111 protein-coding genes, 1 tRNA gene and 3 pseudogenes (2 of these 115 running past the window's edge) are annotated in these 112,835 nt (G+C 62.8%); 27 read left to right on the top strand and 88 right to left on the bottom strand.

All coding sequences use genetic code 11. From position 1 onward, the window contains the following. Positions 1 to 1,265 carry the 3' portion of a hypothetical protein gene (locus NBW56_RS08965; RefSeq protein WP_250258898.1) on the top strand. It extends 514 nt beyond the left edge of the window, so 1,265 of the gene's 1,779 nt are visible here — the last part of the coding sequence; its start codon lies off the left edge, out of view; its stop codon occupies positions 1,263 to 1,265. A gap of 405 nt (positions 1,266 to 1,670) precedes the next feature. On the opposite strand, the gene NBW56_RS08960 is transcribed toward NBW56_RS08965, so the two are convergent. The 7 genes from NBW56_RS08960 to glmS all read right to left on the bottom strand — a co-directional run bounded on the left by NBW56_RS08960 (position 1,671) and on the right by glmS (position 8,937). After that, complete coding sequence (locus NBW56_RS08960; RefSeq protein ID WP_250258897.1) at positions 1,671 to 2,324, bottom strand: PKD domain-containing protein; 654 nt, start codon at positions 2,322 to 2,324, stop codon at positions 1,671 to 1,673. A 371-nt stretch (positions 2,325 to 2,695) separates the two neighbouring features. Next, positions 2,696 to 3,373 carry a DUF6318 family protein gene (locus tag NBW56_RS08955; RefSeq protein ID WP_250258896.1) on the bottom strand — a complete coding sequence of 226 codons (678 nt, stop codon included), beginning with the start codon at positions 3,371 to 3,373 and terminating at the stop codon, positions 2,696 to 2,698. 215 nt (positions 3,374 to 3,588) lie between these two features. Next, positions 3,589 to 4,020, bottom strand: a complete 432-nt coding sequence (locus NBW56_RS08950) for a GNAT family N-acetyltransferase (protein WP_250258895.1) — start codon at positions 4,018 to 4,020, stop codon at positions 3,589 to 3,591. A 74-nt stretch (positions 4,021 to 4,094) separates the two neighbouring features. After that, entirely contained in the window at positions 4,095 to 4,811 is a 717-nt protein-coding gene (tsaB, locus tag NBW56_RS08945; protein WP_250258894.1) for a tRNA (adenosine(37)-N6)-threonylcarbamoyltransferase complex dimerization subunit type 1 TsaB, read from the bottom strand. Position 4,812: 1 nt separating this feature from the next. Further along, positions 4,813 to 6,579 (bottom strand): alanine racemase, encoded by a 1,767-nt coding sequence (gene alr, locus NBW56_RS08940; RefSeq protein ID WP_250258893.1) that lies wholly within the window; start codon positions 6,577 to 6,579, stop codon positions 4,813 to 4,815. Continuing rightward, positions 6,576 to 7,025, bottom strand: a complete 450-nt coding sequence (locus NBW56_RS08935) for a holo-ACP synthase (protein WP_250258892.1) — start codon at positions 7,023 to 7,025, stop codon at positions 6,576 to 6,578. Before NBW56_RS08935 ends, alr begins: the two co-directional genes overlap by 4 nt. Before the next feature lie 43 nt (positions 7,026 to 7,068). Beyond that, positions 7,069 to 8,937, bottom strand: a complete 1,869-nt coding sequence (gene glmS / locus NBW56_RS08930) for a glutamine--fructose-6-phosphate transaminase (isomerizing) (RefSeq protein WP_250258891.1) — start codon at positions 8,935 to 8,937, stop codon at positions 7,069 to 7,071. Positions 8,938 to 9,008: 71 nt separating this feature from the next. Here glmS and coaA point away from each other — a divergent pair, with 71 nt between their 5' ends. Beyond that, positions 9,009 to 10,016 (top strand): type I pantothenate kinase, encoded by a 1,008-nt coding sequence (gene coaA, locus NBW56_RS08925; RefSeq protein WP_250258890.1) that lies wholly within the window; start codon positions 9,009 to 9,011, stop codon positions 10,014 to 10,016. Positions 10,017 to 10,212: 196 nt separating this feature from the next. Here the strand turns inward: coaA and glmM are convergent, their stop codons facing one another. From glmM to truA, 5 genes are all read right to left on the bottom strand, one after another. Further along, on the bottom strand, positions 10,213 to 11,586 hold the full coding sequence (gene glmM / locus NBW56_RS08920) for a phosphoglucosamine mutase (RefSeq protein ID WP_250258889.1): 1,374 nt from the start codon (positions 11,584 to 11,586) through the stop codon (positions 10,213 to 10,215). 67 nt (positions 11,587 to 11,653) lie between these two features. Continuing rightward, entirely contained in the window at positions 11,654 to 13,246 is a 1,593-nt protein-coding gene (locus NBW56_RS08915; protein WP_250258888.1) for an aspartate:alanine exchanger family transporter, read from the bottom strand. An 87-nt stretch (positions 13,247 to 13,333) separates the two neighbouring features. Next, positions 13,334 to 13,825 carry a 30S ribosomal protein S9 gene (rpsI, locus tag NBW56_RS08910; RefSeq protein WP_065247418.1) on the bottom strand — a complete coding sequence of 164 codons (492 nt, stop codon included), beginning with the start codon at positions 13,823 to 13,825 and terminating at the stop codon, positions 13,334 to 13,336. A 44-nt stretch (positions 13,826 to 13,869) separates the two neighbouring features. Beyond that, entirely contained in the window at positions 13,870 to 14,313 is a 444-nt protein-coding gene (rplM, locus tag NBW56_RS08905; RefSeq protein WP_016664071.1) for a 50S ribosomal protein L13, read from the bottom strand. Between the two features lie 353 nt (positions 14,314 to 14,666). Next, entirely contained in the window at positions 14,667 to 15,572 is a 906-nt protein-coding gene (truA, locus tag NBW56_RS08900; protein ID WP_065247417.1) for a tRNA pseudouridine(38-40) synthase TruA, read from the bottom strand. Positions 15,573 to 15,608: 36 nt separating this feature from the next. On the opposite strand from truA, the gene purD reads away from it, so the two are divergent. The 5 genes from purD to pflA all read left to right on the top strand — a co-directional run bounded on the left by purD (position 15,609) and on the right by pflA (position 21,484). Beyond that, positions 15,609 to 16,913 carry a phosphoribosylamine--glycine ligase gene (gene purD, locus NBW56_RS08895; RefSeq protein ID WP_250258887.1) on the top strand — a complete coding sequence of 435 codons (1,305 nt, stop codon included), beginning with the start codon at positions 15,609 to 15,611 and terminating at the stop codon, positions 16,911 to 16,913. After that, on the top strand, positions 16,910 to 17,824 hold the full coding sequence (locus NBW56_RS08890; protein ID WP_065247415.1) for a phosphoribosylaminoimidazolesuccinocarboxamide synthase: 915 nt from the start codon (positions 16,910 to 16,912) through the stop codon (positions 17,822 to 17,824). The genes purD and NBW56_RS08890 overlap by 4 nt, the downstream gene beginning before the upstream one ends. A gap of 158 nt (positions 17,825 to 17,982) precedes the next feature. After that, positions 17,983 to 20,100 carry a pyruvate formate lyase family protein gene (locus NBW56_RS08885; protein WP_250258886.1) on the top strand — a complete coding sequence of 706 codons (2,118 nt, stop codon included), beginning with the start codon at positions 17,983 to 17,985 and terminating at the stop codon, positions 20,098 to 20,100. A 101-nt stretch (positions 20,101 to 20,201) separates the two neighbouring features. Continuing rightward, positions 20,202 to 20,453, top strand: coding sequence for an autonomous glycyl radical cofactor GrcA2 (gene grcA2, locus NBW56_RS08880; RefSeq protein WP_055089418.1), 252 nt, complete (start codon positions 20,202 to 20,204; stop codon positions 20,451 to 20,453). Between the two features lie 164 nt (positions 20,454 to 20,617). Beyond that, positions 20,618 to 21,484, top strand: a complete 867-nt coding sequence (pflA, locus tag NBW56_RS08875) for a pyruvate formate-lyase-activating protein (RefSeq protein WP_065247413.1) — start codon at positions 20,618 to 20,620, stop codon at positions 21,482 to 21,484. On the opposite strand, the gene NBW56_RS08870 is transcribed toward pflA, so the two are convergent. Continuing rightward, entirely contained in the window at positions 21,481 to 22,224 is a 744-nt protein-coding gene (locus NBW56_RS08870) for an MBL fold metallo-hydrolase (protein ID WP_250258885.1), read from the bottom strand. The genes pflA and NBW56_RS08870 overlap by 4 nt on opposite strands. 117 nt (positions 22,225 to 22,341) lie before the next feature. Between NBW56_RS08870 and purS the strand changes: the two genes are divergently transcribed. Further along, complete coding sequence (gene purS / locus NBW56_RS08865) at positions 22,342 to 22,599, top strand: phosphoribosylformylglycinamidine synthase subunit PurS (protein WP_074297666.1); 258 nt, start codon at positions 22,342 to 22,344, stop codon at positions 22,597 to 22,599. Further along, on the top strand, positions 22,599 to 23,327 hold the full coding sequence (purQ, locus tag NBW56_RS08860; RefSeq protein WP_250258884.1) for a phosphoribosylformylglycinamidine synthase subunit PurQ: 729 nt from the start codon (positions 22,599 to 22,601) through the stop codon (positions 23,325 to 23,327). Before purS ends, purQ begins: the two co-directional genes overlap by 1 nt. Here purQ and NBW56_RS08855 read toward each other — a convergent pair. The 4 genes from NBW56_RS08855 to NBW56_RS08840 form a co-directional block, all read right to left on the bottom strand. Continuing rightward, positions 23,324 to 24,499 carry a class I SAM-dependent methyltransferase gene (locus tag NBW56_RS08855; RefSeq protein ID WP_250258883.1) on the bottom strand — a complete coding sequence of 392 codons (1,176 nt, stop codon included), beginning with the start codon at positions 24,497 to 24,499 and terminating at the stop codon, positions 23,324 to 23,326. The two genes, purQ and NBW56_RS08855, sit on opposite strands and share 4 nt — an antisense overlap. Positions 24,500 to 24,583: 84 nt before the next feature. Next, positions 24,584 to 25,840: a formamidase gene (fmdA, locus tag NBW56_RS08850; protein WP_055089405.1), complete on the bottom strand. Its 1,257-nt coding sequence runs from the start codon at positions 25,838 to 25,840 to the stop codon at positions 24,584 to 24,586. Between the two features lie 45 nt (positions 25,841 to 25,885). Beyond that, entirely contained in the window at positions 25,886 to 26,173 is a 288-nt protein-coding gene (locus tag NBW56_RS08845) for an FmdB family zinc ribbon protein (protein WP_284346107.1), read from the bottom strand. Between the two features lie 149 nt (positions 26,174 to 26,322). Beyond that, positions 26,323 to 27,264, bottom strand: a complete 942-nt coding sequence (locus NBW56_RS08840; RefSeq protein WP_250258882.1) for a hotdog family protein — start codon at positions 27,262 to 27,264, stop codon at positions 26,323 to 26,325. A gap of 88 nt (positions 27,265 to 27,352) precedes the next feature. On the opposite strand from NBW56_RS08840, the gene purL reads away from it, so the two are divergent. Genes purL through NBW56_RS08825 form a run of 3 tightly spaced genes read left to right on the top strand, consistent with a single transcriptional unit; the run spans position 27,353 to position 32,936 of the window. Beyond that, on the top strand, positions 27,353 to 29,647 hold the full coding sequence (gene purL, locus NBW56_RS08835; protein WP_250258881.1) for a phosphoribosylformylglycinamidine synthase subunit PurL: 2,295 nt from the start codon (positions 27,353 to 27,355) through the stop codon (positions 29,645 to 29,647). 51 nt (positions 29,648 to 29,698) lie between these two features. Next, positions 29,699 to 31,780 carry an S-layer homology domain-containing protein gene (locus NBW56_RS08830; protein WP_250258880.1) on the top strand — a complete coding sequence of 694 codons (2,082 nt, stop codon included), beginning with the start codon at positions 29,699 to 29,701 and terminating at the stop codon, positions 31,778 to 31,780. Next, entirely contained in the window at positions 31,767 to 32,936 is a 1,170-nt protein-coding gene (locus NBW56_RS08825; protein WP_250258879.1) for a polysaccharide pyruvyl transferase family protein, read from the top strand. Before NBW56_RS08830 ends, NBW56_RS08825 begins: the two co-directional genes overlap by 14 nt. A 108-nt stretch (positions 32,937 to 33,044) precedes the next feature. Here NBW56_RS08825 and rplQ read toward each other — a convergent pair whose 3' ends face one another. The 24 genes and pseudogenes from rplQ to rpsQ (NBW56_RS10150) form a co-directional block, all read right to left on the bottom strand. Next, on the bottom strand, positions 33,045 to 33,563 hold the full coding sequence (gene rplQ, locus NBW56_RS08820) for a 50S ribosomal protein L17 (protein ID WP_250258878.1): 519 nt from the start codon (positions 33,561 to 33,563) through the stop codon (positions 33,045 to 33,047). 30 nt (positions 33,564 to 33,593) lie between these two features. After that, positions 33,594 to 34,595 (bottom strand): DNA-directed RNA polymerase subunit alpha, encoded by a 1,002-nt coding sequence (locus NBW56_RS08815; RefSeq protein WP_055089393.1) that lies wholly within the window; start codon positions 34,593 to 34,595, stop codon positions 33,594 to 33,596. A 96-nt stretch (positions 34,596 to 34,691) separates the two neighbouring features. Then, positions 34,692 to 35,099: a 30S ribosomal protein S11 gene (gene rpsK / locus NBW56_RS08810; RefSeq protein WP_016664053.1), complete on the bottom strand. Its 408-nt coding sequence runs from the start codon at positions 35,097 to 35,099 to the stop codon at positions 34,692 to 34,694. Positions 35,100 to 35,176: 77 nt separating this feature from the next. After that, positions 35,177 to 35,554, bottom strand: a complete 378-nt coding sequence (gene rpsM, locus NBW56_RS08805; RefSeq protein WP_065247403.1) for a 30S ribosomal protein S13 — start codon at positions 35,552 to 35,554, stop codon at positions 35,177 to 35,179. A gap of 172 nt (positions 35,555 to 35,726) precedes the next feature. After that, positions 35,727 to 35,840, bottom strand: a complete 114-nt coding sequence (rpmJ, locus tag NBW56_RS08800; RefSeq protein ID WP_016664051.1) for a 50S ribosomal protein L36 — start codon at positions 35,838 to 35,840, stop codon at positions 35,727 to 35,729. Positions 35,841 to 35,914: 74 nt separating this feature from the next. Further along, positions 35,915 to 36,136 (bottom strand): translation initiation factor IF-1, encoded by a 222-nt coding sequence (gene infA / locus NBW56_RS08795; RefSeq protein WP_016664050.1) that lies wholly within the window; start codon positions 36,134 to 36,136, stop codon positions 35,915 to 35,917. 177 nt (positions 36,137 to 36,313) lie between these two features. Beyond that, positions 36,314 to 37,174: a type I methionyl aminopeptidase gene (gene map / locus NBW56_RS08790; RefSeq protein ID WP_250258877.1), complete on the bottom strand. Its 861-nt coding sequence runs from the start codon at positions 37,172 to 37,174 to the stop codon at positions 36,314 to 36,316. Positions 37,175 to 37,180: 6 nt separating this feature from the next. Next, complete coding sequence (locus NBW56_RS08785) at positions 37,181 to 37,765, bottom strand: adenylate kinase (protein WP_250258876.1); 585 nt, start codon at positions 37,763 to 37,765, stop codon at positions 37,181 to 37,183. After that, the gene (secY, locus tag NBW56_RS08780) at positions 37,762 to 39,069 is read right to left on the bottom strand and encodes a preprotein translocase subunit SecY (protein ID WP_250258875.1); all 1,308 of its coding nucleotides are present in this window, start codon (positions 39,067 to 39,069) and stop codon (positions 37,762 to 37,764) included. The genes NBW56_RS08785 and secY overlap by 4 nt, the downstream gene beginning before the upstream one ends. Before the next feature lie 158 nt (positions 39,070 to 39,227). After that, positions 39,228 to 39,680, bottom strand: a complete 453-nt coding sequence (gene rplO, locus NBW56_RS08775; RefSeq protein WP_126847859.1) for a 50S ribosomal protein L15 — start codon at positions 39,678 to 39,680, stop codon at positions 39,228 to 39,230. Between the two features lie 3 nt (positions 39,681 to 39,683). Then, positions 39,684 to 39,866 (bottom strand): 50S ribosomal protein L30, encoded by a 183-nt coding sequence (gene rpmD, locus NBW56_RS08770; protein ID WP_034372287.1) that lies wholly within the window; start codon positions 39,864 to 39,866, stop codon positions 39,684 to 39,686. Beyond that, positions 39,863 to 40,555 carry a 30S ribosomal protein S5 gene (rpsE, locus tag NBW56_RS08765; protein ID WP_250258874.1) on the bottom strand — a complete coding sequence of 231 codons (693 nt, stop codon included), beginning with the start codon at positions 40,553 to 40,555 and terminating at the stop codon, positions 39,863 to 39,865. Before rpsE ends, rpmD begins: the two co-directional genes overlap by 4 nt. 35 nt (positions 40,556 to 40,590) lie before the next feature. Further along, positions 40,591 to 40,977, bottom strand: a complete 387-nt coding sequence (rplR, locus tag NBW56_RS08760; protein WP_034372282.1) for a 50S ribosomal protein L18 — start codon at positions 40,975 to 40,977, stop codon at positions 40,591 to 40,593. A 2-nt stretch (positions 40,978 to 40,979) separates the two neighbouring features. Then, positions 40,980 to 41,522 carry a 50S ribosomal protein L6 gene (gene rplF / locus NBW56_RS08755; RefSeq protein WP_250258873.1) on the bottom strand — a complete coding sequence of 181 codons (543 nt, stop codon included), beginning with the start codon at positions 41,520 to 41,522 and terminating at the stop codon, positions 40,980 to 40,982. Positions 41,523 to 41,540: 18 nt separating this feature from the next. Continuing rightward, positions 41,541 to 41,939 (bottom strand): 30S ribosomal protein S8, encoded by a 399-nt coding sequence (gene rpsH, locus NBW56_RS08750; RefSeq protein ID WP_065247397.1) that lies wholly within the window; start codon positions 41,937 to 41,939, stop codon positions 41,541 to 41,543. Between the two features lie 63 nt (positions 41,940 to 42,002). Continuing rightward, positions 42,003 to 42,188, bottom strand: coding sequence for a type Z 30S ribosomal protein S14 (locus NBW56_RS08745; RefSeq protein ID WP_016664040.1), 186 nt, complete (start codon positions 42,186 to 42,188; stop codon positions 42,003 to 42,005). Position 42,189: 1 nt separating this feature from the next. Continuing rightward, the gene (gene rplE, locus NBW56_RS08740) at positions 42,190 to 42,747 is read right to left on the bottom strand and encodes a 50S ribosomal protein L5 (protein ID WP_065247396.1); all 558 of its coding nucleotides are present in this window, start codon (positions 42,745 to 42,747) and stop codon (positions 42,190 to 42,192) included. Beyond that, entirely contained in the window at positions 42,747 to 43,157 is a 411-nt protein-coding gene (gene rplX, locus NBW56_RS08735; protein WP_055089370.1) for a 50S ribosomal protein L24, read from the bottom strand. Before rplX ends, rplE begins: the two co-directional genes overlap by 1 nt. A gap of 1 nt (position 43,158) precedes the next feature. Continuing rightward, on the bottom strand, positions 43,159 to 43,527 hold the full coding sequence (rplN, locus tag NBW56_RS08730) for a 50S ribosomal protein L14 (RefSeq protein WP_016664037.1): 369 nt from the start codon (positions 43,525 to 43,527) through the stop codon (positions 43,159 to 43,161). 505 nt (positions 43,528 to 44,032) lie between these two features. Beyond that, on the bottom strand, positions 44,033 to 44,944 hold the full coding sequence (locus tag NBW56_RS08725; protein WP_250258872.1) for a sensor histidine kinase: 912 nt from the start codon (positions 44,942 to 44,944) through the stop codon (positions 44,033 to 44,035). Beyond that, positions 44,941 to 45,714 carry a response regulator transcription factor gene (locus tag NBW56_RS08720; protein WP_250258871.1) on the bottom strand — a complete coding sequence of 258 codons (774 nt, stop codon included), beginning with the start codon at positions 45,712 to 45,714 and terminating at the stop codon, positions 44,941 to 44,943. Before NBW56_RS08720 ends, NBW56_RS08725 begins: the two co-directional genes overlap by 4 nt. Beyond that, positions 45,704 to 46,267, bottom strand: a complete 564-nt coding sequence (locus NBW56_RS08715; RefSeq protein ID WP_250258870.1) for an OmpA/MotB family protein — start codon at positions 46,265 to 46,267, stop codon at positions 45,704 to 45,706. The genes NBW56_RS08720 and NBW56_RS08715 overlap by 11 nt, the downstream gene beginning before the upstream one ends. Continuing rightward, a complete protein-coding gene (locus NBW56_RS08710) occupies positions 46,264 to 46,974 on the bottom strand; it encodes a hypothetical protein (RefSeq protein WP_250258869.1) in 711 nt (236 codons plus the stop codon). The genes NBW56_RS08715 and NBW56_RS08710 overlap by 4 nt, the downstream gene beginning before the upstream one ends. A 264-nt stretch (positions 46,975 to 47,238) precedes the next feature. Next, positions 47,239 to 47,412 (bottom strand): annotated as a pseudogene (rpsQ, locus tag NBW56_RS10150) (30S ribosomal protein S17); the annotation flags it as partial. A 487-nt stretch (positions 47,413 to 47,899) separates the two neighbouring features. On the opposite strand from rpsQ (NBW56_RS10150), the gene NBW56_RS08695 reads away from it, so the two are divergent. Next, positions 47,900 to 48,301 (top strand): hypothetical protein, encoded by a 402-nt coding sequence (locus tag NBW56_RS08695; protein WP_150333562.1) that lies wholly within the window; start codon positions 47,900 to 47,902, stop codon positions 48,299 to 48,301. Then, on the top strand, positions 48,298 to 48,444 hold the full coding sequence (locus NBW56_RS08690) for a hypothetical protein (RefSeq protein ID WP_168161978.1): 147 nt from the start codon (positions 48,298 to 48,300) through the stop codon (positions 48,442 to 48,444). The genes NBW56_RS08695 and NBW56_RS08690 overlap by 4 nt, the downstream gene beginning before the upstream one ends. A 389-nt stretch (positions 48,445 to 48,833) precedes the next feature. Here the strand turns inward: NBW56_RS08690 and rpsQ (NBW56_RS08685) are convergent, their stop codons facing one another. The 11 genes from rpsQ (NBW56_RS08685) to rpsJ are packed head-to-tail and all read right to left on the bottom strand — an operon-like array spanning position 48,834 to position 54,474. Continuing rightward, positions 48,834 to 49,109 (bottom strand): 30S ribosomal protein S17, encoded by a 276-nt coding sequence (gene rpsQ / locus NBW56_RS08685; protein WP_016664029.1) that lies wholly within the window; start codon positions 49,107 to 49,109, stop codon positions 48,834 to 48,836. A 17-nt stretch (positions 49,110 to 49,126) separates the two neighbouring features. Further along, entirely contained in the window at positions 49,127 to 49,360 is a 234-nt protein-coding gene (gene rpmC / locus NBW56_RS08680; RefSeq protein WP_016664028.1) for a 50S ribosomal protein L29, read from the bottom strand. Then, positions 49,360 to 49,779, bottom strand: coding sequence for a 50S ribosomal protein L16 (rplP, locus tag NBW56_RS08675; RefSeq protein WP_016664027.1), 420 nt, complete (start codon positions 49,777 to 49,779; stop codon positions 49,360 to 49,362). The genes rpmC and rplP overlap by 1 nt, the downstream gene beginning before the upstream one ends. A 5-nt stretch (positions 49,780 to 49,784) precedes the next feature. After that, entirely contained in the window at positions 49,785 to 50,612 is an 828-nt protein-coding gene (gene rpsC / locus NBW56_RS08670; RefSeq protein WP_065247391.1) for a 30S ribosomal protein S3, read from the bottom strand. Further along, on the bottom strand, positions 50,612 to 50,977 hold the full coding sequence (rplV, locus tag NBW56_RS08665) for a 50S ribosomal protein L22 (RefSeq protein ID WP_250258868.1): 366 nt from the start codon (positions 50,975 to 50,977) through the stop codon (positions 50,612 to 50,614). Before rplV ends, rpsC begins: the two co-directional genes overlap by 1 nt. Positions 50,978 to 51,036: 59 nt before the next feature. Continuing rightward, a complete protein-coding gene (gene rpsS / locus NBW56_RS08660) occupies positions 51,037 to 51,318 on the bottom strand; it encodes a 30S ribosomal protein S19 (protein ID WP_065247389.1) in 282 nt (93 codons plus the stop codon). Between the two features lie 21 nt (positions 51,319 to 51,339). After that, positions 51,340 to 52,176, bottom strand: a complete 837-nt coding sequence (gene rplB / locus NBW56_RS08655) for a 50S ribosomal protein L2 (RefSeq protein WP_065247388.1) — start codon at positions 52,174 to 52,176, stop codon at positions 51,340 to 51,342. Between the two features lie 46 nt (positions 52,177 to 52,222). Continuing rightward, the gene (gene rplW / locus NBW56_RS08650; protein ID WP_065247387.1) at positions 52,223 to 52,525 is read right to left on the bottom strand and encodes a 50S ribosomal protein L23; all 303 of its coding nucleotides are present in this window, start codon (positions 52,523 to 52,525) and stop codon (positions 52,223 to 52,225) included. Beyond that, a complete protein-coding gene (gene rplD / locus NBW56_RS08645; protein WP_250258867.1) occupies positions 52,522 to 53,466 on the bottom strand; it encodes a 50S ribosomal protein L4, sunset domain variant in 945 nt (314 codons plus the stop codon). The genes rplW and rplD overlap by 4 nt, the downstream gene beginning before the upstream one ends. A 5-nt stretch (positions 53,467 to 53,471) precedes the next feature. After that, positions 53,472 to 54,152 (bottom strand): 50S ribosomal protein L3, encoded by a 681-nt coding sequence (gene rplC, locus NBW56_RS08640; RefSeq protein ID WP_250258866.1) that lies wholly within the window; start codon positions 54,150 to 54,152, stop codon positions 53,472 to 53,474. A gap of 13 nt (positions 54,153 to 54,165) precedes the next feature. After that, complete coding sequence (gene rpsJ / locus NBW56_RS08635; protein WP_055089348.1) at positions 54,166 to 54,474, bottom strand: 30S ribosomal protein S10; 309 nt, start codon at positions 54,472 to 54,474, stop codon at positions 54,166 to 54,168. Between the two features lie 467 nt (positions 54,475 to 54,941). Here rpsJ and NBW56_RS08630 point away from each other — a divergent pair, with 467 nt between their 5' ends. Further along, positions 54,942 to 55,664: a YflT domain-containing protein gene (locus NBW56_RS08630; RefSeq protein WP_250258865.1), complete on the top strand. Its 723-nt coding sequence runs from the start codon at positions 54,942 to 54,944 to the stop codon at positions 55,662 to 55,664. Between the two features lie 96 nt (positions 55,665 to 55,760). Here NBW56_RS08630 and NBW56_RS08625 read toward each other — a convergent pair. The 17 genes and pseudogenes from NBW56_RS08625 to rplJ form a co-directional block, all read right to left on the bottom strand. Next, positions 55,761 to 56,950, bottom strand: a pseudogene (locus NBW56_RS08625) (IS3 family transposase); the annotation flags it as partial. A gap of 12 nt (positions 56,951 to 56,962) precedes the next feature. Further along, positions 56,963 to 57,061, bottom strand: a pseudogene (locus tag NBW56_RS10190) (hypothetical protein); the annotation flags it as partial. Between the two features lie 150 nt (positions 57,062 to 57,211). Then, on the bottom strand, positions 57,212 to 58,399 hold the full coding sequence (gene tuf, locus NBW56_RS08620) for an elongation factor Tu (RefSeq protein ID WP_126847875.1): 1,188 nt from the start codon (positions 58,397 to 58,399) through the stop codon (positions 57,212 to 57,214). Positions 58,400 to 58,528: 129 nt separating this feature from the next. Next, complete coding sequence (gene fusA / locus NBW56_RS08615) at positions 58,529 to 60,676, bottom strand: elongation factor G (protein WP_250258864.1); 2,148 nt, start codon at positions 60,674 to 60,676, stop codon at positions 58,529 to 58,531. Between the two features lie 42 nt (positions 60,677 to 60,718). Then, positions 60,719 to 61,189: a 30S ribosomal protein S7 gene (gene rpsG, locus NBW56_RS08610; RefSeq protein WP_016664015.1), complete on the bottom strand. Its 471-nt coding sequence runs from the start codon at positions 61,187 to 61,189 to the stop codon at positions 60,719 to 60,721. Beyond that, positions 61,189 to 61,563 (bottom strand): 30S ribosomal protein S12, encoded by a 375-nt coding sequence (gene rpsL, locus NBW56_RS08605; RefSeq protein WP_016664014.1) that lies wholly within the window; start codon positions 61,561 to 61,563, stop codon positions 61,189 to 61,191. The genes rpsG and rpsL overlap by 1 nt, the downstream gene beginning before the upstream one ends. A gap of 407 nt (positions 61,564 to 61,970) precedes the next feature. After that, positions 61,971 to 63,218 (bottom strand): septal ring lytic transglycosylase RlpA family protein, encoded by a 1,248-nt coding sequence (locus NBW56_RS08600; RefSeq protein WP_250258863.1) that lies wholly within the window; start codon positions 63,216 to 63,218, stop codon positions 61,971 to 61,973. A gap of 336 nt (positions 63,219 to 63,554) precedes the next feature. Then, the gene (locus NBW56_RS08595; protein ID WP_150333567.1) at positions 63,555 to 67,442 is read right to left on the bottom strand and encodes a DNA-directed RNA polymerase subunit beta'; all 3,888 of its coding nucleotides are present in this window, start codon (positions 67,440 to 67,442) and stop codon (positions 63,555 to 63,557) included. Between the two features lie 117 nt (positions 67,443 to 67,559). Continuing rightward, on the bottom strand, positions 67,560 to 71,045 hold the full coding sequence (gene rpoB / locus NBW56_RS08590; RefSeq protein WP_250258862.1) for a DNA-directed RNA polymerase subunit beta: 3,486 nt from the start codon (positions 71,043 to 71,045) through the stop codon (positions 67,560 to 67,562). Between the two features lie 217 nt (positions 71,046 to 71,262). After that, positions 71,263 to 71,982: an ABC transporter ATP-binding protein gene (locus NBW56_RS08585; RefSeq protein WP_250258861.1), complete on the bottom strand. Its 720-nt coding sequence runs from the start codon at positions 71,980 to 71,982 to the stop codon at positions 71,263 to 71,265. Beyond that, positions 71,967 to 73,004 carry a hypothetical protein gene (locus NBW56_RS08580; protein ID WP_250258860.1) on the bottom strand — a complete coding sequence of 346 codons (1,038 nt, stop codon included), beginning with the start codon at positions 73,002 to 73,004 and terminating at the stop codon, positions 71,967 to 71,969. The genes NBW56_RS08585 and NBW56_RS08580 overlap by 16 nt, the downstream gene beginning before the upstream one ends. Further along, positions 73,001 to 73,837, bottom strand: coding sequence for a hypothetical protein (locus NBW56_RS08575; protein WP_250258859.1), 837 nt, complete (start codon positions 73,835 to 73,837; stop codon positions 73,001 to 73,003). Before NBW56_RS08575 ends, NBW56_RS08580 begins: the two co-directional genes overlap by 4 nt. Before the next feature lie 218 nt (positions 73,838 to 74,055). Further along, the gene (locus tag NBW56_RS08570; protein ID WP_250258858.1) at positions 74,056 to 74,454 is read right to left on the bottom strand and encodes a hypothetical protein; all 399 of its coding nucleotides are present in this window, start codon (positions 74,452 to 74,454) and stop codon (positions 74,056 to 74,058) included. A 218-nt stretch (positions 74,455 to 74,672) separates the two neighbouring features. After that, positions 74,673 to 75,449, bottom strand: coding sequence for a hypothetical protein (locus NBW56_RS08565; protein WP_250258857.1), 777 nt, complete (start codon positions 75,447 to 75,449; stop codon positions 74,673 to 74,675). Positions 75,450 to 75,464: 15 nt separating this feature from the next. Continuing rightward, on the bottom strand, positions 75,465 to 76,319 hold the full coding sequence (locus NBW56_RS08560) for a hypothetical protein (protein WP_250258856.1): 855 nt from the start codon (positions 76,317 to 76,319) through the stop codon (positions 75,465 to 75,467). A gap of 149 nt (positions 76,320 to 76,468) precedes the next feature. Further along, the gene (gene rplL / locus NBW56_RS08555; protein ID WP_016664006.1) at positions 76,469 to 76,855 is read right to left on the bottom strand and encodes a 50S ribosomal protein L7/L12; all 387 of its coding nucleotides are present in this window, start codon (positions 76,853 to 76,855) and stop codon (positions 76,469 to 76,471) included. 117 nt (positions 76,856 to 76,972) lie between these two features. Next, on the bottom strand, positions 76,973 to 77,488 hold the full coding sequence (rplJ, locus tag NBW56_RS08550; protein WP_065247372.1) for a 50S ribosomal protein L10: 516 nt from the start codon (positions 77,486 to 77,488) through the stop codon (positions 76,973 to 76,975). Positions 77,489 to 78,169: 681 nt separating this feature from the next. Here rplJ and adhE point away from each other — a divergent pair. Beyond that, positions 78,170 to 80,785 (top strand): bifunctional acetaldehyde-CoA/alcohol dehydrogenase, encoded by a 2,616-nt coding sequence (gene adhE, locus NBW56_RS08545; protein WP_250258855.1) that lies wholly within the window; start codon positions 78,170 to 78,172, stop codon positions 80,783 to 80,785. A gap of 79 nt (positions 80,786 to 80,864) precedes the next feature. Here adhE and NBW56_RS08540 read toward each other — a convergent pair whose 3' ends face one another. Continuing rightward, positions 80,865 to 82,046, bottom strand: a complete 1,182-nt coding sequence (locus NBW56_RS08540) for a Gfo/Idh/MocA family protein (protein WP_284346106.1) — start codon at positions 82,044 to 82,046, stop codon at positions 80,865 to 80,867. 364 nt (positions 82,047 to 82,410) lie between these two features. Between NBW56_RS08540 and NBW56_RS08535 the strand changes: the two genes are divergently transcribed. Next, positions 82,411 to 83,994, top strand: a complete 1,584-nt coding sequence (locus NBW56_RS08535) for a peptide MFS transporter (RefSeq protein ID WP_250258854.1) — start codon at positions 82,411 to 82,413, stop codon at positions 83,992 to 83,994. Positions 83,995 to 84,082: 88 nt separating this feature from the next. Here NBW56_RS08535 and rplA read toward each other — a convergent pair whose 3' ends face one another. The 5 genes from rplA to NBW56_RS08510 form a co-directional block, all read right to left on the bottom strand. Then, a complete protein-coding gene (rplA, locus tag NBW56_RS08530) occupies positions 84,083 to 84,802 on the bottom strand; it encodes a 50S ribosomal protein L1 (protein ID WP_126847902.1) in 720 nt (239 codons plus the stop codon). Positions 84,803 to 84,808: 6 nt separating this feature from the next. After that, positions 84,809 to 85,240 carry a 50S ribosomal protein L11 gene (gene rplK / locus NBW56_RS08525; protein ID WP_055089313.1) on the bottom strand — a complete coding sequence of 144 codons (432 nt, stop codon included), beginning with the start codon at positions 85,238 to 85,240 and terminating at the stop codon, positions 84,809 to 84,811. An 81-nt stretch (positions 85,241 to 85,321) separates the two neighbouring features. Further along, entirely contained in the window at positions 85,322 to 86,077 is a 756-nt protein-coding gene (gene nusG, locus NBW56_RS08520) for a transcription termination/antitermination protein NusG (protein WP_126847904.1), read from the bottom strand. A 28-nt stretch (positions 86,078 to 86,105) separates the two neighbouring features. Beyond that, the gene (secE, locus tag NBW56_RS08515; protein WP_126847906.1) at positions 86,106 to 86,369 is read right to left on the bottom strand and encodes a preprotein translocase subunit SecE; all 264 of its coding nucleotides are present in this window, start codon (positions 86,367 to 86,369) and stop codon (positions 86,106 to 86,108) included. A gap of 71 nt (positions 86,370 to 86,440) precedes the next feature. Further along, a tRNA-Trp gene (locus tag NBW56_RS08510) sits at positions 86,441 to 86,513 on the bottom strand. A 218-nt stretch (positions 86,514 to 86,731) separates the two neighbouring features. Here NBW56_RS08510 and NBW56_RS08505 point away from each other — a divergent pair. Together NBW56_RS08505 and NBW56_RS08500 are read left to right on the top strand one after the other, a co-directional pair. Next, positions 86,732 to 87,955 carry a pyridoxal phosphate-dependent aminotransferase gene (locus tag NBW56_RS08505; RefSeq protein WP_250258853.1) on the top strand — a complete coding sequence of 408 codons (1,224 nt, stop codon included), beginning with the start codon at positions 86,732 to 86,734 and terminating at the stop codon, positions 87,953 to 87,955. Between the two features lie 3 nt (positions 87,956 to 87,958). Further along, positions 87,959 to 89,005 carry an adenosine deaminase gene (locus NBW56_RS08500; RefSeq protein WP_250258852.1) on the top strand — a complete coding sequence of 349 codons (1,047 nt, stop codon included), beginning with the start codon at positions 87,959 to 87,961 and terminating at the stop codon, positions 89,003 to 89,005. 6 nt (positions 89,006 to 89,011) lie between these two features. Here the strand turns inward: NBW56_RS08500 and galK are convergent, their stop codons facing one another. Both galK and NBW56_RS08490 read right to left on the bottom strand, forming a co-directional pair. Next, entirely contained in the window at positions 89,012 to 90,211 is a 1,200-nt protein-coding gene (galK, locus tag NBW56_RS08495; RefSeq protein ID WP_150333576.1) for a galactokinase, read from the bottom strand. Between the two features lie 10 nt (positions 90,212 to 90,221). Further along, entirely contained in the window at positions 90,222 to 91,784 is a 1,563-nt protein-coding gene (locus tag NBW56_RS08490; RefSeq protein WP_250258851.1) for a threonine/serine exporter family protein, read from the bottom strand. A 51-nt stretch (positions 91,785 to 91,835) separates the two neighbouring features. Here NBW56_RS08490 and NBW56_RS08485 point away from each other — a divergent pair, with 51 nt between their 5' ends. Next, on the top strand, positions 91,836 to 92,492 hold the full coding sequence (locus NBW56_RS08485) for a carbonic anhydrase (protein WP_250258850.1): 657 nt from the start codon (positions 91,836 to 91,838) through the stop codon (positions 92,490 to 92,492). A gap of 35 nt (positions 92,493 to 92,527) precedes the next feature. Here NBW56_RS08485 and NBW56_RS08480 read toward each other — a convergent pair whose 3' ends face one another. Continuing rightward, positions 92,528 to 92,815, bottom strand: coding sequence for a DUF3017 domain-containing protein (locus tag NBW56_RS08480; RefSeq protein ID WP_065247361.1), 288 nt, complete (start codon positions 92,813 to 92,815; stop codon positions 92,528 to 92,530). 98 nt (positions 92,816 to 92,913) lie between these two features. On the opposite strand from NBW56_RS08480, the gene NBW56_RS08475 reads away from it, so the two are divergent. Then, positions 92,914 to 94,380 carry an aspartate ammonia-lyase gene (locus NBW56_RS08475; RefSeq protein WP_126847916.1) on the top strand — a complete coding sequence of 489 codons (1,467 nt, stop codon included), beginning with the start codon at positions 92,914 to 92,916 and terminating at the stop codon, positions 94,378 to 94,380. Between the two features lie 25 nt (positions 94,381 to 94,405). Here NBW56_RS08475 and ppk2 read toward each other — a convergent pair whose 3' ends face one another. From ppk2 to purN, 3 genes are all read right to left on the bottom strand, one after another. Then, positions 94,406 to 95,356, bottom strand: coding sequence for a polyphosphate kinase 2 (gene ppk2 / locus NBW56_RS08470; RefSeq protein ID WP_250258849.1), 951 nt, complete (start codon positions 95,354 to 95,356; stop codon positions 94,406 to 94,408). A 149-nt stretch (positions 95,357 to 95,505) separates the two neighbouring features. Then, positions 95,506 to 97,116 carry a bifunctional phosphoribosylaminoimidazolecarboxamide formyltransferase/IMP cyclohydrolase gene (gene purH / locus NBW56_RS08465; protein ID WP_250258848.1) on the bottom strand — a complete coding sequence of 537 codons (1,611 nt, stop codon included), beginning with the start codon at positions 97,114 to 97,116 and terminating at the stop codon, positions 95,506 to 95,508. A gap of 65 nt (positions 97,117 to 97,181) precedes the next feature. Beyond that, positions 97,182 to 97,757 (bottom strand): phosphoribosylglycinamide formyltransferase, encoded by a 576-nt coding sequence (gene purN / locus NBW56_RS08460; RefSeq protein ID WP_250258847.1) that lies wholly within the window; start codon positions 97,755 to 97,757, stop codon positions 97,182 to 97,184. Between the two features lie 73 nt (positions 97,758 to 97,830). Here purN and NBW56_RS08455 point away from each other — a divergent pair, with 73 nt between their 5' ends. Then, entirely contained in the window at positions 97,831 to 98,247 is a 417-nt protein-coding gene (locus NBW56_RS08455; RefSeq protein ID WP_250258846.1) for a hypothetical protein, read from the top strand. On the opposite strand, the gene NBW56_RS08450 is transcribed toward NBW56_RS08455, so the two are convergent. Continuing rightward, complete coding sequence (locus NBW56_RS08450) at positions 98,244 to 99,746, bottom strand: cell division protein PerM (protein WP_250258845.1); 1,503 nt, start codon at positions 99,744 to 99,746, stop codon at positions 98,244 to 98,246. The two genes, NBW56_RS08455 and NBW56_RS08450, sit on opposite strands and share 4 nt — an antisense overlap. Before the next feature lie 75 nt (positions 99,747 to 99,821). Between NBW56_RS08450 and NBW56_RS08445 the strand changes: the two genes are divergently transcribed. Further along, positions 99,822 to 101,144, top strand: coding sequence for an isochorismate synthase (locus tag NBW56_RS08445; protein WP_250258844.1), 1,323 nt, complete (start codon positions 99,822 to 99,824; stop codon positions 101,142 to 101,144). Here NBW56_RS08445 and NBW56_RS08440 read toward each other — a convergent pair. From NBW56_RS08440 to NBW56_RS08425, 4 genes are all read right to left on the bottom strand, one after another. After that, on the bottom strand, positions 101,125 to 102,249 hold the full coding sequence (locus NBW56_RS08440; protein ID WP_250258843.1) for a S1C family serine protease: 1,125 nt from the start codon (positions 102,247 to 102,249) through the stop codon (positions 101,125 to 101,127). The genes NBW56_RS08445 and NBW56_RS08440 overlap by 20 nt on opposite strands. Positions 102,250 to 102,258: 9 nt before the next feature. After that, a complete protein-coding gene (gene menD, locus NBW56_RS08435; RefSeq protein WP_250258842.1) occupies positions 102,259 to 103,923 on the bottom strand; it encodes a 2-succinyl-5-enolpyruvyl-6-hydroxy-3-cyclohexene-1-carboxylic-acid synthase in 1,665 nt (554 codons plus the stop codon). Positions 103,924 to 103,932: 9 nt separating this feature from the next. Then, the gene (locus tag NBW56_RS08430) at positions 103,933 to 104,919 is read right to left on the bottom strand and encodes an o-succinylbenzoate synthase (protein WP_250258841.1); all 987 of its coding nucleotides are present in this window, start codon (positions 104,917 to 104,919) and stop codon (positions 103,933 to 103,935) included. 127 nt (positions 104,920 to 105,046) lie between these two features. Continuing rightward, positions 105,047 to 107,509, bottom strand: a complete 2,463-nt coding sequence (locus tag NBW56_RS08425; RefSeq protein WP_250258840.1) for a phosphoketolase family protein — start codon at positions 107,507 to 107,509, stop codon at positions 105,047 to 105,049. 180 nt (positions 107,510 to 107,689) lie between these two features. Here NBW56_RS08425 and NBW56_RS08420 point away from each other — a divergent pair, with 180 nt between their 5' ends. Genes NBW56_RS08420 through NBW56_RS08410 form a run of 3 tightly spaced genes read left to right on the top strand, consistent with a single transcriptional unit; the run spans position 107,690 to position 111,158 of the window. Beyond that, positions 107,690 to 108,670 carry a 1,4-dihydroxy-2-naphthoyl-CoA synthase gene (locus NBW56_RS08420; RefSeq protein WP_250258839.1) on the top strand — a complete coding sequence of 327 codons (981 nt, stop codon included), beginning with the start codon at positions 107,690 to 107,692 and terminating at the stop codon, positions 108,668 to 108,670. A 58-nt stretch (positions 108,671 to 108,728) separates the two neighbouring features. Then, positions 108,729 to 110,258 (top strand): AMP-binding protein, encoded by a 1,530-nt coding sequence (locus NBW56_RS08415; RefSeq protein WP_250258838.1) that lies wholly within the window; start codon positions 108,729 to 108,731, stop codon positions 110,256 to 110,258. After that, positions 110,259 to 111,158, top strand: coding sequence for a 1,4-dihydroxy-2-naphthoate polyprenyltransferase (locus NBW56_RS08410; protein ID WP_250258837.1), 900 nt, complete (start codon positions 110,259 to 110,261; stop codon positions 111,156 to 111,158). A 32-nt stretch (positions 111,159 to 111,190) separates the two neighbouring features. On the opposite strand, the gene NBW56_RS08405 is transcribed toward NBW56_RS08410, so the two are convergent. Further along, entirely contained in the window at positions 111,191 to 111,475 is a 285-nt protein-coding gene (locus NBW56_RS08405) for a DUF4229 domain-containing protein (protein ID WP_250258836.1), read from the bottom strand. 37 nt (positions 111,476 to 111,512) lie between these two features. On the opposite strand from NBW56_RS08405, the gene NBW56_RS08400 reads away from it, so the two are divergent. After that, positions 111,513 to 112,043, top strand: a complete 531-nt coding sequence (locus tag NBW56_RS08400) for a PLD nuclease N-terminal domain-containing protein (RefSeq protein WP_126847926.1) — start codon at positions 111,513 to 111,515, stop codon at positions 112,041 to 112,043. On the opposite strand, the gene NBW56_RS08395 is transcribed toward NBW56_RS08400, so the two are convergent. Then, a protein-coding gene (locus NBW56_RS08395; RefSeq protein ID WP_250258835.1) for a GHMP family kinase ATP-binding protein crosses the window boundary here: on the bottom strand, positions 112,040 to 112,835 show its 3' portion. It continues 440 nt past the right edge of the window; 796 of the gene's 1,236 nt are visible here — the last part of the coding sequence; its start codon lies off the right edge, out of view; the stop codon is at positions 112,040 to 112,042. The two genes, NBW56_RS08400 and NBW56_RS08395, sit on opposite strands and share 4 nt — an antisense overlap.

The following is a 112,835-nucleotide window of genomic DNA, read 5'->3' as shown; positions in this document are numbered from 1 at the left end:
TCGAGGCGATTTGGCTCATTGGTGCACTGGTCTCGAACAACGGCGCCGCAATCTCGACGCCGGGTGCCATCATTGCCCTCATCTCTCTCGTCCCCATGACCGCGCTCGGGCTTCTCCTTTGCGTGCTCATTCCACGCGCGATTTTCGCGTGGACCTCGACTATCCGCATCGCGAAGCGTAAGAAGGAACGTCTGCAGGCATTCCTGCTCATTGCCTTCCTCGTCATCGTTTACGGCGCAAACCTCCTTCTCAACTCGGGCGGCGGGATCATGGACGGTCTTGCTCGCCTCGCGGGGCCCGTATACGAATTTCTGCTGTGGACGCCTTTCGGCGCGCCCTTCGCAGTACCCATGGACCTCGCCGAAGGACTGTGGCTCGCCGCGCTCATCCGTTTTGTTCTCACAATCGCCACCATTTGGCTGTTGTGGCAGTGGTGGGGCCTGAGCTTTGCCGAAGGCCAGCTCCAGGCACTCAAGGGCGCGAGCCAGGAGCAAGATGCCAAGATCAAACCTCTCGTACCGCGGTTCCTCAAGCCGGGCCCGCTCGGTGCTTCGGCGGGGCGTTCGCTCAAGTACTGGCGCCGCGATACTCGTTATTCGACGGCGCTCATCATCGCGCCGATCCTCGCAATCTTCATGCTCGCGATGAGCGTCGTCGTCGACGGCAACGCTTTTATGGCGTACTTCGCCGTGGCACTCGTGGCGTGGCTTGCCGGCATCTCGATCAGCAACGAGATCGGCTTCGACGGCCCATCCTCGTGGGTCCACATCGTCGCGGGTATGGACAATCGCGCGAATCTGCTCGGCAGGTATGTCGCTCTCGGTGTTCTCATGCTTCCGCTCGTGGTGATCGTCGCGATCGCGGCTCCGCTCCTCCAATCTCAGCCCCAGTTCATCGTGCTCACGATTCCGGCCTCGCTCGGGTTCGTGGCGAGCTCGTGGGGTGTTTCCCTTCTCACGACGGCGTTCTTTCCTTCTCCCGCGCCTCGACCGGGAACGATGAAAAACTCGAACAGCGGTGGTGGCAGCGGCAACATGTGGATCACGTTCCTCTCGACGTTCGTAGGCACGTGGCTTCCGCTTGCCCCGAGCATCATCCTCATCGTCGTGGGGCTCAAGCTCGTTCCTGGACTTGAATACGCGGGCGCGGTCCTTGCTCTCGTGATCGGCGCCATCACGCTGTACTTCGGCCAGAAGTTCGCGGTGAAGCACCTCGATGCGCACTACGCGGATGAGTTCCAGAAGATCAGGCGTTTCACCAACTAGCCCCCACCTGGATTGCATAGGGGTTGTGGGGGTTTGGTGCACCACAGCGGCGCACCTTTCCCTCACTCCCCTTTCTGGATTGCATAGGGTTTGTGGGGGTTTGCTACCTGGAAACGGCGTACTTTCTCCCTTGCCCTGGCACAATGCAGCGTCACGTTCCTCGTGCGGTTGGGTACACGAATTGTCTGGCGTGGGCTGGCCGGTCACACTTCCGTTTGGGAAGGGGAAGGATTCCGACGTTTGCTCGCCTTTCACCGCGACTCCGGCGAACGTCGAGCATTGGCCCCAGCAGTCTTGATCGGCGCTTAACACCCGAGAGCTTCGGGGTGATCTAGGTTCCGCTCTCCACCTTTACAGCTTGTCTGTCGCCAGGAAAGTTCGGGGGGATCTGGATTCCTGTGAGCTCTAGCGTTGCTTTTTCGGCTCGGTCAGTGTTTCCACTCGCGCATTCGGATTCACGGGACCCAACGTGTCGGGCCCACGCTCCGGCTCGCGAAGGTACTCGTCAGGAACCTCATCGCCCACAAGGCGTGACTCGCGAAGATCCGAATAGATCCATCGCTTCTCACTCGCCACCTCGATGTTCCCCGCGATCGGCTGCCACGCGCCGCCATTGACCGAGTATTCACCACTGAACTGCGTCACGAGTGAAACTTCATACCACCCCTGATGCGCGTATCGCATCGACACGTCTCGCTCGGGGTATGGACGACCGGGAAATGACGTCGTGAGCACCGTGCCATCCCCGAAGTCCCACACATACTTCACCGGGGTCGCCCGCACCCGAACCGCCTGACCAAGCATCTGCATCTCAAAATTCTGCACATCCGATTCCGCCCACGCGATCATGTCGATGCCTATCGGAATCCATCCATCAGGCGGTCCTATGTGCGCGACAAGTGGTTGAACACCGAGCGATCGAAAATCCGACTCCGTCACCACGGGCATCGCCGGCGCCACACCGCCACCGCCCGACGACGGCCGCGAACAACCCGACCACCGCTCCGTACCGAAAACGGGAGCACCGGTGGATGCATCAACATCCCTACCAATACTCATCGACGCGCCAGGGATCGCAGTCGAACACACAACACTTATTCCACTGCACCCCATACCCACAGCCTGCACAGCAAAACTACTTTTATCAGCCCGACAACCCAGATCCGGATCATCAGCCGCAGCCCACACCCTCCGAGGGCCATCCGACACAGCGTCTCCGCGTGCGCGCCCGCGGTCGTCAGGAAGCTCTGTTGTGCCGCCGCGCCCCTCTTTACGAAGATCCGCATCGACAATGATCGAGCTATTGTCCCCATCTAAGTCGAACTGAAAGTCAGGTTCCTCTGCCGATGCAGCACTGAATGGGGAAAGCAGAAGCAACAGCAGGGAGAAAACCACCGGCAAACAGATACGAGACTGAACTACAGCCTTCATCAGTCTTCTGTTCTTTCCCAGGAAGATTTCGCGATAACCCATTTTTCCTCACGCCAATCCAGCAGAAAAACTGCCTCATAGCTGGTTCGCGGGAAATGCTTGCCTTGACCATCCTTAGTAAACTCGTCCGATTGCTCGCGCGTAAAACGCACAACAGCGGGAGTCTTCCCCTCGTACTGCTCACGATCGGGCAGCCGATCAACGGATTCAACCGTTATCGTGGCTGGGCTCAAGTACCGCTGCTCAGCCCGCCAGTCGTCGATTTCTGCAATGACTTTCCTGCACCTATCACAGGTCTGAACGCTACTGATTCCCTTCAGCGGCGATGAGTCACCCGTGGCGTAGCCGTAGTACATCGCGTCAATAAAATACCTCGCCGTCGCTTGCGCGCCTTGGTCCGTTGGATATTTGATACCGAGGTAATCCGCCTTGTCTGGGGCCTTCAGTGCCTCATTCTCCGGTGGCAACCCTTTCGTGCGGCCATCGGTTTCCGCACCACCGGAATCCGAAGCATCCTGAGAGGAACCACCGCCGGAATCACTAGCGTGTGAAGCGGCAGTGGTGGGCGAAGCAGGCGTCGGACTGCCACCAGCATTTTCACCCCCGCACCCCGCTAATGCCGCCACCAGTGTCACGACAGCGATGGCGCCGAAAAATTGTGACTGACCGCTCCGCATGTGCGCCCCTTCCGAAACCCGGCCACACTCCCCCGAGCGAGGCCCATGTCACATAGCCAACCATGAGCGTTCGCCGCGCGCAACGGGTGTGACACAAATGTGGACACCGGCTTCTCTCAGGACCTCCAATCCCCAGAACCCCTATGGAATTCGGGTGCGGGGAGGGTGAGGGAGGGACGGGGCGCGGCTTCAAACCCCCACAACCCTTATGGAATTCAGGTGGGGAGGGGTTTGTGCATGGCGATTGCATCGATCGGCCCATCGGAGGTGCGGTAATAGCCTCGCCGCACACCGATCTCGGCGAAGCCCGCTCGCACATACAGGTCCCTTGCCCGCGCGTTATCGCACCGCACTTCGAGGAACAGACTCACGGCGCCTTCCTCGCGCGCACATTCCTCGCACCAGGCGAGGAGGGCACGCCCAATACCCGCCCCCTCGCGAATCGTGCCGATCGTTTGTACGTCGGCGGCATCGCCCCCCACAAAGATTCCCGCGTAGCCGAGAACATCGCCGCTCTCGTCAACTGCGGCAACGTAGGCGCGGCTCGGGTGGGTGATCTCGTCGAGAACCATGTCGAGACTCCACGCCTCATCAGGGAAGAGCTCACGTTCCAGGCGCGCGAGTACAGGAGCATCCGCACGTGTCACACGACGAAGGCTCCACGTCCCCGCACCAGGTCGCATACGCGAGGGCTCAAGAGGCCGCCCAATCGCCGGCATGGCTAGGCGGGTCGGTCGCTGAGACCGAGCGCCGACTTACGGCGCTTTGGCTTCGCGGCATCGGCCTCGCGCAAATAGAGAGGCTCCGTGGAACTGAGATCCTCACCTCGCGCCTCAGCACTCAGCGCGGCCTGGATGAGAAAGCCCGCATCCGCATGGCGCAGCTCGCCCGTGGGTGGCAAAATCTCCGGGTACAAATGCGCGCCGCTTCCCACGAGAACATCGGCGGCGGCAAGACTCGACGCCACATCTGCTGGCGCAGCGACCCCCGGCTCAAACGTGCGCACAATCTCGCGCGAAGAGACGTCGGAAAAGTCACCACTGACTTCGTAGAGCGCCCAGTACACCTCGCGGCGTCGCGCGTCGAGCGCAACCGCGATCGTTTTTGCGTCCGGACTCTCCTTCGCTGCCTCGAGCGCAATCGCGTCGAGACTCGGCAGGCCAATGAGCCGCGCACCGAGGATCGTGGCGATCGATCGCGCCGTCACAAGACCCACACGCAGCCCGGTAAAAGGTCCCGGCCCGCGGCCAGCAACGACGCACGAAATGTCCGCGCGCGACGCACCCGCCTCGGCGAGCGCCGCGTCGATCATCTCAAGGAGTACCTCGTCGTGGTGCCGCGCACGCTCATCCATGCGGCGCGATAAAACCTGGCAACCGTCGGCAACCGCCACGCTCACCGCACCCGACGTATCAATTCCCAGCGTCAGATTAGCCATGTCACTCCCCGCTCTGTTCCGGGCTAAAACCAGCCTCGCGCAAATCAATGCCAATACGCACGAGCTCTTCGCGCGTATAGCGCTCGCCCACAAACGTCACGCTGAGGCTGCGCTCCTCATCCCTGTCATCCGGGTCATCATCAAGCGGCCCACCCTGCAGGCTCTCTTCGCGATGGAGTTCAACGATCGCATATGAGCTTGCAAGATGCTCTACGCGGTCGCGGCCCCACTCAACGAGCGTGATCGACGTGTCAAGATCCGAATCCAGATCCAGATCTTCGATATCCCAGTCCTCGTCGAGCCGATACGCATCGACGTGCACAAGATCAGGGCCTTCTGCATTCGCGGGATGCACGCGCGCAATCACGAACGTCGGCGAAGCCACATTGCCGCGAACATCGAGGGCCCGCGCGAACCCTTGCGTGAATGTCGTCTTTCCGGCGCCGAGCGGCCCGTCCAGCACGAAGAGATCGCCGGCCTTCGCATGATGCGCGATCGCGCGTGCGGCACGCCTCGTATCTTCCGCGCCACTCGTGCGCACCGTGAACGACCGCGGCGCCGGGCGGTCACCCTGCACACTCCACGTTCGCTCGGCCGCGTCAGTCACGAGAGGCAACGCCACTCGAGGAACGCGCGAGGAGATAGACGTCAGGATCTCGTACGGAATCGTCCCCGCCTCACGCGCGAGATCCTCCGCAGTCCACACCCCCGGGTAACGCTGAGGGTCGCCGAAAATCACGACGCGGTCGCCGGGCGAGGCGTCAGTTTCGGGCCCGAGATCAAGAACGATCTGGTCCATCGAAATCGTGCCCACTTGAGGGACAAGCCGCGACGTCGACGCCGTCTGCACAAGCACCTGGAGCCGGTTCGTGAGCCGTCGATCCAGGCCGTCGGCATAGCCGATCGGCACGAGTGCGAGAGTCGTGGGCCGCTCGGTCACATAGCGAGCGCCATACCCCACGACCTGCCCCGCTTCGACGCGCTTCACAAGCGAGATACGCGACGTCAGCGACATCGCGGGGCGAAGATCCAGATCGGTCTCGACCGGCGAGTAGCCGTACAGCGTAATACCCGGGCGCACCATGTCGTAACGGAACTCCTCGCCCACGAGCGCCCCGGCACTTGCCGACAGGTGACGCAGCGGAATCGGGCCCGCGGAAGCTTCAAGACGCTCGCACATCGCGTCAAACCGCTCCGCCTGCTCTCGCACGCTCGCCTCACCTGGCACATCCGCGTTATACAGATGACTCATGGCACCCGCGAGGGACACGTGTGAGCTCTCGAGAATCGCCGCGCCAATCGCTTCGATCTGCTCGCTACGCGCGCCTTCGCGCCCCATTCCCGTATCGAGCGCGACATGCACGCGAGCGCGGCGCTCGATCGAACGCGCTGCATCGATCACTGCCTCAAGCTGCTCGAGGGAGCTCACCGCGAGGTCTACACCGGCGCCGATCGCGTGCGGGAGAACTTCCTTGGCCGAAACCGGCTCATGCAGCCACGCGAGGATCGGCACCTCGAGCTCGGCACGTGCGAGGTCGAGGGCTGTCGCGGGGTGGGCAACGCCCAGCCAGGTCGCACCGCCGGCGATCGCCGCGCGTGCCGCCTCCACCATGCCGTGCCCGTAAGCGTCAGCCTTGACGACCGCCATGAGGGCGATGTAATCCGGAATCGCGGCGCGCAGCTGCGCGGCATTGTGCGCGATCGCCTTGAGCGAGACTTCCGCCCGGTTTGGGTTCATGAGGGGGTCGATGTCCGGTGTCAGGTTCATGATTGGGGCTCCTCATCCCCGTGCGCCCGCCCACGGTTTCCGACGGTTTCCAGCACAACCATCGCGGTCGCAAGGTTGCCGTCGTGCGAAAGGGACAGGTGCGCGAATCGTACGTCCTGCGCCATCGCGGTCTCGAGCGCGGCGCCGCGAAGCACGAGATAGGGGCGACCAGTCTCCGTGCGGCGCACGATCGCGTCGTGCCACGAGAGGTCACCCGGATTCCCGAGCGCCTTACCAAGCGCCTCTTTGGCGGCGACGCGCGCAGCGAGAGAAGCAAGTTTCAGCTCTCGCTCCTCGGGGGCGAAAAGCCTCTCGCAAAGCCGCGGTTGCCGCTCGAGCCGGTCACCGAGACGCTCGATATCAACAATATCCACGCCGATTCCCGAAACTGCTTCGCCCCCGAGGGGCACGAAGCTGTGCTCACGCGCATTCGAGGGGTTCGACATAGTCCCCATTGTAGGTCTGGGCGGTTCACCCTGCCCGAGGCCGTTACTCGACCGTGACCGACTTCGCGAGGTTTCGAGGCTGATCAACGTCGAGCCCCTTCGCCGTGGCAAGCTCACACGCGAAAATTTGCAGCGGGATGATCGTCAGCAGCGGCGCGAACAGGGTGCGCGTTTCCGGGTAACGGATCACCACATCGGCATAGGGCTCGACATCAGAATCGCCCTCTTCGGCAATCACAAGTGTGTGGGCGCCGCGGGCACGAACCTCCTGGATGTTCGAGACGACTTTCGCGTGAAGCGAGTCGCGGCCGCGCGGGCTCGGCACAACGATGAACACCGGCTGCCCCTCTTCCACGAGGGCGATCGGTCCGTGCTTGAGTTCGCCCGCGGCAAAGCCTTCCGCGTGAATGTAGGCGATCTCTTTAAGTTTGAGGGCACCTTCGAGTGCGGTCGGGAAGCCCACGTGGCGGCCGAGGAACAGCACGCTCGTGGCATCGACCATGTCGCGCGCGAGCTTTTCTACCTGACCGGAGTTGTCGAGGACGCTCTGGATCTTGGCGGGAATCTCCTCGAGGTCGCGCATGATGGCCTCGATTTCGTCCCCGTAAAGGTTGCCTCGCACCTGTGCGAGGAAAAGACCGAGCAGGTAGCACGCGGCGATTTGGCCAAGGTATGCCTTTGTGGAGGCCACGGCGATTTCCGGGCCTACGTGCAAGTAAATGGCGGCGTCAGATTCGCGAGGGATGGTGGCACCACGCGTGTTGCAGATCGCGACGACCTTCGCACCCTGCTCTTTCGCGTAGCGCACCGCCATGAGGGTATCCATCGTCTCGCCCGATTGCGAGATGGCAACGACGAGCGTGCGCTCGTGCACGATCGGGTCACGGTAGCGGAACTCGTGGGCCAGTTCCACTTCGACGGGGATGCGGCACCAGTGTTCAATCGCGTACTTGACGACCTCGCCGGCGTTGGCGGCAGTGCCGCACGCGACCACGATGATCTTGTCGATCGAGCGCAGGTGCGAGGGGTCGATGTGCATTTCGTCGAGAACGATCTCATTGTTCTCGAGGCGCCCGAGGAGGGTATCGGAGATGGCCTTGGCCTGCTCGTGAATCTCCTTCGCCATGAAGGAGGGGTAGCCGGATTTTTGCGCGGAGGCCGCGTCCCACTCGATCGTGTACTGCTTCGGTTCGGGAACGGGCGTGCCGTCGAAGCCGATCACGTCAACGCTTTCAGCGCTCACGGTCACAATCTGATCTTGGCCGATTTCAACCGCGCGCTTCGCGTGGTCCACGAATGCCGCAACATCGGAGCCGAGGAAGTTTTCCCCCTCACCAAGCCCCACAACGAGAGGGCTATTGCGCCTTGCCGCCACAATTGTTCCCGGGGTATCCTCGTGGATCGCCAGCAGCGTGAACGCCCCCTCGAGGCGAGCTACACACGCGCGCATCGCTTCCGTGAGGTTCTCGGCGCTCTCACACTCGCGTGCGAGCAAATGCGCCACAACCTCCGAGTCGGTATCCGACACGCACTCGTAGCCTGCCTCAGCGAGTTCCTTCTTGAGGGGCGCGAAGTTTTCAATGATGCCGTTGTGCACGAGCGCGATCTCGCCGTTCTTCCCGCCGAGATGCGGGTGGGCGTTGATGTCGCTCGGGCCTCCATGAGTCGCCCAGCGCGTATGCCCAATGGCCACACTCGAGATCGACGATTCCTGCCCCTCAAGCTTGTCGCGAAGGTTTTGAATCTTCCCCGAGGCCTTGAAGAGCTCGATTTCGCCATCGCCACACCTCGCGAGGCCCGCCGAGTCGTAGCCCCGGTATTCGAGGCGGCTAAGTCCCCCGAGAACGACCTCACTCGGTCGCGGCGACGTGCCCGCTGCGGCGGGTCCTGCATATCCCACAATTCCACACATGCCACTGAGAGTAACGCCCCAGCCAAGAAAAAACGCTACTCCGCACTCGCGCGTCACCCTAAACTTAAAGAATGCTCGACCATTCGGACTCTGACGCCTCCTTTGCCCGCGACCCGCATCAGGGCCGCGCGACACTCGATGACTCCCATCTCACCCCCTTCACGGAGATCAGTCGCGCAGATTGGGCAAGGCTCAGCGACCAAACGCCACTTCCCATGACACCCGAGGAAGTCAAGGAAATCCGCGGTCAGGGCGACCCCCTCGACTACGCCGAGGTTAACGACATCTACCGGCCCATTTCGAGACTCCTCAACCTGCAGGTCATGACCGCGCAGCACCTGCGCAACCTTCGCCAGAGCTTCCTCCAAGAGCACTTCCGCCGCACCCCCTTCGTGATCGGCGTCGCCGGCTCGGTCGCGGTTGGCAAATCCACGACGGCGCGCCTCTTGCGCCTCCTCACAGCGCGTTGGCCTGAAACTCCGCGCGCCCAGCTCATCACGACCGACGGCTTCCTCTACCCCACCGCAGAGCTCAAGCGCCGCGGCATCCTCGAACGAAAAGGTTTTCCCGAAAGCTACGATCGCCGGGCACTCTTACGATTCATCGCCGACGTCAAGAGCGGCAAGGACCGCGTCGAAGCGCCCGTCTACTCACATATTTCCTACGACCGCGTTCCAGGCGAACGCATCATCGTGGAACGCCCCGATGTGCTCATCGTCGAGGGCCTCAACGTGCTCCAGCCGGCTCGCCCTCGCGCCGACGGCCGCCTCGGTGTTGCCGTCTCCGATTTCTTCGATTTCTCGGTCTACGTCGATGCCAAGGAAGACGACATCCGCCGCTGGTACATCGACCGCTTCCTGACACTGCGCGAAACCGCTTTCTCGAATCCCGAGTCGTATTTCCGCAACTACGCCGACCTCAGCGACAGCCAAGCAATCGAGCGTGCCGGCCACGTGTGGGACACGATCAACGGCCCGAACCTCAAGGAAAACGTGCAGCCCACGCGTGGGCGTGCCGACCTCATCCTCCGCAAAGGGCCAAACCACCAGATCCACTCGGTGTTGTTGCGTCGCATCTAGCAGCCACCACCTGCCACCTCGCAAAGCCCCGAGCCTCGTGAGCAGTCCCCAGCCGCTCTCCCTTTCGAGTGCGCCAACCGGAACGATCCGCCTCCCCCGGTCCGCGCTTCTCCACCAAAAAAAAGGTCCGACGGCTGCTCAGCAACCGTCGGACCCCAAATTTTTGAGGGCATGAACTGCCTTCACACTCGAAGGGTCAGCCCTCAAGCGTGAGACGCTCGCGCACGACCCCGGCAAGGCGCTCAGCGACGCTACGGGCATGCTCGTCCTCGGCTGCTTCGACCATGACACGCACAACCGGTTCAGTGCCCGAGGGGCGAAGGAGCACGCGGCCCGTGTCGCCAAGTTCGGCCTCCGCTTCCTCAACGGCTTTCGTCACGACCGCGTCGATTTGCGCACGGTTCTTGTCGACACCGCTCACGTTGATGAGGGCCTGCGGCATGCGAGTCATCACGCTCGCGAGTTCACGTGCGCTCTTTCCGGTCTCCTTCATTCGCTGAAGGAGGTGGAGGGCCGTGAGTTCACCGTCGCCCGTCGAGGCGTGCTCGAGAAGGATGACGTGGCCCGACTGTTCGCCGCCGATTGAGTAGCCGCCGAGCGTCATCTCTTCAAGGACGTAACGGTCGCCAACGGAGGTCTGGCCGAGCTGAATGCCATGCTCGCGCATCGCGAGCTTCAGGCCCAGGTTACTCATGACGGTCACGACGAGCGTGTCGTCGGCGAGCTTGCCCTTTTCCTTGAGTGCGAGAGCAAGGATGGCCATGATCTGATCGCCGTCGATCACCGCGCCTTCCGCGTCAACGGCGAGGCAGCGGTCAGCATCGCCGTCGAACGCCACGCCGATGTCGGCGCCGTGTTCCACCACGGCAGCCTGGAGCTGTTCAAGGTGGGTCGAGCCGCAGCCTTCATTGATTTGCCGGCCATCGGTGCGATCGCCAAGAACGTGAATGCTCGCACCCGCACGCTCGAGAACCTTGGGTCCCGTTTCGAAGGACGCACCGTTGGCGCAGTCCACAACGACGCTCAGGCCTTCGAGGGAAACCTCGAGGGTCGACAGGAGGTGAGCGACGTAGGCATCGACCGCGTTCTCGTACGGGGCGATCGACCCCACCTCTGCGCCAAGCGGGCGGGCCCATTCTTCGTGCAGGCGCGCCTCGATCGCATCCTCGACCTCGTCGGGGAGCTTCGTGCCGCCGCGGGCAAAGAACTTGATGCCGTTGTCTGGGTGGGGGTTATGGCTCGCGGAGATCATGACGCCGAGATCGGCGCCCGAATCTTTCACAAGGTAGGCGAGGCCCGGGGTGGGAAGCACGCCGGCGTCGAGAACATCAACGCCCGCGGATGCAAGGCCCGCGCAAATTGCGGCGGAAATGAAGTCGCCCGAGGGGCGCGGGTCATGCGCGACAACTGCACGAGGCTTCGCCTGGCGCTCCCCGCTATTGCGCGCTTCGAATGCGCCGAATTGCCCAAGAACATGGGCCGCTGCGACCGCCAATTCGACCGCGAGCTCCGCGGTGATGTCCTTGTTCGCGACTCCGCGAACGCCATCGGTTCCAAACAAACGTGCCATGTGGATTCTTCCTTCATCGGGGTGCACGAGGCGTGCAGGAAAACTCTTCGAGTGTAGCGGGGAGGCTTTAGGTGACCATGAACTGCACGAGCAGCAACTGCACAACGATACCGAGGGCGTACACGGCGGCATACCCCGATGCCGTGCGCTCATCGTCACGGCCGAGGTTGAGGGCATGCTCGAGAACGACCGACTGCCCCACAAAGGCCGCAACGGCACCCGCCGCGCGCTCGAGACTTACTCCGAGCAGAGCACCGGCGATGGGAACGAGGGGAAGCATGAGCACGAGCGAGGCCGCAGCGACAAGTGCGACCTTGAGACCCGTCATGGTAAATACGTTCTCGGCAAACGCGGGGCCCGACATTACGCCGACCGCTGCGAGAAATACGGAGAGGCCGAGCTGACGGATCGTGAGGTTCACGGGCCGCGGAAGGGTCCACAGAATGGGGCCCGTGTGCTCCCACCGGCCAAGAATGAGCCCCACGACGAGGGGACCCGCCGCGTTTCCGAGCGCGAACGACGCTCCCCCGCCAAGGGGAATCCCCACGAGACCGAGGAGAAGGCCGAGCGAAATCCCGAGGCCGAGCGCGAGAAAATCCACGCTATTGATGCGCTTCTCGCTGTCGCCAAGGTACTCGGTGATGCGGCTAATCTCCTCGCGCGGAGCGACGACGCGTACGCGGTCGCCGAGCTCGAGGCGAGTCCAGGGCGAGGCAACCATATCTTCATCTCCCCGGCGCAGGCGTGTGACCATTGCGCCATAGCGCGAGGCGATCCGGGTTTCACGAAGGAGCCGGCCCTCAAGCCGCGGGTTCGAGACGAGTATGCGGCGGTAGTCCACGGCGCTGCGATCATCAAGGAGGCGGTGCTCGGCGCGCTCACCGATCACCTCGAGCGCCCTTTCGAGAGATTCGGGAAATCCCACGAGCACGACTTCGTCGTTTTCGTGGAGCACCGTATCCGTGCGCACGATGGTCATCATGCCGCGGCGCAGGAGGTAGGAGGCGGAAACGGTCCCCTCGCGCACTCCGGGCACATCCATCAGCGCGATTGTGGAGGTCACGCGCACGCTCATGTCGCGGATCTGCGCACCGCGCGGGCGGCCTGGATCCCTGCGGGCGGAGAATTTCGAGCGTATCCGGGGGCTTGCCATCATGAGCGACACGAGCACCATGGGGATAATGACGCCGAACGGGTACGCGATCGCGTAGCCGACGGCTGGAATCGTGGAGTTCCCGGAAGCCCTACTCGCCGCGGCGAGTGCGGGGGTCGAGGTGAGTGTGCCCGTGAATGTGCCAGCGGTGAGTTCCTTGCCAAGACCCGCGAAGGAACCAAGGGCACTCACGCCCAAGGCATAAATCGCATAAATTCCCACCACGGCCAGCATGAGCCGGTACTGCTTGCGCATGTCGCGGAAGAACCCGTTGCCAGCGCTGAGCCCGATCATGTACACAAACAGGGCAAGCCCGAATGTTTGATACGTGCCAAAACCTTCGCCAAGGCGGGGGTCGAGCGCGCCTACAGCAAGTCCCACGAAGAGAGCACCAGCCGCGCCGAATTGGACCGGGCCAAAACGCACGCGCCCGAGGAGGGTGCCGAGCGCCATCACAAGAAAGAGGGCGAGGAGCGGCTGCTCGGTGAGAATATCGAGAACGACCACGGTTACAACCTTAGGCCCTGACACCGTTAACGCTCGAAGGCGCCACCGATAAGGTGACGCCTTCGATACAGTGCAAAGGGCTGAAAATCAGCGCTTCGAGAACTGCGGTGCCTTACGGGCCTTCTTGAGGCCGGCCTTCTTACGCTCGATGACGCGAGCATCGCGCGTGAGGAAGCCTGCCTTCTTGAGGGCCGGGCGGTTCGACTCGGAGTCGATCTCGTTGAGCGCACGCGACACGCCAAGGCGCAGCGCACCGGCCTGGCCCGAGGGGCCACCGCCGGAGATGCGGGCGATGACGTCGAAGCGGCCCTGGAGGTCCAGGAGCTTGAACGGATCGTTCACTTCCTGCTGGTGAAGCTTGTTCGGGAAGTACTCCTCGAGGGTGCGGCCGTTGACCGTCCACTCGCCGGTGCCGGGCACGAGGCGCACGCGGGCAACAGCCTGCTTGCGACGGCCGGTGCCGTAGCCGGGGGCGGAGATCGACGAGCCCTTACCTACGGGAGCTTCGTTGGTGGATTCGGTGGTGTAGTTCGAGGCTTCGCCTTCGAACTCCTCAACTTCGGGGGTGGTTTCTGCCACTTGATTTCCTCAGATCTCGTATCGGCGTAGCCGGGCGGGGCCCGTTACTGCGCCACCTGGTCGATGGTGAACGGGACCGGCTTCTGAGCCTGGTGCGGGTGCTCGGGACCCGCGTACACCTTGAGCTTCTTGAGCTGCTGGGTGGCAAGCTTGTTCTTCGGGAGCATGCCCTTGACAGCCTTCTCAATCGCGCGCTCGGGGTTCTTCTCGAGCAGCTCGGCGTACCGAGTCGCGCGCAGACCGCCCGGGTAACCCGAGTGGCGGTAAGCGAGCTTCTGCTCGAGCTTCTTGCCCGTGAGGGCAACCTTTTCAGCGTTGATGATGATGACGAAGTCGCCCGCATCCACGTGGGGTGCGAAGACCGGCTTGTGCTTGCCGCGCAGGAGCTGAGCGGCGTGGGAAGCGAGCCGGCCGAGGACGACATCAGTTGCGTCAATGACGTACCAGGAACGCTCGACGTCGTCGTGCTTCGGGGTGAACGTACGCACTCGTGCCTTCTTCTCTCGTTTAAGTGCCCCGCAACGCCCCTTTCGGGCGTGCGAAAGCACGGTTCGAATGGACCGTGGACACGCTTCCTTTGGTTTAAAGCATGACCAAGAAATGCCGTGCTGAACCGTGAGCCCGGGTTTAGGAGCGGGCGTAAAGCTCAGATGCGTGTGAGGAGCTCTTTCGCGCCGAGCGTGAGAAAGCGGCAGCGGCAGAGCGCGCATCTATGGCACAACAGCCCACAACTCTAGTCCGGATCCTCGGCGAGGGCAACGGGCCGACGGCTGCCGCGCCCTTGTTTTCCCTCACATTTGAGGAGTGCAGACTCGCGCGGCCTCAGCAACCGCCGAACCATTCACCCGCGCGTGAATGGCACCCCGCGCTTGCCGCGCGTTTGGGTGGCGCGAGCAGCCCAAGCCGACTCCTCCGGATACTCGATGCCCTCGAGCGTGAGGCCCGTGGGAGAGAACATGGGCGCGCTTCCCGCTTCATCACGGCGCGGAATCGTCACGAGGGCTGCCATCCACTCGGCGTCGAGGCGATGCTCCCCCACGGCAACGCTCGCACCAACGATGGAGCGGACCATGTGGTGGCAGAAGGCGTCGGCCGTGACGGTGGCGACGACGAGCCCCTCATCCTTGCCTGTGTTCGGGCGCTCCCACGTGACCGCGTGAAGGGTGCGGATTGTCGTGGCATCCTCGCGGGGTTTGCAGAAGGAGAGAAAATCATGTTCGCCAACGAGCGCGCGGGCCGCATTGTGCATCGCCTCTGCATCGAGAGGGCGCTTGTGAAAGGCAACGTCGCGGCGCAAAGGGTCGCGGCGCGCGTAATCGTCGCAAATGCGGTAGCGGTAGGTGCGCGAAAGCGCACTGAAGCGCGCATCGAAATCCTCGCTCACAACGCATGCTCGGTGAACCGCGATGTCGCTCGGCAGGACAGCGGCGAGGCGCTGGATGATTGACTCCTCGCACGTGCGATCGCTGCGGCCCGGCATGCGTCGCCACTGCTTTTCGAGGATGTCCACGTGCACAACCTGGCCGCTCGCATGCACGCCCGCATCGGTGCGGCCCGCGACCGTGACGCGCACCTTCTCGCGCACGATCTTCGCGAGTCCCGCCTCAAGCTCACCCTGCACGGTCCGAAGTGCCGGCTGGATTCCCCACCCCTTAAACGCGGTGCCATCGTAGGCGAGGTCGAGACGAACGCGAAGGCGTTTCTCGGGGGCAGGCGAGGAGTCTGGGGCTTTGGGCTCGGTGTTCACGCGAGAAGCCTAGCCCGAACCGCTAGGCTTGAGGGCGTGAAAATTCTCGTAGTGGGCACGGGCGCGCGCGAGCACGCCCTCGTGCGACGCCTCAGCAAAGATTCCTCTTCTCATGACCTCCATGCCGCTCCCGGCAACCCGGGTATGGCCGAGCACGCGACGCTTCACGACGTCGCTCTCGGCGATGGCCCGGCCCTCACGCGTCTCGCGTGCGACCTCGGAATCGAGCTCGTCGTCATCGGTCCGGAGGCGCCGCTCGTCGCGGGACTTGCCGACGAGATGCGCGCAGCCGGTCTCACGGTTTTCGGCCCCTCGAAGGCCGCCGCGAAGCTCGAGGGCTCGAAGGATTTCGCGAAGCGCGTGATGAACGACGCGGGCATCCCCACGGCGCGCTCGATCACGGTGACGGATCCCGCCGCACTCGAGACAGCGATGGATCAGCTCAATACCGGCGGAAAAGTCCCCTACGTCGTCAAGGCCGACGGGCTCGCGGCAGGCAAGGGCGTTGTCGTGACGGCCTCGCGCGACGAAGCGCTTGAGCACGCTCGCGCATGCCTCACAAGCACCGCCGATGATGCCCGGGTGGTCCTCGAGGAGTTTCTTGACGGCCCCGAGCTCTCGGTATTCTGCGTGAGCGATGGCGAGCGGGTCTTGCCACTCGTTCCGGCCCAGGACTTCAAGCGCGCGTTCAAGGGCGACGAAGGCCCGAACACGGGTGGGATGGGCGCGTATTCCCCGCTTCCCTGGCTCGACGAAGCAGCCGCCATGCGAGCGAGCGTCGAAAAAATTGCCGAGCCGCTCGTGCGGGCGATGCGAGAGAGAGACACCCCTTTTATAGGGCTTCTCTTTTGCGGCCTTGCCGCAACGCGGGACGGCCTCAAGGTCATCGAGTTCAACGTGCGCTTCGGCGATCCCGAGACCCTCGTGGTTCTCGAGCGACTCGAAAGCGACCTCGGCGCACTATTGCACGCCGCCGCAACGGGGAACCTCACGAAAGTGGCGACCCCCACGTGGCACGAGGAGAGCGCCGTCGCGGTGGTGCTCGCGAGCGAGGGCTATCCGCTCGCGGCGCACACGGGCCGCGAGATCACGGGTCTCGACTCGGTTGAACAGGAAGACTGCGCGGTCATCCACGCGGGCACAAAACGGGATGCCGACGGCACCCTCCTCTCGAGTGGAGGCCGCGTGCTGAGCGTCGTCGCCCGAGAAGACACCCTCGAAAATGCGCGCGTTCGCGCGCAATCGGCTATCGCGCACGTGCTACTGGACGGCTCCCATTACCGCACGGATATCGCCGAACGAGCTGCTCACGGCGAGATCGAAAGGACGGTACGACTATGAACACGGACGAAAACGGGGCTCTAGTGGAGGCTCCCACCCTTGAGGGCTGGGATCACGCGCTAAGCGGCAAGGTGCGGGAACTCTATGTTCCCCATGGAAGCACTCTCGAGGACGCGAGCGAAGTCCTCGTCGTCGCAACCGACCGCATTAGCGCGTTCGATTACTCGCTCACCCCTGGGATCCCCGATAAGGGACGCATCCTCACGGCGATGTCTCTTTTGTGGTTCGAGCATCTCGCAGATGTCACAGAGAACCACGTCTTCAGCGCGAGCGACGTTCCCGCCGCGGTGCGCGGGCGCGCCCTTCGGTGCGAAGCGCTCGACATGGTGCCGCTTGAATGCGTTGTGCGCGGGTATCTCACGGGTTCGGGGCTCGCAGACTATCGCCGCGAGGGTGCGGTCGGCGGCCATGCACTCCCCGCGGGGCTCGTTGACGGCTCCCGCTTGCCTTCCGCGATCTTCACCCCCTCAACGAAGGCTGAACAGGGCGAGCATGACGAGAACATCTCGGTTGGCGAAGCGCGAGAGAGGCTCGGTGCGAGCCTCGTGGAGGAACTCGAAGATCGCACGCTCGCCGTGTACCGCGCGGCGGAGAGCTTTGCCCGGGAGCGAGGCATCATCCTCGCCGATACAAAGCTTGAGTTCGGCCGTTCGCGACACACCAAAAACATCGTCTTGGGTGACGAAGTTCTCACTCCCGATTCGTCGCGATTTTGGGCCGCTGACCAGTACCAACCGGGCTCCGCGCAGCCAAGCTTCGATAAGCAATTCGTGCGCGATTGGCTCGCAAACGAGAGCGGCTGGAGCAAGAATTCCCTGGTTGCGCCCCCCGCACTCCCCGCGAGCATCGTGGAGGCTACGCGCGCGAAATACATCGAAGCTTACGAGCGACTGTCAGGCACCACCTTCTAACCTCCCCAACCCCCTTCCAGACCCCGGCGCTACCATGTGGCCGACGCCACGGAACGGGCTCTAAGTCCCATACATAAATAGGCACCGCTCCTACCGTTTAACTACCAGCACACCTCACGAGCATGCGGCTTAGCCCCCGCCATGGAAGGAAGGCTCACATGACTGCTGTGGAAGAAAAGAACACCGGAGCCCAGGGCGAACAACTCGACCCGTGGCGCGGTTTTAAGTCCGGCGACTGGAACGAGAACATCAACGTTCGCGAGTTCATCCAGCTCAACTACACCCCCTATGAGGGCGACGCCGAGTTCCTCGCGGGTGCGACCGACAAGACTCTTCGCGTGTGGGACACCCTCGAGAAGAAGTACCTCTCGGAGGAGCGCCGCCGCCGCGTGTACGACGTGGATACGAAGACCCCCGCCGATATCGATGCCTTCCCCGCTGGCTACATCAGCGAAGACGATGACGTCATCGTCGGCCTTCAGACCGACGTTCCCCTCAAGCGCGCGATGATGCCCTTCGGTGGCTGGCGCATGGTGGAGACCGCGATCAAGGAAGCCGGCAAGGAACCGGATCCCGAGATCAAGAAGATCTTCACCAAGTACCGCAAGACCCACAACGATGGCGTATTCGACATCTACACCCCGCGCATCCGCGCAGCACGTAGCTCGCACATCATCACCGGTCTTCCCGATGCGTACGGCCGCGGCCGCATTATTGGCGACTACCGCCGCCTCGCGCTCTACGGCGCGGACTTCCTGATCGCCGAGAAGAAGGCCGCGAAGGACGCGGTTTCGGATCAGCCGTTCAGCGAGCACTGGGCCCGCTTCCGCGAGGAGCACGCCGAGCAGATCAAGGCTCTCAACAAGCTTGTGAACCTCGGTGACGCCTATGGCCTCGACCTCCGCCGCCCCGCCGCTACCGCTCAGGAAGCCGTGCAGTGGGTCTACATGGCCTACCTCGCCTCGGTCAAGAGCCAGGACGGTGCCGCCATGTCGATCGGCCGCCTGTCGCCGTTCCTCGACTCGTACATCCAGCGCGACCTCGACGAAGGTCGCATCACGGAGACCGACGCGCAGGAGCTCGTCGACGCTCTCGTGATCAAGCTCCGCATCGTGCGCTTCCTCCGCACGATCGACTACGACCAGATCTTCTCGGGCGACCCCTACTGGGCAACCTGGTCCGACGCCGGCATCGGCGAGGACGGCCGCACGCTCGTCACGAAGACCTCGTTCCGTCTCCTCCAGACGCTTCGTAACCTCGGCCCGGCTCCCGAGCCGAACATCACGATCTTCTGGGATCCGAGCCTCCCGCAGGGCTACAAGGACTTCTGCTCGGCAATCTCGATCGAGACGAGCTCGGTGCAGTACGAGTCCGATGAGCAGATCCGCAACCGCTGGGGCGACGACGCGGCTATCGCGTGCTGCGTGTCCCCGATGAAGGTCGGCAAGCAGATGCAGTTCTTCGGCGCTCGCGTGAACTCCGCTAAGGCACTTCTGTACGCGATCAACGGCGGCCGCGACGAGATGAGCGGCAAGCAGGTCACCGAAGCAGGTCTGTTCGAGCCCATCCAGGGCGAGGGCCCGCTCGACTTCGACGAGGTCTGGCAGAAATACGAAGAGATGCTGGACTGGGTTGTGGGCACCTACGTTGAGGCGCTCAACATCATCCACTACTGCCACGACAAGTACGCCTACGAGGCAGTCGAGATGGCGCTTCACGATTCGGATATCACGCGCACGATGGGCTGCGGCATCGCTGGCCTCTCGATCGTTGCCGACTCGCTCTCCGCCATCAAGTACGCGAAGGTCTACCCGGTTCGCGATGAGTCGGGCCTCGTGGTCGACTACCGCACCGAGGGCGACTTCCCGATCTACGGCAACGACGATGACCGCGCCGACGACATCGCCGCGACCGTCGTCCACACGATCATGTCGAAGATCAAGGCGATCCCGATGTACCGTGACGCGATCCCGACCCAGTCGGTGCTCACGATTACGTCGAACGTCGTGTACGGCAAGGCGACCGGCTCGTTCCCCTCGGGCCACGAGAAGGGCACACCCTTCGCACCGGGCGCCAACCCGGAGAACGGCATGGACAGCCACGGCATGGTGGCCTCGATGCTTTCCGTTGGCAAGCTCGATTACAACGACGCGCTGGATGGCATTTCGCTGACCAACACGATTACCCCGCAGGGCCTTGGCCGTACGAAGGACGAACAGGTGAAGAACCTGGTCGGCATTCTCGACTCGGGCTTCATCATGGATGACGAAGACTGATCGTCTGAATCCCCACAACGTGAATCGGTCGGGCGCGAGCCCCCTTGGGCCCGACCGGTTTTCACCCCCACATTTCCATCACTCTGATTGAGGAGAGAACAATGGCAGTCAAGACTTTCGATGAGCGCCTTCAGTCCATGAAGACCAACCGCGCCGAGAACAACATGGAGTCCGGCCTCTACCACGCGAACATCAACGTGCTCAACAAGGACACCCTTGTGGACGCGATGGAGAACCCGGAGAACTACCCGAACCTCACCGTTCGCGTGTCGGGCTACGCCGTGAACTTCGTGAAGCTCACGCGCGAGCAGCAGCTCGACGTTCTCAACCGCACCTTCCACCAGGGCGCCTGAGACACATCACTTCACACGCGTGATGCGCAATAATTAAGCGCATCGAAGCGTTCACCTGTTGGGCCTGGAAGCTCCGGTTTCCGGGCCCAACTCTTTAGGGCGTGTCCCCGACCCATGCGGGCCTCCGATTCCACGCCTACCACGACTTTGACGAGAGGCGATCCATGACCGAGTCCGCGGGCGCGAGCATCACCCAGGTTGATCTTCCGCTTCATAAGAGGCGCCAGGGCGCCGGAATCGAGGGCCTCGAAGAGTCGCATCTTGAACGCCCCGATCGCCTCCAGGCGGTGCGCGAGGGCGACCTCGCCTCCATCCATTCATGGGAGCTCGTCACGGCCGTTGACGGCCCCGGCACGCGCCTCACAATCTTCTTTAGCGGTTGCCCGCTTCGCTGCCTGTACTGCCACAACCCCGACACGTTCGAAGCCAAGAACGGTCAGGACGTCACCGCGGATGAGCTCATCGCAAAGATCAAGCGCTACCGCCGCATCTTCAAGGCATCGGGCGGCGGCATTACTCTTTCGGGCGGCGAAGTTCTCCAGCAGCCTGCTTTTGCGAAGCGCCTCCTCGAGGCAGCGAAAGACATGGGCGTTCACACCGCGATCGATACCTCGGGCTTCCTCGGCCGCAACGCTTCCGACGAACTGCTCGAATCGGTCGATCTCGTTCTCCTCGACGTCAAGAGTGGCGATCCCGAGGTCTACAAGCGCACGACCGGCCGCGCGCTTCAGCCAACGATTGACTTTGGCGATCGCTTGAACGAGAAGGGCATCGAGGTATGGGCCAGGTTCGTCCTCGTTCCCGGCCTCACCGACGACTACGACAACGTCGAGAAGGTCGCCGACATCGTTGAGCGCTGGCGCTCGAACGTGAGCCGTATCGAGGTGCTGCCCTTCCACCAAATGGGCACCGATAAGTGGGACTCACTCGGCCTCGACTACAAGCTTCGCGACACGCGCCCGCCCGAGAAAGAACTCGTGGAGCGCGTGCGTGAACAGTTCCGCGCACGCGGCGGCTTCGAGGTTCACTAACGAGCTTCGCGGGTTGACCGCGGGAAGCTCAGGACTCGTCCTTCTCCAGGCTCCGTTCCGCGGGGCCAATCCCGCACCTCGCATGAGTCAGGGCTGTACGCGCTCGACTGTTTGAGGTAGATCGCGCGCCCAGCGGCCGAGGCGACCCCATCGTGCACGGGGATCGCCACGTCCGGTTTCACGATTCGCAAAAAGTCGATCGTCTCCTGCATTTTCGACCACGGTGCCACGACGGGGAACGAGAGCACGTGAGCGCCGATCAGCTCGGGATGCGGCACGAGCGAGTCTCCCGTGTGGGCAAAGGTCTGCTCCCCCGGGGCCTCGACAATGAACGCCACGTTTCCCACGGGCGGGATCGCGGGATGGATCGTCGCGTGCGCCCCACCGGCTGCCCGTATGGTCACGTGAGAATTTCCGACGGTTGCTCGCCCACCGGGTGCAAGAGCGGTAAACCGTTCCCGGAAGCGGGCGGTTTCATCGACCTCACCCAGGAGTGTTGCCGTCTGAGGCTCAAGCAGGATGGCCGCCTCGGGATTATTCTCGAAGAGTTTTTCGAGGTAGGGCGGGTGCGCGTGATCGGGGTGCTGATGGCTTACCGCAATCGCGTCGAGACCCTCGAGTCCCGCCACGAGGGGGTCACTCAAGTTTCCGGGGTCGAAGAGAACCCTGCAGGCGTCGGCCCCGCCCACCCCCGCGTAGGTGACAAGCAGGGCTGAATGACCAAAGTGTGTGATCTCCATACCGTCACCGTAGGGGTGAAAGATGAGCGCAGGCCGCACGGGACGGTAGAATCAGGAAGTGCGCGCCCTGCGCAGTTTTCGACGACTTTTTCGTGCCTACTGTTTTCTGGAGATGACATGCCCCGCCTCATCGTCGACGTGATGCCGAAACCCGAGATTCTCGACCCGCAGGGGAAGGCCGTTCTCGGCGCCCTCGGGAGACTCGACTTTGAGCAGATCACTTCGGTTCGTCAAGGCAAGCGTTTCGAACTCGAAGTCGAGGGCGAGGTGACGAGCGAGGTTCTCGAGCGCGTGCGCGAAGCCGCGACCGAGCTTCTTTCCAACCCCGTTATCGAGGACGTCGTTTCGGTGCGCGTCGAGGAGGAGCAGGCCTGATGCCCGCAATCGGTGTGGTGACCTTCCCGGGTACTCTCGATGATCGCGACGCCCTGCGCGCCGTGAGGATCGCGGGTGCAGAGCCGGTGGCGCTGTGGCATGCGGACGACGATCTTCGCGATGTGGACGCGGTGATTCTTCCCGGCGGCTTCAGCTACGGCGATTACCTGCGGGCGGGCGCAATCTCGCGCTTTGCCCCGATCATGGAGCGCGTTGTGGATGCTGCAAAGGGCGGAATGCCCGTGCTTGGCATTTGCAATGGTTTCCAGATCCTCACCGAGACCCACCTGCTCCCAGGCTCGATGATCAAGAACGCGCACCGTACGTTCGTGTGCCGAGACCAACCGCTGCGCGTGGGCAATAACCGTACGGCGTGGACGACCGCGTATGAGCAGGGGCAGGTCATCACGATTCCGCTCAAGAACCAGGATGGCCTCTACGTCGCCGACGAGAAGACACTCGATGAGCTCGAGGCCGAGAACCGCGTGGTGTTCCGCTATGCCGAGGGCGCCGAGGGCGGCCCCGCCGGTTTCGAGGACAACCCGAACGGGTCCTATCGCGGTATCGCCGGCATCACGAACAAGTACGGCAATGTTGTGGGCCTCATGCCCCACCCCGAGTACGCCGTTGAAAAGGGCTTCGGCCCGGATGTTCGTGGCGAGGGCACCCGCACGGGCGTGGACGGACTCGGTTTCTTCGCGTCCGTCATGAACTCGATTCTCGACTAGAGCTCTCGCGTTGGGCGTTCCTTCATCGCGCTCAGCACGGTAAAGGTGCGGTTGCGGCTCACCTCTCGCGTTGTGGCGAAGCGCCGTTCGAGCAGCGCTCGGTAGCGAAGGTGCGAGTTGTGCACGAGCAAGAGCTCGCCACCGGGCCTCAGGATGCGAAGAGCTGATTCAAGCAAGGGCTCAATAAGGGTCGCATCCACGCGCGTACCGTCGTGGAACGGCGGATTAAGCATCACGAGATCAGCAGATTCCGACGGTTCCCCGCCGGCGGCATCGTCCCACGTGACACGCGTATCGATCCCGGGCTGCCCTGAGTAAGGCGCGAGAGTGGCCCGGGTGGAACGCACCGCATCGAGGTCGATATCCGTCGCCGCGAGCGAAAGTTTCCCGCCACGGCGTGCCGCCGTCTCACACATGGCGAGCGAAAGCATGCCGTTCCCGCAGCCGAGGTCGAGAACGCGAGGCGAGGCGATCCCACGCTCGACAGCGGTCGCGATCCGTGTCGTGGCCGCGCGTGCGAGGGCCTCTCCCCCGCGATCGGCTTTGGCCCCGGAGAAGACCCCGCCGTAGGCGACGAGCTCGCCGCTGCTCCAGGCCGAACGACGCGCGAGGGGCGGGGCGACGCTTTCACCTGGAGCGGAAGCATAGAGCGAGCGGAACTTGCCCTTGCCGCGCAGACCACGGACCTCACCAAAACCGGCCCGGAGTGCATCGTTCATCGACCGCGTCATGTGTTTGGTCGCGCCTCCAAGCACGAGCGTCATCTCCCGATCCATTGTGTGCGCGTGCCGCGCGAGGAAGCGAGCATTTTCCTCGAGCGCCGCAAGCGATTTCGGCAGGCGCCCGAGAGCGAGGCTGCCGGAAAAGCTGTGCTCGGCGAGGAAGGTGCCGAGGTCGGGCGCAGCGAGGTTGTCTCCGGCGATGAGCAGGCGGTCGTTCAATTCCCCGCGCCTACTCGCGGCGGCACGTGCTTCTGCTGCGTGAGCCCGCGAGACACTGCGAACGAATACCCGCGAGCGCCCCTCGATCCGGGCACAAGCCCAGGCCGTGAGCGCGCCCGAGCGGTCATCGAGCACGAGGATGTCTCCCGGCACGTTTGGCGCATTCTCGGCGGCGTCATGAACGATGAGGCGGTCGAGAGCGTCGGCATTCTCCTCAGGGGCGAAGATCATAACGTCGAGCCTACGGCATAGGCCGAGGGCGGGAGCTAGCCCTTTCGAGCTGTCTCCCGCCCTCGGCGATGTCACGCGCGTGCGTTACGCATTCGCGGCGCGCGGGGCACCAATGCCCGGATCAATCTTCGGCACGTCGCCGGCGCCGGGGCGAACATCAATGTCGAAGATCGCGGTCGGGATGTACACGGTCGCGCACGAGTTCGGGATGTCCACAACGCCCGAGAAACGCCCCTCAATCGGAGCGGCGCCGAGCATGAGGAATACCTGTTCGGGACTCCAGCCAAACGTCGTGAGGTAGTCGATCGCGTGGAGGCAGGCACGCTGGTAGGCAAGCTGCGAATCGAGGTAGCGCTGCTCGCCGTCGAGCGTGACGGACGTGCCGGAGAAGGAGATCCACTCGCTGTAGCGCGGCTCGACGTTGCCGGGCATGAAGATCGCGTTTTCCTTGACGTTGTACTTGTCCATGCCACCGGGGATGACATCGACGTGCACGTCGATGAAGCCCGACATCTCGATGCCGCCACAGAAGGTGATCTCGCCATCACCCTGCGAGAAGTGAAGGTCGCCCACCGAGAAGTGCGCGCCATCCACGTACACGGGGTAGAACACGCGCGTACCCTTCGAGAGGTTCTTGATGTCCTGGTTGCCGCCATTTTCACGCGGCGGTGCGGTGCGTGCACCCTCGGCTGCAACGCGGTCGAAGTCCTCGCCCGTAAGAGTGCCGAGCACGGCATCCTTCGGTTCGGGCGGAAGCGCGAGCGGAGGCAAGCGATTCGGGTCGGTCGCGATGAGTGCGGCTTCGCGATCATTCCACTTCTTGAGCAGTTCGTGCGAAGGCGCAGTGCCCATGAGACCCGGGTGGATGAGACCCGTGAACGACACGCCGGGGACGTGGCGCGAGGTCGCGGTCTGGCCGTTGAAGTCCCACACGGCTTTGTACGCATCCGGGAACTGATCCACGAGGAAGCTACCGCCGTTGTTCTTCGCGAAGATGCCGGTGTAGCCCCAGCCCTGGCCGGCGAGCGGTCCCTCGTCTTCCTGCGGGATCGGGCCCACGTCGAGGATGTCGACGATGAGCAGGTCGCCCGGCTTCGCACCCTTGATGTGGAACGGACCGGAGAGCGCGTGCACCTTGCTCACGGGAGCTTCGAGGATGTCCTGGGCGCTGTCGTCATTCTTGATGTCGCCATCGAACCACTCGCGGCAGTCGATGCGGAACGTGTCGCCCGGGTTGACCGTGACAGCTGCGGGAATGTCAGGGTGCCAGCGGTTGTGGCCAACGATGTCCTGGTCTTTGAACGATTTGGTGGAATCAAGCGGGAAAAGATTCTTAGGCATTGCGTGTGCTCCTTTGCGTGCTCATTTGCGTACTCACCCGAGGCGTCACGGACGCGGAAGTGCACGATGGCGCGGATCGTGCGACACGGGCGTGGACTTGGCGCCAGGCGAAGAGGGAAGCGACGAATGAACCTGGGGCTCATATGCGCTGCGATTCGCCGAATCAATCGCGTTCGTCAGGGCCGGATTGAGCGAACGCACCGCGGGGGCGCTCACGAGGCGCTTCGCAGTGTTGTCGCACTCGGGGCACTGGCGTTCTCGAGTCGTGCTGCTCATGGGCAACAAGGTTTCGCTGAGGTGACCTTCACCGCACCGGAACTCGTACAGGGGCATGGCACTCCTTTGTCCGCACCTTCGGGCGGTGCACCTGCGGCACCGCCCCTTGCCTTTGCGCGTTTCACACTAACGCGCACCTCAGCAGCGTTCCTGAACCCTCCTGAACCTCTCCCTACTCCCGGCAGCGGCCGACACTCATGAAGGCGTTACGTCGACACCAGGGTGCGCACACGCCCGGAAAAATTGAGGCGCACCGTGCGCTCGGCAGGCGTCGGACCCCGGAGACTGAAGCCCGAAAACGCGACCGACTGGCCTGCGGCGGGTGCCATCTGCTGCTTCTCGCGCTCGTAACGCACCCACACGGTCGAGGGAAGAGGCGGAAGCGAGGGCACCTCGAATTCCCACAAAAGAGGTGCGCCCACGCTCGGGCTAACCTCACTCAGCGCCCGGGAACCAAGCAGCATGCCGTGCGCGAGCGGAGCTGAAGCTCCAAGCGCCCGTGCACCGAGTGCGCTCACGTGGATCGGGTGCGCATCCCCGCTCACGCGCGCAAATTCTCGCCCAATCCCCACTGGAAGCTTCCAGCGCGAGCGCGGCGCATGCGAGGCAAGCGGATGTCGCTCACTCCTCAACTCCTCATCGTCTCGCGGCTCTCGAGCAGCCGAGCCCCGCAAGACGTACGTTGACACATTCGTCGCGAGGATGTCTTCGCCCCGTGAAAACACCGCGACGATCTCGCACATGTGCCCGCGCGGCGTGTGCGACACCGACCCCACACGCGCTTCAATATCGAGCTTCTCCCCAACGTGCACGGGCCTGTGCAGGAGAAGAGAATTCTTGACGTGCACGAGCCCGAGAGCGGGAAGCGGGAAACGCGGGCGCGCCATGAGGGCGAGGCCTAGAGGCTGCGCGAGAGCGTGCACGAATCCGGGGTGGGCCACGTGTGCGTCAGGCCACGGATCCCGGCGATGCGGGGCCACGAGACGCGCATAGCGCACCGCGCGTGCGCGGTCCACGCGCACCCCGCGCACGACGTAGCGAAGATCGGGGAGTTTTTCGGACCGCGCAATGGGCGCGCGCGTAAGAATCGCCGCCCACACAGCTGCAGCGCTCGGAACTCGCGCGAGGGTCTTCGTGGTGGGCGACATACCTCTACTCTTTCATCCCGCACGGCCGCGCGCGAGGACGTAAAATGCAAGGTGCTGAGAACAACCGACACGGAGGACAGCCGCCAGCATGAACACCCACGAGCCAGACACGATCGAACGGGCCCTCGAAACCCCGAACGAAACGCAGCCGTGGGCCGACCTCGGCCTCAAGGAAGAGGAGTATGCGAAAATTCGCGAGATCCTCGGCCGCCGCCCCACGAACGCCGAGCTCGCCATGTACTCCGTCATGTGGTCGGAGCACTGCTCCTACAAATCCTCGAAAGTGCACCTCAAGCAGTTCGGCCAAAAGCAGACCCCTGCAATGAAGGAAAACCTCCTCGTAGGCATCGGCGAGAACGCTGGCGTGGTCAATATCGGAGATGGCTGGGCCGTCACGTTCAAGGTCGAGTCTCACAACCACCCAAGCTACGTCGAGCCCTATCAGGGAGCCGCGACCGGCGTGGGCGGCATCGTGCGCGACATTATTTCGATGGGCGCCCGCCCCGTCGCCGTCATGGACCAACTACGCTTCGGCGCGATCGACCACCCGGATACCGCGCGAGTCGCCACCGGCGTCGTCGCCGGTATCGGTGGTTACGGCAACTGCCTCGGCCTGCCCAACATCGGCGGTGAAACCGTGTTCGATCCCGCTTACCAAACCAATCCCCTCGTGAATGCCCTCGCCGTAGGCGTGCTCCGCCACGAAGACATTCACCTGGCCTCCGCGACCGGTGCCGGCAACAAGGTCGTGCTGTTCGGCGCTCGCACGGGCGGCGACGGCATCGGCGGTGCCTCAATCCTCGCCTCAGAAACTTTCGAGGACGAGGGGCCGGCGAAGCGCCCGAGCGTTCAAGTGGGCGACCCGTTCATGGAGAAGCTGCTCATCGAGTGCTGCCTCGAACTGTTCGCGAAAAACATCGTGGAGGGAATCCAGGACCTCGGCGCCGCAGGCATCTCGTGCGCAACGAGCGAACTCGCCTCCAACGGCGGCTCAGGCATGCACATCGACCTCGAAAACGTGCTCCTTCGCGACCCCACGCTCACGGCCGGCGAGATCCTCATGAGCGAATCGCAAGAGCGCATGATGGCCGTCTTCACGCCGGAGAACCTCGATGACTTCCTCGCGATCACCGAAAAGTGGGGCGTCGAAGCCGCCGTCATCGGGGAAGTCACGGGCGAAGGCCGCCTCACGATCGATCACTTCGGCAAGCGCATCGTCGATGTCGACCCCACGACAGTCGCGCACGAAGGCCCCACCTACAACCGCCCCTACGCGCGGCCCGCATGGCAGGATGCCCTCGAGGCCGACCGCGCCGAAGATCTCCCCCGCCCCGCAAGCAGCGACGAACTCGTCGAGCAACTGTGGTCCCTCACCACGTCCCCGAATCTCGCGAGCACCGCGTGGGTCACCGACCAGTACGACCGCTACGTTGGCGGCAATACCGCGCTGGCCATGCCCGACGACGCGGGGGTACTCCGCATCGATGAAGAAACCGGCCGCGGTATCGCGATTGCGACCGACGGCAACGGCCGCTACACGATGCTGAACCCGAGTGAAGGCGCTCGTGCCGCACTCGCCGAGGCCTACCGCAACGTCGCGGCAGTGGGCGCGCGTCCCCTCGCCGTGACCGATTGTCTCAATTTCGGTTCGCCCGAAGACCCCGACCGGATGTGGCAGTTCGTCGAAGCCATTACGGGGCTCGCCGACGCTTGCCAAGAGCTCGAGGTCCCCGTGACCGGCGGCAACGTCTCTCTCTACAACTCCACGGGCGAACCCGGGCGCCTCAACTCTGCGATTCACCCGACACCCGTCGTTGGCGTTCTCGGTGTATTCGACGACGTTGCGACCCGCGTGCCCTCCGGCTGGCACGAGGAAGGGCTCGAGATCTACCTCCTTGGCGACACCCGCGAGGAGCTCTCCGGTTCGGCATGGGCCGACGCCATCCACTCCCACCTCGGCGGCACGCCCCCGCGCGTATCTCTTGAGAAAGAAGAAGCACTCGCCTCGGTGCTCATCGGCGCCGCAGAAAAAACCCTCGCGCAGGCAAGCCATGACCTGAGCGACGGCGGCCTCTTCCAAGCACTCGTGGATTCGGCAACTCGATTCGGCGTGGGGGCGAAGATCGACCTGTCCTCACTCACAGAACGCGACACCATCGATGCGTTCACCGCCCTCGTTTCCGAATCGCACGCCCGCGCTATCGTCGCCGTGCGCCCCGAAGATGCCCCTGCTCTCGAGGAACTCGCCCAGGGTGCTTCCGTACTCGCGGCCCGTATCGGCACGAGTGGTGGCACTGATCTTGAGCTGGCAGGCGTCGGAACCTTCCCCGTGACGGAGCTGCGCGAGCGACGCGCACGAACGCTTCCCGAGCACCTCGCTTGAACTTCACGCAAGAGCCCACGAGGCCCTTCCCAATAAGAGTCCTCGTGGGCTATGGTGAAGTCGACTTCCCCCTCACACGAAAGCACTTCCCCCATGAGCTTCGAAAAATCCCCCTTTAATCGTCGCGCCCTTCTCAAGATCGGCGCCGTCACTCCCCTCGCTGTCGCAGGCGTGGGCGCAGTTGGCATGGGCCTCGCCCTCGCCGACGGTTCCCCCGCTCCCAGCGGAGGCGACACCGCCGTTGTGGATCGCGACCTCGCGCGCACGTCAACCGTCGATACCCAAGGCGCTTCCGAACAGAATCCCGAACTTGACGGCACCGAAGCAAAACAGGTCGCCGGCTACATCACGATGGCTGCGGCAACATGGCCAAATGACACCGACGCCCCCGACGTCGTTGAATTCCAGGGCCAAGACGTGAACACTGGTGACTGGGGCGACTGGATCAGCGCAGAGCTCATGACCGACATCGACGAAAATGCGACCGACGCGGTGTGGCTCGGCCCCTCGAGCGCGGTCAACGTACGCGCATTCCGCGACGGGCATGACGTCTCTGACCAGCTCACCGCGCACCTCATCACGACCTCCGAAGCTGGAAGCGACGTACGCCTCGCCTCGAGCGGCGGCGACACCGGCATCACCCGCATCCTCCCCGCGACTGTCACGCCCGGCACCGGTGCACCGACGTTCATTACCCGCAAGGAGTGGAATGCGGGATCGGTGAAAGCCTCGCGCCTCAGCTACGCGAAGGAAATCAAAGCGATTTGCATCCACCACACCGGTGGCTCCAACAACTACTCGAAGGCGCAGAGCCCGCAAATCGTGCGCGGCATGTTCGCCTACCATCACGACACGCTCGGCTGGGCCGACCTCGGCTACAACATCGTCGTCGACAAATACGGTCAAATCTTCGAAGGCCGCAGCGGCGGCCTCCACCGCAACGTCGCCGGCGCTCATGCGCGAGGCTTCAACACCGGTTCGTGTGGCATCTCCGTTATGGGCGACTACATGGACATTCCCGTTCCCACCGCCGCGCTCAACGCTATCGCGACGGCCGCCGCGTGGAAGCTCGGCAGCGCTTTCATCCAGGACGTTTACGGAAGCGAAGAGTGGACCGTCACCATCTCTCGCGTGAAGCGCACCGGAACGTTCTCCATGCCGCACCTTTTCGCCCACCGCGACGTTAACTACACCGACTGCCCCGGTGACACGTACTACGGCCAGCTCCCCGCCCTGCGCAGCCTCGTGCAGCAAAAACTCACGGATTTCAAGAGCCGCTACCCCGAGCACCTCGTGGCTTTCGTGAACGGTGGCGGTAAAGCCGCGTTCGGCACCGTCACCCACGTGCGGCGCCCCGAAGGCGGCTTCGACGTCACGCGCCTCACGAAAGGCCTGATTCTCACGGCAGGTGGACGCACCACGGCGCACAAGAGCGCGTTCGCTGCCGACTGGAAGGGTTCGTGGGGCCGCCCTGTGGAAAGCACCGCAGGCGAGACGCAGCGGTTCGAAAACGGCACCGCGAAAAAGGTCAACGGTAAGGTCACCTTCGTCCGCGCTTCAGATAGCGCACCCCGTACGAAGCACTTCAACGACGTCCCCGACAACCTCATCTTCGCCCACGAGATCAACACTCTCGCCGATCTCGGTGTGATTCGGGGCTGGGCTGACCGCACATTCCGCCCCCAGATCCCCGTGTGGCGCGACGCGGTCATCGCCTACATGTACCGCATCGCCGGCGAGCCCGCATACACGGCTCGACGGCGCTCCCCGTTCCTCGACGTGGACCAAAGCCAGCCCTTCTACAAGGAGATCTGCTGGGCCCAGGCAACCGGACTCACGACGGGCTGGAAGGTTCGAGGCGGATGGGAATTCCGACCCTTCCAGCCGATTCTCCGCGATGCCATGGCAACATTCCTTTTCCGCGCTTCCGGCGAAAGCCTCAGGGGTGTGAACTACAACGGGTTCAACGACGTCAATTCCTCCCTCATATTCGAGAAGGAAATCAAATGGATGGGCTCGACCGGAATCTCACGCGGATGGGACGACGGCACGTACCGCCCCTTCAACAACACCACGCGGGCCGAGCTCGCGGCCTTCCTTTACCGCTACATGGAGCGACGTGGCCTTCTCTAAATTTCTCTCGCGGCAAAAGCCGCCGGCACCGTCCTCCGCTGCTCTTGCCGATCCGGCACACAACGATTTAAGGGGCGACGGCGAGCGAATCTACCTCGTCTCTATGGCGAGCTATCCAAACTACGGTGACGAACTCATCGCCCGAACCTGGCTTCGGTATCTCGCCGAAGTAAAACCGGCAGCAGAAGTGTGGCTTGATTGCCGCCACCCCGCGTCAGCGTCGGTGCTCTTCCGTGGCGACCATCCGCACCTCACGACGACCGATACCCTCTTTCGCGTACTCGATCTCGCGTCTCAAGAATGGGAACAGCGAAGCATTACCGATATCGTCACGGACTTGGGAAGCCCGCTGTTTGACCTCCAAATCGCCGAAATGAACCGTGCGACAACCCTCCATCTCCTTGGAGGCGGCTTCCTTAACAGCCAGTGGCCTCAGAACCTCGGACTGCTCGAGGGCATGCGCGCGTCGGTCGCTGTGTCGGGAGCCCGACTCATCGCCACGGGGCAGGGCCTTATGCCCGACGCCGGAGCCAACTTTGCGAACTTCGAACACGTGAGCGTGCGCGACCGTGAAAGTTCCGAACTCGCTTCCGTTGACCAGAGCCTCGATGACGCGTTCCTCGGCCTCACGCGAGCCGGCACCCCGCTCGGAGACGTCAACGAGGTAGTCGTGTGCGTGCAATCCGACGCTGTCGATGAGAAAAGCTTCGAAGGGTTTCTCGACACGGTCGAAAGTGCCCTCGAGGACCCGGCACTTGCCCACGCACGGCTCACGTACGTCGAAGCGCTCCCGGGCGCCGACTACCGAGGGTACGAGGCGCTGAGCAGGCGCGGAGTGAACTTTGGTCGCTTCGTACCGTTCAGCGAATTCTGGACCGAACCATTCCGGTTTGCTCCCGGACAGTTCTGGATCACGTCGCGTTTCCACCACCACCTCGTAGCCGCCTCGCGAGGCGCTCGTGGCTTCGCCCTCGTCGATTCCGGCGAATACTACGCCACGAAGCACGGCTCGCTCATCGAACTTGGCTCAGGGTGGCTTCCCGTTCACCCTGGCGAAGCCCTTCCCGCTGTTGCCGATACTCACGGACAACACGGATTCGACGAGGCTCACTCGCAAAAACGCCGCGAGGCCGACGCTCTCTATAGAAACTCGTGACTTCACCGGGCCTGGTTTCGACGCAAACTACGCCTCACACGAGAAACGGCCCGACACCTCTTTCGCGGGGTGTCGGGCCGTTTCTTCTACGTAAAGAGGAGCCGAGGCTCAGTCCTCGGTCTTTTCCGAGGTCTCTTCGGCGGTCTCCTCAGCGGACTCCTCCGAAGCGGTCTCCTCAACCTTGGTCTCCTCAACGGGAGCCTCGTCAGCCTTCGCGGAAGCCTTGGCAGCGCCTTCCGCTTCCTTCACGACGGCCTGCTTCGGCGAGTACTCTTCCTCAACCAGCTCGAGGAGGGCCATGGGGGCGTTGTCACCCTTGCGGTTCTCGAGCTTCGTGATGCGGGTGTAGCCGCCGGGACGCTCCGAGAACTTCGGAGCGATCTCGGTCATAAGAAGGTGCGCAGCTTCCTTGGTCTTGACCGTCTGCATCACACGGCGGCGGTTCGCAAGGTCGCCCTTCTTCGCCTGGGTGATGAGGCGCTCGGCAAGGGGCTGAACGCGCTTCGCGCGGGTCTGCGTCGTAGTGATGGCACCGTGCTCAAACAGGGCGGTCGCGAGGTTCGCGAGAATAGCCTTCTCGTGAGCCGGGGACGAGCCGAGTCGAGCGCCCTTAGTGGGTGCAGGCATGTTGTTTCTCCTCGAAGAAAAAGATGGAAATCAGAACTGCTCGCCGAACTCGTCGTCGCCGTACGAGTCAAGAACAGTGGAAGGATCAAAGCCGGCCGGGGAATCCTTGAGCGAGAGGCCCAGCTCAGCGAGCTTCGCCTTCACCTCGTCAATGGACTTCTGGCCGAAGTTACGGATGTCGAGCAGGTCTGCCTCGGAGCGGTTGGTGAGTTCACCGACGGTGTACACACCCTCGCGCATGAGGCAGTTGTACGAACGAACCGTGAGGTTGAGGTCGTTGATCGGAAGCGCCAGATCAGCGGCGAGAGCCTGGTCGGTCGGCGAAGGGCCAATCTCGATGCCTTCGGCTTCCTGGTTGAGCTCCTGAGCGAGACCAAAGAGCTCCACGAGGGTCTTACCCGCCGACGCGATGGCGTCGCGAGGAGCGATCGCCTGCTTCGTTTCGACATCAATGATGAGTCGATCGAAGTCGGTGCGCTGCTCAACGCGGGTTGCCTCAACCTTGTACGTCACCTTGAGAACGGGCGAATAGATCGAGTCAACCGGAATGCGGCCAATCTCGCCCTCGGCGCCCTTGTTCTGCTGGGCCGAAACGTAGCCGCGGCCACGCTCAACGATCAGCTCAACCTCGAGGCGGCCCTTGGAGTTAAGGGTCGCGATGTGCAGGTCCGGGTTGTGGATCTCAACACCGGCAGGCGGGGTGATGTCGGCGGCGGTCACGACGCCCTCACCCTCCTTGCGCAGGTACATGACGACCGGCTCGTCGTTCTCCGACGACACCACGAGGTTCTTGATGTTCAGGATGAGCTCGGTGACATCTTCCTTCACACCGGGAACGGTGGAGAATTCGTGGAGAACGCCGTCGATGCGGATCGACGTCACTGCCGCGCCCGGGATGGACGAGAGCAGTGTGCGGCGCAGCGAGTTGCCGAGGGTGTAGCCGAAGCCCGGCTCGAGAGGCTCGATGACGAACCGTGAACGGTAGTCAGAAACGACCTCTTCGGTCAGCGTGGGGCGCTGTGCAATGAGCACGTTGTGTCCTTTCTTGGAACGTCCGCTATATGACGTTCGCGGTGGCGGTACGACACTGATGGATGACGGTTATCGTTTCGCGCACCCGAGCAATGCTCAGTTGCGGCGACGCTTCGGCGGGCGAACGCCGTTGTGGGGCTGCGGGGTGACGTCCTGAATCGAACCGACCTCAAGGCCCGCCGCGGTGAGCGAACGGATGGCGGTCTCGCGACCCGAACCCGGGCCCTTGACGAAGACGTCGACCTTCTTGAGGCCGTGTTCCTGGGCGCGGCGAGCAGCGGCTTCAGCAGCCATCTGCGCGGCGTACGGGGTGGACTTACGCGAGCCCTTGAACCCGACCTGGCCGGAGGAGGCCCACGAGATCACAGCGCCACTCGGGTCAGTAATCGACACGATGGTGTTGTTGAAGGTGCTCTTGATGTGTGCTTGGCCGTTAACGACGTTCTTTTTGTCCTTGCGGCGGGGCTTACGCGCCGCAGCGGCCTGTCGTGACTTTGGAGGCATATGCCAAAACTCCTTGAGTTTGTAAAAGGTGATCGATACGAGTCAGTGCTGGGCACCGCTCGTGGAGTAACTGCGGCTCAGCGAGTGGCCTTCTTCTTGGCGGCCACGGTGCGCTTCGGGCCCTTGCGGGTGCGGGCGTTGGTCTTGGTGCGCTGACCGCGAACCGGAAGACCACGGCGGTGACGCATGCCGGCGTACGAGCCGATCTCGATCTTGCGGCGAATGTCCGCGGCGATCTCGCGTCGCAGGTCACCTTCGACCTGGTAGTTCTCTTCGATGTAATCGCGCAGCTTGACGAGGTCCTCATCGGAAACCTGGTGGACGCGCTGATTGCCGTCAACGCCGGTGGCATTGAGAGCTTCAAGTGCGCGGGTGCGACCCACGCCGAAAATGTACGTCAAGGCGACTTCCAGGCGCTTTTCGCGCGGAAGATCGACGCCAACGAGACGTGCCATGAGCAGTTCTCCTACTGTTTCTCAGGGGCCTGATCCAGCATGTCGCTCCCGCATGAGCGGTGCGCCGCGGCCCCTGGCCCGCGGGTGATCCTCGAAATGAGGTTCATGCTGTCTCTTTACTTATAAGGTGCGGCTGTCACCGCGGTGTGCCTCTCCTCGAGAGGCGGTGCACTTAGCCCTGGCGCTGCTTGTGGCGCGGGTTGGTGCAGATAACCATGACGCGCGAGTGGCGACGAATCACCCTGCAGTTGTCACAGATACGCTTCACGCTGGGGTAAACCTTCATGATGCCCTTCTACAGTTGATCTGCCCTTGAACCTTCGAGGCTCAGGAGCGTACCTGACCGCGTGTGCGGCCGGCTTACTTGTATCGGTAAACGATGCGACCCTTTTCAAGGTCGTACGGGCTGAGCTCCACCACCACGCGGTCCTCAGGAAGGATCCTGATGTAGTGCTGGCGCATTTTGCCCGAGATATGCGCGAGTACTTTGTGGCCGTTGTCCAGCTCAACGCGGAAGCGCGCGTTCGCGAGCGCTTCGGTCACGGTGCCCTCGACTTCGATCACGCCGTCTTTTTTCGCCATAGTCTCTACTGTCCCTCTGCCCCTTTCGGGGACTGGTTTCGCATGTGCTACCTTCGAGCGCGCTTTAACGGGCGGCGAACCGCCAGAATTAACGGGGGTAGCCCCAAAGAGCGCACTCGGTTCTCTATCGTACACGCGCGATAGCCCCGCGATAAGTGGCTATAGGCGTGGGTTCGCTCACCTTCCGGTGGTGGCGGAGGAGTCCGACGGTTCCTCGGCGATCATGATGCCGCGTTTTTCGAGTTCCGCCTTGCCGCCATCAACGGCGCTGAGCACGAAGATCCCCGTTTCGGTGACCGCGACGGAGTGCTCGAAATGGGCTGCACGCCCGCCCTTCGTCGCCACGACGGTCCACTCGTCGTCGAGGATGTCGAATTCACCGTCGCCTTGGATGAGCATGGGTTCGATGCACAGGGCCATACCGGGCACGATCTTCAGGCCGCGATCGCGCGTGCGGAAATTCATGACGTCGGGCGGCTCGTGCATCGCTCGACCAATCCCGTGCCCGCCAAATTCTTCGAGGTGCTGGATCCGCTCCCCCGCCATCTCGGCAACGTAGTCTTCGATCGCGGCGCCGATCTCCCCCACGCGCTTCGCGCTTGCAAGAGCCGCGATGCCTTCCCACATCGCTCCCCGAGTCACCTCGACGAGTTCGCGATCGGCCTCGCTTTTCGCTGTGCCCACGATGTGCGTCCGGGCAGCGTCGGAGTGCCACCCCTCGACGATGCAGCCGGCGTCCACGCTCACCACGTCACCTTCACGGATGACTCGGGAGCCAGGAATGCCGTGGACGATCTCTTCATTCACGCTCACGCAGACCGTGGCAGGGAAACCGTGGTAGCCGAGGAAGTTGGACTTCGCCCCGGCTTCGGCAATAACGGCACGCGAAATCTGGTCGATGTCCGCAGTCGTCATACCGGCGCAAAGGCTCTTTTCGATCTCCTCATGGATCCGGGCAAGCAAAAGCCCCGCGCGGCGCATCGTCCCGAACTGCTCGGGAGTTTTAAGGCTTACGCGGGGCTTTCGGCGAAAAGACATTCGGGTTCAGGCTCCGAGTGCGGCGAGGATTTCGGCAGTCACGGTGTCGATGTCCTTCATGCCGTCGATGCGCTTGACAAGACCGCGGCGCTCGTAAATGTCGATCAGCGGGGTTGTTTGCTCGCCGTAGACATCGATCCGGCGGCGGATCGTTTCTTCGTTGTCGTCGCTACGGCCCTGCTCCTTGCCGCGCTGAAGAAGACGCTGAACAATGGCTTCGCTGTCAACGTCGAGAAGCACCACGGCGTCGAGCTCGACACCAAGCTTCGCGAGAATACCATCGAGGGCTTCAACCTGCGCGACGGTACGGGGGTAACCATCGAGAAGGAAGCCGTTCTTGGCGTCAGCTTCGCCGAGGCGCCCCTCGACCATGTCGTTCGTGACCGAATCGGGAACGTACTCGCCCTTGTCCATGTAGGACTTCGCGAGAACGCCAAGCTCGGTTTCCTTCGACACGTTTGCACGGAAGATGTCTCCGGTCGAAATGGCGGGGACACCGAGCTTCTCCACGATCCGCTCGGCCTGCGTGCCCTTGCCTGCACCCGGAGGACCAACGATAAGGAGGCGGCGTGCGGGGGTAGAGGCGTTCATCGGAGAATCCCTTCGTAGTGGTGCTGTTGGAGCTTGGAGCTGATCTGCTTCAAGGTATCGAGGCCAACACCGATAATGATGAGGAGCGAAGTTCCACCGAACGGGAATTTCTGATCCGCGCCAAGAAGCGCGAAGGCGATCAGCGGAACGAGGGCGAGGACGCCCAGGTAAAGCGACCCCGCGGAAAGCACGCGATTGATCACGTATTCGAGGTAACGCGCGGTCGGGCGCCCGGCACGGATACCGGGCACGAAACCGCCGTACTTCTTCATGTTGTCGGAAATTTCTTCAGCGTTGAAGGTGATCGACACGTAGAAGAACGCAAAGAACACAATGAGGGCGAAATACACGAGCGAGTAAACCCACGAGAATCCCTGACCGAGCACGAAGTGGGCATGGATCCACTGCACCCAAGCGGAGGTCGGATCACCGAAGGAAGCGATGAGCTGGGGAAGGGCGAGAAGGGAGGACGCGAAGATGATGGGGATCACGCCCGCCTGGTTGACCTTGATCGGGATATAGGTCGAGGAGCCACCCACGAGGCGACGGCCGACCTGGCGCTTCGCGTACTGCACCGGAATACGGCGCTGAGACTGTTCGACGTAGATCACAGCCACGACGATCACCATGCCTACGAGCATGACAAGAGCGAACGTCATCCAGCCCTGGAGCTTGAGGATCTGACCGAACGAGCCGGGGAAGCCAGCGGCAATCGACGTAAAGATGAGCAGCGACATGCCGTTGCCCACGCCCTTTTCGGTGATGAGCTCACCGAGCCACATGATCACGAGGGTGCCCGTGGTCATCGTGAGGATCATAAGAACAAGGATCCACCAGGACTGGTTGGGCACGAGGGGCAGGTTGCAGCCCGGGAAGAACGCACCGCTGCGCACGAGCGTAATCACGGTGGTGGATTGGAGAACGGCGAGGCCAATCGTCATGTAACGCGTGTACTGCGTGAGAGTTGCCTGCCCCGCCTGACCGTCCTTATGAAGCTCTTCGAACTTGGGGATCACCACGCGCAGAAGCTGCACGATAATCGACGCCGTAATGTACGGCATCACGCCAAGTGCGAAGACGGACATCTGTAGCAGCGCCCCGCCGGAGAACAAGTTCACCATGCCGAGCACTCCGCCGCCTTCACCACTGAGCGCCTGATCAGCACACGCGTTAATGTTCGTGAAGTCGAAGCCGGGGGTCGGTACGAACACACCGAAGCGATAAATGGCGAGCATTCCCAGAACAAACAGAAGCTTGTTCCTCAGCTCAGGGGTGCGGAAAGCGCGCACAAAGGCGTTGTCCACCAGGTTCCTCCTGTCGGGGCGGCCCGAGGGGTGGGCCAATAATGCACACGGGGCGCATTAGAGCAAGGGATTAATGGCCTATAAAAACAGGCACCGCGACTCAAAATATCCCGAGTCGCGGTGCCTGGTCAAAGAAGCACTATGAAATTTGCTTCAACTCACGCCACGGTGATCGAGCCGCCGGCGGCGGTGATCTTCTCCTCGGCCGAAGCCGAGAACTTCTGGGCGGTGATGTCAATCTTCACGGAAATGTCGCCGGAACCGAGCACCTTGACGGGCTGGTTCTTGCGCACGGCATTCTTCGCGACGAGATCCTCGACGGTGATCGTGCCACCCTCGGGGAACAGCGCCTCGATGGTATCCAGGTTCACGACCTGGAACTCCACGCGGAACGGGTTCTTGAAGCCACGCAGCTTGGGAAGGCGGCGGTGCATCGGGGTCTGACCACCCTCGAAGCCGGCCTTCACCTGGTAGCGAGCTTTCGTGCCCTTGGTACCGCGACCCGAGGTCTTACCCTTCGAGCCCTCACCGCGGCCCACGCGGATCTTGGCAGTCTTCGCGCCGGGAGCCGGGCGGAGATCGTGAAGCTTAAGCGGGTTTTCGTTAACCATGGATCAGTCCACCTCTTCAACCGTCACGAGGTGACGGACGGCATTGATCATGCCGCGAATCTCGGGGCGGTCTTCTTTCACAACGACGTCGCCGATGCGCTTGAGGCCGAGGCCTCGCACCGTCGAACGCTGTGCGTCGTTACCGCCAATTACAGACTTGACCTGAGTAACCTTGAGCTGCATCAGGCACCTACCTTCTCTTCACGTGCCTCGCGGGCCGCAGCGCGGCCCTCGGCCTGCGCACGGAGCAGGTAGCCGGGGGCGACCTCCTCGAGGGGAAGACCGCGGCGTGCTGCCACTGCCTCCGGCTCCTCGAGCTGCTTGAGGGCCTTGACGGTCGCGTGCACGATGTTGATCGTGTTCGAGGAACCGAGCGACTTCGACAGAACGTCGGCGACGCCCGCGCACTCGAGAACCGCACGCACCGGACCACCGGCGATTACACCGGTACCGGGTGCAGCCGGGCGAAGGAAAACGACGCCTGCGGCGTCCTCTCCCTGAACCGGGTGCACGATCGTGCCCTGGATGCGGGGAACACGGAAGAAGTTCTTCTTCGCTTCCTCAACACCCTTCGAAATGGCGGCAGGAACTTCCTTCGCCTTTCCGTAGCCGATGCCGACGGTGCCGTCGCCGTCGCCCACCACCACAAGCGCGGTGAAGGCGAAGCGGCGACCGCCCTTGACGACCTTCGAGACGCGGTTGATGGTGACAACGCGCTCGAGGAATACCGACTTCTCTTCCTGACGACCGCCACGGCCCTCGCCGCGGCGACCGCCCTGATTGCGGCCGTTGCCACGACCGCGGTTGTTACGATCCTCGTTTTCGCCCCTCCGACCGGAGGCCGCGGGACCATTGTTACGCTGCTCAGCAGCCATGTGAATCCTCTTCTCGTCCTATTTCCGGGGGGTGGTCACAGAGTCAGTCCGGCCTCGCGGGCACCGTCAGCAACGGCGGCCACGCGACCGTGGTACTTGTTGCCGCCACGGTCGAAGACCACGGCGTCAATACCGGCTTCCTTCGCGCGCTGCGCCACGAGCGAGCCGACCTGCTTGGCCTTCTCGGTCTTCGTGGCCTCCGAGGCGCGGAGGTCTGCTTCCATGGTCGACGCCGACGCGAGGGTGATGCCCTTCGTGTCGTCGATGACCTGAACGTACATGTGGCGCGCCGAACGGGTCACGGCGAGGCGGGGGCGCTCAGCGGTGCCCGCCACACGGCGACGGAGGCGCAGGTGACGGCGGCCGCGTGCGCGGACGCGGCTCTTGCGGTCACCGCGAGTGTGCTTTTCAGCGAAACCCATAATCACTTACCAGCCTTTCCGGCCTTGCGCTTCACGGTCTCGTCGGCGTAACGCACACCCTTGCCCTTGTACGGCTCGGGCTTACGAATCTTGCGAATCTTCGCGGCGGTCTCGCCGACCAGCTGCTTGTCAATACCCGACACCGAGAACTTGGTGGGGCTCTCCACGTTGAACGTGATGCCCATGGGGGCCTTCACGAGAACGGGGTGCGAGAACCCGAGTGCGAACTCGAGGTCGGTTCCCTTCGCGACAACACGGTAACCAGTGCCCACGATCTCGAGCTTCTTCTCGAAGCCCTCCGTGACGCCCTGGACCATGTTCGCGATGAGGGTGCGTGCGAGGCCGTGGAGGGCCTTGTTTTCACGCTCTTCGTTGGGGCGGCGCACAACGATCGAGCCGTCTTCAGCGCGCTCAACGCTGAGGGGCTTCGGAACGTCATACTGAAGCTCGCCCTTCGGGCCAGCGATCTGAACGTGCTGGCCATCGATCGTCACACCAGTGACGGAAGCCGGTACGGAAACCGGACGAAGTCCAATGCGGGACATTACGGTTCTCCTTTCCGGTTACCAGACGTAGGCGAGGACTTCCCCACCCACACCCTTCTTCGTGGCCTGCTTGTCGGTGAGGAGGCCGGAGGACGTGGACAGAATGGCCACGCCGAGGCCGCCGAGCACCTTGGGCAGGTTGGTGGACTTTGCGTATACGCGAAGGCCGGGCTTCGAGACACGGCGCACGCCCGAGATCGCACGCTCGCGATCGTCGGTGTACTTGAGTTCGATGACGAGGTTCTTTCCAACCTCGGCTTCTTCCTCGTGCCAGTCCTTGATGTACCCCTCGGCCTTCAGAATCTCCGCGATGCGGGACTTGAGGTTCGAGTACGGCATGGTCACGGAATCGTGGAACGCGGTGTTGGCGTTCCGGATTCGCGTGAGCATGTCCGCGATCGGATCAGTCATTGTCATGTCGAATGCTTCTTTCTCACCGTGGTTTCCCTCGCGTGAAGCGGGGACCTGTGGCGATAGTCCTTACCAGCTGCTCTTGGTGACACCGGGCAGTTCACCGCGGTGGGCCATCTCGCGAAGGCACACGCGGCAAAGGCCGAACTTGCGGTACACCGAGTGCGGGCGACCGCACTTCTGGCACCGGGTGTAGGCGCGCACAGCGAACTTGGGCTTGCGCTGCTGCTTGTTCTTAAGCGCTGTCTTGGCCATATCAGTTCTCCTTGAACGGGAAGCCGAGCGCACGAAGCAGCGCACGTCCCTCGTCGTCGGTCTTGGCGGTGGTCACCACGGTGATGTCCATGCCGCGAACACGGTCGATCTTGTCAGGATCGATCTCATGGAACATGACCTGTTCGGTGAGACCGAAGGTGTAGTTGCCGTTGCCGTCGAACTGCTTCGGCGAAAGACCGCGGAAGTCGCGGATACGCGGAAGAGCGGTCGAGAGCAGGCGGTCGAGGAACTCCCACATGCGAGCGCCGCGAAGAGTCGTGTAGCAGCCGATGGCCTGACCTTCACGAAGCTTGAATTGCGCGATCGACTTGCGGGCACGCGTCACCTGCGGCTTCTGGCCGGTGATCGCGGTCAGATCCGCGATGGCACCGTCGATGACCTTCGAATCGCGTGCGGCGTCGCCGACACCCATGTTCACGACGATCTTCGTGAGACCGGGGATGAGCATCGGGTTGGCATAGTTGAACTCGCTCTGGAGCGAATCCTTGATTTCTTCGTGGTACTTGGTCTTAAGGCGCGGGGTGGTCGTCTCAGTCATCAGATGTCCTTCCCGGTGCGCTTCGAGTAACGCACACGAATGGTCTTCGTGCGACCGTCCTCGAGCTCGACCTTCTCTTCACGGAAGCCCACGCGGGTGGGCTTGCCGTCATCAGCCACGAGGGCGACGTTCGAGATGTGGATCGGGGCTTCAACCTGCTCAATGCCACCGGCCTGGCCGTTGTAGCCGGGCTTGTTGTGGCGGGTGATGCGGTTGACGCCCTCGACGAGCACGCGCTGGGTGTCGGGGAACACCTGGAGCACGCGGCCCTGCTTGCCCTTGTCACCAGCGGTCAGTTCGCCCTTGCCCTTTTCGGCGCGGGTTTCGTTGCGCTTGGCGATCTTGTCTGCGTCGCTCGTGCGACCGGTGATGACCTGAACGAGGTCACCCTTCTTAATCTTCATGCTCATGTCACAGCACCTCCGGTGCCAGCGAGATGATCTTCATGAACCGGCGGTCACGCAGCTCACGGCCCACGGGGCCGAAGATACGCGTGCCACGCGGCTCGCCATCATTCTTGAGGATGACAGCTGCGTTCTCATCGAATCGGATGTATGAACCATCGGCACGGCGGCGTTCCTTCGTGGTGCGAACCACGACGGCCTTCACAACATCGCCCTTTTTGACGTTTCCGCCAGGGATTGCGTCCTTGACGGTCGCAACGATGGTGTCACCAATGCCGGCGTAACGGCGACCGGAGCCACCGAGAACACGGATGCAGAGGATTTCCTTTGCACCGGTGTTGTCGGCGACCTTGAGTCGCGACTCCTGCTGAATCACTAACGTTCTCCTTGCGTCTCGCCGGTTCTCTCGGCTTACGCCTCGAGCCTTGCGGAACGGATATCGGACTTGTTTTCCACCACGCTCACGGGTGGGCGCGGCGGCTTCCAGTTCCCGGGCATCAAAAAACCCCGAGCCGGACTCAGGCACTGCCGAAAGGCGATGCAAGGTCTCCGGCTGGGATGGGTCCCACTAGGGGCCCGAGGACCGGGTCCTGTGCTTAGTGGCGCATCCCGTGAACCTCTCGGTTTTCGGGTGCGTTCACACAGCAACCCGTCTAGTTTACGGCACACACGCTCTCTTCGTAAGGGGGCGGGGACGCCTTTGCATGTGTGCTTGGTCTCGCTGGGTGTGGCAACGCCTGGTGGGTCGGTGGGGTACGGCGCGCAGCCGTGGGTCCGACGGTGGCCGGCAAGCGTCGGACCTTCTTTTCACACGTGCCCTTCGCCCAGACTCGCATGGACGAGCGCCCGCGCCCTTTCCCGACTCGCACCTTCCAGGTGTTTTACCGCGCGGGCCCCGCAAACGGGAGCGTAAGGCTCACGGATGTTCCTTCGCCATGCCACGACGTAAGGGTCGCAGCGCCTCCGTGACGTTCGACGATCGCTTTGACCATGGGCAGACCGAGCCCCGAGCCCTCGATACCGCGAACCTCGCTCGCGCGACCGAGCTCTTCCCATACGAGCGGAAGGTCGTCCGGGGAAATCCCGAGCCCGGTATCCGCAACCTCGAGCACAATGCCGCTTTCGAGCTGGCGCCCCCGCACTTCGATCGCATCGCCCGGCCGCGAATACTTCACGGCATTGCTCAAAACGTTCACGAGGCACAGGAAGAGGAGGTCTTCGTCGCCGTTGATCGGCGGCAGAGGGCGCGGAGCCGTGGGAAGCGAGACGCGGATCGAGCGTTCGCTCGCACCGGGCACCTCGCGCGCGGTCTCGATGGCGTCGTGGACGAGGCGCGAAGGATCGATCTGCGTAATCTCGAGCTGCGTGTGCTCGACCTCCCCAATTTTCCGCAGGTCGCTCAGAAGGGAGGTGAGGCGGCGTGATTGGGCGTCGATGCTCGAGCGCTGGCGTTCGGACGGTTCGTCGGCAAGCGCCGCTCGAATGCCCTGGATCGGGTTCTTTATTTCGTGGTCGAGTCGGGCGATGAGCCGACGCCGGCTTGCCGTCTGCTCGGCCGCTGTTTCGCGCCGCGCCTTGTTCACGGCGTGGCGCGTGTACCACCACGCGCCGAGGGCGGGAAGCGCGGCGAGGGTGAGAACCGCGCCGATTGTGAGCGGGAGCCAGGCGAGCGACATCGAGAAGTAGATGTGCCTCGATTCGCCGAGGATGCTCCATACGAGGGAGGCCACCACGCCGATCGCGAGGGGAAGCGCGGCGAAAGCCGAGGCGTAGGCAAGTGGGTGTTTCTTCATGAACGTTCGACCTTCTGGGCGAAGCGATAGCCGAGGCTCGGGACTGTCTCGATGTACGTGGGGGAACCGTCGGCGGAACCAATCACGCGGCGGATCTCGGCGATCCGGTGGTCAACTGCTCGCGTGGTCACGATCGCATCGAACCCCCACACGGTCTGCAGGAGCCGCTCACGCGTGAACACTTCGCCGGGGTGCGCCATGAGGTACTCGAGGAGCGCGAACGCCCGTGGCGTGAGCTGGTCTTCTTTGCCACCCACGAAGATCCGCCGGGCCGTGCGATCGATGCGCAGCTCACCAGAGGTGAGTGTCGAGGACGTGCTGAGCGGGGCCGAGCCGCGAGAGCTTCGACGCAGAACTGCCCTGATCCGCGCGAGGAGTTCGTGCGGGTCGAACGGCTTGTTGAGGTAGTCGTCGGCCCCTTCGTCGAGCGCGGAGGCGCGCTCGAAGCTCTCCCCCACCTGGGTAAGAAGGATGACGGGAAGCCACTCATGGCGTTCCCGGATCCGGCGAAGCGCTTCTCGACCGTCCATGACCGGCATCATGACGTCGAGGATGACGAGATCGGGTTCCTCCTCATCGAGCCTCTCGAGCGCCTCGGCACCGTTCGCTGCCATGCGCACGTCAAGCCCACTGCGTGAGAGCACTCCCCCGAGATGTTCGCGAATCGTCTCATCGTCATCGACGAGCAGGATGCGCTGACGCGCCGGATCGGCCGGCTCCGATGAACCGGCCGATCCCGACGCGAATGAAGGAGTGTGGCTACCCGTCATAGCGGATCTCCACGCGCCTGTTCTTGGCGCGTCCTTCCGGGTTGTCCTCATCGCCGTTCTTGTTCGGCTCCACGGGCTTCGTGTCGCCGTGGCCTGCGACCTCGAGCTTGAGGTCAGGGCGGGCCGCGGAGATCGCGTCGGCCACCGCCTGGGCGCGCTCCTTGGAGAGCACGTCGTTTCCTCGATGGTACGGGATGTTGTCAGTGTGCCCATCGACCTTCACGGTTGCACCCTGGGGAACGTCTTTGACAAGCTCCCCGATGCGTTTCTTCGCCGGGTCAGATAGTTTGTTCGAGCCGTAATCGAAGAGGATGTCCGAGTTCAAGGTGACAACCTTCGTGTTGCCCTCTTGTGTATCGGTATTGAGGTCTTCGATGTTTTGCTCGAGCTGGTAGATATTCTGCTCGAGGGGAAAAATATTGGGCTCGTACGTACCGATCGTGCTCGGCGGCTCGGGGGCAGGCGTTTCGTCCCCATTGTCCGCGAGGGCCGCGGGGCCCGCAGCGAAGACGAAAGCCGCGGCCGTGAGGCTTACAAGGTGACGCTTTTTCACTTGATTTCGACCCCCTTCGCGACCTCACCCGTCGACCACAGCATCACGTCCATGGTCTTGACGTCCGCCGGCGGAGCGGCAAAGGTCGCAAAAGCATACGCGGTCTGACCGGGCATGATGTCCACATCGTGGAGTTCAGTCATTGCACGCTCTTGGGTATTCTCCGTCGCAAGTGGCGTGTGCTTTCGAAGGTTCTTCGTGTCGATAACGAATGGCGTCCACCTTTCATTACCGTTGAGGTAAAAGAAACCCTGCGCCTCCTTCACAGTCGTATTGAGCTTGAACGAGTAGAGGGCGGTGACGGTCTCCCCCTCTCGCTTCAGCCCGTGAAGCGAAGCCGTGACAGTCGCGTTCGGATCGCCCTTGACGACGACAGGAGCCTCCGTCGTGAAGATCGGCGCGGGGTAGTTCGCCCCGTTGGGGTCCCCCGCCACCTGCTGGCCGTTTGCGCCGCCCTGATCGGAACCTGCCGGCGAAGCGCCGCCGGCATCGCTCGCGCCCTGCGCGGGATTCGCGCCGTCGGACCCGCTTCCCTGATCGCCGCTGTTGCTGTTGTCTGCAGGGGCTGCCGCGCTCGTCTGCTCCGTGGGCTTCTCATCGCTGCTACCGAGCACGCCGAAAGAGCATCCGCTCGCACCGGCAACAAGAAGAGACGCGGCTGCAAGGCCTGCCGCGAGGCGGCGCTTCGTCATCGTGGTCGTCGTCATGGGATTCACTCCTCAAAGTCACGGGAGCCGCTTCTCGCCTCCTCGTTACCTCCACGCTATTGCCCGGATATCGCGGCGGCGTTGCGACGCGGTACCTACTCTGCCATGCCGTGTCGCAGATTTGCGACAACTGTCGTCACGCGCATGGCCATCGGTCATCGTAACGCCACGCGGGCGCGAACACCCGCTCAATAGCGGAAGGGGCCGCCCGCTGATAAGCGGACGACCCCTTCTCGGAGATCTTTCGGGCTGAGCCCGACAGATTTACTTAGCCTTCTCGATGATTTCGACGAGACGCCAGCGCTTCGAGGCGCTCAGCGGCCTGGTCTCCATGATGCGAACGCGGTCGATCTTGTCCTGATCGATCTCATGGAAAATGGCCTGTTCCGTGAGGCCGAAGGTGCAGTTGCCGTTGCCGTCGAACTCCCTCGGCGACAAGGCCACGGTTCCCACGAAGCGAACCGCCAAGAACAAGAAGACCGGAGAGACGGACACAAAGACCTCGACGTTCACCCTCGTCAAGGAAGATGGAAAGTGGGTCATCTCCGACTGCGGAAACATGTTTGAGAATTAACCCTTTTCCACCGAATGTGGGGCCGGCCGCCTTTGGCCGGCCCCACATTGCTTTGCCAATCCTCGTTGTTGTTCGCGCGTCACACGGGCGAGCTTCTCGCCCGTGACCCCAACCGAAGCCCAAGCCCAAGCCCAAGCCCAAGCCCAAGCTGCGCCCTACCTCCCAATCCCCAAGCCTCCGCAACACATGTTTGCACGTGCAATCTCAGGCGGGTATGTTTGCAACTGTAACGCAGGTCATGCGAAAGGTGCACAATGACCTACCCCCACTACTCCCCTGCACCCCCCCCCATACGCCCGCCCCCAAGGTTCCAGTAGGGGCGTTTTTTGTGGCATTTGCGGTTGCCTAAGCTTGCTCAGCCTCGCCGGTATCGCCGCCCTCGTTCTCGTCATCGGCGGTGGAGCGGCCCTCATCCATGGTCCCAAGAACACTGTGGACGACATGTTCGCTGCCATTGAGTCCCAGGATTGTTCGGCATTCACGGGCGCTCTCGAGGATCAAGCGGCTGACAGCGTCGATTGCGAGCGTTTCAAGGAAGCCGCAGCGGAAATCGACCGTCGCGGCGGATTCGACTACGACATCACACACATCAGCACCGAAAACACCAAGGCCCAGGTGGAGGTCACCACCACACTGCACGACCCAGCCGTGAGCGTCCCCGAGACAGACCACGTCTTCGACCTCGAGCTCCAGGATGGCGAATGGAAGATCACTGGAAGCAAGAGCAGCAACAACAGCTGGAAGATGCCGTGACAGCGAAGCCCAAGGCCGCCATTATCCTCACCGCGTGCACCGCCCTCGTTATCGCTGGGCTTTGTGCCGGAACCCTCGCATTGTGGCTGCTGCTCACCCCGGACAGCGAAGAAGACACAATCAAGGAATCCGCTCATGCATGAGCCATGAGCGTCCGGCAAGATTCGTGCCCCGGGTTGAAGGCAACCGTCGGCCCCGCTTCCCGCACAGCCGCAGCGAACTCCAGAAGCCGCTCATTGCACCACCCCGCCCCCGAATGCCCGAAGACGGACGCGTTGCGGGTATCGATGTTCGCGGCAGGATTGCCCGGGCCCAGTACGAGTACGGCGACGCGGCACATATGGGCTTCACGCCCGAACTCACCGGGTCCCTCACGTTGGCAAAGCAGGCCGACGGCAGCTGGCGCGTCACGAACCTCGCACGTGGGAATCACTCGCAACCCGCACCACGAAGGCACAAAAGAGAGGCCGGGGTGGGTCCGCATTGCGAATCCACCCCGGCCTCTCTATGTTCAGGCGAACCTGAGAACGGCTTACTTAGCCTTCTCGAGAATCTCCACCAGACGCCAGCGCTTGGAAGCGCTCAGCGGGCGGGTTTCCATGATGCGAACAAGATCGCCGACACCGGCGGTGTTCTCCTCATCGTGGGCCTTGAACTTCTTGTGCTTCTTCATAACCTTGCCGTACAGCGAGTGCTTCACGCGCTCCTCGACCTCGACGACGATGGTCTTATCCATCTTGTCGGAGACGACGTAGCCGCGCTGAGTCTTGCGGTACGGACGCTCTTCAGCGACCTGATTTTCGTTCATTACCTAACCTCGCTCGTTCACTCGGCCGAACCGGGGGCCTGGCGGATCCCCAGCTCGCGCTCGCGCAGGATCGTGTAGATCCGTGCGATGTCCTTCTTGACCGAACGCAAGCGAGCGCTCGACTCGAGCTGACCGGTCGCGCCCTGGAAACGGAGCTTGAACAGCTCGTCCTTGGCCTTCGCGAGTTCTTCGGTGAGCTTCGCGTCATCGAGCTTGTTGAGCTCGTCAGCGGTAAGCTTCGTGGCTGCCATCAGATGTCACCACCCTCTCGGCTGAGGATTCGGCACTTCATGGGGAGCTTGTGCATGGCAAGGCGCAGTGCCTCGCGTGCAGTCGGCTCATCGACGCCGGCAACCTCGAACATGACGCGGCCGGGCTTGACGTTCGCTACCCAGAACTCCACCGAACCCTTACCGGAACCCATGCGGACCTCGGCAGGCTTCTTCGTGAGGGGGCGATCGGGGTAGATGTTGATGTACACCTTGCCGCCACGCTTCATGTAGCGCGTCATGGCGATACGTGCAGCCTCAATCTGGCGGTTGGTGACGTAGGCGGGCTCGAGAGCCTGGATGCCGTAGTCGCCGAACGCGAGATCGAAGCCACCCTTGGCCATACCGGTACGGGTGGGGCGATGCTGCTTGCGGTGCTTGGTCCTACGCGGAATCAGCATTGGACTCAGGCCTCCGTTCCCTTATCGGCCGGAGCGGCAGCGGGAGCCTCGGTAGCGGCCTGAGCCTGAGCCGAAGCTTCCGCCTTCTCACGGCGGGCGGCGTTGCGCTCGTTGCGGCGGCCACGGGGGCGCTCAGCGCGCGGACCACGGCCCTGGCGCGGAGCCTGGGCGGCCTGCTGTGCAGCGAGTTCCTTGGACGTGATGTCGCCCTTGTAGATCCACACCTTCACGCCGATGCGGCCGAATGCGGTGCGGGCCTCGTAGAAGCCGTAGTCGATGTTCGCGCGAAGCGTGTGCAGAGGCACGCGGCCTTCACGGTAGAACTCGCTGCGGCTCATTTCGGCGCCACCGAGGCGGCCCGAAACGGCGACACGGATACCCTTCGCGCCTGCACGCTGCGCGGACTGAATGCCCTTGCGCATCGCACGGCGGAAGGACACGCGGCTCGCGAGCTGCTCGGCGATGCCCTGAGCAACGAGCTGCGCGTCTGCCTCGGGGTTCTTGACCTCGAGGATGTTGAGCTGAATCTGCTTGCCCGTCAGCTTCTCGAGCTGACCGCGGAGACGCTCGGCCTCCGCGCCACGGCGACCGATCACGATGCCGGGGCGAGCGGTGTGCAGATCAACGCGAACGCGATCACGGGTGCGCTCGATCTCGACCTTCGACACGCCAGCACGCTCAAGCCCCTCGGAGAGGAGGTTGCGGATGGCGACGTCTTCCTTCACGTAGTCGCGGTAGCGCTGACCTTCCTTCGTGGAGTCGGCGAACCAGCGGCTCGTGTGGTCGGTCGTAATACCGAGGCGGAACCCGTTGGGATTGACCTTCTGGCCCACTAGCGGGTCTCCTTCTTCTTCGACGGGGCAACAGCCACGGTGATGTGGCTGGTGCGCTTCTTGATCTGGAATGCGCGACCCTGAGCACGCGGCTGGAACCGCTTCATGGTCGGGCCTTCGTCGACGAACGCAGCGGACACGACGAGATCCTGCTCATCGAAACGCTCCCCTGCCTGATTTGCCTTCACGCGGGCGTTGGCGATCGCGGACTTTACGAGCTTCGAGACGGGCTCGCTGGCGGCCTGCGGTGCGAACCGCAGGATCTCCAGGGCTTCACCCGTGCTCTTACCACGAATAAGGTCAACGACGCGCCGGGCCTTCATGGGCGAAATACGGATGAACCGCACCTGCGCCTTGGCTTCCATTGCTGTCCTGCTTTCTTTAGTGAATAGCGAGGGCCATCATCACTACGCCGGAGCGGCGATTAGCGACGACGTCCCTTCATGTCGTCCTTGTCATGGCTGCGGAAAGTGCGCGTGGGAGCGAACTCGCCGAGCTTGTGGCCCACCATCGACTCGGTGACGAACACCGAGACGTGCTTGCGGCCATCGTGCACTGCGAAAGTGTGGCCGAGGAAGTCCGGCGTGATGACCGAACGGCGCGACCAGGTCTTGATGACGTTCTTGGTACCGGCTTCGTTCTGAGCGTCGACCTTCTTCTGAAGGTGATCGTCAACGAAGGGGCCCTTAGCAATACTGCGTGGCATATCTGTTTATCCCTCGTCCTATCAGCGCTTTTTGCCGGTACGGCGGCGGCGCACGATGAGCTTGTCGCTTTCCTTGTTCGGCTTGCGGGTGCGGCCTTCCGGCTGGCCCCAAGGCGAAACGGGATGACGACCGCCCGACGTGCGGCCCTCACCACCACCATGCGGGTGGTCCACGGGGTTCATCACAACACCACGGACGTGCGGGCGCTTGCCCTTCCAGCGCATGCGGCCGGCCTTGCCCCAGTTGATGTTGGCTTGTTCGGCGTTGCCCACTTCGCCGATGGTCGCGCGGCAGCGCGCATCGACGTTGCGGATTTCGCCGGACGGCATACGAAGCTGGGCGAACTTGCCTTCCTTAGCGACGAGCTGCACGGAGGCACCCGCCGAACGGGCGATCTTCGCGCCACCACCGGGGCGGAGCTCGATAGCGTGCACAACGGTACCCACGGGGATGTTGCGCAGCGGAAGGTTGTTGCCGGGCTTGATGTCGGCGCTCGGGCCGCTTTCGAGCACGTCACCCTGGCGAAGCTTCGCCGGGGCGAGGATGTAGCGCTTCTCGCCGTCCATGTAGTGGAGCAGCGCGATACGAGCGGTACGGTTCGGGTCGTACTCGATGTGGGCGACCTTAGCGTTGACGCCGTCCTTGTCGTGGCGACGGAAGTCAATCACACGGTAGGCACGCTTGTGGCCACCACCGCGGTGACGCGAGGTCACGCGACCCTTGTTGTTACGGCCACCCGTCTTGGACAGGGGGCGGACCAGCGACTTCTCCGGCTCACTACGAGTGATCTCGACGAAGTCGGCGACGCTCGAACCGCGACGGCTCGGCGAGGTCGGCTTGTTCTTACGAATTCCCATCGTGGGTTTCCTCAGACTCTCTCGTTTGTCTTCGGGTCACGACCGCTCAGGCGGTCGCGCCTCCGAAGATGTCGATGGATCCGTCCTTGAGGGTGACAATGGCGCGCTTGGTGTCGTTGCGCTTGCCAATGCCGAAACGCGTGCGACGCGTCTTGCCCTGACGGTTGATGGTGTTCACCGAAGCAACCTTGACGTCGAAGATTTCCTCGACGGCGAGCTTGATTTCGGTCTTGTTAGCGCGGCGATCGACGACGAAGACGTACTTGCCTTCGTCCATCTGGCCGTAGGACTTCTCGGTGAGGACCGGCGCGAAAAGGATGTCGCGCGGGTTCTTGTGGATCGAGGTCACTTGGCTTCCTCCTCATCGGCCGGGCGAACGGCGTTCACAAAGCCGGCAGCTTCCGCTGCCTCCGGCGTCGCGAACCAGACCTCAGCCTTGGTGCGGCCGTACCACGGCGATTCTTCGGTGTGGTACTTCATGGAGTTGCTGTTGCCCTTGATGGTGAAACCTTCGGGGGCCTTGCCACCGTCGAGCGGAAGGGCGCTGCCTTCGCCGTAGGGAGCTTCAACAGCCTCGGGCGCGGTCTTCGCCTCAGCCTTGGCGGCCACGGGGGCAGCCTCGGTGGTGGACTGCGAAGGAGCCTTCACAGCGGCGAGCGTTGCACCAGCCACGAAGTCCTCGAGCGCACCTTCGGTGAAGACGACATGGTCAGAAGCCATCACGTCGTAGGTGTTGAGCTGATCGGCGAACAGCACGTGAGCGTTCGAGAGGTTGCGCGAGCTGAGCGCGCCGACCTCATCGTCACGGCGAACAACCAGGAGGAAGTTCGAGCTGTCCGATACGGTAGCGATGGTCTTCGCCACGAGCTTCGTCGAGGGCTTGTCGCCCTCGAGAAGCGCGGTGAAAACGTGGACGCGACCGAAGCGGGCGCGATCCGAGAGGGCGCCGCGGAGGGCAGCAGCCTTCATCTTCTTCGGCACACGCTGCGTGTAGTCGCGCGGGACCGGGCCGTGCACAACGCCACCGCCGGTCCACTGGGGTGCGCGGATCGAGCCCTGGCGAGCGCGACCGGTACCCTTCTGCTTCCACGGCTTACGGCCACCACCGCGGACCTCGCCGCGGGTTTTGGCCTTGTGCGTGCCCTGGCGAGCTGCGTTGAGCTGAGCCGTCACGACCTGGTGGATAAGCGCCACGTTGGTCTGGACATCGAAGATGTGAGCGGGAAGCTCGGCGGTGCCAGTCTTCTTGCCTGCGGGGTCGAGAACGTCGACCGTCAGGTTGTTAGCCATGAAAATCAGGCTCCCTTCTTCGGACCCTTGACGGCCGAGCGAACCAGCACGATGCCACCCTTGGGGCCGGGAACGGCACCCTTGATGAGCACGAGGTTCTTCTCGGCGTCCACCGCCTGAACGGTGAGGTTCTGGACGCTGTTGCGGTTACCGCCCATGCGGCCCGCCATGCGCATGCCCTTGAACACGCGTGCGGGGGTCGAGGCGCCACCGATCGAGCCAGGCTTGCGGTGGTTGCGGTGCTGACCGTGCGAGGAGCTCACACCGGCGAAGCCGTGGCGCTTCATGACGCCCGCGTTGCCCTTGCCCTTGGTCGTGCCGACGACGTCGACCTTCTGGCCGGCCTCGAAGACCGACGCGTCGATCTCCTGGCCGAGCTCGTACTCCGCGGCATCAACCGTGCGGAGCTCAACGAGGTGACGGCGCGGCGTCACGCCGGCCTTCTCGAAGTGACCCTTGAGGGGCTTCGTCACCTTACGGGGATCAATCGCGCCGTACGCGATCTGGACAGCGTCGTAGCCATCAACGTCCTGTGAGCGGACCTGCGTGACAACACACGGGCCGGCCTGAACCACGGTCACGGGGACGATCTTGCCGTCCTCATCCCACACCTGGGTCATGCCAAGCTTGGTGCCGAGCACGCCATTGATGACGCGATCGCGCTGCCCTGTCAGTTCGTTACTCATGTGTTCCGATACCTCAGAGCTTGATCTCGATGTTGACGTCCGCAGGCAGGTCGAGGCGCATCAGCGAATCCACAGCCTTGGGCGTGGGATCGACGATGTCGATGAGGCGCTTGTGGGTGCGCATCTCGAACTGCTCACGGGAATCCTTGTACTTGTGCGGCGACTTGATCACAACGAAAACGTTCTTCTCAGTCGGCAGCGGCACCGGGCCCACGACCGTTGCACCAGCGCGGGTGACAGTGTCGACGATTTTGCGCGCCGAGCTGTCAATCACCTCGTGGTCATACGACTTGAGCCGGATGCGGATCTTCTGTCCCGCCATAGCCTAGGTCTATCTCTTTCTCTAAAACCGCTCTTACATGGAGTGGGCCAGACCGACACCCGCGGTCGGGTGTGTCGCTCTTGCGAGGCGCAAAAAGGCCGCGCGAAACCCATGTCCTTGCGACTGTTCCCTCAAACGATGCGCCCTCAGCGGAGTTTCCACACTGTTCGCATCCTTGGGCTGAGCGTCATCCGGTGGTCATTCCCAGAGATGGGGAACGGAACCGGGCATGGCCGCTCGCGCAAGCAACTCATCTAGTTTGCCACGTATCTCAAATGGGCACCAGGGGCTCAGGCGTGGAACGCCTCACAAGCAGAAAGCGTCTGGCACACGGCTTCCCTACCCAGACCGTTCGTCGCACGCACGACGGCGCACTCGCGCTCCCTCTGCTCGGCACCCGCGGCCGAGGCCCGCCGGGCACCCACTCATCCGCACACGTGCGCAGCGAAGCACCCTAGAGTAGAGGCATGAGTCAACAGCCAAACAACCCGCTCCAGTCGCGAGCATTCTCCCTCGAATTTCCGCAATCGCTCGGAACTTACCACGAGTACTCCGACGTCCAACGTTTAGTCGACACCCTTGCCGACGCCGGGTTCCCCGTCCACAACACCCTCATCGTAGGAACCGACCTACGTCTCATCGAGCGCGTGACCGGACGCAAAACGTGGACGCGCGTCATTCTCGGCGGGGCACTGAGCGGCATGTGGATGGGCCTATTCGTGGGCCTCCTCTTCAGCATGCTCTCCGAGCAGTGGCTCTCAACCATTCTCAGTTCAATCGTGCTCGGCGCGGTGTTCTTCACCGTGTGGGCAGTGATCGGCCATGCCATGAGTGGCGGTGAGCGCGACTTCACCTCAATGACCGCCACGGTTCCGATGCAATACGAGCTGCTCGTCGAGCACCGCAACGTCATGGACGCCCGCCGCATTCTCTCCGAGGCCGGGGTACGCCTCGGCGAGGGGGCTTTTGGCGGCGTAGGCCCGGCTGCCCCTTCCTCCGGTCGACCAGCACAAAGACCTAGCGCACAAAACGGAGGAACCCCGACTTACGGCCAACCAGGCTCGACGCCCGCCGACGGCAACACCGATGCGGACAACACCGGTGCCGCCCCGAGTGACGGCAGCCAGCCGGCGAAACGCCCTACGTACGGTCTACCGTCGGACCCTGCCGAAACGACCGAACGAGACTAAGCTCGCACGGTCCCTTCACCGCCAATCAACCACCCACTCACAGAAAAACGCCCCGGACGAATTGAACTGGCCCCCGAAAGTTGGACCGGTTTAACTCTAGGCGGTTAGGGCTTCAAGGGCCTGATCTCGATATTGCATCGGGGTCAGGCCCTTGAGCCGTTGTTGGATGCGTTCAGTGTTGTACCACTGGACGTACTCGTCGATCGCCTGGTTGAACTCTGCGACGGTGTCGAAGATTTCTCCGTGGTACATCTCGGTTTTCAAGTGTCCGAAGAAATTCTCCATGACCGCGTTGTCGTAACAGTTGCCTTTACGGGACATCGACTGAACACCACCGTTGTCATGAATGAGGTTGCGCCAGGACGAATGCTGGTACTGGAAGCCTTGATCGGTGTGGATCATCCACCCAGGTTCAGGTGCACACGTTTTAATCGTCTGAGTTAAAGAATCAGCGGTAAACGTTGTCGACGGCGATGTAGCCACGGTGTGGGCAACAATTGAACGGTCGAACAGATCCATCACCGGTGACAGGTAGACCTTGCGGCCTTGGACCCTGAACTCGGTGACGTCGCTGGCAAAGACGGTATTTGGCTTATCTGGGGTGAACTTGCGGTCAAGGGTGTTGTCGGCAATGTGGCTGATCGTCCTGCTATAGGAAACATACGGCCTGCGCTGGCGGACTTTGGCTCGAAGCCCCATCTCGCACATGAGTTTGTAGACGAGCTTGTGGTTGACCACCCACCCCTGGTTGCGCAGGTCAAGTAGCACTCGTCGGTAGCCGTAGCGATGCTTGTTACGCTCGAAGCTTTCCCGGATCGCGTCTTTGAGCGCAGCGTGCTTATCCGGCTCGCTGAGTCGTTTCTGGTGGTAGAAGAACGTCGATCTCGGCATGCCTGCCGCATCTAAAAGGTCTTGCAGGCGATGCTGTGACTTGAGGATGACAATCGCCTGGACTTTCAGGCGCGTCCCTGATTCCTCAAGTCCCGCAATTTTTTTAGATAGGCGTTTTCCGCTTCCAACCGTGCGATCTGGCGACGTAGCTTCTCTTCCTGCGAGAGCGGCTTCGGTGCGATAGCGCCTTTGGGTCTGCCCTTGGGCTTCGGTTTTAGTGCCTCATCGCCACCTTTACGCCATTTCCACGACCACGCTCTGACTAGCTGCTGCGACGACAGACCAAATTCGCGCGCAAGATCCATCGCTGTCTCACCAGCAAGGTAGCGCTCGGCAACTTCCTTTTTGATTTCGAACGAATACTGCTGCTTAGTCGGTTTCTCCACAAGACACAGCCTGCCATGCAACTTAAACCGACGACAGAGCGTACGGACGGCGTATCTAGAGACCCCAAGAGCATTAGCAGCAGCTCTATAGCCCATGCCTTGCTCAAAAAGTTCAACCAACTGCTCGCGCTGATGCTCACTCAGCGAACTTTGTGCTCTCAACGAAAACTACTCCCCACTAGTCGGTAACTGATTTCTCAGTCCAACTAATGGGGAGCAGTTCAAATCCGGGGCGTTTTCCTTTAACTCTGCAGGCTATGCAGCGTCAGATCACTTGATGATCTTGGTGACGCGGCCCGAGCCAACGGTACGGCCACCCTCACGGATAGCGAAGCCGAGGCCCTCTTCCATAGCGATCGGCTGGATGAGCTCAACGGTCATCTCGGTCGAGTCGCCAGGCATGACCATCTCGGTGCCCTCGGGGAGGGTGATAACGCCGGTCACGTCGGTGGTACGGAAGTAGAACTGCGGGCGGTAGTTCGAGTAGAACGGGTTGTGGCGGCCACCCTCGTCCTTCGAGAGGATGTAGACCTGGCCCTCGAAGTCGGTGTGCGGGGTGATTGAACCCGGCTTCACGACAACCTGGCCGCGCTCCACGTCTTCACGCTTGGTACCACGGAGGAGGAGGCCACAGTTCTCGCCTGCCCAAGCCTCGTCCATCTGCTTGTGGAACATCTCGATACCGGTGACGGTGGTCTTCTGAGCCTCGCGGATACCCACGATCTCGATTTCCGAGTTGATGGCAAGCTTGCCACGCTCGACCTTACCGGTCACAACGGTGCCACGACCGGTGATGGTGAAGACGTCCTCGATCGGCATGAGGAACGGCTTGTCCATGTCGCGAACCGGATCCGGGATCGACTCGTCGACGGCAGCCATGAGGTCCTGAACCGACTTGACCCACTGCTCGTCGCCCTCGAGCGCCTTGAACGCCGAAACGCGAACGACGGGAGCGTCCTCATCGAACTCCTGCGAAGCGAGAAGCTCACGGACCTCCATCTCGACGAGCTCGAGGATTTCCTCATCGTCGACCATGTCGCACTTGTTGAGTGCAACGAGGAGGTAGGGAACGCCAACCTGGCGAGCAAGAAGAACGTGCTCGCGGGTCTGCGCCATGGGGCCGTCGGTGGCGGCAACCACGAGGATTGCGCCGTCCATCTGAGCAGCGCCGGTAATCATGTTCTTGATGTAGTCGGCGTGGCCCGGAGCGTCGACGTGAGCGTAGTGACGCTTGTCGGTCTGGTACTCGATGTGGGAGATGTTGATCGTGATGCCGCGCTGCTTTTCCTCAGGGGCATTGTCGATCTGATCGAAGTTGCGCTTCTCGTTGAGGTCGGGGTACTGATCGTACAGAACCTTCGAGATAGCAGCGGTCAGCGTGGTCTTGCCGTGGTCAACGTGACCGATGGTGCCGATGTTGACGTGCGGCTTCGTACGCTCGAACTTGGCCTTAGCCATAGTGTGTCCTCCTAGGACTTTGGTTGGGTGTACTTCTGTTGAACGGGTGGGGCGCCTCCGAATGGAGGCGACCCAAGCGGTCCGAGAACCAGCGAACAGATCTACTCTACCCGCTAATTCCCGTAAGGCTTACTCGCCCCGCGTCTTCGCGATGATCTCTTCCGAGATGTTCCTCGGGACCTCCGCGTAGCTGTCGAACTGCATCGTGTACATCGCGCGGCCCTGCGTGAAGGAACGCAGGTCGCCAATGTAGCCGAACATTTCGGACAGCGGGACGAGAGCACGGATAATCTTGACCCCGCTCGCGTCCTCCATCGACGAAACCTGACCGCGTCGCTTGTTCAGGTCGCCGATGACATCTCCCATGTACTCCTCGGGAGTACGAACCTCGACGCTCATGATCGGCTCGAGGAGAATCGGCTGGGCCTTCTTGAGGGCCTCGCGCGTCGCCATCGAACCGGCAATCTTGAACGCCATTTCCGAGGAGTCCACGTCGTGGTAAGCACCGTCAATAAGCGATGCCTTGACGTTCACCACCGGGTAGCCGGCGAGAACGCCGGACTGGAGCGCATCCTGAATACCCGCGTCAACGCTCGGGATGTATTCACGCGGGATGCGACCACCGGTGACGAGGTTTTCGAACTCGTAGAACACGCCTTCTTCAGCGTCGGTAAGAGGCTCGAAGGTGATCTGAACCTTACCGAACTGACCGGAACCACCGGTCTGCTTCTTGTGCGTGTAATCGAACTTCTCAACGGTCTTCTTAATCGACTCGCGGTAGGCCACCTGCGGCGAGCCCACGTTCGCTTCGACCTTGAACTCGCGGCGCATGCGGTCCACGAGCACGTCGAGCTGAAGCTCGCCCATGCCCTTGATGACCGTCTGGCCGGTTTCCTCGTCGAGTTGAACCTGGAAGGTCGGGTCTTCCTTGGCGAGACGCTGAATCGCGATACCGAGCTTCTCCTGGTCGCCCTTCGTCTTCGGCTCGATGGCCATCGAGATCACGGGCTCCGGGAAGGTCATCGACTCAAGCGCGATCGGGTGCTGCGCGTCGCACAGCGTGTCGCCGGTGGTCGTGTCCTTCAGACCGATGAACGCGTAGATGTGGCCCGCGAATGCCTCGTCGACCGGGTTCTCCTGGTTCGAGTGCATCTGGAAGAGCTTGCCGACGCGCTCCTTCTTGCCCGTATTGGCGTTGAGCACCTGGGAGCCCGTCTCCACGTGACCGGAGTAGACGCGCACGTAGGTCAGCGAACCGAAGAACGGGTGCGCAGCGACCTTGAACGCGAGAGCCGAGAAAGGCTCATCGGCCGACGGCTTACGCGTGAGCTCCTTTTCCTCGTCCTTCACGTCGTGACCGATCATCGGCGGCACGTCGAGCGGCGACGGGAGGAAGTCGATCACGGCGTTGAGCATGGGCTGCACGCCCTTGTTCTTGAACGCCGAACCGCAGAACACCGGGTAGGCCTGCGAGGAAATCGTGAGCTCGCGAATGCCCTTCTTGAGGTCCTCGAGCGAGAGGTCGCCCTCTTCGAGGTACTTCTCCATGAGCTCTTCGCTCGCCTCAGCGACGTCTTCGACGAGCTTCTCGCGGTATTCCTCAGCCTTGGCCTGAAGGTCTTCCGGGATCGGAATCTCCTTCTGGTACTGACCGAGGGCCGCATCACCCTTCTTCTTATTGAACTCAGGGGCGTCCTCTTCGAACTCCTCGGGCCACTCGTAGGCCTTCATCTCGAGGAGGTCGATCACGCCGCGGAACTCAGACTCAGCACCGATCGGCACCTGCATCACGAGCGGCTTCGCCTTGAGGCGGTCAACGATGGTGCCAACGGTGAAGAAGAAGTCCGCACCCATCTTGTCCATCTTGTTGACGAAGCAGATGCGCGGCACGTCGTACTTGTCGGCCTGGCGCCACACGGTCTCCGACTGCGGCTCGACACCTTCCTTGCCGTCAAACACGGCAACGGCACCGTCGAGAACGCGAAGCGAGCGCTCCACCTCAACGGTGAAGTCGACGTGGCCTGGCGTGTCGATGATGTTGATCTGGTTGTCGTGCCAGTAGCAGGTGGTTGCCGCGGACGTAATGGTGATGCCGCGTTCCTTCTCCTGCTCCATCCAGTCCATCGTGCCGGCACCATCGTGGGTTTCGCCAAGCTTGTAGTTGACGCCGGTGTAGTACAGGATGCGCTCGGTGGTGGTGGTCTTACCAGCATCGATGTGTGCCATGATGCCGATGTTGCGGACCTTGTTGAGGTCCTTAAGCACTGCAAGTGCCACGGGCTATGCCTTTCTGCGCTTCGGTTCGAGGACCGCCGGTGATTACCAGCGGTAGTGAGCGAAGGCCTTGTTGGACTCCGCCATCTTGTGGGTGTCTTCGCGACGCTTCACAGCGGCACCGAGGCCGTTCGAAGCGTCGAGGATCTCGTTCATCAGGCGCTCGGTCATCGTGTGCTCACGGCGAGCACGCGAGTAGCCAACGAGCCAACGCAGAGCGAGGGTCGTCGAACGACCGGCACGAACCTCAACGGGCACCTGGTAGGTGGCACCGCCGACGCGGCGGGAGCGAACCTCGAGCGAAGGGCGGATATTATCCAGGGCCTTCTTGAGGGTCGCTACAGGGTCCTGGCCGTTCTTCTCGCGGCAGCCCTCGAGGGCACCGTAGACGATACGCTCAGCGACGGTCTTCTTGCCGTCGAGGAGAACCTTGTTGATGAGCTGAGTAACGATGGGCGAACCGTAAACCGGGTCGACCACGAGCTGACGCTTGGGAGCTGCACCTTTACGTGGCATTACTTCTTCTCCTTCTTCGCGCCGTACCGCGAGCGCGCCTGCTGGCGACCCTTCACGGCCTGGGTATCGAGCGAACCACGAACGACCTTGTAGCGGACGCCCGGGAGGTCCTTCACACGACCGCCGCGAACGAGGACGATCGAGTGCTCCTGGAGGTTGTGGCCTTCACCGGGGATGTAGGCCGTCACTTCGACACCGGAGGAGAGACGAACACGCGCGATCTTACGGAGCGCCGAGTTCGGCTTCTTGGGGGTGGTGGTGTACACACGGGTGCACACGCCGCGGCGCTGGGGCGACCCCTTGAGCGCGGGCGTGCTCGAGGCGACAGGCTTGTCCTGACGACCCTTGCGCACCAACTGCTGAATAGTAGGCACTTGTTCTCTTTCTGTCGCTAGCCACGCTCTTCACGAGGCCAGATCACCTTCTTTGCCCACAGGCGCCGAAGCACCGTGTCCACGGGTGTGGAGTGGGCCGCGACTCGAGGCCGACCCCCGCGTTCGGGTGTGTCGATCTCGACCCGCTCAAGCCTCAGACGAGGCCCGGTGGCTGAGGTACCGTACCCCCGCTCATTGCGCTCGCACGAGGCGAGGCCGCGAGAGGGCATAGGGCACCCAGACACAGTTCATCAGTCTACGTTGCAGGATTTATTTCGGTCAAAGGACTGGGCGGACTTCGTTGTACATCACATGCGGAGAAACTTTGAAGTGTCGCGCAGGCAACAGCAAAGAAAACGGGCCGACGGTTGCTGAGTACCGTCGGCCCGAAATTCGCGAGTGCTGATTTACTCGACGATCTGCCAGTCGACGCGCGCCACTCCGGAGCTCACGCCACCGATGCTCTTCATCGCCGCGTACGAAAGGTCGAGGCAGCGACCGCCCACGTACGGGCCGCGGTCATTGATGCGCACGACCACGCTGCGGCCATTGGCCTTGTTGGTCACGCGCACGCGCGTGCCGAACGGCAGGCTCTTGTGGGCCGCGGTGTACGCATGCGTATTGAAACGCTCACCGCTCGCCGTGGGGCCACCGTCCGTTCCGTCGCCGTTGCCGTAGAACGAGGCACCGCACGAACGAACGCCACTCACAGCCTTACCGCCCTGGGGCGCGGATTCGCTGCGCTTTTTGCGGCTCGGCTTGGTGTCATCGCTGCTATCCGCGCTCACGTCCTCGCTCTTCGATTCCTCAACGGGGCGCTTCTTGGTGCCCTTGGCGATGACCTCGGTGACGGGCTCCTTCGTGACCTCTTCCTTCACGACTTCCTCGCCCGTTACTTTTCCGTCGGTCGTCGAAACCTTCTTGACGATGGTCTTTTCGCCCTTTTCGCCCTTCGTGACCACGCGAGTTTCGCCTTCGTAGATCGCGTCATCCTTGCGGGTTTCGGTCTTGTAGTCGATCGCTACCTTCTCGGTCTTCTCCTCGGCATTGAGACGCACGAGGTGAATCGTGTCGCCGTCCTTGAGAACGGTGTCGCGCGAAGGCGTGACCTCATCATCAGCATCAACCGAATCGGCGAAATACTTGTCAAGAAGATCCTGCACCGTGCGGGTGGTCGTTCCCTCAGCGACCCACGATCCGTTCATGCCGGTCACAGTGATGTCCTTGGCCGTTGTCACGGTCACGGCACCATCGAGATCGTCAAGCGCGGTTTCGGGCTTCGGGGACACCGCGGCCCCTTCGGTGTCGATTCCGGCCTGTGCGAGGGCATCGGCAACCGTGCCCCCCTCGACGAGAACGGACTGCTCTTTGCCGTCGACACTGAGCTTCACTTCGTCGCGTTCTTTCACGACGATCTTGTCACCCGAGTCGATCGACTCACCGAGCGCCGGCTGAACGAGGTCGGTGTGGGCCACATCCACGCCGTGTGCTTCGAGGATGTCGGACACCTTCGAGTCAAACGTGCGGAAGGTATCCACACGACCGTAGGCGTTCACGGTCACCTCGCTCGACATCGCGTAGGCGGCGCCACCGCCACCGCCCGCGAATACGGTCGCGAGTGCGGCTGCGGCGATGATCGGAGTCTTCTTCTTCACGAGTGTCCTTCGCATTGACGAGTGCACGGGAAGTGTCGCGCGGTGGGCGCGAGTGCGGATTTCTTGAATAAGTCCATCTTGTCGCGCCTTCACGCGCGCGGACATAGGAAAAACCAACGCTTGAGCCAAGAGCAACCGCAACTTTGCCATTACTTGACGCTTATCGCGGTCTACTTCACAGCGGTCAGCGCACGCCTCGCATGAGCCGCCATCGCACCTGCGGCGAAATTCCGGCAGGCGCGAGAACCCCGCATTCACGGCGGAAGGCCGCCCCTCCCCCACTCGGGAAAGAGACGGCCCTCCAGTACGCGCTCGCGCGCGAGGCTCAGTGTCGAATCAGCGGAAATCGGTGTTGAACGGATCCGAGTAGCTGAAGTCGTCGAGGTTCAGGTTCGAGCCGGCACCACTGAAATCGGCGAGGCCGAAATCGTCGTAGCCGGGAACCGTGTACATCTGCGCCTTGGCTTCATCGGTCGGCTCGACCTCGAAGTTGCGGAAACGGGGAAGGCCCGTGCCCGCGGGGATGAGCTTACCGATGATGACGTTCTCCTTGAGGCCCATGAGTTTGTCGCTCTTCGAGCTGAGCGCAGCCTCGGTGAGAACGCGAGTCGTCTCCTGGAACGACGCGGCCGAAAGCCACGACTCGGTCGCAAGCGACGCCTTCGTGATGCCCATGAGTTCGGGGCGGCCCTGCGCGGGCTCCCCGCCCTCGGCGAGGACAGCACGGTTCGCTTCAATGAACGCGGCGTTTTCCACGAGGTCACCGGGGAGGAGCTTCGTGTCACCCGAAGCCACGATGGTAACGCGGCGCAGCATCTGGCGCACGATGACCTCGATGTGCTTCGCGTGAATGTCCACGCCCTGGCTCACGTACACCTTCTGGACCTCGTCCACGAGGTGCTTTTGCACGGCACGCGGGCCGAGGATGCGAAGCACCTGCTTCGGGTCGACGGAACCCGGTGAAAGCTGCTGGCCAACCTCAACGTGGTCTCCGTCAAACACGAGCGGGGTCACTCGGCGCGAGAGCGTGTAGGTCACGGGCTCGCTGCCGTCGTCCGGTGTCACGGTGAGCTTGCGCTGCTTGTCGGTTTCGTCGACGCTCACGCGGCCCGCGATTTCGGTAATCGGGGCGAAGCCGGCCGGGGTACGGGCCTCAAAGAGCTCCTGCACACGCGGAAGACCGTGCGTGATATCGCCCTCTGCCGAGGCGACACCGCCGGAGTGGAAGGTACGCATCGTGAGCTGGGTACCGGGCTCACCAATCGACTGGGCGGCGACGATACCGACGGCCTCGCCGATATCGACGAGCTGGCCGGTCGCAAGCGAACGGCCGTAGCACTGCGCACACGTGCCCACGGCGGAATCACACGTGAGAACGGAGCGCACCTTCACCTCGGTGACACCAGCAGCGATGAGCTTCTCGATGAGCACGTCACCGACGTCCTCGCCGGCGGAGGCGAGAACGGTGCCATCGTCGCCTGCGACATCCTGCGCAAGGGTACGGCCATAGGCCGTGATCTCCACATTGTCGGCGGGCACGATGGTGCCGTCCAGATCCTGGCCAATCGCCATCGTGAAGCCCTTGGAGGTTCCACAGTCGCCCTCACGCACGATGACGTCCTGCGAGACGTCAACGAGACGACGCGTCAGGTAACCCGACTGTGCGGTCTTGAGCGCGGTATCGGCAAGGCCCTTACGCGAGCCGTGCGAAGCGATGAAGTACTCGAGAACCGAAAGACCCTCACGGTAGTTCGAGAGAATCGGGCGGGGAATGATCTCGCCCTTCGGGTTGTTCACGAGGCCGCGCATACCGGCGATCTGGCGAATCTGCATCCAGTTACCGCGAGCACCCGAGTGCACCATGCGATAAATCGTGTTGTCGAGCGGGAAGTTCGACTTCATCGCCTCGGCAACCTCATTGGTGGCCTCGGTCCAAATGTCGATGAGCTCGCTGCTGCGCTCGGCTTCGGAGACGAGACCGAGATCGCGGTTTTCCTCGACCTGAGCGGCCTTCGCCTCGTACTTCGCGATGATTTCAGCCTTGTTCGGCGGTGCGACAACGTCGCTGAAAGCGAACGTCACACCCGAGTAGGTCGACCACGAGAAGCCGTAGGACTTGAGCGCGTCGAGTGAGGCCGAAACCTGACCCTTGTCGTAACGCTCTGCGAGCGCGTTGACGATCCCGCCGAGGCGCTTCTTGCCCACCTGGCCTTCCACGTACGGGAAGTCCTCGGGGAGGGTTTCGTTGAAGTAGTAGGCACCAAGCGTGGTTTCGAGCGTGATCGCGTCACCCTCGTTCCAGCCTTCGGGGGCCTTCCAGTCCGACGGCGGCACAACATCGGTGAAGCGCACGTTGATCGGTGCGTTCAGGTCGATCTCGTTGTTGTCGAAGGCCATGATCGCCTCGGCGATCGACGAGAACGTACGGCCGTGACCGAGCGCCTCCGGCTTCGGGGTCGTCAGGTGGTACAGACCGATAATCATGTCCTGTGCGGGCATCGTCACCGGGCGGCCATCCGACGGCTTGAGGATGTTGTTCGAGGAAAGCATGAGCACGCGCGCTTCGGCCTGCGCTTCGGGCGAAAGCGGGAGGTGCACGGCCATCTGGTCACCGTCGAAGTCCGCGTTGAAGGCGCCACACACGAGCGGGTGCAGGTGGATGGCCTTACCTTCAACGAGCTTCGGCTCGAACGCCTGGATACCGAGGCGGTGAAGCGTAGGTGCACGGTTCAGCAGCACCGGATGCTCGGTGATGACCTCTTCAAGAACGTCCCACACCTCGGGGCGCGAACGCTCAACCATGCGCTTGGCGGCCTTGACGTTCTGCGCGAGCGAGAGATCCACGAGACGCTTCATGACGAACGGCTTGAACAGCTCGAGCGCCATGCCCTTCGGGAGACCACACTGGTGAAGGTGAAGCTCAGGACCGTTCACGATGACCGAACGGCCCGAGTAGTCCACGCGCTTACCAAGCAGGTTCGCACGGAAGCGGCCCTGCTTGCCCTTGAGCATGTCGGAGAGCGACTTGAGCGGGCGGTTGCCGGGGCCCGTGACCGGGCGGCCACGGCGGCCGTTGTCGAACAGCGAGTCCACCGACTCCTGAAGCATGCGCTTTTCGTTGTTCACGATGATCTCGGGGGCACCGAGGTCAATGAGGCGCTTGAGGCGGTTGTTGCGGTTGATCACACGGCGGTACAGGTCGTTGAGATCGGACGTCGCGAAGCGGCCGCCGTCGAGCTGGACCATGGGGCGAAGATCCGGCGGAATGACCGGGATGCAATCGAGCACCATACCTGCCGGCGAGTTGGTCGTCTGCTGGAATGCCGAAACAACCTTGAGGCGCTTGAGTGCTCGGGCCTTCTTCTGGCCCTTGCCGTTCGCGATCACCTCGCGGAGCTTTTCGGCCTCGGAGTCAAGGTCGAAGTCGAGCAGGCGCTGCTGCACGGCCTCGGCGCCCATGCCACCCTCGAAGTAGTGGCCGTAGCGGAGCTTCATCGCGCGGTAGAGCTGCTCATCGCCCTCGAGATCGGCAACCTCGAGGTTCTTGAAGCGCTCCCACACGTTCTGCACGCGCGTGATCTCCGCGTCGTACTTCTTGCGGATCTGAGCCTGCTCGCGCTCCGCGGAGTCGCGAACCTTGCGCTTGGCGTCGGCCTTCGCGCCTTCTTCCTCGAGCTGGGCGAGGTCCTTCTCGGCGGTGACGGCACGATCGTTGATCGCGGCATCGCGCTCGTTTTCGAGCTCGCGAATCTCAAGGTCGTGGCGGCTCTGAAGCTCGGGCATGTCGGTGTGACGTGCCTCGTCGTCGACCTTCGTGATCATGTAGGCGGCGAAGTAGATGACCTTTTCGAGGTCCTTCGGTGCGAGGTCGAGCAGGTAGCCGAGGCGGCTCGGCACGCCCTTGAAGTACCAGATGTGGGTCACGGGAGCAGCAAGCTCGATGTGGCCCATGCGCTCACGGCGCACGGAGGACTTGGTGACCTCCACGCCACAGCGTTCACACACGATTCCCTTGAATCGCACGCGCTTGTACTTACCGCAGTAGCACTCCCAGTCGCGGGTGGGGCCGAAAATGCGCTCGCAGAAGAGGCCGTCCATCTCGGGCTTGAGGGTGCGGTAGTTGATGGTTTCGGGCTTCTTTACTTCCCCGAATGACCAGGAACGGATGTCGTCGGCCGTCGCGAGGCCGATCTTGAGCTCGTCAAAGTGGTTGACGTCGAGCACGTGTGTCCTTCTCTCGTCTAGAAAGTCGTCAAGGTCTGAATGGTTGGGGCTGAGATCTCCGGGGTGTGAAGGTCCGACGGTCGCTCGGCAAGCGTCGGACCCTCCCCCGATGATCGATCAGACCTCTTCGATGTTGATCGCGCCCTCGTTCGGGCGGCTCGACAGGTTGATTCCGAGTTCCTCCGCGCTGCGGAAGATGTCCTCGTCGCGGTCACGGACCTCGAGGTTCTGACCGTCGGAGCCAAGCACCTCAACGTTCAGGCACAGGGACTGCATTTCCTTGAGGAGCACTCGGAATGATTCGGGGATGCCCGGTTCGGGAATGTTGTCGCCTTTAACGATCGCCTCGTAGACCTTCACGCGACCCGTGATGTCATCCGACTTGATCGTGAGGAGCTCCTGAAGTGCGTAGGCGGCGCCGTACGCCTCGAGTGCCCACACCTCCATCTCGCCGAAGCGCTGGCCACCGAACTGTGCCTTACCACCGAGCGGCTGCTGGGTGATCATCGAGTACGGGCCGGTCGAACGGGCGTGCAGCTTGTCGTCGACGAGGTGGTGCAGCTTGAGGATGTACATGTAGCCAACCGAGATCTCGTGCGGGAACGGCTCGCCGGTGCGGCCGTCGAACAGACGCGCCTTGCCGTTGTCCTGGATCATGCGCTCGCCGTCGCGGTTCGGAGTGTAGTTCTCCACGAGGGCACCGAGCTCGGTGTCGCTCAGGCCGTCGAACACGGGAACGGCAACGGGAGTGCCGGGCTCGCCGTGCAGGGCGTCCTTCGGGAGGTCCTTCGCGGCAGGGTTCGATTCATCGATGTCCCAGCCGGACTTCGCGACCCAGCCGAGGTGGGTTTCCATCACCTGGCCGATGTTCATACGACCGGGCACGCCCATCGGGTTGAGGATGATGTCCACCGGGGTGCCATCCTCGAGGAACGGCATGTCCTCAACGGGCAGGATCTTCGCGATGACGCCCTTGTTGCCGTGGCGGCCGGCGAGCTTGTCACCGTCGGTGATCTTACGCTTCTGCGCGATGTACACGCGCACCATTTCGTTGACACCGGTCGGGAGGATATCGGAATCCTCTTCCGAGTCGAACACGCGCACACCGATCACGGTGCCCGATTCGCCGTGGGGCACGCGCAGCGACGTGTCGCGCACCTCGCGGGCCTTCTCACCGAAGATCGCACGCAGGAGGCGCTCCTCGGGGGTCAGTTCGGTCTCGCCCTTCGGGGTGACCTTGCCGACGAGGATGTCACCGGGAACGACCTCGGCGCCGATACGGATGATGCCGCGTTCGTCGAGGTCGGCGAGCACGTCTTCGCCAACGTTCGGGATATCCCGCGTGATCTCTTCCTTACCGAGCTTCGTGTCACGAGCATCGACCTCGTGCTCCTCGATGTGGATCGACGTGAGCACGTCATCCTGGACGAGGCGCGAGGAGAGGATGATGCCGTCCTCGTAGTTGTGGCCGTGCCACGACATGAATGCCACGAGGAGGTTCTTCCCGAGCGAGAGCTCGCCGTCGTCCGTCGAGGGGCCGTCGGCGAGAACCGAGCCGGCCTCCACGCGGTCGCCCTCGTCAAAGAGCACGCGGTGGTTGTAGCAGTTGCCGGCGTTGGAACGCTGGAACTTGTCGATGCGGTAGGTCTGGTTCGTGCCGTCGTCCGCGGCAACCGTGATGAGATCGGCGGAAAGCTCGGTGATCACACCGGCCTTCTCGGCAACGATCACGTCGCCGGCATCGACGGCCGCACGGCGCTCCATGCCGGTACCAACGAGCGGCATCTCGGTACGCAGAAGAGGAACGGCCTGGCGCTGCATGTTCGAACCCATGAGCGCGCGGTTCGCGTCGTCGTGCTCGAGGAACGGAATCATCGCGGTCGCGACCGACACCATCTGGCGAGCCGAAACATCCATGTAGGTCACGTCGCTCGGTTCCACGAGCTCGGGCTCGCCACCGGGCATACGCGAGAGGACGTTTTCCTCGAGGAACTTGCCGTTCTCGTCGATCTTCGCGTTTGCCTGGGCGATGATGTGGCGATCTTCGTCGTCAGCCGTGAGGTAGACGATCTCATCGGTGACCACGCCGTCCACGACCTTGCGGTACGGAGTCTCCACAAAGCCGAACGGGTTGATGCGCGCGAACGTGGCGAGCGAGCCGATAAGGCCGATGTTGGGACCCTCGGGGGTCTCGATCGGGCACATGCGGCCGTAGTGCGACGGGTGAACGTCGCGAACTTCCATGCCTGCGCGGTCGCGCGAAAGACCGCCCGGGCCGAGCGCCGAGAGGCGGCGCTTGTGGGTGAGGCCCGAGAGCGGGTTGTTCTGATCCATGAACTGCGAGAGCTGCGAGGTTCCGAAGAACTCCTTGATCGCCGCGGTCACGGGGCGGATGTTGATGAGCGTGAGCGGCGTAATCGCCTCGACGTCCTGGGTCGTCATACGCTCGCGCACAACGCGCTCCATGCGCGAAAGACCAGTGCGAACCTGGTTCTGGATGAGCTCGCCCACGGCACGGATACGACGGTTACCGAAGTGGTCGATGTCGTCCGTCTCCACGCGGATCTCGGTGCCGAAGCTGTTCTCCATGCTGTCCATGCCAGCGTGGAGGGCAACGATATACTTGATCGTCGCAATGACATCTTCGAGGTTGAGCACGCTCTCGCTAAGCGGGCCCTCGAGACCGAGCTTCTTGTTGATCTTGTAGCGGCCAACCTTCGCGAGGTCGTAGCGCTTGTCGTTGAAGTAGAGGTTGTTGAGCATCGTCTCGCCAGCATCGCGGCTGGGTGGCTCGCCCGGGCGCTGCTTGCGGTAGATGTCCATGAGCGCCTCGTCCTGCGACTCAACCTTGTCCTTCTCGAGCGTGGCGCGCATCGATTCGAACTCGCCGAACTCCTCGAGGATGTCGCTCTTGGACATGCCGAGCGCCTGGAGGAGGGTCGTCACCGACTGCTTACGCTTACGGTCGATGCGCACACCGACCTGGTCGCGCTTGTCGACCTCGAATTCGAGCCAGGCACCGCGCGAGGGAATGACCTTCGCGCTAAAGACGTGCTTGTCACTCGTCTTGTCGATGCTTTCCTCGAAGTACACGCCAGGCGAGCGCACGAGCTGCGACACGACAACGCGCTCAGTGCCGTTGATGATGAAGGTGCCCTTTTCAGTCATGAGCGGGAAGTCGCCCATGAAGACCGTCTGGGTCTTAATTTCCCCGGTCTCATTGTTCATGAACTCCGCCGTGACGTAGAGCGGCGCGGCGTAGGTGAGATCCTTTTCCTTGCACTCCTCAACCGAATAGTTCGGTTCTTCGAAGGAGTGGTTCCTGAAGGAGAGCGACATGTTGCCGCCAAGATCCTCGATCGGAGAGATCTCTTCGAAAATATCGGCGAGGCCGGAGGTCTGCGGAACGTCTTCGCGGCCTGCTGCTTCAGCTTCTGCAGCACGCTCTTGCCAGCGCTCGTTGCCAAGCAGCCAGTCAAACGAGCTCGTCTGGAGCGACAGAAGGTCGGGAACTTCGATGGGATCGCCAAGCTTCGCGAAGGTGACGCGGGGCGAGGCGGTGCGCAGTGCAGTGGTGTGAGAATCGGTGCTCGAGGCAGCCAAGGGTAATCCTTCCACGGGATGAGGACTCGTACACGCTTCGATAGACTCGATGTGTTTCGGCCCCTCATTCACGACCAACCCCGCTATATGAGTCGAATGAGTTGAAAAAGGGCGCACGAAACACGGGCGCTAAGTTTCAAGAGTATGCGAGAGTTCCCCCGCCCTCAAGACCTCGAGTGAAAAAATTGGCGAGACTGTGGTCACGTCGAGCACCACGTCACTCCGCATCGCCGCGGCGGGAAGCTCCAAGCGTGAGCGTCGCACTTGCGAGGGCATCGAAGTGCTCGCCGTGCGTTGCGACAAGTATCCCGTGTCCCCTCTTCGCAAGCGCCTCCACCCCCGTGACGACAATCTCGACATTCTTGGGGTCCAGGCTCGCTGTTGGTTCGTCCAGAATGAGGATTGGTGGCCTCACCACCATCGCCCTCGCGATCGCGACGCGCTGCCTTTCCCCGCCGGAGAGAAGCCGAGCAGGAAAGTCGAGCCGGTGAGACACTCCGAAAAGTTCCGCAAGCTCTAACGCCCACTTCTGCGCCTCTTCGCTGAGGCCTCCCCCTCCCCATCCCCTCGAAGCGCGCACGGGCAGCACAATATTTTCCCTGGCTGTCAAACGTTCGTCCAGAAGAAGGTCCTGAAACACCATGCCGAAAAATTCGGCGCGCATTCGACTAGCCGCCTTCGAAGGCACGCGCGGGGCGGGTGCGCCGTCAACAATGACCTCTCCCGACGTTGGCGGGATGGCAAGCCCCATGATTTTGAGGAAAGTACTTTTCCCCGCCCCCGAGGGACCGTGAACAACAAGGACGTCTCCGGACTGGAATTCCGCACTCGTTGGCGGAAGGGCGAGGATCTCTTCCTTGCCCACTGCGTAGGCCTTGGTCACACCGTCAGCTCTGACCCAGTGCGTCCCACTTTCGCTCTTCATCGTCTCACCCATGCCGCGGTTTTTACCCCCTGAGAGGTGACGCCATGCCAGGTGAGCGCAACGAGCACACAAGCGGGCACGAGCGCTACCCCACACACCAGTGAGAGAGGAACCGGGTAGGCTCCCACGAGAGCTGCGGGTACGAACGCGAGCATGCTGGGCACAACCCAAATCACCGCTGCAAGGCCGATTAAGTCTCGCAGAAGAGCGGCCGGGCTGTACCCGAGGGCGTTTCGAACATTAAGCGCGGCGACATTGTCACGAACGGTGCGCACGAAAACCCAGGCAACCATCACAAATAGGGCTAACACGCATGCGCTGAGGGCTGCAACGAAACCAATGTGAGAGCGCTCCCATTCATCGCCTTGCCCACTTACACTCACAGCGCCGTAATTGTTGGTGAGTGGATCGAGGTCAGCATCCGCGAGCGGCCTCGTGACCTTGGCGGAGTCAATCACCGTCGATGCCCCCACGTGAGCGATCATTTCATCCAGGGCCTCGGGAGTGACGCACACAAGTACCCCCTCGTCGAGGTCAATGTATTCGTACCCGAGCGTCCCGCTTCGGGCTCGCGAGGAAAGTTCCACGATCTCTGCGGGATTTCGGAACGGAGTTGGTTCCAGCATCCTCGCAACCGATGCGTCGTCCAGTTTGCTTGCGGCAACGAATTTTTCGCCATCCGGTACAGCGCATATTCGATCAAAGGTCGCACCGGAGACCACGACACCTTGCGAGGCTTTTGCGGTCTCGTTGGAGAATGCCCCTAACGGAATCCTCAGCTCGATACTCCCCTTCTGCAGGAGTCCTTGAAGAGCCGCAACTTGGCTGGGGTCCGCGGTGAAGTCCCCAGGAAAAAATTCCGTCAATCGCAGGCTCTCTTGAGCACTGTCGCCGACAGTCCCTAGCCTCAGGTCCCGCTGCGCCACCGTGCTCGACACGGGGAAGGCAAAGACGGCAACAGCAAGAACAACGGGGAGCATAAGAGAGAGCAGAACCGTCCAGTCTTCACGAATGGTGTCTCGAAAGAGGCTCATGAAAGGTCCTTTGCTGAGCTAATGCTCTTTCCACTACGCCATTGCCCCAGGAGAAACCCTGCGGCCACGGTAATAATGACCGCGATTGACCACCCCATCCCCCACGGGCTTATACCGATCCCACCCATAAAGCGGAAGAGGCCGATGACGGCGAGAACTGCGAATAACAAATAGATTGCAATAGAAACACCAACGTGAAAGACATGCGCACCAGAGTCATCTATCCCCAAATTCGCTCGGACCAGCGCCGCATGCCCGCCCGAAGATCGAAGCAAAGACCCTAGCTTCCAGGCGACCCCAAAGGTGACAGCAAGCATCACGAGGAACATCACGAAGATAGGGATACCAAAGAATCCTGCCACTACCCCACCTTCTGGCACGGTAACGCTATAGCCTTCGCTTTCAATGTCGTTTCTCAGGCGCTCTAGTTCACCCTCGTTTAGTCCAGGGAAGACGTACAGGCCACTGGGACGATCGATTTTCTCGAGGTGAACAAACAGGAACGAGTCGCGAGAGATGTCCCCCATAACGGACTTCGGGATCGGGTGCACTTTTGACCGAGAGAAAGTCTTCTCGAGATGATCTCTACTTGGCCCCTTGATGTTCGGATTAAAGAACACCTCGTCGCTTTTTCTGTTGTGCCCGCCAAGGCCCCTGGGGTCGCCCAGCGAGTAAAACCATACAGGCGAAGCTAAGGATTTCACCGACGCCGGCACCTCGTGCACTTTTCTCGAAGAATCGCGCACGAAGGGATTATCGCCGAGAGGGGCATCAACGTATAGCGCCGGTGCACCATTCGCCACCCGTTCTTCCGGGCCCATTCCGGTACTCACGAGGGCCCAAAACGAGAGTGAACCTGCTGCTAGCCCCAGAACCACTGCAACACAGGCCGCAGCAATAAGACCGATGACGTTAGATGACCGGGGTAACGCCATACCGCCACTGCTTTCCGCCGCCGCCCCACGCTGCTACACCCGAAAACATGGGAGTTGCCGCAAAGGTCAGCGCAACCATCTTTTTCATCGTTCTTCCTTGAACTACGCCTACTTTCCTAAGACTTTGACCGTGAGATTATCATCACGTTCGTAGCGCCACAAGGTTTACGTGAAAGTATTTCGCAACTTCTGCGAAGCGACAGGGGCTTTGGACCGCATTCATCAACGCATAGCCCATCGTCGAGGTGGAAGAGCTGCATAATATCCACCTCTTCATCGGTGCGGAACGCCATGACCCGGGCTTTGGGGCGTCGGTGTTTATTGCGGCTGAACCTGCCCTCGTCTTCGGAGTAGTCAGCCACGACGACTGTGTTCACACCTGATTGAGGCGCCTGCATCGCTTGGACAGCGGCTCTGCCGTCTTTCCGGTAGTCGACTTGAAGGTAGTTCGGGTCGGGTATCTCTACCGGGAAAGTCAGCTGCTGATCACTCGTCGTTTCGACCTCAACGGTCACCTTGTTGAAGCTTGACAGCTGGTCCGATTCTTGAGCCGAAAGGAGCCAGCGTGCGAGGTCTGCTTGAGTTTCTTCGGAGCCCCCATGGTCCGACGGTTGCCCAGGTGACCCCGTTGCCGTCGGAACACTGTTCATTCACTCTCGATTCCACCCCGTAGTCGGTGCAGAGTTTTGACACTCGTTGCGTCCCCAACCGTGGTGGAGAGGCCGCCGGTCACCTAATGGTCGCTCGCAATCGAACGGTCGAAGAGATCCAGCTGAGCATCAATCACGGCTTGAGCATCGGCATCACCGACATCGGACATGACGACAAAGATATGGCGCTTGCCGCTGGATTTTCCAGCGAGGAAGAATTCTTCGTCGGGAAGCTTGACGTGCACCCCTTCACCACCGAAAGGTTTATCAACGGTGACCGGCGGTGCGCCCTGGATATTTCCACACTTTTGCACAACATCGTTGTAGAAGTCCATGACGTTCATGTCGTCGGGGGTCGTCAACGCGACAATCTTAATCATCGACTCCGCATTGGCGGAGCCCGGAGCGGGCCGTCCTCGGAACACGCTCGTCGCAACGGTCGCGGAAGTAAACGAGGTGTTGTTGAGCGTGGTGACCGCATCTGTGCATTCTGGTGAGATGTTCGGGTGCTCAAGTGAGAAGCTCAGCTCGAAGTCGCCCTCTCCTTTGTCGACTTCTACTTCGCTGGGCTTCATGCCGTCCACCGGCAGATGCTCCTCGGTGAGAAGCCATGACTTCACATCATCGGGATTGCCTGCGGGCTGCTTTTTCCGATCGGGAACGCCGTGCCCGCCGCTCCCCTTCGTGTGCCCGTTTTCGCTTGAACTATGCGAGGTCGACGAGGAGCTCGATCGGTCATTCTGTCCAGCATCGGTAAGCGCTCCGCACCCCGTCAGCGATGTGGCTAGGGCGAGTGCGGCGAGGCCCGAAAACCACACACGTGGGCGGCGAGCAGACATGAGCGCAGTTGAGTTGATCATGAAAATCCTCACCGGTCAGGCGGCATTCGTCACAGTGCGATCAAAAAGATCGATTTGGGCATCGATATAGGTTTTGGCTTGCTCAGGCTCGACATTCGCAAGGATCATCCAAATGTGGCGATTGCCGTGGGACTTGCCGGCGAGGATCAGGTCCGCGGATCCAAGCTGCACGTGCAGCCCCTCGTGATCGGGGAGCTTTTCCACAACCGAGGCTGGCTCACCGGGGGTATTCGCGCATTCCGCGAGGATGTCGTTGTAGGCGTCCATGAGGTTGAGGTCCTCATCGCTCTGAACAGCGGCGGCTTGAATCGTTGGAGCGATCGATGAGGGGTCGAACGCCTTAAAGTTCCCTTCGTATTTTGCGACCGCCATCTGCTGGATGGGAATTTCGATCTTATTCACTGCGGCGACAGCATCGATGCACGCTTGCGAAGCATTCGGGTGGTCGAAGGTGAAGCTCAGTGTGAACGTGTTGCCGGCGGTCGCGCCCCCATAAACACCGTCAACTGTCACGCTGTCGATACCTTCGAGGGGGACATACGGGGTATTCGCAAGCCAGGTCGCGGGCGCATCAGGCTCGCCGGCCGGCTGCTCCTCCCCTTGAGCTGCAGGGCCGCTTTCATCGCCGGTGGGAGATGCAGAGGAGGTGTCCCCCGGCGTGGCGCTCGACGTATCGCTCGGATCGCCACTTGCCTCCTCGCTCGGCTCGACAGAGCCTTCACTCGAGGTCGAGGTGGGGGCCGCGGGAGAGGTTTCGTCCTTTTTAGCGACGCTGCTCCCGAGTGCCCCGCAGCCAGCGAGGGAGGTGGCAAGGAGCAGTGCAGCGACGCCTCGCGCAGCGCGGGTCAAGGCGGGAGAGGTGGGGGTCATGTCGACTCCTTGAGGGATGTGGGGCTGGAATCACGGCACACCCTACCAAGTGTTATTGAGAGGCGCTTCACACTTCTATGGAGAAAACGAAAAGGCCACCCCGCGCGGGGTGGCCTTTTCGGCTATGAAGTGCGCTTAGAGCGCGGAAATCACTTGAGGGTGACGGTTGCGCCAGCGCCCTCGAGCTGCTCCTTGGCCTTCTCGGCGTCTTCCTTCGAAGCAGCCTCGAGAACCGGCTTGGGAGCGCCATCGACGAGGTCCTTCGCCTCCTTGAGGCCGAGACCCGTGAGAGCGCGCACCTCCTTGATGACGGCGATCTTGGCCGAACCGACCGACTCGAGGATGACGTCGAATTCGTCCTTTTCCTCAGCAGCGGCAGCCTCGCCACCGGCGGCACCGCCTGCAGCGGCAACAGCAACGGGGGCAGCAGCGGTCACGTCAAAGACCTCTTCGAACTGCTTCACGAACTCGGAGAGCTCGATGAGGGTCATTTCCTTGAAAGCTTCAATGAGCTCTTCGTTGGTGAGCTTAGCCATGGGGCTAGTCCTTCCTGTCAAGTGGCACCCGTAGGTGCCTGGCGCATATGCGCCGAGTGTATGTGTAAAAGGTTGTGCCGAGCGCGTGCATTACGCCTCGGGATGAGACTCGACGCCTCAGCCCTCGTTCTTGGCACGCAGGGCGTCCACGGTGCGCGCAGCCTTGGTAAGCGGCGCAGCGAGAACGAAAACAGCCTTCGACATCGATGCCTTGAGGGCACCGGCAGTCTTGGCAAGAAGAACCTCGCGCGATTCGAGATCGGCAAGCTTCTCAACGTCGTCAGCCGTGAGGGGGTTGCCCTCAAAGTAACCGGACTTGACGACCAGCATGGGGTTGTCCTTGGCAAAGTCACGCAGGGCCTTGGCCGGTTCAACCGGCTCACCCTTAATGAACGCAATCGCGGTGGGGCCGTTCAGGTCACCTTCGAGGGAATCAATCCCGGCTTCCCGGGCCGCGATAGCGGCGAGCGTGTTCTTTACCACGGCGTAGGTGGTATCGGCACCGAGCGAACGACGCAGCGTCTTGAGCTGGTCAACGCTCAGCCCGCGGTACTCGGTCAGAATTGCCGCGTTCGACTCACGGAACAGTTCCGTAAGCTCAGCAACGGCAGCTGCCTTGTCAGGCCTCGCCATGGCCCTCCTTCCAGAGGTCTCGAGGCCGGCCTGAAAGCTTCAGTCATGAAAAAAGCCCTGACCGCAGGGGTCAAGGCTTGGACACGCGGAAGTACGCGTATCGTTTCTTGAGCACCTGCGCAGGTCGCTTCACCACGGTGAAAGCTTTCGGTCCCCCTGATGGCAGGGCGACGACCGGCGGTCTTCGGTGACTTCAACTCTACTCGCACACACCCCGCAGCAAAACCCCGTATGCGGTGATCCCTCCCACAGACTTACTACCCGAAACCCGAGGGTGAATCAGGCCACACTTACGAAAAGGGGACCAATATCCCCTGGCGACCGTCGAACCCCAACCGACTCGTTACCGAGCCAAAAAGCCAATCTTCAAACTTGATCCCAAGGTCCAACTTTTCCCAGGCTTTATGGTCTCAACAAACACGCAGGTCAAACGGGGACCTTATGCCCCTAGGGTGCTAGGGTGGGGTTTGTGACCGGGTTCGACGCCCGCCACGCCACGCCGGATTCAACCTCCAACGCCAAAACTTCGCACTACGACGAAACCCCTTCATGACCAGCACTTTTGCTTGTTCTATATTCGTAGTTGCCGCGGTTGTGTGCATCACATCGGCCACGTAGGTTTGAAGCACAACGACGTACTTCCCTATTCACTCCACCCGCCAGAAAAGGATGGACACGCTCATGGCAGATGCCAAAGCTACGCCCGATGTCGACACCCAAGCGATGATCGACGCCCTCGCCGATAAGGGCGCTACCGCGCTCACGGAGTTCCGCGACTTCACTCAGGAGCAGGTCGACCACATCGTGCACCACGCGGCACTTGCCGCACTCGACCAGCACATGGCAATCGCCAAGCACGCGGTCGAAGAAACCGGGCGCGGTGTGTACGAAGACAAGATCATCAAAAACATCTTCGCTTCGGAATACATCTGGAATTCGATCAAGCACGATAAAACCGTGGGCATCATCCACGAGGACAAGACCCGCGGTGTCATCGAGGTTGCCGAGCCCGTGGGCGTCATTGCGGGCGTGACCCCGACGACCAACCCGACCTCGACCACAATCTTCAAGTCGCTCATCGCGCTTAAGACTCGCAACCCGATCATCTTCGCGTTCCACCCGAGTGCGCAGGAAAGCTCCGCTCACGCCGCTCGCGTCGTGTACGAGGCGGCAGTCGAAGCTGGCGCTCCCGAAAACTGCGTCCAGTGGATCGAGACACCCTCGCTCGAGGCGACCGGCCTGCTCATGAATCACGACAAGGTTGCTCTCGTGCTCGCGACCGGCGGCTCGGGCATGGTCAAGGCCGCATACTCGACCGGCAAGCCCGCTCTCGGCGTGGGCCCCGGTAACGTTCCCGTGTACGTGGACAAGACCGCAAAGATTTCCCGCACCGTCAACGATCTCCTGCTGTCGAAGACCTTCGACTCGGGCATGATCTGCGCCTCCGAGCAGAGCGTCCTCGTGCACACCGACATCAACAAGGAATTCGTCGCCGAGTTCGAAAAGTACGGTGGCTACTTCCTGAACAAGACCGAGCGCACGAAGCTCGAGAAGTTCATGATCACCGAGAAGGGCGGCGTCAACCCGGCACTCGTGGGTTCGAGCGCCCTCAAGATCGCCGAAGGCGCAGGGCTCAAGGTTCCCGCCTACACCAAGGTTCTTCTTGTGCCGATCGACGGCGTGGGCAAAGACCACCCGTTCAGCCAGGAAAAGCTCATGCCGGTGCTCGGCTACAAGGTCGTCAAGGACGCCGCCGAGGGCTTCGACCTTGCCAACCAGCTCCTTGAGCACGGCGGTCTCGGCCACACCGCTGTGATCCACACGCGCGACGAGCAGCAAGAGCGCGAATACGGCATCGCGATGCGCGCGTGCCGCATCGTCGTGAACTCCCCGAGCTCGCAGGGCGGCATCGGCGACATCTACAACGGCCTCATCCCGTCGCTCACCCTCGGATGTGGCTCCTACGGCCACAACTCGGTGTCGCGCAACGTGTCGGCCATCGATCTGATCAACATCAAGCGAATTGCGGAGCGTCGTAACAACATGCAGTGGTTCAAGGTTCCGAAGACCTACTTCGAGCGCTACTCCACCCAGTACCTGCGCGACATGGAAGGCATCAACCGCGCCTTCATCGTGACCGACCCGGGGATGGTGCAGTTCGGTTACGTTGACATCGTGCTCGAGCAGCTTCGCGAGCGCCGCAACCCAATCCAGTACCAGATTTTCTCGGACGTCGAGCCCAACCCGAGCTCTGACACCGTGTTCCGCGGTGTCGAGCAGATGAACCAGTTCAAGCCCGACACGATCATCGCCCTCGGTGGCGGCTCCGCTATGGACGCCGCGAAGGGCATGTGGATGTTCTACGAGGATGGCAACGCCTCCTACTTCGGTATGAAGCAGAAGTTCCTCGATATCCGCAAGCGCACCTACACGTTCCCGAAGCTCGGTGAAAAAGCAAGCTTCGTCGCGATCCCGACGACCTCGGGCACCGGCTCGGAGTGCACCCCGTTCGCGGTCATCACCGACTCCGAGAACCACGTGAAGTACCCGATCGCCGATTACGCGATTCTTCCCGACGTCGCGATCGCCGACGCGCAGTTCGTGGACACCGTCCCCGCCCGCACGGCAGCTGACTCGGGCATGGACGCGCTCACCCACGCGATCGAATCGTATGTCTCGACCATGGCTTCGGACTACACGAAGGGCCTCTCGCTCCGCGCGATCCAGATGATCTTCGCGAACCTTCGCAAGTCGGTTCTCGAGGGCGACCGCGAGGCCAAGGAGAACATGCACAATGCCTCCACCATGGCGGGCATCGCATTTGCGAACGCCTTCCTCGGTATCGTGCACTCGCTTTCGCACAAGGTCGGCGCCGAGTTCAACCTCGCGCATGGCCGCACGAACGCGATCTTCCTCCCGCACGTCATCAACTACAACGCGAAGAAGCCCGTCAAGCACGCGCTCTTCCCGAAGTATGAGTCGTTCCGCGCCGATGAGGACTTCGCCGAGATCGCCCGCGCACTCAACCTCCCGGCAAAGACCACGGAGGAAGGGGTGGCCTCGCTCGTCAAGGCCGTCACCGAGCTCGCCGAAGAGATCGGCATCGAGATGTCGCTCAAGGAGAACGGCGCAACGCTCGAGCACCTCGAAAAGACGATCGACACCCTTGCCGATCGCGCCTACGAGGACCAGTGCACGCCCGCCAACCCGAAGCAGCCGCTCGTGAGCGAACTCAAGGCGCTCATCCGCGACGCGTTCGAGGGCGAGCTCGACTACAGCGAGAAGCACGCGAAGTAGTCGAAGGCTCTCCGCCTGAGTGCATGAGGGGTGGCTCCGCTTGGCGGGGTCACCCCTCATGATTGATACGCGAAGTGAGCTAGGACTGCCCCGAGTCGAAATACTCGCGAATCTTCGCGGGCACGGGAGGAACCTCGAGCATCTGCCCGCCCGCGCGGATCGAAAGAGCCCCGTACACGCCCGTGGCAACGGCCTCACGTGCGGCGATCACCGAAACGTCGGTGCGGCCACCATTTCTCACAAACTCGAGAAACTCGGTGATGAGACGTGGATCAGCACCGCCGTGGCCACCGTCGGCCCTGGCGATCACCTCCACCTGATCCGGGCGTCCCGCCCCCGAGTGCCGCGAATTCCACAGAAAAATCTGCTCACCAGCACGATCCCCCATGTTTTCGAGGCGCCCCTCGTCGCCGATGACCGTATAGTTGCGCCAATAATCCGGGGTGAAATGGCACTGCTGATAGGAGGCGTACACGCCGTTATCTAGCGTCATCTGCAGCATCGAGATGTCCTCGACATCGATCACGGGATTGAGCTCTTTTTGCCTCGATGGTGGGAAGACTTCCGCATCGAACCAGTCCCACATAAGGCGATCCGAGTTATCGCGTCGATCCTCGATGTCACCGTAGACCTCGAGTCCTCCGATCCCCGATACTCGGCGGGTATACCCGCCGGCGAGCCAGTGGATCACATCGATATCGTGCGCGCCTTTCTGCAGCAGGAGGGAGAAGGCGCGCTCGCGCTCGGCATGCCAATCCTTGAAGTAGAAATCGCCGCCGGCGCCCACGAAGTGGCGGCACCAGATGGCACGCACTCGCCCAATCTTTCCTTGCTCGATCATGTCTTTCATTTGCCGGATCACCGGCATGTGGCGCATGTTGTGCCCCACGTACAGGCGCGCGCGTTTCTCATACGCGAGGTTCAACATTGCATCGGCATCCTCGACCGAAATTGCCATGGGCTTTTCGGTAAATGTGGGAATGCGCGCCTCAAGCGTCTTCAGCGCAATCGGGGCGTGCAGATGATCGGGGGCAAGGATCATCACCGCGTCCACGTCACCGCCCGAAAGGAGATCGTCAACCGTGTCCACGGTGCGTACGTCCTCGCCGATAATTTCGCGTGCTTTAGCTTTGCCTCGCTCGGAGGGATCCGCGACGACCGACACGCGAGAGCCTTCACCCGGCTTATGTGCGTGACGCGCGAGAGGCCCTCGGGCTCCGAAGCCCACTACCCCTACTCGAAGATCTGTGTTCTGCCTCAACGAGTTCTCCTTTCGGGTGCCTTCCAAGAGTGGTCCACACACGTTCCGTGGGTCTCTATTCCTCTGATAATACGGGCCTGCCCGCCCAAATTTTTCGGTCAATGACGTGACCGGACCATCCCCTCTGTGTGCCCTTCTTTCCCGTGCCCTAGGTCCCTACTCCTCTTATCTTTCCGATCATCCGGATCGGTAGTTGCGGCGATCACGTTTTTTCCCATTTCTGACCCGGGCCGCGTACTCGAGGTCTGATGTCATGGACGAAACACGGCGCACACCCCGCGCCACCCCGGCCACAACCCGTGCGCCGGTCGCCCCCTCCCCCGCTACGCGCGGCTCACAGGATCGACAAAGCAAGGATTTATCGATGACGACCAATCCGTCCGCACAAGATTCAGCGGTCTACAAGTACCGGCCCTCGGAACTACGCACGGGCCCCTCCAAGAACGATAAATCCTTCATCGGCCACCCTGGCGGCCTGCCCTGGATGCTTCAGGTAGAGATGTGGGAACGCTTCAGCTGGTTCGGTATGCGCGCGATCCTGCTGTACTTCCTCACCGATGTCGCCGCTCACCAGGGTCTCGGGCTTTCCGATACCGCCGGTCAGGTCATCGTGTCGGCCTACGGCGCCGCGGTGCTCCTCATGACGATCCCGGGCGGCATCATCGCCGATCGCATCCTCGGGCCGTGGATCTCGGGGCTTATCGGCGGTTCGGTCATCATGCTCGGCCACGTGCTGCTGGCATTCCCTGCCGCGATCACGTCGTGGTCGGGTCTTATCTGCATTGCGATCGGTACCGGCCTCATCAAGCCAAACCTCGCAACCATCGTGGGCGGCCTCTATGACGAAGACGACCCGAGGCGAGATGCCGGCTTCCAGTACTTCTACATGTCGGTCAACGTCGGCTCGCTTGTCGCACCGCTCATCGTGGGCTTCTTGCGCGGCCACTTCGGCTACCACGTGGGCTTCCTTGCCGCTGCCGTCGGTATGGCGCTCGCTCTCGTGTCGTTCTTCTACGGTCGCCACAAGCTCGGCGAATTCGCCTACCGCATCCCGAACCCGCTCCAGAAGGGTGAAGGCACGCGTCTCGCCCTTGGTGGCCTCGGAGTCGTGGTCATCGCGACCCTGCTCGTCCTTGGCTTCAACGCCCTTCTCGGCGAGTTGCACTCGGCGATTGCCTACTCGCTGTTTGCCTTCGCTCTCGTGATGAGCGCGTATTACTTCCTCACGATGTTTAAGAGCTCCAAGGTCACCGCTGAGGAGCGCACGCACCTCGGCGCGTTCTTGCCCTTGTGGGTCGGTCAGATCCTGTTCGTCGTGATCTTCGAGCAGGCGGCCGGCAAGATGGCATTCTTCGCAGAGAACAATACGGACCGCACGATCGGCGCCCTGAACCTCTCCCCCGAGGTCTACCAGTCCATCAACCCCGCCGCGGTGCTCTTGCTCTCGCCGGTCATCGCGTGGATCTTCACACGCCGCAAGGGCAAGTTCCCGAATACCGCCGCAAAGTTCGCTCTCTCGCTCGTCATCATCGCCGTGTCGGCGGTACTCATGGGTTACGGTTTCGGAACGTGGCCGGGTGCGGGCATGCTCGCCCCGTTCTGGTACCTGGGCCTCGTGTTCGTGGTGCAGACGGTTGCCGAGCTGTGCATGAACCCCGTAGGCCTCTCGGTGACGACCAAGCTTGCACCGAAGCAGTTTGCCTCGCAAACCATGACCCTTTGGTACCTTGCGCCGAGCGTCGGCATGGGTCTCACGTCGGTCATCATTGACCAGGTCAAGAGGGCAAATCTCGGTGACTCCGTGTACTACTACGGCCTCGGTGTAGTGACAATCGTGGTGGCGGTCATCATGTTCCTGATCGCGCCGTGGGTGCAGTCGAAGATGGATGACGTCGACCAGCGTGAGCTTAGTGGCGCACGCGAGGTGGGCGTGAAGGTCGCGAAATAACACCGCTCTCGATCCACACATAAGAATCGGGCCCCGCGCAGTGCGCGGGGCCCGATTCTTATGCTTTCCCTTCCGGGAGGAGCGAGGCTCAGGCCTCGTCGGTCTCCTCGGCGAGGTTACGCGTGCGGTTCACGTCAATCGGGACGCCAGGACCGAAGGTCGTGGACATCGTGATCTTCGAGATGTAGCGGCCCTTCGAGCTCGCCGGCTTGAGGCGCAGGATCTCTTCGAGCGCCGCGACGTAGTTCTCGACGAGCTGCTGCTCGCTAAACGAGGCCTTGCCAATGATGAAGTGAAGGTTTGCAGCGCGGTCGACGCGGAAGTCGATCTTGCCGCCCTTGATGTCGCCAACGGCCTTGGCAGTGTCCATCGTGACGGTGCCGGTCTTGGGGTTCGGCATGAGGCCACGGGGACCGAGCACGCGGCCGAGGCGGCCCACCTTACCCATAAGGTTCGGGGTTGCCACGGCGGTGTCGAAGTCGGTCCAGCCGCCGGCGACCTTCTCGATGAGGTCGTCGTCGCCGACTTCATCGGCACCTGCGGCGCGTGCAGCCTCAGCCTGGGGGCCGGTAGCGAACACGATGACGCGGGCGGTCTTACCGGTACCGTGCGGGAGGTTGACGGTGCCGCGCACCATCTGATCCGCCTTACGGGGATCAACGCTCAGGCGCATGGCGACCTCGACGGTCGAATCGGTTTTCTTGGAGCCGGACTTCTTCACGATGCGCACGGCGTCGAGGGGCGCATAGTGGCGGCCCTCCTCGATGAGCGCAGCTGCGTCCTTGAATGCCTTAGATTTCTTTGCCATGTTGGATCAGCCCTCCACCGTGATGCCCATGGAACGCGCGGTTCCAGCCACGATCTTCGCGGCGGCGTCAATATCGTTTGCGTTGAGATCGGGCATCTTGGTCTGCGCGATCTCCTTGACCTGCTCCATGGTCACCTTGCCCACCTTCTGGGTGTGGGGCACGGGCGAACCCTTATCAAGGCCAGCTGCCTTGAGGAGGAGGCGTGCAGCGGGCGGCGTCTTCGTGATGAACGTGAACGAGCGATCCTCGTACACGGTGATCTCAACCGGGATGATGTTGCCGCGCTGGCTTTCGGTGGCGGCGTTGTAGGCCTTGGTGAACTCAACGATGTTCACACCGGCGGCACCGAGTGCCGGGCCGATCGGCGGGGCAGGCGTTGCCTGTCCGGCCTGGATCTGGAGCTTGATAATGCTCGCGACCTTTTTCTTGGGAGCCATTGCTCTTCCTTCTTGTCGTGGTTCGGGCGGATGCCGTTCGACACCCTCCCACTACGGTCCCGCGAGTGCGGGTAGGCATTTTCAGATCTTGGCGACCTGCTCGAAGCCCAACTCGAGCGGGGTCTCGCGGCCGAAAATCGACACGAGAACCCGAAGTTTCTGGTTGGTGTCGTCGATGTCCGCGATGGTCGCGGGCATCGTCTCGAAGGGGCCGTCCATCACGGTGACGGACTCGCCCACCTCGAACGCCGGAACGGCCTTTTCCTTGGCCTTCGACGAAGAGGACTTCTTCTTCTCGGGCAGGTTGACCGACGGCGCCAACAGAGAGTAAATCTCATCGAACGAGAGAGGTACAGGATCGGTGCTGTTTCCCACAAAGCCGGTCACGCCGGGGGTGTCACGCACCACGCGCCACGAGGCTTCGGTGAGGTCCATGCGTACGTACACGTAGCCGGGGATGCGCACGCGGCGAACGACCTTCTTTTGGCCATTCTTGATCTCGGTCGCATCCTCCATGGGCACCTCGACCTGGAAAATGTAGTCCTCCATGTCCTGAGTTTCGGTGCGGGTGAGCAGCTGGGTCTTGACGCGGTTTTCGTGCCCCGAGTACGAGTGGATGACGTACCACTCACCGGGGGCGGAACGCAGGTGACGCTTGAGTGCCACGACCGGGTCTTCGACTGTGGTTTCAGAGTCCGCGTCAAGCACAACGGGGGCCTCGGTGCCCTCAGTCGCATCAGCGCTTTCAGGAGCCTCGGTGCTCTCCGGGGCCTCAGTCGTTTCCGGGGCGGTCTCGAGCGCCTCGTTTGCGAGGTCGTCGTTCATGTCTTCTGCCACGAGTTTCGTTTCCTTACTCTTAAGATTTTCAGTGCGCAGTGAAGAGCGTGCGCGCGAGCGAACCGAACACGAAGTCCATGCCGAACACAAGAAGGATCATGCACACAACGAAAGCCACCACCGCGATCGTGTACGTGACCATCTCACGGCCGGTTGGCGTGACGACCTTGCGCAGTTCGGCGAAGACCTGCTGAAGGAAAATCCAGCACGCCTTAAACGGGTTCTTCGTGCCAATATTCGACTCTTGCTCGAAGTCGCCACGAGTGGGATCGGTCTCGGGGTGAACGCTCATCGTTTTCCTTCTCCATCTCCACGTCGGCGACGTGGCGATCCGGCGCTGGGGATTTCCGCTTAAAGAAAAAGCAGGGCAGACAGGACTCGAACCTGCAACCTACGGTTTTGGAGACCGTTGCGCTACCAATTGCGCCACTGCCCTGTGCTTCACGAGCACTGCCCGAGGAGCGAAGCCCTCAAAAGGGCCAGATACGATCATAGGCGAATCCTTCGCCCAGGTCTAGTCGCAGGCGTTCTCAGAGCGATTGTGTGACGCACTCGGCTTGCATGCCTTCGCTCACGGTCTACCTTCGCCCTGCTTTACGCTTCCCACGTGGCAGTTTCACGCGACGCCATGGTTTTTCTGACAAGATCGAAGCTATGAGCCTCGATCTCTCCACCCCCGCACAGCACGAACGGCGCCTTTCTGCGCGTCTCGCATCGATCGCCGAGTCGGCAACCCTCGCCGTTGACGCGAAGGCGAAGGCACTCGCCGCAAGCGGAGAGGACGTGATCGGCTTCGGCGCCGGAGAGCCAGACTTCCCGACGCCCGACCACATCGTCGAAGCTGCCATCGCCGCGGCACGCGACCCCAGAAATCACCGCTACTCCCCCGCGACGGGTCTTCCCGAACTTAAGGAAGCGATCGCGCGCGCAACCTCCGAGGCCGACAACCTCGACGTCGAACCCTCGCGAATCGTCGTCACAAACGGCGGCAAGCAAGCCGTTTACGAGGCCTTTGCCGCGCTCCTCGATCCGGGCGACGAAGTCCTCCTGCCCGCGCCGTATTGGACGACCTACCCCGAGGCGATCCGCCTTGCGGGAGGTGTTCCCGTGACGGTTCGCGCTGGCGCCGATCAGGGATACATTCCCGAGGTCGAACAACTTGAGGCGGCGCGCACGCCCCGCACCAAGGTGGTACTTCTGTGCTCGCCCTCGAACCCCACGGGCGCGATCATGGAGCGACACCAGGTGGAGGAATTCGGCCGCTGGGCCCTCGAGAACGATCTGTGGGTGCTCTCCGACGAGATCTACCAGCACCTCACGTATGACGGTGCCCAGTTCCACTCGATCCTCGATCTCGTCCCCGAACTCGAGAACCGCACGGTGCTCCTCAACGGCGTGGCAAAGACGTTTGCCATGACGGGCTGGCGCGTGGGCTGGCTCATCGCTCCCCTTGACATTGCGAAAGGCGTTGCACGGCTTCAAAGCCACTTGACCTCGAACGTCAACAACATCGCGCAGCGGGCCGCGATCGCCGCCCTCACAGGCCCCACCGAACCGCTCGATGACATGCGAGCCGCATTCGATCGCCGACGCCGCACCATGTGCGACATGCTCCGGGAGATTGACGGCCTCTCACTCCCCACCCCGCGCGGCGCGTTCTACGCCTTCCCCGATGTCACAGGGCTCCTCGGCCGCGAAATCGCCGGGGTGCGGGTCGAAAGCTCCGCCGAACTCGCCTCCCTCATCCTCGAGCGCGCGAAAGTAGCGCTCGTACCCGGGGAAGCGTTCGATGCACCGGGTCACCTCCGCCTCAGTTACGCGCTTTCCGACGCCGACTTGGCGGAAGGCGTGTCCCGACTTCAGAAAGTGCTTGGCTAGGCCATGGCTAACGTCGGCACTCACGCCCCCCGCCGCGAAGGTGAGCGTGACCTGCGCACCCTCCCCAAGGCGCATTTGCACCTGCACTTCACGGGATCGATGCGCCACGACACGCTTCAGGAGCTCGCCGCGGCGCAAAACCTGCGGCTCCCGCGCACCCTCGCGGAGCAAACGGCGCTCAAGGTCGAGCCGAGCGCGCGCGGCTGGTTCCGCTTTCAGCGCTTCTACGATGCGGCGCGCAAGGTCGTCAACTCGGAGACCATCATGCGCCGCCTCTTGCGCGAAGCGGCCGAAGACGATCTCGCCGAGGGCTCGGTGAGACTCGAGCTCCAGATCGACCCCACGAGTTACGCCCCGTTCGTAGGCGGCCTCACCCCCGCGATCGAGATTATCGTGGACGAAGCGTGCGCCATCGAGCGCGATCTTGGCATCTCCATGGGAATCATCGTTGCGGCGAGCCGAATGCGCCACCCCCTCGATGCGCGTATTCTCGCGCGCCTCGCCGTGCAGTACGCGGGCACCGTGATGGGCTTTGGTCTCTCCAACGATGAGCGACGCGGCGACACGAGCTCTTTTGCGGCGGCTTTTCGGATTGCCCGCCACGGCGGTCTCGCGTCGGTGCCCCACGGTGGCGAACTCCTCGGCCCGCCCCACATTCACGAGGTTGTCGACTCGCTCGAGCCCACGCGTCTCGGCCACGGCGTACGCTCGATCGAAGACCCCCGCCTGCTCGAGACACTCGTCGAACGCGATATTGCGCTCGAAGTGTGCCCGGCATCAAATGTGTCCCTCGGCGTCTACCGCGATATCGGCGACGTGCCCGTGCCGCAATTGGCACGGAACGGCGCAACGATTGCGCTTAGCGCCGACGACCCGCTCCTCTTTGGCTCACGACTGCTCGCGCAATACGAAGCCGTTCGCGCGATGGGCATGACCGATCGAGAGATCGCGGATCTCGCCGCGGGATCCATCCGCGCATCGCGCATGAGCGAGACGGAGAAGCACGCGCAGCTCGCACGCGTGAACGCCTGGTACGAGGGCGAAGGCTAAAGACTCCTAGCGGTCGCGTCCGGCGCCGCGGCTCGGCGTCGCGAGGAAGAACACCGGTTCGGTAAAGGAATGCTCGGCGAAGGCGCTCTCCACCGCGCCCGCCACGGTCTCAACGCGGTCCGCCTCCACAAGCGCGATCACGCTTCCGCCGAAACCGCCGCCCGTCATACGCGCGCCGTGGGCACCTGCTTCGCGTGCCGCCTCCACCGCGACATCGAGCTCCGGGACGGTCACCTCGTAGTCGTCGCGAAGGGAGTCGTGCGAAGCATTGAGCAGCTCAGCAATGCGTGCAAGGCCCTCGCGAATCGAGCCCGTCTCAAGAATCTCGGCGAACTCGCGCACGCGCTCGATCTCATTGATGATGTGCCTGCTGCGCCTTTGGACCACGGGATCGGTGATGCCACGGCAAGCGTCGGAAGCCCCCTCGAACGGGACATCCCGCAAGCTTTCCACGCCCAGCGCACGCGCCCCCGCTTCGGCCTGCGCCCTGCGCTCCGCATACTCGCCACCCACGAGGCTGTGCGGGGCACGCGTGTCAATGATGAGCAACGCGAGACCCTGACCGGCGAGGTCCCAAGGAACGGACGTCGTCGAAAAATCCCGGCAGTCGAGAAGAATTGCGTGGCCCTCCTCGCACAGGATTGACGCGGACTGATCGAGCCCGCCCGTGGCCGCTCCTGCGAATTCCGTTTCCGCCTTGATCGCCGCACGGATCCGTTCGTGCGGCGTGGTGCCGAGTTTGCACAGTTCCTCAATCGCCGCTGCAACCGCACATTCGAGGGCCGCGCTCGAACTGAGCCCCGCGCCGAGCGGAACGTAGCCGTCAATCAGCAGATCGACACCGCTCGCGACTCCCCCTTCAAAGCGGTCCGCGAGCGCCCACACGACGCCCGCCACATAAGAAGCCCAACCGTCCACCGCGCCGGGGGCCAGCCCCGGAGCGGAAGCCTCGACCGTCTCGCCGGACTGCACCGAACGCATCCGCACGACGCCCGCATCAGTGCGGCGCGCGGCAACGAAACAGCGGTGCGAGATTGCCATGGGCACACACAGGCCCTGCTGGTAGTCCACGTGTTCGCCGATGATGTTCACGCGGCCGGGGGCCGAAAACACACCCTCCGGTTCGCTGCCGAAAGCCTCCCTAAATTCGCGGGAAACCTTCTCGATGGCATCGGCGTCGTGGGGAGCAGCATGCAACTCAGTCATACCCACAAGTTTAGAGGGGCTCGGAAGATTGTGCGTCCCTGTCTGCGCTTTCATCGGCGCGGATCGCCGGCATCTCGATGTCTTCGGGGGCCATCTCCACGATTTCGAATCCCGATTCGCGCGTGTCCGGCTGGAGGTTCTCAAGATCCTCGCGCCAGTCAGGACCGGCCTCGATATCGATCGTGGGGTCGAGCTCGTCCGGATCGAGGTGGACGACGGGAATCGCGGTCGTGAGAGCGCCAGGTTTACGACGGCGCCTGAAGGTCACCATACGGCGGTGACGATTCGTGCCGAACGGCTGCGAAATAGTGGGCACGCGCACACGCCCACTCGCAAGGAGTGTGACGACATGGCTCGCGACGAGCTCGCCAAGAATCACGCCCGCCGAGATCGCGATCGCGATCTCACACGCGAGCAACAGATAGCTCGCACCCGTGTTGCTGCCGTCGCTGAAGCCAAGAAGACCGCGGTAAATCACGGATCCCGGCACCATCGTGATAATCGCGGGGGCAATGAGGATATTGACGTACGCTTTCGCGTGCTGCGAGATCGCCACCGCGAAAACGCCAACGAAGAACGCGGTGATTCCCGTCGCCCACGCCCGTTCAAGCCCCGCAACTTCGATCACAAACGCCGAAGTCGCGGTAAAGCCCGGCAGGAGTGTCACCCAGTGCAAAAGGCGCGGCGGTACCTGAAAACCCACCGCATAGCCGAGCCCGATGAACGCCCCCGCGATCGCCACGAGCAAGGTGGAAATAAGCGTCGCCGGCACCGTCGACGTAATCGAAATATCTGCCCCAACCCAGTCGGCAACGAGCATGCCGCCACGGATGCCGATCACGGCACCGACCGTGAGCATGAACGTCTCGAGCAAGCGCCCCGCGGCCGTGACGTACCACCCCGTGATCGCGTCCTGCATCGCGCCTACCGACGTCGAACCCGCGAGCACCATGACCAGGCACGCGACCACCACGAGGGAGGAGTTTGCCGTGGGGTCGAGCCTATTCACGATGAGCGAGATGAGCACGACGATGAACCCGCCCGCGATCTGGGCGTAGAACACCGGAAAGCGCATCTTGTCGAAAAGAATGTACACCTGCCACAGCACGCCCGCGGCGAGGGCCGCGAAGACCGTCACGAGAATGCCTGCGCCGAAGAACATCGCGCATGCACCACCCATGAGGATCCATGCGAGCGTCGTCACGATCGGGCCATAGAACCGTTTCATCGAGCGCACACGATCGACGGCAAGGAGTGCTTCGTGAAGGCCCATCTCACCCTTCACGTACTTGCTCGTGATCTGGTCGACCCGATCAAGCTTCGTGAAGTCGTAGGTGTAACCGCCCGCGGTGCGAATGCGTGTAAACGGCGCCGATTGCGTGTCCTGATAATAGGACACTGAGACTTCCGTCAGAGTCGTTTGCACCGACACGTTGCGGATGCCAGAAGACGCGGTGACGCGTAGCATTGTCGCGGTCACGTCGGCCGCTGCGGCACCGTTCGAAATCATGACCTCACCGATACGCATGGCGAGTTCGAATACCTGGTGCAGGCGGGTCAGGGAAGTGCTCACCCCACCATCGTGGCACACGGCCGGCGGGCCGCGCACGGAAAGGATCAACGAATGGCACACACCGCAATCCACGCGCACGAATCGCTCGCACGCCTGAGCGAAGGCAACGCCCGATTCGCTAGCGGTACGACCCGTCACCCCCACAGCGATGAGGATCGGCGTCTCGGTGTGTCCTCGGGCCAGGCGCCGTTCGCGGCGGTCTTCTCGTGCGCCGATTCGCGCGTGCCTCCCGAGATCGTGTTCGATTGCGGCCTCGGCGACCTGTTCGTCGTTCGTTCGGCCGGGCAAATGGTTGAGAATGCGGTGCTTGCTTCCCTTGAGTTTGCCGTTCACGAGCTTTCGGTTCCCCTGATCCTCGTGCTCGGTCACGAGGGCTGCGGGGCCGTGGCCGCGGCCGAATCCCTCATGGCTCAGCGAGCATCGGGAGCGCCCCTCGTTCTCCTTCCGGGGCACCTCAATGCGCTCGCCGAGCAGATTTCACGGCGTTTGGGGGCCGGCTCTGGCGAGACTCACCTCAAAACTCCTGCCCTCACCGATGCCCCTCGACCCATGACCCAGGCCGCCCGAAATACCGCGGCAGCGAGGGCGGAGGTCTGTGCGCGCTCGCCTCTCATTCGTGCCGCGCACGAGGCCGGCGACCTTGAACTCGCCCACGCTATTTACGACCTCGAAACGGGACGAGTCACCTTCAGCGGTACCGAAAATTGACACCGGGGCCGCCGGGTCGGGGCCGCGTAGTCCGGTTAAAGCCCAGGGCTCGAGGCGAGCACAAAAATGAGGACCGCGAGGAGAAGAATCGTCGCGACATCAACCGAGCGGCGCCTCACCACGAGCGCGCCGAGCGCCTCCACGGGGAGGAAGAGTCGCACGGCCGCGAGAGCGAAGAGCAGCGCCGAGAGCATGTATCCGGCGGTCGGGACAGAAAAAATAAGCCCGATCGGGAGCACCACAAAAAAGACAAACCCCAGCGTCACAAGCAAAAGCCGCTGGCGATACACGGCAGCGCCAAGGGAATAGGGCGATCGATTCACGCCTCCATGGTAGCCCGACGTGGTTAGGCTAGAGATACCGCATTGATCGCGGCACCACGCAGTACCGCCTGCCTCACCACAAGGACGTGAACCATCACATGACCGACGTGCGCATCGAGCACGACCTGCTCGGAGACCGCGAAGTTCCCGCCGACGCCCTTTACGGCGTTCAGACCCTCAGGGCCCTCGAAAACTTCCGGATCTCGGACTTCCGCCTCCACCATTTCCCGTCGCTCGTCAGGGCACTCGCCTACGTCAAGCACGCGGCAGCACGTTCCAACCAGCGTCTCGGCGGACTCGAGAAAGCCAAGGCAGACGCGATCGCGAAGGCCTGCACGGAGATCGAAAATGGCGAGCATCACGAGCATTTCGTGGTCGACCTCATCCAGGGCGGTGCGGGCACGAGCACGAACATGAACGCCAACGAGGTCATCGCGAACCGCGGTCTCGAAATCCTCGGGCACGCGCGCGGCGAGTACGAGTACCTCCACCCCAACAACGACGTGAACTTCGGCCAATCCACCAATGACGTCTATCCCACCGCGGTGCGGCTTGCGATCCTGCTGAGCTTTCCCGATCTCGCCGATGCGATGCAAGGCCTCATCGATGCGCTGAGCGCGAAAGGCGAAGAGTTCGACCACGTGCTCAAGATGGGCCGCACACAAATGCAGGACGCGGTGCCCATGACCGTGGGGCAGGAGTTTCACGCGTGGGCGACGACCATGAGTGAGGATGTCGAGAGGCTCACGCGTACCGCACGCTTCTTCCGCGAAATCAATATGGGCGCGACCGCGATCGGTACGGGCATCACGACCGACCCGAAGTATGCCTCGCTCGTCGTTGAGGAACTCACCCGCATCACGGGCAAGGAATTCACCCTCGCGGCCGACCTCGTCGAGGCCACGAGCGACACGGGCGCGTTTGTGACCTTCTCGAGCGTGCTGAAGCGCATCGCGGTCAAGATCTCAAAGATCTGTAATGACCTGCGCCTTCTCTCCTCGGGTCCGCGCGCGGGTTTCAACGAAATCAACCTTCCCGCCGTCCAGCCGGGAAGTTCGATCATGCCGGGGAAGGTCAACCCCGTGATCCCCGAAGTGGTCAACCAGGTCGCTTTTCAAGTGATCGGCAACGACCTCACGGTGACGCTCGCCGCCGAAGGCGGACAACTCCAGCTCAACGCGTTCGAGCCCGTGATTGCCTACAACATCCTCAACTCGACGCGCATCATGACGCGCGCGATGCGTACCCTGACCGAGCGCTGCATCGAAGGCATCACGGTCAACGAGGACGTGCTCGCGGGCAACCTCGAGCGTTCGATCGGTATTGTCACGGCGCTCGTGCCCGTGATCGGCTATGCGGCGTCCTCAGATATTGCTTCGCAAGCCCTTCACACGGGTAAATCGGTGCGTGAAATCGTGCTCGAGAGGGGCCTTGTGAGCGAGGGGCACCTCGATGAGATTCTCACGCCGGCGCGCATGACCCAGCCGTACCGGGCAACCGCCACGGGGGCAATCCCCGCGCTCGACAGCTCTGATCCCATCGCCGAGGACGACCTCGAGCTCTAGCTCGGGCCGCCCTCCGCGTAGCGAGCTATTCGTTTGCTTCTTCGTTCTTGCCGCGCATCACGAGCAGCGGATCGGGAGTACCAACGACCTCGTGGTCCTTCCCCTCATACTCGAACTGCGAGAGGAAAAACTTCATCGCATTGAGGCGGGCACGCTTCTTATCGTTTGAGCGAATGATCGTCCACGGCGCGTACTTTTTATCGGTGCGGCGGAACATTTCTTCTTTCGCCGCACCGTACGCCTCCCAGCGATCGAGAGACTCGAGGTCCATGGGCGAAAGCTTCCACTGACGAACCGGGTCGAGCTGACGAATGGCGAAGCGCGTGCGCTGTTCCTTCTGCGACACGGAGAACCAGAACTTCGTCACGTGAATGCCGGAATCCACAAGCATGCGCTCAAAATGCGGCACCTGCGTCATGAAGGTTTCATACTCTTCGTCGCTCGCGAATCCCATCACGCGCTCGACACCCGCGCGGTTGTACCAGGAGCGGTCGAAAAGCACCATTTCACCGTCGGTTGGGAGGTGCTCGACGTAGCGCTGGAAATACCACTGGCCCTTCTCGCGCTCGGTGGGCTTATTGAGCGCAACCACGCGCGCCATGCGCGGATTGAGATGCTCGGTGAAGCGCTTGATCGTGCCACCTTTACCGGCTGCGTCGCGCCCCTCGAAGATGATGATGGCCTTTTTCTTCGCATCCTCGAGCCAGTACTGGAGCTTGAGCAGCTCGACTTGGAGGTAGTACTTCTCACGTTCGTATTCTTCGCGCGCCATACGCGTGGGATACGGGTAGCCCTCCTGCCACGTGTACACGGGGTTGCCGTACGGGTCGATCAGGTCGGGGTCGGGCGAGTGTCCGTCCGCAACCGTGTAGCCGAGCTCGCGCAAGTGTTCGATAAATTCGCGCAGGTTGCTGCTGTGGGGAAGCTCGCCGTTGAGGTCGAGTTCAGGAACGGTGCCCTTTTTGCTTTTTTTCATCGCTGGTCTTTCGCTCGTGGGGGTGGGGGTTGGATCCTCATGAGTGGATTCGGGTGGGGCAGGTGCGGGCCCCGGTTCGGGGTTCGGGGTAGGGGCCGACGCTTGCTCGGCTTCGGGTCGCTTTCCAAAGATTCGTTTGACGAAAGCGATCAGTGCGCGAAGTGGCGAGTGCCCGTCGTGTACATCGTGATTCCTGCTTTCTGGCACGCGTCGATCACCTCCCTATCGCGAATGGAGCCGCCGGGTTGCACGATGGCCGTGATACCGGCAGCGATGAGCTGTTCGGGCCCATCAGCGAAGGGGAAGAAGGCGTCGGAAGCCGCCACCGCGCCGCGCGCACGTTCCTCGCCGTCCTCGCCGAGGGTGTTGGCGCGTTCAACCGCAAGGCGGCACGCATCCACGCGGTTGACCTGCCCCATCCCAACGCCTACGGCGGCGCCGTTCTTCGCGAGCAGAATCGCGTTCGATCGGGGTGCGCGCACGGCTCGCCACGCGAAGGCAAGGTCCGCGAGGGTTTCTTCCGACGCCTGCTCGCCGCACACGAGTTCCCAATTCTCGGGGTCGTCACCGGGCGCCTGGTACCGGTCGGGCTCCTGGTAGAGCACGCCTCCCCAGATCTCGCGACCTTCGAGAGAGGAATCGGTGCGCGGCGCGCCCGAAATTTCGAGAATGCGCAGGTTTTTCTTTGCCTTAAGTACGTCGAGAGCGCCGTCTTCGTAACCGGGGGCGACGACGACCTCCGTGAACACCTGGGTCACGCGTTTTGCCATGTCGAGGCTCACCGGGCGGTTCACGGCAATCACGCCGCCAAAAGCCGAGACGGGGTCGGTCGCGTGGGCCTTGGTGTACGCCTCGGCGACGTCGCTTGCTTCGGGCGTGATCGCGATTCCGCACGGGTTGTTGTGCTTGATGATCGCCACGCATGGCTCGGGGTGGTCGAAGGCAGCGCGCAGAGCGGCGTCGGCGTCAACGTAGTTGTTGTAGCTCATGGCCTTGCCGTTCAGCAGCTCGGCTTCGGCAAGGGTCGTGGAGTCCTCGAACAGCGAACGGCTCGCGTCAAGGAATGCCTGCTGGTGGGAGTTTTCGCCGTAACGCAGTGGCGTGAGGTCCTGTTCTTGCGGATCGATGCCGAGCGTTTCGTCGGCGCGATCCGCCATCCATTCTTCAATCGCGGCGTCGTATTCGGCGATTCGCGAGAAGGCGTCGGCGGCGAGTACGAGGCGCTCTTCGCGTGTGAAGCCGCCGCTTGCGAGCGCCCCTTCCACGAGGTCGTACTGTTCGGTGCTGGTGATGACGGCGCACGAGCTGAAGTTCTTCGCAGCACTGCGCACCATCGCGGGGCCGCCGATGTCGATCTTCTCGACGATGTCCTCGAAGGACGCACCGCTCGCGACGGTCTCTTCGAACGGGTAAAGGTTGCACACGAGAAGGTCGATCGGAGCGATCTCGTGCTCCTCGAGCGCCTCAACGTGCGCCGGTTTGTCACGGTCGGCGAGGAGACCGCCGTGAACCTTGGGGTGGAGAGTCTTAACGCGCCCGTCAAGGATCTCGGGGAAGCCGGTCACGCTTTCGACGGCGGTCACGGGAATCCCTGCCTCCGCGATCGCCTTCGCCGTGGATCCGGTTGAGACGATTTCAACGCCACCCTTGTGGAGAGTGGTCGCGAGTTCGGTCAGCCCGGTCTTGTCGTACACGGAGACCAGGGCGCGCGTAACAGCACGCTGGGACATGCGGGAGGCTCCTTCGTCGTCAATACTCATGCGGTATGCCCTTTAAACCTATCGCGTTCAGGTGAACGTGGCGTGACGGCGAGCGGGCAGGTGAGCTACTGCTTCCGAGCGCGCTGCGCGATCACGTCAACGAGCATTTCGCGCTCGATGGCCTTGATCCTCTCGTGCAGGGCTTCTTCGCTCTCACCTTCCTGCACGGTCAGGGCCCGCTGGTCAATAATCGCGCCCGTGTCCACACCTTCATCGATCTCGATCACGGTCGCCCCCGTGACCTTCACGCCGTAGTCGAGGGCATCGCGCACGCCGTGGGCACCAGGGAAGGCCGGCAAGAGCGCGGGGTGGGTGTTGATCATGCGCCCGCCGAAGGCTTCGAGCATGGGCGAGCCGAGCAGCCGCATGAAGCCCGCGAGAACAACGAGATCCGGCGCATACCGACCCGTGCATTCGGCGAGGGCACGGTCCCAGTCCTCGCGCGAGTCGTAATCAGCGAGCGCAACGATGTGCGTAGGAATGTCTCGCTCGCGTGCGAAGGCAAGGCCCGGCGCATCGAGGTCCGCGACCACCGCCGCGACCCGCACCCCCGCGAGCGCACCGGAGTCAATCGCCTCAAGGATGGCGCGGAGGTTGCTCCCCGTTCCCGAAATGAACACAACGCACGTGAAATCGTTCATGATCCCACAGTAGCGGGCACGAAGCACCCGTGCGCTTACGACCACGCGGCGGCTATGCGGCACAATGGGATCCGTGACTTCCGAACCACGCCCCCCTCAGGACCAGCCCGCCTTCTCGCCGGAACGCCAGAAAGCCTTCAGCCGCACTTTGCTTTCTGCCGCGATGTGCATGATTGTCGCGTGGGGTGCAACGCTCCTTCCCCTGCCGTTCAGTCTCATCGCGGGCCTCGCGGGCATCGGCGCCCTCGTGTTCCTCGTGCGGCTCATGGTGATCGCGTGGCCAACCCCCGCGCGGCGTTCGGCGAGCGTCACAGCGGCGTTCGGGATCCCTGCCTCGATCGTCGTGATCGGCCTTGCGCTCTTATCGCTCGTGTTCTATGGGCCGATGACCCAGTACCAGGAGTGCCTTGATTCGGCGCTCACGAATTCGGCCGTCTCGTCATGCGGCAAGGATCTGCCGGGCGCGATCCTCGAGTGGCTGCCGTTCTAGTCTGAATCGCGCGTGGGAGCGGGCGCGTTCTCTTGCTCGTGATCGTCACTGAGCGGAGCCTCGGATCCACCCTCCAACGCGGTGGCGTCGGCTGGCTCGTCAGGCTCGGCTTCCTCGGCAGCTACAGCATCGCTGTGCTCAGCCTCGGTCTGCTCTAAAACGCGTTCGCTCGCGCGTGAGTCGTCATCGCCGAGTTCGGCCTCTGCCGCTTTGCCCTCGGCCTTTTCGACACGTGCGCGTAGTGACGCGGTTCGCTCGCTCACGTATGCACGGCCCGCGCGCGCCTTCCCAAACACCCACGAATCGAGACCGGTTTGGCTCCATCCTGCGATGAGGGCTGCCGGCACGAGTACGAGGAGCGCCACGGGGAGCATCAGTGACGTGAACTGCGGGCCCACGTGCGAGAGCTGCGCCGTGCCGATACTCCCACTTCCGAGCGTGAAGATCACCGTGAGTGCGAGGAGCGAACCGACCGCATAGGTGAGCCACGCGACCACCCTTGCGCGCACGTCGAAGTGACGGGTGCGCATAGCCAGGAACACCGACGCCCCGATCGAGGAGAGCGCGGGGATCGCAATGAAGGCCCACACCCACGGCGAAAAGCGGCCGGGTTCGGGGAGGGCGCCAAGGATGGGAAATGCGGGGAGCACCCCCGTGAGCGACCCTTCAAAGGACACGTGCGTGTTCGAACCTACCGTGACCGTCCCCGCACACACGAAGGCCGCAGCCCATACGAGCATGGTGGGGAAAAAGGCGAGAGCCGCGAGAACGAGCGCAACCGTGCCGAAAAGGTCAGGCTCGAGCCCGCGATGCACGGAGAGCATCGCGTCACGTCGGATCACCATCCACACCGTGAGCGCTACCGCTGTGCCCCCAAAAAGACCGAGCACCAGCACGCCGATCGACCGCAACGCCGCGGCGTATTGCTCGCTCACGAGAGCGAGCAGACCCACCCGCGGCGCGGAATCACTCGAGCGGCGCACGAGAGAGGCCATGAGGCCCGCGGCCCCCGCGATCACAGCAAGGGCAAGGGCACTCACGCCCGCACTCACGGTCACCGGCTGCACCCCCGGTGTTCGGGCGAGCAGGGAGGAGACGGTCGCCATGAGGGCATAGGAAATACCGAAGCCCGCGAGGATAAGCCCGAGCGCCGTAAGCGCACCCCGCTTGAGGGCGCCCGACGGCTCCGTGAGCGTCATTGACCGCCCCGTTCGCAGCATCGTTGTGCCGCACACAAGCGCAAATACGAGAGTCAGCCCGAGCGGAGGAAGAACGGCCGTGCCATCGATCCCCACCCCGGTGAACGACATCGCTCCCCCGTGGCCGAGCACAACCAGGCACAGCGCCACGATCACGGCATCGAGCGTGCTCGCTTGCGTGAGCGTGTTGAAGCCGTGGGCAACGAGAACGGGTACCGCGACGATCGCGACGTTGATCGTGAACGCGATCACGGCAGCCGTCACGCCAAGGAAGATCGGGGTCGCATCGTTTCGTTTCACAGCACGCTTCCCATGGTCAACGAGACCGCGACGGGGGCGAGGGAACAAACGGCGGTGCGCAATAATGTGGACATCATGCCCATCTTATTCACGAGTTCCCCCCGCCCCACGCAAGAGAGCCCCCGTTTTACTGTGCGATCGATCCGGCTCGACGCCCCCGCGACTCTCGCCGACCATATCCCCGAGGCCCCGAGCGCCCTGTGGCTTCACGAATCGGGTGGACTCATCGGCATCGGTGAGGCCGCGAGGCTCGAGGCCACGGGCCCGGATCGCTTCGACGCTCTCGCGAACGCCTTTCGCGACCTTGAGGCCAGCACCGATGTCGAGGACCTCGCGAATCTCCGCGGCAGTGGTCTCGTAGCTTTTGCCTCGTTCTCCTACTCCCCCGCGTCCTCGCGCCCGTCGCGCCTCGTGATCCCCCGCTACCTCCTCGGATCCGTGGAGGGCCGCGCTTTCGTCACGTGTGTGAGCAGTGATTCCGAGGAAAGCGTCGGAAAAACCCTCACCGAACCGGAGGAAATCCTCGCACTTTTCTCCCCCGGGAAAGCTCCGACGGTAACCCCTCGCGCGATGCAGCCCGCGCATTCCGGCGAGGCCTATCGCGGGCTCGTGAAAGAGGCCGTGCAGGAGATTGATGACGGCGTCGCCGAGAAAATCGTGCTTTCCGAGCGGTTTGAGATCGACCTCGGCACACTCGAGGCGAGCTGCCTCGTTCCAGCGCTCGCCGCGCAGCTTAATCATCGCTACCCGACAGCATGGACCTTCGCGCTCGACGACATTGTGGGTGCCTCGCCCGAAATGCTCGTGCGCACCGAAGGACCGAAAGTCTTCTCGCGCGTGCTCGCCGGTTCACGCCCCGTGAGCGGGGACGACGAACTCAGTGCCGAAGAACGTCACGCTTTCCTCAACGATCCCAAGGAGCGTGCCGAGCATGATTTTGCGGCGCGCTCGGTCCGCGAGCCGCTCATGAGGCTCGGTGTGAGCTTGCCACCATCGGAAGGGCCCTTTGTGCTCCACCTTCCCGGGATCGAGCACCTTGCGACCGATATTCGCGGGGTCGCACCTGACGGGCTCGGGATTCTCGAGATCGCGGGGGCACTGCACCCCTCCGCGGCCGTCTCCGGAACGCCGCGCACGGCTGCTAACGAGGTCATCGCGCGGCTCGAACGCGTTGATCGCGCCGGTTATGCCTCCCCCGTGGGGTGGATCGGTGCGGACGGCGACGGCGAACTTGCGATCGCACTGCGCATGGCCCATGTTCAGGGCACCACGCTCACCGTGCAAGCGGGCGGCGGGCTCGTAAGTGACTCAGATCCACTCACCGAGCACGCCGAGGCACTCGCAAAAACACGCCCGATCGTGCGGGCTCTCGCTTCGCTCAGTTCCCCTGAAGAGTGACCTTGACGGTCTCCTCCTTGCCGCCGCGATACACGGTAAACGCGTGGGTACTGCCCACCTCGAGGCTGCGCACGTAAGCCGTGAGCGCCGATGAAGAGCCGATCTGCACATCATCGACCTTCGTCACGAGATCACCGTTCGTCATACCCGCCTTCGACGCGGAACTCCCCGGCGTGACCTCCACGACGTGCGCACCCTTGATCGTGGCCGAACCAGTACCGGCCTCCCCGTCCTTGATGCGCACACCGAGGAATGCGTGCTGCGCCTTCCCGCTCTGCGCGAGCTGCTCTGCGATGAGCCTGACGGTATTCGAGGGGATCGCGAAGCCGAGTCCAATACTTCCCGCGCCCTCACTCGTGGAAGCATTCGAGGCGATCGAGGAATTGATACCGATGACCTCACCCGCGCGATTCACAAGCGGGCCACCCGAGTTGCCGGGATTGACGGAGGCATCCGTTTGAATCGCCGAGGTGTAGGAAGCGGTCGAAGGATCCTGGTTTTCACTGCGCTCGGGGCGCGTAACGACCGGGCGATTGAGCGCCGAGACGATGCCGGTCGTGGCAGTGTTCGCGAGGCCGAGCGGCGTGCCGACCGCCATGACGTCCTGCCCAACCGTGAGCTTCGAGGAGTCCGCAAACGTCGCCGGCGTGAGGTCCTTCGGTGGTTTCACCAGACGCACGAGTGCGATGTCGGTGCTCTCGTCGGTGCCGATCAAAGTCGCGTCGAAGGTGCGGCCATCCGCGGTGGTCACGTCAATGAGGATGGCGCCTGCGACGACGTGGGCGTTGGTCACGATCGTCCCCTTGTCGTCATACACGATGCCCGTGCCCTCAGAACCACCCTTGCCGGTGTCGACACGGATCGAGACCGTGCTCGGTGAGATCACGCGCGCGGTATCCACCCACGAATCCTCCACAACGTCGCCGCCGTGCCCAACGTTCTCTGCCGGGTTCGACGAGTGGGGGCTTTTGCCGGATCCTTCACCCGGCGCTCCCCACAGCATGAGCCCGAGGCCCGCGGCAGCGCCGATCGTAAAGACCGACGACACGCACATGCCGACGATGACGAGGATGGCGGTTGCGAGCCATGACGGTGATTTCTTCATAGGCGTGATCTAAGCTCCGTTTCCTGAGAACTCGCTTCCGATTTCCACAAAAAAGACCCGTCGACGCGCACCGTGTGAGGCAGACGACAGCTTCACAGCGAGGTCGCTCGGTACGCAGCGCTCCACCTGAACACCGAGCCCCTCGATCGCCGCGGCGAGATCCACCCCGTGTGGCGTCGTGAAGAAACGCTCGAGGACCGTTCGGGGCGCCTCACGATGCTCGAGGCCCGAGAAGATGCGCCCACCGTTATCGTCCACAATCACAATGTCGAGCTCGGGTTCACGCTCGGTGGGGCTGATCACGAAGCCCGTGAGGTCGTGTATCGCACTGACGTCTCCGAGCAAGACTCGCGTGCGTTCGCGCGCGGCGAGGGCGATACCGCTCGCCATGGAGACGGTACCGTCAATCCCCGCGAGCCCGCGATTCGCATGCACGCGGGCACGGCTCGCTCCCGCGTATCGTTCAAGGTCGCGGATAAGGGCGCTTGCCCCGAGCACGAGGGGCGCGTGATCGCTCGCGCAGGCCTCCCACACCGCGAGCGCGGCCTCGGCCTGCGGGGCTCGATTGTCACTACTGTGCTCCGCGAGGGCGCTGCCAAGACTCCTCCACGCCTCGAGGAATCCCTGCTGCTGTGCGACGAGACTCGAGTGTTCAACGTCGATCAGGGGCACGATGCGTGAGGCATTGCGCGAGGCATCGGGCCATTCGAGACGGGCACTTTCAACGGTGACCTCCATGTCTCTCGCACCGAGCAATTGGCGAAGCACGGGGCGCGAGAGCGTGGGGTGGCCAAACACGATCGCGGCTTCGGGGCGAAGGGGGTGGTCCCAATCCGCCATGACCCGGGCGAGTGCGTCCGGGTAGCACGGCACGAGCGTGTCAGCCAGCTCGCGCGCGTTGCTGCTCGGCTCCGCGAAGAGCGGGAGGCGAAGGCGCGCGGCGAGCGCGGCTGCTCGATGACCCGACTCGTCACCGTCGCCCGCGACGATGACGGTGCGTGCGGGAAGAGTGGTGAGAGCCGTGCCCGCGTGTGGCGCGGGTCCGGCGTGTGCAGGGACGCGGAAAGTGGCATCGGAGCCTTGCTCGGGTGCGTGCGTCGCCGCGAGGGGGTCGCGGAAACCAAGGTTGAGGTGCACCGGGCCGGGGGCGTTCAGCGCGGCGTGGGCGGCCCGGGCGGCTGTATCGACCATAAGACGCAGTTCGCTCTCGGTTGCGTCGTGCGCGCCCGGCGCAGGAAGGTCCGTGCTCATCACCGCAAACGGCGCATAGAGCCCTGCCTGGTACGTCGTTTGATTTGCCCCGGTTCCGCGCAGCTCGGCCGGGCGATCTGCCGTAAGGAGCACGAGCGGAATCCCGCTGTGGTGGGCTTCCATGGCGGCGGCAAGCAGGTGCGCGGTCGCGGTTCCGCTCGTGGTTCCGACGGCTGCCAGCTCACCCGCGCGGCTCAAACCGAGCGCCGTGAACGCCGCGGCGCGCTCGTCATGGCGCACGTGCACCTCGAAGCCTTCCGCCCCCCTCTCGGCGAGTGCACTCGCCGCGTAGGCGAGGGGCGCCGAGCGTGAGCCGGGGGCGAGTACGAGGTGGCGCAGGCCGCACGCGATGAGTGATTCAAGCAGGACGGACGCGGCCTCGAGTGCGCCCGAGCCGGTGCGGGGCGGGGCGGAAATACGCATGCCTCAAGCCTACCGGGGCCAGTACCCGCGTGCTTCGAGAACCTCGGCAGCCTCGGCGATCCTGGCCTGCCATACACGTGTGCGTTCCTCGGGGGCGCGATGCTTCTCGAGCAATTCCTCGCTCACCTCGACGCGGCCCGCGGGAAGCGTGCCGTCCTCACTCACGAGGGGCGCTTCAGTCACGTCGCCCTTCAGAAGCCGCGCCGTGCCGAGCCCGCACGCGTGCTTGATATCGGGAAGCGCCGCCGCAAACGCGAGGCCGGCGCTAAGCCCCACCGACGTCTCGAGCGCACTCGAGACCACGACGGGAAGGCCCGCCTGCTCCGCGAGCGCGAGGGCGCGGCGCACTCCCCCGAGCGGCTGCGCCTTCATCACGAGGATATCGGCGGCCTTCGCCCGTGCCACGGCAAGGGGATCCTCGGCCTTGCGCACCGATTCATCCGCGGCGATCTTGACGTGCACCTCACGGCGCACCTCGGCAAGCTCACGCACGCTCGCGCACGGCTGCTCGACGTACTCGAGGCCACCAGCCGCGCGGTCGAGCTCGCGAATCTTCTCGACTGCCTCGCGCACGCCCCACGCCGCGTTGGCGTCAACGCGAATGCGCGCTTCTTCGCCGAGGGCTTCGCGCACGGCCGCGACGCGCGCCAGATCATCGCTGTGGGCTGAGGAGGCGTCGGACACCTTCACCTTCGCGGTGGTGGCGCCAAACGACCGGGCAAGCGTGTACGCACGCTCGGGGCTCACCACGGGAATGGTCGCGTTGATCGGGATGCGCGTGCGCGCGGGTTCGGGGAACGGGAGTGTGGCCTGCTCGAGTGCGGCGGCGAGCCAGGCCGACGCTTCTTCAGGTCCGTATTCGAGAAATGGTGAGAACTCTCCCCAACCCTCGGGACCACGCAGGAGAGCCGCTTCGCGCACGTCGATGCCGCGAAAGCGCGTGCGCATGGGGATGCACACGATCTCGATGCGCTCAATCAGCTCCGTGAATTGCATAGAAGTTGTGGGGGAAATGGCGTCTCCAAGCCGAACTGCATAGAACCGAATTGCATAGAAGTTGTGGGGGTAATGCGCGCGGCAAAACCCCCACAAACCTTATGCAATCCACGGGATGAGGGAGGGACTACTCGTTGTCGCCACCCGTCACGTTCACGGCCTCGCTCGCGATCGCCGCATCGTGCTGCTCATCGTCCCACACCCAGTTCGCGACCTCCGGAATGTCCGCGCCGTGGGTGAACGCGTACTGGCGGGCGCGGATGCGCTCATCCGCCATGCGCTGGCGCAGGCCCGCGTAGCGCGTGCCGAGCGAATCGACGTGGTCGATCACGTCCATCACGAGGTGGAAGCGGTCGATGTCGTTGCGCATGAGCATGTCGAACGGCGTGGTTGTCGTGCCCTCTTCCTTGTACCCGCGCACGTGAATGCGCGCGTTCGGGTCGTGACGGTACGCGAGGCGGTGGATGAGCCAGGGGTAGCCGTGGTACGCAAACACGACCGGAATGTCCTTGCCGAAGAGACCGTCGAAGTCCTTTTCGGAAAGACCGTGCGGATGCTCGCGCTCGTGCTGGAGGCGCATGAGGTCCACGACGTTCACGACGCGCACGCGCAGCTCCGGGATCTCCTCGCGGAGGATCTTCGCGGCCGCGAGCGTCTCGATCGTCGGGATGTCACCGGCACAGCCAAGCACAACGTCAACACCTTCGCCGTCAACCTCGGTGCCTGCCCACTCCCAAATGCCGATGCCGCGCGTGCAGTGCACGATCGCCTCGTCCATCGTGAGCCAATTCGGGTTCGGCTGCTTACCGGCCACAACCACGTTGATGTACTGGCGCGAACGCAAGCAGTGATCGTAGGTCGACAGGAGCGTGTTCGCATCCGGCGGAAGGTACACGCGCACAACTTCGCTCTTTTTGTTCACCACGTGGTCGATGAAGCCCGGATCCTGGTGGCTAAAGCCATTGTGGTCCTGACGCCACACGTGCGAACTCAGAAGGTAATTGAGTGAAGCGATGGGGCGGCGCCATTCGATCTCATTCGTGACCTTGAGCCACTTGGCGTGCTGGTTCACCATCGAATCGACGATGTGAATGAACGCCTCGTAGCTCGAGAACAGGCCGTGGCGGCCCGTGAGCAGGTAGCCCTCGAGCCAGCCCTGCATCTGGTGCTCGGAGAGCATCTCCATAACGCGGCCTTCTTGCGCGAGATTCTCAGCCACATCGTGGTCCTCGAACTCGCCATTCCACTGCTTTCCCGAAACCTCGTAGATCGCCTGGAGGCGGTTCGAAGCGGTTTCATCGGGGCCGAACACGCGGAAATTGTGCATGTTGTTCTTCACCACGTCGCGAAGCCACGTGCCGAGCACGCGGGTCGCTTCGGAGTTCGTGCCGCCGTGGTGGGGAACGTCGACGCCGTACTCGCGGAAGTCGGGGAGCACGAGGTCGTGGAGGACCTCGCCGCCGTTGGTGATGGGGTTCGCGCTCATGCGCTTGTCCCCCGCGGGTGCCGCATCGACGATCTCGTCGATGAAGGCGCCATCCTCGTTCACGAGCTCGTCGATGTTGTACGACTCGAGCCATTCGCGCAGGTCGTTCAAGTGCTCGTCGGTGTCGCGTGCGCTCGCGAGCGGCACCTGGTGGCTGCGCCACGAGCCCTCGGTCTTCTTGCCGTCGATTTCCTTCGGTCCGGTCCAGCCCTTCGGGGTACGGAACACGATCATCGGCCACAGGGGGCGCTCGATGTCGCCCTCGGCGGCACGCTTCTTGATGTCGGCGATCATGTCGAGCGCCTCGTCGAGCACCGCAGCGAAACGCTTGTGGGTTTCCTCGATCGGCTCGTCGTCGAAGCCCCCTTCGAAGAAGAATGGCGTGTGGCCGTAGCCGACCATGAGCGACCGCAGCTCATCATCGCTAATGCGTGCGAGAACGGTGGGGTTCGCGATCTTGTACCCGTTGAGGTGAAGGATCGGGAGCACAACGCCATCGTTCTTCGGGTTGAGGAACTTGTTCGAGTGCCAGCTCGTCGCGAGCGGACCGGTCTCTGCTTCGCCGTCGCCCACGACGGTGAACGCAATCTGGTCGGGATTGTCGAGAACGGCGCCGTAGGCGTGCGACAGGGCGTAGCCGAGCTCGCCGCCCTCGTGAATCGAACCGGGGGTTTCAGGGGCGACGTGCGAGGGGATGCCGCCCGGGAAGGAGAACTGCGTGAACAGCTTCTTGAGACCGCGCTCGTCCTTCGTGATCGCGGGGTAGGTCTCGGTGTACGTGCCTTCGAGGTAGCTTGCGGCCACGAGACCGGGGCCGCCGTGGCCCGGTCCGGTCACGTAGAACGCGTTGAGGCCGCGCTGTTTAATCGCGCGGTTGGCGTGCGCATACAGGAACGTCAGTCCGGGGGTCGTTCCCCAATGGCCCAGCAGGCGCGGTTTCACGTCATCGCGCGAGAGTGGCTCGCGCAGGAGCGGATTGTTCATGAGGTAGATCTGGCCCACCGAAAGGTAGTTTGCGGCGCGCCACCACGAATTGAGTTGATGGGCTTCTTCAGCGGTGAGTGGATGGGATGGCTCGTTCGGCCATTCGTGTGCGGAGCTCATGTCTCTCCCTGCCCTTTTCGGGACTTGCACTAGAAGGGCGGCAAGGAGCAGGGCGGCAGGGGCCGCTCGTGCGCCAATGCCGATTGCACAATGTAGTCTACGCCTCATTTTTGACGGGCCCCTTGGCCGTTCTAGACCCGAGACGGCGTCCTTTTCACACGAACCTTTAAGCTTGAAAACATGACAGCAGCACCCCTCCCCTCTCCCGTATCAGCGACGTTCGATCCCGATCGTTGGCGCGACATCACCGAGGAGGAACTCGGCTCCGCTCCCTTCACGGACATCACCTACCACCGCGCGGTTGAACGCACGCACGATGAGCGCGGCGAGGAACAGTGCCGGGATCTCAACGCCGTACGTATCGCGTTTGACCGGCCCGAGGTGCGCAATGCCTTTCGCCCGCACACGGTCGACGAGCTGTACCGCGCGCTCGATCACGCACGCCTCGACCCGAGCGTGGGCGTCATCATTCTTACGGGCAACGGCCCCGCCCCGAAGGACGGCGTGTGGGCGTTTTGCTCGGGCGGGGATCAGCGGATCCGCTCGCGCAGCGGGTATCGGTATGCCGACGGTGACACGGCCGAATCGATCCGCCCGGAGAGCGCAGGCCGCCTCCACATCCTCGAAGTCCAGCGCCTCATTCGCACAATGGGCAAGGTCGTGATCGCCGCGGTCAACGGCTGGGCCGCCGGCGGTGGCCATTCTCTGCACGTCGTTGCCGACCTTTCGATCGCGAGCCGAGAGCATGCGCGCTTTAAGCAGACCGATGCGAATGTGGGCAGCTTCGACGGCGGCTACGGAAGCGCGTACCTCGCGAAACAGGTCGGGCAAAAGCGCGCGCGAGAAATCTTCTTCCTCGCCGAGGAGTATTCGGCGGAGGAGGCCTACAACTGGGGTGCCGTCAACCGCGTCGTGCCCCACGAAGAACTCGAAAACGAGGCTCTGCGCATGGCACGCGTGATCGGCACGAAGTCCCCGCAGGCGATCCGCATGCTCAAGTTCGCGTTCAATCTCGCCGACGACGGCCTCATGGGCCAACAGGTTTTCGCGGGCGAAGCTACACGCCTCGCGTACATGACCGACGAAGCGGTTGAAGGGCGCGACGCGTTCCTCGAAAAGCGCGATCCCGATTGGTCGGCCTTTCCCCACCCGCAGGGTTAGGGTTCCGACGCTTGCCCGGCAAACGTCGGAAAAGGATCTTTGACAGAAAGGAGTCCGCGTGAGCACCCAAGGCGCACCTGAGTGCGAGTCGTTGCCGTGGCTGGCGCCCGGCCCGTTCGACGGAACCGTCACGTCGCAAGTGGAGTATGCCCGTGCGATTGGGGGGGCCCTCGTGGGCACCGCGCGCGTGTGGCTCGGCGCCCATAAGCGCCCGGAGCTCATCGGTGCGCTCGAGTGCGGCAAGCCGCGAGAAAGTGCGTGTGCAGGCTGCACGTGCGCACGCTCCAACGCGGGCGTAAGCGAGCCTGATCCGAGCGAGATCGCCCTCGTCGTGCCGACCTCGGGTTCGACGGGTACGCCGAAGTCGGTCGCACATTCAGTGCAGAGCCTCAAGGCGTCGATTCATGCGACGGCCTACGAGTTTGGCTCACACGGCGCGTGGATGCTATTTCTGCCGCCCACGCACATTGCGGGCATACAGGTCATCGCTCGGGCCGGCGTGGCAAGCACGCTTCTGGGACTCGACGATCACGATGGTCTTCCTGGCGCGCTCGCGCCTCTTGTGGACCTGTCAAGCCATTTCGATGCGACGGTGCTGACGGGTGCATTGGAGCGCTGGGACGCACGTGTCTGCAGCGATGAGGCCCTCGCTGATCTGCCGCTTTACACTTCCTTCGTTCCCACGCAGCTTGAGCGAATCGTGAGCGCGGCAGAAGCGGGAGACGCCGAGTTCGCGCGCGCCCTCTCCCGTTTTGAGGCGATCCTCGTGGGCGGCGCCGCGACTGCGCCCGCGCTCCTCGATCGCGCGCGAAAGCTCGGTGCGCGGATCGTCACGACGTACGGCTCGAGTGAGACCGCCGGTGGCTGCGTCTACAATGGTCTCCCCCTCCAGGGGGTCGAACTCAAGGTCAACGATGAGGATCAGCTCATGATCACCGGGCCATCGATCGCGCTCGGCTACATCTATGAGACGGGGGCGTTCACGAATGTTGACGGCAACGATGCCGATACGCGCCGTCGTTTCTTTTCCACACCAGAGCTCGCCGCAACACGGCTCTTGCGCACGAGCGATCTCGCGCGTCTCACGCGCGACGAGGCCACTGGGCTCACTCGTCTCACGGTGCTCGGTCGCGCCGACGACGTGATCATCTCAGGCGGACGCAAAATCGTGCCGCAGGCCCTTGAACGCACCCTCGCGGATACGGGTGAGTTCCGCGACGCTCTCATCGTTCCCGTCGAGTCGAACGAATGGGGCGAGCAGGCAGTCGCCCTGACCGTTCCTCGCGTGGAAGGTGCGATGCCGACGCAAACGTGGACGGCGGATCTCCAGACGCAGCTCACGGTCGCGACCGCCCTGACGGAGGCGGGCTTCGCGCGCCATGAGATTCCTCGCGCGATTCTCACGACGGGCGCACTCCCCCGTCTCGAAAGCGGCAAGGTCGACCGAAAAGCCGCCGCAGAGCTCGCACGAGAGGCGCTCTTGAACATCGAGGCGTTCGACTACGCGAAGAGCCTCGGGACGCGCTTCAGCGACGGCGGGCACCACGAGCTCGACTTCGGCGGCCCCGGCGAGGAAGAGAACGAGTAGATGGCAAGCGCAGCGCAATGGATCTCGGGGGCGCGACCACGTACGCTTCCCGCGGCAATCGCCCCGGTGGCCGCCGGCACGGGCCTTTCGCTCATGCACGCGGGCTTCCAGGCGGGCGTGACGATTCCGCGGGCTCTGCTCGCCCTCGTGCTCGCGCTCGCTCTGCAGGTGGGCGTCAATTACGCGAATGATTATTCCGACGGTATCCGCGGGACCGACGATGACCGCGTGGGCCCGTTCCGGCTGACCGGTTCGGGAGCGGCGAAACCGAGCGCGGTGAAACGCGCCGCTTTCACATCGTTTGGGGTGGGCGGCCTCGCGGGCCTCGTGCTCGTGATTCTCGCGGGTGCCTGGTGGATGATTCTCGTGGGCGTCGTGTGCATTCTTGCCGCGTGGTTCTACACGGGAGGGAAACATCCCTACGGCTACATGGGCCTCGGCGAGGTCATGGTGTTTGTCTTTTTCGGGCTCGTCGCGGTCATGGGCACGAGCTACCTGCTCTCGGGGCACTCGGGACTGAATGATCTGCTCGTCGCGAGCGCCATCGGACTATGGGCGTGCGCGGTGATGCTCACGAACAACCTGCGCGACATCCCCTCCGACCGCGTCTCCGGCAAGCGCACACTTGCTGTTCGGCTCGGCGACGGTGCCACGCGCCTGCTGTATGCGGCGATGATCCTCGTGCCGTTCCTTTTGCTGATTCCCGTGGTTCCGCACGCTCCACTCGTGGCGCTCACGTTCCTCGCACTACCCCTTGCGATGGCACCGGTGCGGCGCGTGATTGAACAGCGTGCTGGGGGACGTGACCTGATTCCCGTGCTCGCGGCGACCGGCAAGCTTGAGCTCGTCGCTTCTCTTCTGATGCTCGCGGGCTTCGCACTGAGCACCATGCTTTTCTAGAGGGCGATGCGCCGGATGGCTCAGCTGATGCTCTACTCGCCGCGGTCGAGGAGGGAATCCTCCGCTTCGGCGTCGAGCTCCGCTTCGGTCTTCAGGTCGCGTCGCTTATCGCGGCGTGCATCGACCGAATGCTCGAGGTTCGCCGCAACGCCCTGGCGGAGCTTGCCGAGTGCGAGGATCGAGATGAGCATCGCGATCACGGCTGCCAGGATGCCGGTGAAGAGCCAGTGCACGCCGGGCATGAGGAAGTACAGGAGCGCCCACACCCCCGCAAAGAGGGCAAGGCGGATGATCGAGTAAAGCACGTAGTTTCGCATTGTCCCCATTATCCCCCGTCATGAAAGAATGACCGACATGCCTCGCTTGATCCTGGTCCTCGCCTACGTTGCCCTCACGGTATACGCCCTCGCCGATGTGGCGAACACCCCCGAGTCGCGCGCGAAGGTGCTTCCGAAAATCGGGTGGATTCTCGTGATCGTATTCGTTCCGTTCCTCGGCTCGTTCCTGTGGCTTCTTTTGGGCAAGAGCAACGGCTCCGAGCCGCGCTCGCCCCGAAATTCACGCGCGCGCGGGCCGCAGCGACCGATCGCTCCGGACGATGACCCGGCCTTCCTCGCGAAACTCGATCAGGAGAATCGTGCACGCCGCCGCGAGCAGATTCAGGACGAAATGCGTCGCAAGAAGCGAGAGGGGGCCGGCGGCGGCAGCTCCACGGCGTCGACCGGGCCACGCCCGGCGCCGCCTCGCACACCCGCACCGAGGGACGATTCTTCGATTACGCCCGGGAAGGGGCCGCGCGACTACACCGTTCGCGACTATGAGCGCCCCGAAGATAAGCGCACCGGCGATCTCGAAGGCCCCGACGACGACGGCGCTCGTCGCTAAAACTCGAGGCGTTCCGCAGGACTACCAGGATCCGATACGAGCGTAGTCGCTTCGCGCAGCGGATATTTCGCCTCGTAGTCGCGTTTCCACTGCTTCGCGAATTCCTCGGCGTCGCCTCGGGGAACGAGCGCCCACACGCTGCCGCCGAAGCCTGCCCCGAAAGCGGAGGCGGCGCGCGCACCGAGGGCGCGGGCAAAGTGAGCGAGGTCGATGGTTTCGGAGATTTGATTGCCGAGCTTGCGTTCAGCGAGATCCTGAGAGCGGGCAACGATCGACGAGAACGCCTCGAGATCACCGCTGCCGAGCGCGGTGGCAGCTTCGGGCACGAGCACCTCGGATTCCTCAATGAACTGCTCGAGCCTCGCGCTCGCATACCCTTCCGGTGCGACACGCCGAAGCGCGTCGAGCTCGCGCGAGGATCGCTCCACCGGCTGTGCGGGATCGGTGACACCGGTAAGTTCGCGCACGACTCGGTGGAGCGATGAGTCCTCGCGCCCCGTGTGCGCGTTCCACGCTTCAAGCACAGCACCGAGGGCGGCGGGCCCGCGGTTGTATGCCTCGCGCGCCGCGCCCGTTTTCTCGGCGAGCACCCCGCTCACGGCGACCACGAACGTAAGGTCGCCCGGAAGCGAGGCAGTGCCAAGAACCGTTGGGGGATCAAATACCACGTGGCTGAGGGAGCCCTCTGTGGTGGCGAGCATGCCCGTGTGATCGAGCGAGCCACCCGAGGTGCCCACGCCCGTGAGACCTGCGAAGTTCTTGAAGCGCTTGCCATTCTCAATCGAGGCGGCG

The sequence above is a fragment of the Dermabacter sp. Marseille-Q3180 genome (genome assembly GCF_940792985.1).
In the GTDB taxonomy this organism is placed as follows: Bacteria; Actinomycetota; Actinomycetes; order Actinomycetales; family Dermabacteraceae; genus Dermabacter; species Dermabacter vaginalis.
Note: the sequence above shows the minus strand (reverse complement) of the source record. Positions and strands in the feature narration are given on the sequence as shown.

What these genes read in the sequence shown, in the direction of transcription:
- purL (WP_250258881.1), top strand. Translation starts at nt 27,353, where the DNA reads ATGAACACCCACGAGCCAGACACGATCGAACGGGCCCTCGAAACCCCG.
- NBW56_RS08500 (WP_250258852.1), top strand. Translation starts at nt 87,959, where the DNA reads ATGGCTAACGTCGGCACTCACGCCCCCCGCCGCGAAGGTGAGCGTGAC.
- rplP (WP_016664027.1), bottom strand. Translation starts at nt 49,779, where the DNA reads ATGCTGATTCCGCGTAGGACCAAGCACCGCAAGCAGCATCGCCCCACC.
- NBW56_RS08630 (WP_250258865.1), top strand. Translation starts at nt 54,942, where the DNA reads ATGAGTCAACAGCCAAACAACCCGCTCCAGTCGCGAGCATTCTCCCTC.
- NBW56_RS08935 (WP_250258892.1), bottom strand. Translation starts at nt 7,025, where the DNA reads ATGTCGAACCCCTCGAATGCGCGTGAGCACAGCTTCGTGCCCCTCGGG.
- rplX (WP_055089370.1), bottom strand. Translation starts at nt 43,157, where the DNA reads ATGAGCATGAAGATTAAGAAGGGTGACCTCGTTCAGGTCATCACCGGT.
- map (WP_250258877.1), bottom strand. Translation starts at nt 37,174, where the DNA reads ATGTCTTTTCGCCGAAAGCCCCGCGTAAGCCTTAAAACTCCCGAGCAG.
- NBW56_RS08535 (WP_250258854.1), top strand. Translation starts at nt 82,411, where the DNA reads ATGACGACCAATCCGTCCGCACAAGATTCAGCGGTCTACAAGTACCGG.
- NBW56_RS08720 (WP_250258871.1), bottom strand. Translation starts at nt 45,714, where the DNA reads ATGACGGGTAGCCACACTCCTTCATTCGCGTCGGGATCGGCCGGTTCA.
- secE (WP_126847906.1), bottom strand. Translation starts at nt 86,369, where the DNA reads ATGAGCGTTCACCCCGAGACCGATCCCACTCGTGGCGACTTCGAGCAA.
- NBW56_RS08400 (WP_126847926.1), top strand. Translation starts at nt 111,513, where the DNA reads ATGCCTCGCTTGATCCTGGTCCTCGCCTACGTTGCCCTCACGGTATAC.
- NBW56_RS08410 (WP_250258837.1), top strand. Translation starts at nt 110,259, where the DNA reads ATGGCAAGCGCAGCGCAATGGATCTCGGGGGCGCGACCACGTACGCTT.
- rplL (WP_016664006.1), bottom strand. Translation starts at nt 76,855, where the DNA reads ATGGCTAAGCTCACCAACGAAGAGCTCATTGAAGCTTTCAAGGAAATG.
- rplE (WP_065247396.1), bottom strand. Translation starts at nt 42,747, where the DNA reads ATGACTGAGACGACCACCCCGCGCCTTAAGACCAAGTACCACGAAGAA.
- infA (WP_016664050.1), bottom strand. Translation starts at nt 36,136, where the DNA reads ATGGCGAAAAAAGACGGCGTGATCGAAGTCGAGGGCACCGTGACCGAA.
- rpsQ (WP_016664029.1), bottom strand. Translation starts at nt 49,109, where the DNA reads ATGAACGAAAATCAGGTCGCTGAAGAGCGTCCGTACCGCAAGACTCAG.
- rplQ (WP_250258878.1), bottom strand. Translation starts at nt 33,563, where the DNA reads ATGCCTGCACCCACTAAGGGCGCTCGACTCGGCTCGTCCCCGGCTCAC.
- rplF (WP_250258873.1), bottom strand. Translation starts at nt 41,522, where the DNA reads ATGTCCCGCATTGGACTTCGTCCGGTTTCCGTACCGGCTTCCGTCACT.
- rpmJ (WP_016664051.1), bottom strand. Translation starts at nt 35,840, where the DNA reads ATGAAGGTTTACCCCAGCGTGAAGCGTATCTGTGACAACTGCAGGGTG.
- NBW56_RS08440 (WP_250258843.1), bottom strand. Translation starts at nt 102,249, where the DNA reads ATGAAGAAATCACCGTCATGGCTCGCAACCGCCATCCTCGTCATCGTC.
- ppk2 (WP_250258849.1), bottom strand. Translation starts at nt 95,356, where the DNA reads ATGAAAAAAAGCAAAAAGGGCACCGTTCCTGAACTCGACCTCAACGGC.
- rpsJ (WP_055089348.1), bottom strand. Translation starts at nt 54,474, where the DNA reads ATGGCGGGACAGAAGATCCGCATCCGGCTCAAGTCGTATGACCACGAG.
- NBW56_RS08710 (WP_250258869.1), bottom strand. Translation starts at nt 46,974, where the DNA reads ATGACGACGACCACGATGACGAAGCGCCGCCTCGCGGCAGGCCTTGCA.
- tsaB (WP_250258894.1), bottom strand. Translation starts at nt 4,811, where the DNA reads ATGGCTAATCTGACGCTGGGAATTGATACGTCGGGTGCGGTGAGCGTG.
- adhE (WP_250258855.1), top strand. Translation starts at nt 78,170, where the DNA reads ATGGCAGATGCCAAAGCTACGCCCGATGTCGACACCCAAGCGATGATC.
- tuf (WP_126847875.1), bottom strand. Translation starts at nt 58,399, where the DNA reads ATGGCTAAGGCCAAGTTCGAGCGTACGAAGCCGCACGTCAACATCGGC.
- rpsH (WP_065247397.1), bottom strand. Translation starts at nt 41,939, where the DNA reads ATGACAATGACTGATCCGATCGCGGACATGCTCACGCGAATCCGGAAC.
- NBW56_RS08485 (WP_250258850.1), top strand. Translation starts at nt 91,836, where the DNA reads ATGGCACACACCGCAATCCACGCGCACGAATCGCTCGCACGCCTGAGC.
- rplD (WP_250258867.1), bottom strand. Translation starts at nt 53,466, where the DNA reads ATGGCTAACAACCTGACGGTCGACGTTCTCGACCCCGCAGGCAAGAAG.
- NBW56_RS08585 (WP_250258861.1), bottom strand. Translation starts at nt 71,982, where the DNA reads ATGGGTGAGACGATGAAGAGCGAAAGTGGGACGCACTGGGTCAGAGCT.
- NBW56_RS08725 (WP_250258872.1), bottom strand. Translation starts at nt 44,944, where the DNA reads ATGAAGAAACACCCACTTGCCTACGCCTCGGCTTTCGCCGCGCTTCCC.
- NBW56_RS08475 (WP_126847916.1), top strand. Translation starts at nt 92,914, where the DNA reads ATGACCGACGTGCGCATCGAGCACGACCTGCTCGGAGACCGCGAAGTT.
- rpsM (WP_065247403.1), bottom strand. Translation starts at nt 35,554, where the DNA reads ATGGCACGTCTCGTTGGCGTCGATCTTCCGCGCGAAAAGCGCCTGGAA.
- purH (WP_250258848.1), bottom strand. Translation starts at nt 97,116, where the DNA reads ATGAGTATTGACGACGAAGGAGCCTCCCGCATGTCCCAGCGTGCTGTT.
- glmM (WP_250258889.1), bottom strand. Translation starts at nt 11,586, where the DNA reads ATGGCACGTTTGTTTGGAACCGATGGCGTTCGCGGAGTCGCGAACAAG.
- rplC (WP_250258866.1), bottom strand. Translation starts at nt 54,152, where the DNA reads ATGAGTAACGAACTGACAGGGCAGCGCGATCGCGTCATCAATGGCGTG.
- NBW56_RS08845 (WP_284346107.1), bottom strand. Translation starts at nt 26,173, where the DNA reads ATGCCCCTGTACGAGTTCCGGTGCGGTGAAGGTCACCTCAGCGAAACC.
- rplO (WP_126847859.1), bottom strand. Translation starts at nt 39,680, where the DNA reads ATGGTTAACGAAAACCCGCTTAAGCTTCACGATCTCCGCCCGGCTCCC.
- NBW56_RS08425 (WP_250258840.1), bottom strand. Translation starts at nt 107,509, where the DNA reads ATGAGCTCCGCACACGAATGGCCGAACGAGCCATCCCATCCACTCACC.
- NBW56_RS08870 (WP_250258885.1), bottom strand. Translation starts at nt 22,224, where the DNA reads ATGGAGATCACACACTTTGGTCATTCAGCCCTGCTTGTCACCTACGCG.
- NBW56_RS08855 (WP_250258883.1), bottom strand. Translation starts at nt 24,499, where the DNA reads ATGATCTTCGCCCCTGAGGAGAATGCCGACGCTCTCGACCGCCTCATC.
- rplK (WP_055089313.1), bottom strand. Translation starts at nt 85,240, where the DNA reads ATGGCTCCCAAGAAAAAGGTCGCGAGCATTATCAAGCTCCAGATCCAG.
- grcA2 (WP_055089418.1), top strand. Translation starts at nt 20,202, where the DNA reads ATGGCAGTCAAGACTTTCGATGAGCGCCTTCAGTCCATGAAGACCAAC.
- NBW56_RS08830 (WP_250258880.1), top strand. Translation starts at nt 29,699, where the DNA reads ATGGTGAAGTCGACTTCCCCCTCACACGAAAGCACTTCCCCCATGAGC.
- NBW56_RS08445 (WP_250258844.1), top strand. Translation starts at nt 99,822, where the DNA reads ATGCCCATCTTATTCACGAGTTCCCCCCGCCCCACGCAAGAGAGCCCC.
- purS (WP_074297666.1), top strand. Translation starts at nt 22,342, where the DNA reads ATGCCCCGCCTCATCGTCGACGTGATGCCGAAACCCGAGATTCTCGAC.
- menD (WP_250258842.1), bottom strand. Translation starts at nt 103,923, where the DNA reads ATGCGTATTTCCGCCCCGCCCCGCACCGGCTCGGGCGCACTCGAGGCC.
- NBW56_RS08960 (WP_250258897.1), bottom strand. Translation starts at nt 2,324, where the DNA reads ATGAGTATTGGTAGGGATGTTGATGCATCCACCGGTGCTCCCGTTTTC.
- rpsK (WP_016664053.1), bottom strand. Translation starts at nt 35,099, where the DNA reads ATGCCTCCAAAGTCACGACAGGCCGCTGCGGCGCGTAAGCCCCGCCGC.
- purQ (WP_250258884.1), top strand. Translation starts at nt 22,599, where the DNA reads ATGCCCGCAATCGGTGTGGTGACCTTCCCGGGTACTCTCGATGATCGC.
- NBW56_RS08405 (WP_250258836.1), bottom strand. Translation starts at nt 111,475, where the DNA reads ATGCGAAACTACGTGCTTTACTCGATCATCCGCCTTGCCCTCTTTGCG.
- galK (WP_150333576.1), bottom strand. Translation starts at nt 90,211, where the DNA reads ATGACTGAGTTGCATGCTGCTCCCCACGACGCCGATGCCATCGAGAAG.
- rplV (WP_250258868.1), bottom strand. Translation starts at nt 50,977, where the DNA reads ATGGAAGCCAAGGCGCAGGTGCGGTTCATCCGTATTTCGCCCATGAAG.
- rpsE (WP_250258874.1), bottom strand. Translation starts at nt 40,555, where the DNA reads ATGGCTGCTGAGCAGCGTAACAATGGTCCCGCGGCCTCCGGTCGGAGG.
- alr (WP_250258893.1), bottom strand. Translation starts at nt 6,579, where the DNA reads ATGAACCTGACACCGGACATCGACCCCCTCATGAACCCAAACCGGGCG.
- NBW56_RS08955 (WP_250258896.1), bottom strand. Translation starts at nt 3,373, where the DNA reads ATGCGGAGCGGTCAGTCACAATTTTTCGGCGCCATCGCTGTCGTGACA.
- NBW56_RS08430 (WP_250258841.1), bottom strand. Translation starts at nt 104,919, where the DNA reads ATGCAATTCACGGAGCTGATTGAGCGCATCGAGATCGTGTGCATCCCC.
- purN (WP_250258847.1), bottom strand. Translation starts at nt 97,757, where the DNA reads ATGAACGATTTCACGTGCGTTGTGTTCATTTCGGGAACGGGGAGCAAC.
- NBW56_RS08565 (WP_250258857.1), bottom strand. Translation starts at nt 75,449, where the DNA reads ATGATCAACTCAACTGCGCTCATGTCTGCTCGCCGCCCACGTGTGTGG.
- NBW56_RS08420 (WP_250258839.1), top strand. Translation starts at nt 107,690, where the DNA reads ATGACAGCAGCACCCCTCCCCTCTCCCGTATCAGCGACGTTCGATCCC.
- fmdA (WP_055089405.1), bottom strand. Translation starts at nt 25,840, where the DNA reads ATGCCTAAGAATCTTTTCCCGCTTGATTCCACCAAATCGTTCAAAGAC.
- NBW56_RS08580 (WP_250258860.1), bottom strand. Translation starts at nt 73,004, where the DNA reads ATGAGCCTCTTTCGAGACACCATTCGTGAAGACTGGACGGTTCTGCTC.
- NBW56_RS08840 (WP_250258882.1), bottom strand. Translation starts at nt 27,264, where the DNA reads ATGTCGCCCACCACGAAGACCCTCGCGCGAGTTCCGAGCGCTGCAGCT.
- rplA (WP_126847902.1), bottom strand. Translation starts at nt 84,802, where the DNA reads ATGGCAAAGAAATCTAAGGCATTCAAGGACGCAGCTGCGCTCATCGAG.
- rpsG (WP_016664015.1), bottom strand. Translation starts at nt 61,189, where the DNA reads ATGCCACGTAAAGGTGCAGCTCCCAAGCGTCAGCTCGTGGTCGACCCG.
- rplJ (WP_065247372.1), bottom strand. Translation starts at nt 77,488, where the DNA reads ATGGCGAGGCCTGACAAGGCAGCTGCCGTTGCTGAGCTTACGGAACTG.
- rpsS (WP_065247389.1), bottom strand. Translation starts at nt 51,318, where the DNA reads ATGCCACGCAGTATTGCTAAGGGCCCCTTCGTTGACGATCACCTTCAG.
- NBW56_RS08890 (WP_065247415.1), top strand. Translation starts at nt 16,910, where the DNA reads ATGAACACGGACGAAAACGGGGCTCTAGTGGAGGCTCCCACCCTTGAG.
- rplB (WP_065247388.1), bottom strand. Translation starts at nt 52,176, where the DNA reads ATGGGAATTCGTAAGAACAAGCCGACCTCGCCGAGCCGTCGCGGTTCG.
- NBW56_RS08745 (WP_016664040.1), bottom strand. Translation starts at nt 42,188, where the DNA reads ATGGCCAAGACAGCGCTTAAGAACAAGCAGCAGCGCAAGCCCAAGTTC.
- NBW56_RS08885 (WP_250258886.1), top strand. Translation starts at nt 17,983, where the DNA reads ATGACTGCTGTGGAAGAAAAGAACACCGGAGCCCAGGGCGAACAACTC.
- rpmC (WP_016664028.1), bottom strand. Translation starts at nt 49,360, where the DNA reads ATGGCAGCCACGAAGCTTACCGCTGACGAGCTCAACAAGCTCGATGAC.
- glmS (WP_250258891.1), bottom strand. Translation starts at nt 8,937, where the DNA reads ATGTGTGGAATTGTGGGATATGCAGGACCCGCCGCAGCGGGCACGTCG.
- NBW56_RS08560 (WP_250258856.1), bottom strand. Translation starts at nt 76,319, where the DNA reads ATGACCCCCACCTCTCCCGCCTTGACCCGCGCTGCGCGAGGCGTCGCT.
- rplR (WP_034372282.1), bottom strand. Translation starts at nt 40,977, where the DNA reads ATGGGTTTCGCTGAAAAGCACACTCGCGGTGACCGCAAGAGCCGCGTC.
- NBW56_RS08785 (WP_250258876.1), bottom strand. Translation starts at nt 37,765, where the DNA reads ATGAACGCCTCTACCCCCGCACGCCGCCTCCTTATCGTTGGTCCTCCG.
- coaA (WP_250258890.1), top strand. Translation starts at nt 9,009, where the DNA reads ATGCTCGACCATTCGGACTCTGACGCCTCCTTTGCCCGCGACCCGCAT.
- NBW56_RS08505 (WP_250258853.1), top strand. Translation starts at nt 86,732, where the DNA reads ATGAGCCTCGATCTCTCCACCCCCGCACAGCACGAACGGCGCCTTTCT.
- pflA (WP_065247413.1), top strand. Translation starts at nt 20,618, where the DNA reads ATGACCGAGTCCGCGGGCGCGAGCATCACCCAGGTTGATCTTCCGCTT.